Consider the following 115,343-nt stretch of genomic DNA (forward strand, 5'->3'; position numbering starts at 1 on the left):
CATTTTCAGCGTCGGAATATCGAGGTTCCGCTAACTAAAGTTGCCCCACCAACTCATGCACCAGGGGATGCGCCCGATAAGCAGGTGCAAGACTGGCATGAGTATACGTTCACCATTGATTCTCGTCTGGCGCCGGAATGGCTGTTAGCAGATTTTGACGAAACGGGCATTCGGCTGAATAGCATTGCATTTACGCTGAGTGCTGAAGGGCAGTTTGATTACAAGATCCAGGGGCATCTCTATGCGCAAAAATAATCAATGGGGCTGGCTGCTTCTGCTGTTTGTCTTCTCTGTCCAGGCTGATGAGCCAGATGCGAAAACGGCAGAGGCATTATTAGCGGCAATAGATGTCACGGTAGGGCGACTGGAGGCCGTCCAAGCATACAACATGCTGCTGGCAGCGCAGGTCGAAAATGCAAAGCTGAAACGCATGCTGAATGAAAGTCAGCAACTCCCCGTTCAGCCACCTGTCGCTGTTTCATCATCACCCGCTGGTGTGCCATTTTCTCTACCCGTTTCATCAATGGCGGGGCAGGTTGCGCAAACCGCGCGTACAACGGGATCCGACAAACCTGCAACGCTGGTATTACTGGAAACATACGGTAATGGAAAAACCATGTTTGCCAGATTACGTCTTGCCAATGGTGGCGTTATTGAGGTGACACGCGGTGATCGGCTGCCTGGTACTAACACCACGATCAGCGCTATTTCTGATGCGACCATTAGGTTGAGTGATGGCACATCGCTGTCATTTTGAGATAAGAGGCCGAAACCATGTTTTCAGTTGATGAGCGGATTGCGGACTGTGTGCTGCTGGAGAATGTCTCTGGCAGTATAAATGTTGTTATTGATGTGAACCGACGTTCTGACCCTGTATTGCAGACTTGGATTGCTCAGTTTATGCAAACAGAGCGTCAGGCCAAAACTGAATTTGTGCCGCTGAGTGATTTGAATGAACGCCGTAAGAGAAAGATGTCAGATAGCGGCAAGGGGATTTCTCTCGCTGACTTAGCCGATGTGAGTGTTCGGCAGAAACAGGTCCTGGGCTATTTTGAACAGGGTAAAGTTTTTCAGGCCTCTGATATTCACCTGATCATTGATGCTGATCTGTGCCGTATTCAGTACCGTATCCACAGTGAACTGGAGACGGTTGATGAGTTGAAAGGCGAAGAAGGAATGTCGTTGGCGTCTACGACCATCCTATCTATGTGCGATGTGACAGAAACGCAGTTCTACCCTAATCGTAAGCAGGATGGGCGCATTAAGGCTGAGTTTCTGCGCAAGGTAGGATTGTTTGGGGCGCGTTACAGCCATACGCCAACGGCATCAGGTCTCTACGTTGTCATGCGAATTATCCCTGATGACGGTGACAACGTGCCGTCATTGGCGCAATTGGGATTACTGCCTCAGCAACAGCAACTGGCGCAACAGATGGTACGAACGCCTGAAGGGATCGTTTTGTTGACAGGCCCGACGGGGTCAGGAAAAAGTACGACGTTGCGTTCATTCAGTGCCATGTACCTCGAACGCACAAAGGGGCGCAAGCGACTGCTAACCATAGAGGATCCGCCTGAAGGCGCGATCCCTGGCGCTATTCAGACGCCAATTATCGCCGATAAAAGCAACGCAAATGCAGTGAAGCAGGCCTGGGATAAAGCGAACTCATCTGCATTGCGACTGGACCCTGATGCGATCCTGATGGGTGAAATCCGTGATGATGTTTCCCTTAAAGCCGCGCTGTATGCCTCAGAAACCGGACATCTGGTTCTGAGTACGCTGCATGCCAATAGCGCGGTAGGCTCTCTGCGTCGCATGGGGCTGATGGGAATATCAGAGGAGCTGATCGCCGATCCCCAACTGCTTATCGGTTTGATCAGTCAGCGTCTGGTGCAGGTTTTATGTCCACATTGCCGGGTTTCCTGGGGACAGAAGGTTCTTCAGTTATCACTTGAGCAACGTGAACGTCTGGAACGTTATTGCCAGGCCGCTGGTCTCTGCCAGGTTGAGAACCTGCATTTCCGGAATGCTGAGGGGTGTCCCCAGTGCCAGAAAAAACTGAATGAACGTATTGTCAGTCGTGGTGTTGTGGGTCGCAGCGTGATTGCTGAAGTTATTCGCCCTGATGCGCGGTTTATGTCGTTATACCGGAATGAAGGACAATTAGCAGCACGACAATACTGGATCGACGGTCTGGGCGGAATTTCCCGGCGCACGCATCTTTTGCACAAACTCAATGCAGGACAGGTCGATGCGCTGGACGCTGATTTAGTGTGCCCATTGGATGAAGATGACATGTTGCGCATTGACCTGCGGAGTTCAACGCATGCGTGAGATATCCGGTTTTGAACGTATCCGCTACGAAATATTGCGTCGAACGTTCAGTGGCGCCTATCGAGCCCGATTCTATACCGTGCTGCGTTTTTTGCTGGAGAACAACACCCCTTTGCTGGATGCGATGCAGGAAATCGAGGATGTGCATACCAATTTCGGTGAACACTGGCATCCCTATGCAGAACTGACGGCCGATTGCATTGATGCGCTGCGCGATAACAGTGAAGGCAATTCGCTAGAGGATGTATTGGCAAAATGGGGACCGGCAGAAGAGGCGGCATTAGTCAGTTCTGGAATGGTAAGCGGCTCTTTACCCGATGCGCTGGGTCAAGTGAGCGTGCTGATTGAAGCACGTCGGACCATTTTTTTCATGGTGTTGCAGATGCTGATTTATCCGCTGCTACTTCTGATTATGGTAAGCGGTATGTTTGCTGTGGTGACATACGGCCTGAAACCAACGCTGGCGCAAATGTCCGATCCTGCCAATTGGTCTGGCGCATTGAGTGTTCTGGCAGCGATGTCTGATGTTATTGAATTACATGGTGTGATCATCGCTATTTTGGCGCCGATGGTGGTTTTTCTGGTGTTGTGGTCTCAGTCTCGATGGACAGGAATGTTACGTCAGTATGCTGACGCTATGATGCCCTGGTCCATTTATAAAGAGCTTCAGGGCTCGGTGTTTTTGATGAATATCGCGTCTTTACTGGAAGCAAACGTGAAAACGCTGGATGCGCTGAATCTGCTGCGCCGATTTGCCTCGCCCTGGCTTTGCGAGCGGCTGGATGCGGTTATTGACAACCTGGAAGAGGGCGCCCCATTAGGGAAAGCACTGCGTGACTGCGGTTATCAGTTTCCGAGTAAAGAGGGCGTAAATTACCTCTACCTGCTGACCAGCCGTGATGGTTCGGCGGCTATGATCCGCCGTTACGGTGAGGAATTTCTGAAAACCACGCTGGCCCGCATTCGCTTTCGTATTGCACGTATGCGTCTGTATTCACTTCTGCTGATTATCGGCTTCTTCATTCTTGTCTTGCTGACCATATTCCAGGTTCAGGACATGAGTAATTTCACTGGGCAATAATGTATTGATTAAGGAAGGAAAAATAATGTCTGATATTTTTGAACCTGTTTCTCAACAAAAACGCCAGAACCCTCATCGGGGCTGGGCGATTATGGAAAATGGTGCGGTCGCACTGGTAGTTATTGTGGTGATTGTGGCTATTTTGGGGAGCATTTATATGTTGTGGGGGCGAAAAAATGTCGCCACTGAAATCACCAACTATCAGAATATGATATCCAGTGCTCAGGGATTATTGAGTGATGGGGGGGGATACGATTTTAGTAGTGGTACGAAAATGACGGGGTCGCTGGTTCAGGTTGGTGGCGCTAAAGGTGTGAAAACACAAGGAGCGATCAGTTCAGGAAATGCGACGCTCTGGAATACTTGGGGTGGGCAAATCATTCTGACACCCGTTGCCGCCAATGGATTCAATAATGGATTTACGCTGGCAACAGAGAAAATTCCTCAGGACGCCTGCATCACGATTGCGACTCGTATGAGTTCTGCCGGCGCCGTATCGGGGATCACGATTAACAGCAGTGCTCATGCGGATGGAAAAGTATCATTGGAAACGGCGGGGACAGAATGTCTGGCTGATAATGGGCGGACGGGGCAGAACAAACTGACCTTCACGGTTAACGGTTAATGCGTGAACAGCCGTGTCTTTCTCCTGATGCTGATGGCACTCCTGTTAATCAGTCAGGCTGCATCAGCCTTCTGTTTTGACGCAGCCGGCACGAAATATCGGGTTGATGCGTTGCTGATAAAAGCTATTGCGGAGGGAGAAAGCTCCCTCAATCCAGGGGCCATCAACATCAATAGGAGCAAAGAAACCCGACGAGAAGTGAGTCGTGATTTCGGATTGATGCAGGTGAATTCAACGCATGTGCCCAAGCTGATTGCGATGGCGGTTATTAGTGATAAAAGCGAATTATTAACCAAACCTTGTTTGAATGTGCAAATTGGCACATGGATATTGGCAACGCATTTTCAGGTGTGTGGTATCAGTTGGAATTGCCTCGGGTCTTATAATGCAGGATTCAGAAAAGACCGCCATGAGACGAGGGAATCCTATGCCAACCGCATTTATAAAATCTATAAACGATTGTTGAAAGAAGAGCGGGGGATTGTATTGCCATGATATTCCAGTTCAATGCGTTTACCCCGTGGTCACCTTTTATTTTTGTCGGATTGTTTGCCGTATTCAGTTATTTGTTGAATCAATCCCGTCAGTATTTAGCTGAACGCGGGGAACATCTTTACTGGAATGAATATATTGCCCGTTTCTTTGTAGCGGTATATGCCCTGGCGGGCGTGTTGGTTTTTTTATCTCCCCTCTCACTTTTTGAACGTTTAAGCATGCTTCTGTTTTTGGGATTCATGTTGCAACTTAGCGTGATTGATGCAATGGCAGGTTGGTTGCCGATTGAATATACCGGAGCGACCAGTGTCGCGGGGATAGTTGTGACGCTAAGCCGTGGGGATATAAGGGGATTTATTTATGTTTTAGGGACGATGGCAGGGATAGGCATACTTTTCGCAGTTGCTCGTTTTTATTTCAACCTCAAAGCTCGGCGTGAAGTATTGGGACTTGGGGATGTGTGGTTGTCGGTAGCGATCGCTACCTGGTGTGGCTGGTCAGACACATTGCACGCTTTAATGATGGGCGTGAGTGGATTTGTCATCTGGCACGCGTGCTCCCGATATAAAAGAAAGGAAGGGCCGCTGGGGCCATGGCTATGTGCTGGCGCCATGCTGGTACTGATAAACCGCGTATTCAATCCTGTTGTCGTGTGGTGAAAGGTGAAAATAATGTTGATGTTCAATAAACCGCGGACACCGCATCGTGGCTGGGCTCTAATGGAGTTCGGTGCGGCGTTACTGATTCTGCTGAGTGTGGCTATTTGGGGGACGTCGCTCTATCGCGACTATATGCAGGAGTTGCAGTATCAGGTTATGGCGCAACAAGGGACTCGTTTTAAAGCAGCCCTAAAAGGATACGCGGGTCGCTATTACGATATGTTACTTGGACAAGCGGGAACGGCAACACCTGTTATTGTCACGACTACGATGCTGAAAAATACAGGATTCTTGCAGGCTGGGTTTAGTGAAACGAATCCTTCCGGACAGCGCTGGCAAGGCGCGATAGTCAGGAATGCGCAAAATACGTCTCAACTTCAGGCTCTGGCCTATACCCATACGGGGTCTGCGTTACCCTTTAAAGCACTTCGTTTCATTTCATCGAATATGAATGGGGGCGGCTACATATGGGAAACCGGTCAGATTACGGGTGCGCTGGGGATATGGAAAGAACCGTTAGCTACTTTTGGTGTTACGACGACGCCAGGGCAGCTTGCTGCCGTTCTGACAACAGATGAATTACGTGGTGCCAGAGAGGAGAGTGACCGTTTATATCGTTTTGCTGTCAACGGCAAACCTGATTTAAACCGCATGCATACTGCTATTGATATGGGCGGCAATAGCATTAATAACGTGGATAAGGTGAATGCTGAAAATGATATTACGACGAACAATGGTTGGCTGGTCACCAAAAATAACAAGGGTTGGATGAACGAAACGCATGGTGGTGGGATCACTATGGATGATAATGACTGGGTCAAAGTCATCAACAACAAAGGGATTAAGACTGACAGGGTTTCAACGCACTATGTTGAGCTCGAAAAGATCGAGATTGCAGGCACAACCTGTCTGAAGGATGGGGTTGTAGCCCGTGATAATGTTGGTGCAATACTTTCTTGCCAATCCGGTGCGTGGAAATCACCCTCATCTATCCAGCCTGGCACCATCACGATGTGGGGAACGCCCGTTCCTCCTGAGGGCTGGCTGGAGCTCAACGGCCAGCTATTTAATCCCAGCGGAAATCCCATTCTGGCCAGCCTGTATCCTTCCGGCCAGGTGCCGGATTTTCGCGGTTACTTTCCTCGAGGCTGGGATAATGGGGCGGGGATTGATCCAGGTGAACGGGCTATGCTTAGTTATCAGGAGGATGCCATTAGAAATCTGACTGGCGAATTCCAAACAATTGATTATCTCGGGTATGAAGCTAGTGGTGTATTCGGTCGCGTTGAAAAAACAGGTAGAGCTCAAATAGGCGGAACACCTCAAGACTGGAGTCATTCAAAAATTCAACTTGATGCATCCCGCTTAGTACCTACCGCTGATGAAAATCGACCTAAAAATATCGCGGTAATGTTTATTATCAAGGCTGGTTGAACCGCTTGAACGCTTTGCCAATCCGGTGCGTGGAAATCATCTTCCTCCATCCAGCCTGGCACCATCACGATGTGGGGAACGCCCGTTCCTCCTGATGGTTGGCTGGAGCTCAACGGCCAGCTATTTAATCCCAGTGGAAATCCCGTTCTGGCCAGCCTGTATCCTTCCGGCCAGGTACCGGATTTTCGCGGGTATTTCCCTCGAGGCTGGGATAATGGTGCTGGTGTCGATTCTGACAGTGTCCGTTCAATTTTAAGTTATCAGGGCGATGAAATTATTTCGCATAAACACGCAATAACCATGTCTCATGAGCACCAAGGGGCTACTGATGGAGCCGGTTTTCCACAAACAGATGGGTCGGGGCCTATGATTAAGCATGCAGAAACAGAGCCTGATGGTTCGTTTCCAGAAAGAAGCGGGGCAGGAAATCCCATGTTTTCTTTTGGTGGAAAAGAGACTCGTCCAAAAAATGTAGCGGTAATGTTCATTATCAAGGCTGGTTGAACCGCTTGAACGCTTTGCCAATCCGGTGCGTGGGAAAACGTAGAAAAACCGGAGTCACTATGTGGTTTCTCATCAGAGGATCATCTGGCTGGTAATGTGAATATCATACCTTGTCAGGGGCATAATCCGCTTTTTTCATGCCCCTATGGTTATGATCGATTTAATATTTTTAAGGCTGATAGCAATGCCCTATTTTCATGCGTGATCACCAAAATTTTATCCGGTGATTAGTTTGCCAATCCGGTGCGTGGTCCGGTGATGAAAAACCACAGGGTGCATTGTGTGGTTTTGCATCTGATGACCACTTATCAGGGAATATCAATATCTATCTTTGCAAGGGGCATAACCCATCGATTTCATGCCCTCATGACTATGTTCGATCGAGAATTTTCCAGGCAGACTCGAATTTTCTCTACTCTTGCGTCGTCATCAAAGAGTTGATCGGTAGCTAACCGGCCTTGATGATGAACATCACTGCGATGTTCTGAGGCCTAGTCTCAACACCACCAGTTTTTCCTGAATCGGATGGATCATAGTTATCAAAGCCCTGAGCATCATCATTCCCCCAGCCATCAATATGGCCCCCCCACGTATATTTCCTAACTATAGAACCTGTATGAGAGTGCTCTTTTAATTCATCTCGCTGATAGCTAATTATAGAGCGGGTACTATCAGGGTCGACACCAGCACCATTATCCCAGCCCCGGGGGAAATATCCCCTGAAGTCCGGCACTCTTGATGAGGGATATAGTTCCGCCAGAATGGGATTGCCGCTGGGATTAAATAGCTGGCCGTTGAGCTCCAGCCAGCCCTCAGGAGGAACGGGCGTTCCCCACATCGTGATGGTGCCAGGCTGGATAGATGAGGGTGATTTCCACGCACCGGATTGGCAATTAGGAAAACTACGGTATTGTCTTCCCTTTTAAATTTTAGGGACTGACACTTCTGATGAAAAAACGTATAAAAAAGATGCTATTAAGCAAGGCGCTGGACAAATATTTCGCTACTGTCTCACGCTATAAACGGGGGCAGTTGCAGGAATTTTATCGAATAAACGTTATCAAAAGATCATCGCTTGCCAACCGAAATATGGATGAAATTTCATCAGTTGATATTGCTGGATATCGAGATGACAGACTGGCCCAGATTAATCCACGTACAAAAAAATCTATCAGTGGCAACACTGTTCGTCTTGAGCTTGCGTTGCTCTCCGCATTGTATAATTTGGCCAAAGTTGAATGGGGAACATGCACGAGTAATCCAGTTGAACATGTAAGAAAGCCTGCGGTGTCTTCAGGTCGGGTGCGTAGGTTAACGTCACAAGAAGAACGAGGTCTGACCCGTTACTTCAGAGGTAAAAAACCTGAGTTATTAGCTATTTTCCGTTTGGCCATTGAGACAGCGATGAGGCAAGGTGAAATACTGTCATTACAATGGGAGAATATTGATCTTCGACTCGGGATTGCTCACCTGCCGTTCACAAAAAATGGTTCTGCCCGTGATGTCCCATTGTCTTCAAAGGCGCGTCTGGTCTTGAAGGAAATTGGCGAGCTGGGGCGTGATGATACGGGAAGTGTTTTTACATATACGTCGAGTGGCTTTAAAAGTGCCTGGCGTATCGCATTACAGTCTCTATCGATTAATGATCTGCATTTTCATGATTTGAGGCATGAAGCGATTAGCCGGCTGTTTGAATTAGGGACATTAAACGTCATGGAGGTTGCTGCGATATCTGGGCATAAATCCATGAATATGCTGAAACGGTATACGCATCTCAGGGCTACTCACCTTGTCAGTAAATTGGATGCTCGCAAAAAGCAGGCACAAAAACTAACCTCAATATTTATTCCTTATCCCGCAGACATTTACACTTATGATGGTGCGATCACCCTGAAGTTTTCTGATTTTGATGACCTTGAAGTGACTGCTGCAACTCACGATGAGGCATTACGGAACGCATCGGTAGAACTGTTACGGTTCCAAGCTATAGCAGCTAAAAATGGCGAAAGGCTCCCCCCTCCTGGTCCTGTATCTGTGAATTCAGTTAATAGGCTTCTCATCAGCCCCTTGTAACAAGACTTGGTAATTTTCACATGACGGTATTGAGTTAAATATCGTCATTCTTCTCCGTATTTAGCACTGTACATGCCTCATTATATTTAAAAGGGCTTTGTTCAGTGGCTACTGAGATATTTCCTGGTACAGCGTCGTCACCCAATGATGATGCGCCGCGCGCCAAAACGACCTCTTGGGGGCGCCGCACTTTAGTTAAACCTGTTTTATACACACTCCTGGGGTTGGGAACTGCTGTTCCATCTATTCTCTGTGTGATTTTTTACCTGCAAATGAGTGAGATGGGTATACGTCTTAACTCTCTTGAAGCCGCGCTCCGTAGCGGCCAGCTTAATCAATTGTCGGTTTCTGTGACTGAGTTAGAGAAACATGTGGTAGAGCAGAATTTACGCTTTGCAACTAATGAAAAACTCGATGCGGGTATGCAGGAGCTTTTTTCCCGGGTTGATAGGAATGTCGCATCGTTATCGAAAGAAAATGAGGATATTCGTCAGCAACTGGTGCAGGACGATAACCGATTCATGGAATTGAAGTCAGCTTTCAATCAGTCGCTATTACGTCTTGATGCTCTAAGCCAGCTAAAGGAAGTATTTGAGAAGAAAAATGCTGAGCCTCCTTCTAGTGCAACCACCTCTCAATCTCGGCCAGCTAATTCCCCGGCTAAATCAAAAAAGTCGATACGGTCAGCCAAAAGTGTGCCACTGGCTGCACCGTTTATTCTGACGGGCATTGAACAGCGGGGAGGGCAACGGTACGCCGTAGTTATGCGTCGTGGCGCGACAACGCTATCAGAAATGCAATTGGTTGCAGTGGGAGATTCTGCATGGGGATGGACACTACGAGATATGCAGGACCATGAAGCGATATTTTCCGTCGGCGGCAGTCAACAGCGCCTTTCAGTTCAATAGGACTCCCTATGAAAAAATGTAGCATTGCTATTTTGAGTTTATTTTTTGTTTATTCCCTTTCTAATGCAGCTCTTCCGGGGCCAGTGCAACAAAAAGAGCTGCAACAACGTGATATTCAGATCAAAGAAACTGAGCAGGAAGCACAGCGGTGGGGGCTGAGCCATTCTGAATGGGAAAAATATCAACAACTCAAGCAAGGCAAGCGCGGAATACAATCGCCTGGCTTAGATCCGCTGACGACCTTAGGGATTGAAAGTGACAGCTCAGCGGAACGACGTCGTATGGCTGAGCTTTGGGTTAAAGAAGAGTATCAACGTACGGAAAAAGAACTGGCTTTTCAGCGTGAAGTGAATGCTGCCTGGAACCGTCTGTACCCTAATGCTCTCTCTGTAAACATGGGTAACGCTGCCGGCATTGCTCATGATTCCGATGGTCGGCTGGCGTTATTTGTTCGTGATAACTGTACCCGTTGCGATACCCGATTAGCGGCTGTTCTGGCTGATAACCGAGAAGTCGATATTTATTTGGTTGGCAGCGACGGAAAAGACGAAACGGTCCGACAGTGGGCTGTTAGCCATAGTATTCCTGTTGATCGCGTCAGAAACCGACAGATAACGCTCAATCATGATCAGGGGCTGTGGGCGCGTTATGGTCAAGGTCAAATGCCAGTCATCCTGCAACAAGGGGAAAATGGATGGCAAATCGCAGCATTTTAATCAGTACGCTCATCGTACTAGGGATAATGCATAGCGGTATTGTTAGCGCACAAAAACGTCCTGTTACCTTGCAACAAATTCCTGCAGCATACCGACAAATTGCTAAAGATGCGCGCGTGCCAGCTGAGTCACTTTATTCACTCGCACTAACGGAAAGCTCACGTCGATTGCCTTACGGTGAGCGGCCATGGCCGTGGTCGGTCAATGTTGCTGGAAAAACGTATCGGTATGAGACACGCGAATTGGCATGGCAGGCGTTACGCCAGTTTATTCGCCAGACACCGCTAAAGAACATTGATGTTGGGATCGCTCAGGTTAATTTGGGCTGGAACGGACATCGTTTTCGCTCTTTTTATGACGCATTTGAGCCGTTTACCAATTTACGCGTTGCTGCACAAATCTTACGTGAGTGCTATGACGCCAAACCTGGTAGTTGGTTACGTGCCGCAGGGTGTTATCACCGTCCTGCCGGCGGCCTGCCAGCTGAAAGGTATATGGCGATTGTGCGCCAAAAGCTGAAGCTTATTTCTCCGGTTCAGGAATCATTGGAGTCATCGCCGCCCATCCTACTTGCATCTTCCGAAGCCATTATTCCCAGTCACCAATTAACATGGATTGAGCCAGAATGAATACATTACGTCCTTTCGTTTTGTCGATTATTTTTTCGGGTATTTTCTTATTGCCATCTTTTGTTTCAGCGGAACTTACTGTTGTGGCCGATCTCGGTGGGGAATCTACCGACGCCTATTTTGAGGCGATTAATCCACAAACGGATCCGAATTTTTCCGGTAGCACTCTGTCACTAGATTTACCCTCTCCTGTCTCAGGTACTGGTCTGACAATAGCCTCCGTGCTTCCCGTCACGACACCAGAGCTTACTCCTGGCAAGGTTGCACCCAGAGCATTAAAGCTCACTGGTATGCCACCGATTTTCATTATTGGTGATGATCCCCTGTCTCGGGACTGGCTGGTAAAGCGGGCGGGGGAGCTGCAGCGCCTGAAAGCGACGGGATTTGTGGTCAGTGTTTCGTCCGAAACATCTCTGCGTGAGTTACAGATGTTATTGCCGGGAAATGATATTGCCCCCGTATCAGGAAGTGACCTGGCGAAGCGTTTGCAGCTTTCTCATTATCCTGTGCTGATAACTGAAAACGGATTGTCACAGTGATCGGGAACCAATATTTGATCGCTGAGTTATGGCTTAAATTAGCCAATGCTCCAGCTCTCATTGTGTTATGGGGGGCTGTGTCCCTCATTTTGATTGTCCTCCTGCCATTTTTTTGCAAACGAAAAAGCGCGAGACAACGTCGCCATCAGCGTTACTTGATACAGGCCGTTAGAATATTGGCATTACTCCCTAAAATGAGTGGAGGAAACAAGCAACTTTCTTACCTCAGAAAGATTAACCCTTATGTTTTTGAAGAGTTGATACTGCTGGCCTTTGAGCATCAGGGATTCAAGGTGGTTCGTAACGCCTCATATAGTGGCGATGGTGGTTTGGATGGGCAGGTTTTTATCGCAGGCCGACGCTGGTTAATCCAGGCGAAGCGCTATAGCAGGGCTATTGAACCAGCACACGTTGAAGCTTTTTCAGAATTGCTGATTCAACATCAATGTGGTGGCTTATTTATTCATACCGGGCGTACTGGAACTAAAAGTAGGCAACGAGAGAATTCAGAGAGAAATAATAACTTTCCTATTTATATTATAAGCGGTCAGCGGTTGCTGCTCTTATTAACAGGTAAGGTTGGTTGGTCAAAACTAATTGAGGTGGTATGTGAAGATTAATTATAAATATACTTATCGATATTCATTTCGGAACGTGATTTCCTTTCTGATTGAACTTTTTATGTTCCTTTTTAAGGTGGTTATATATTGGCCATCTTTTATTATTGGTATGTCTATTGTGCTGTTTTTTCTTTTTGGGGCTGTCGATGGAGTTATTTTCCGTAATGGCGCTGAATATCATGTGTTTAATATATTATCGGATATTGCACAGGCGTATCAGTCAGCTCCTCCAGGAGAGGTCATGGTGGAGGTTTGCTCTTATCCTCATTTTGGCATTGATTTCCCCGGAGGTTCTGCCTCGGAGAATGTGTGTGTTTTAACAGGTGAAACCAGGACGTTGTCTAATATTGCTGTTCAGGTTATTCGATTCGCAAACAGTGTTTATTTCGTTCTTGTGGGGCTATCGGGGTGCGGTGAAGCATTTATTCGCTATGGGCGAATTGTGTGTGATCAGGGAGCATACAGGGCGAGCCGAAATTATGCTCAGGATGCGGGGAGGATGGCGGATGAGTGACCGTTATGTGATGGAGTCGTTGCTACGCCCCGCGGTCGAGCTCTATACAGCGACAACGGCGTGGAGTGCGACTTATATCTGCCTGACAGCTCCCTGGGCTGTTGCTCTTGCTCCATCCGTTAGCTGGGTTACTGCAGCAGGGTTTGGCGTGCTGGCATTGAAGCGCACGAGGCAAGGGTTACGGATCCTTCGTTACCGCCGCAATATCCGGCGACTTCCTCGGTATGTGATGAGCAGCAAACAGATCCCCGTGAGTAACCGCTACCTGTTTCTCGGGAGGGGATTTCAGTGGACGCAGAAACATACTCAGCGGCTCCTGGAAGCTCGTCGGCCAGAGACAGAGTGTTATGTTCAGCCATCCGTCATTTATCGTATGGCGCGTGACCTGGAGAAAAAACTTGAGTACAGCCTGCCATACCTCTGCCGGCTTACTCAATCCGACACCGTCTTTAATCCCGTCAGACCGTTACCTCCCGTGGGGGGGAGTCCCATCTATCACGGTGTTGAACCTGATGAATCCGATATTGGTTATGATCTGGGGGAGCGTGTAGGGCACTCGTTAGTCATGGGAACAACACGTGTTGGTAAAACACGCCTGGCCGAATTATTGATCACACAGGATATCCGACGTGGCGATGTCACCATCGTATTTGACCCCAAAGGAGATGCTGACCTGCTGAAACGGATGTGGGCGGAAGCGCGGAGAGCTGGAAGGGAAAGTGAGTTTCATGTTTTCCATCTTGGTTGGCCAGATATCAGTGCGCGTTATAACGCGATTGGACGTTTTAGCCGTATCTCTGAAGTGGCTTCGCGTGTTGCCGGACAGCTTTCAAGTGAAGGTAATTCTGCCGCTTTTAAGGAATTCGCCTGGCGATTCGTCAATATCATTACACGAGCGCTGGTTGCCCTGGGCCAGCGGCCTGATTACAGCCTGATACTTCGTTATGTCACCAATATCGGTGACCTTTACGAAATTTATGTCGAAAATCTGTTAAGCACTCAAGCTCCACAACTGTGGGTCACGGTGGAGAACTTAATCAGCTCAGGCATGCTTAATGAGCGGGATCTTCCCCGAAATATGCAGGGACAAGCGAACGCGATGAAAGTGTGGGCCATTGAGACCGTTCTTGGCAGTGATGAAGGTAAAAAAATATGGGATCCGGTTTTGGATGGTCTGAGGTCAGCCGTACGTTATGATCGGACTTATTTTGATAAAATAGTGGCGTCGCTATTGCCCTTACTGGAAAAACTGACGACGGGAAAAACAGCAGCGTTGCTGGCACCTGATTACACCGATATGGATGATCCTCGCCCCATCTTTGACTGGCAGGAAGTCATTAGAAAAAGAGGGATTGTGTATGTCGGGCTCGATGCGCTGTCGGATGCGGAGGTCGCATCAGCGGTAGGCAATAGCATGTTTGCTGACCTTGTATCTGTGGCAGGTTACATCTACAAGTTTGGTATCGGCGGAGAAACCCCACAGAAAAAAATACCCATAAACCTCCACTGTGATGAGTTTAACGAACTGATGGGTGAGGAGTTTATTCCGCTTATTAACAAAGGCGGCGGCGCTGGGATTCAGGTCACTGCCTATACACAGACCTTGTCGGATATTGAAGCCAGGATTGGCAGTAGTGCCAAGGCCAACCAGGTGATTGGTAACTTCAACTCGTTAATCATGCTACGGGTTAGAGAAAATAGTACAGCGGAGTTGCTGACCAGCCAGCTTCCTGAAGTGGATGTCTATACCAAGACGCTGGTTTCCGGTGTAACGGATATTACTAATCCTGACCAAGGTTCTGACTTTACCAGTAACGTTCAGGATCGCGTCAGTAATGTCAGGATGCCAATGATTACGCCCGCTGACATTATCAATCTGCCAAAAGGGCAGGCGTTTGCATTGCTTGAGGGGGGGCGGCTATGGAAAATCCGCATGCCATTACCTGATAGCGCAAATGACCCGTTCATGCCGGAAAGTATCAGCCGCATTGCCGAGTACATGCAGCAGAATTACCGCACCGGTGAAACCTGGTGGACGGGGAGTACATTACCTTCTGACAGCTTTGCGGGGTCTGCCTTTGGGCTAGAGGATGAGGTGGCATAATGGCCGAGCAGACGTCGTCGTCTCCACAACGTCAGGAGCCACCCAAAAAGCCGGGTCTGTTTCAAACGCTATTATGGGTTTGGCCATTGAAAGTGATTGGCATTCTGCTGGTTTCTTTGCTGGTCAGTTTGCTCATTGAATATATCGGCATGCTGTTTTTTTGGACAAATGAAGGCGCAGAACACAGTCGGCAGGTGATGTTGACGGAAAGTGGTTATCTGGCTGAAGGGTTTACCCAAAGCTTATTGATGTCTGAACCGGTTATCCTCATCGGCGGCATGGTTCACCAATCCTATCAGTGGCTGTTTGTGGACAGCGGTTTTATCAGTTGGCTTCATCAGGCAAAACAGATGAAGCCGAAGGATGGGGCGGCGCAAATGTTTAATTGGGTTGGGAGCTGGCTGGCGTTGGCGTTGTGGGAGTACTTACAGGCGACGGTTTATGTCACGGTCATTTTTGCGATACGGGTTGGCATTCTGGTGCTATCGATACCGCTTTTTATCATGGTTGCTGTGACTGGGATCGTTGATGGTCTGGTTCGTCGGGATTTACGGCGCTACGGTGCTGGGTATGAATCCAGTTTTATCTATCATCATGCGAAGCGGTTTGTGAAGCCTGCGGTGTACGGGCCATGTATGCTGTATTTGTCCTGGCCAACTGCTGTGTGGCCTAATCTGTTGCTCTTACCCGCAGCGGTGTTGTTGGGTATTGTGCTGTCGATCGTTACTGGTGCTTTTAAAAAATACCTTTAATGTTTAAGTTAAGGGTAATGGAAGCGTGAAAGCAGCATGAGGGCATTGATGATGTTTCATTTATTAGTAAAGTATAGTGGTTGGAACCAGCATTCTGATTCAGTTGATTTATCAAGATCGATTGCACCTAGTTATACGGATAAATCAATTGCAGCTATTTATCGACCAAATGGCGATTTTTCGGTTAAAGATATCATTCGTATACCGGCTATTTTTATGCCAGAGATTGATGGGAGTGGTGAGCCATTTGCTAGGGTTGGGCAGATCACTAATGTGATAAAAAAAACTCGAAGTGCTATAATTAACTATGTTTATGATTCGAATATCCCTCCAATACATCTAGATAATATAGAGGAGATAGCTTCTTCCCTTGGTGTCGTTGGATTTCAACTGAGACATTCTCACTGGGCAGTTCATGATGCAGACTTGTTTGAAGTTTTGTTTAAGAGCAATCAGCACAGCTTGCCAAGCCCGAAGGTATTCAGTATCGATGGGTTAAATAAAATATCACGAAAGCAAATCTCGGTAATGATGCCTTTTTCTAATAGTTTTGATGCTGTTTATTCCTCAATAAAGGAAATGGCCTCAGAAATGGGTATGGCTTGTAATAGAGCTGATGATATTTGGCAAGAGCATTCAATTATTCAAGATATTGTTTCCTTAATTTGTATGTCATCTGTGGTAATTTGCGATCTCTCAGATAAGAATCCAAATGTATTTTATGAGGCAGGGATCGCTCATGCTCTGGGAAAAGAGGTTATTCTATTGGCGCGGCACATTGGCGATGTGCCTTTTGATTTGAGGCACTTACGTATTATCACTTATTTAAATAATGGCGAAGGAATTGCAAATATGATTCGCCAGCTACGCCCAAGAGTTACCATGCTGATGGGCGATACTTTGTGATTGAAGCTTCTGGTTAATTCATTATCTTTATGAAACGAAAGGATTTTTTATGGTATAATGTAACCATTAATGAAGTGAGTGATGTTCATTAATGGCCCAATATGGATTCGGGTCAATCAAGAATCCGTCATGTCTAAAAGGATTTTAACATGACCAATTATAATGTAACAACGCCAGATATTATCTGGCTTAAAATTGAGCAAATTGAATTGATTCTATCGACTGTTGATCAGAACGATCTTCAGCTAAAAGCACGACTTGAAGCTGAATTGGAGTATTGGTCTAATCAGTTATTCGGTTCTTGGTAATAAACTTTAAGCTCAGGGGGGATATTTTCCCCCTTTCTTTTTTCTTCTTTTGTCCCTTAATTTTCACCATCCCATAAACAGTTTCCTGCTGTGCTTATCCCCCTGTTACGTCAGTCTTTCTCCTCGCCGTTATGCGCTACAGGAGAAGAGAGATGTACCGATTGATTGGGCTGAGTGTACTGCTGGCTTCGGTTTGCGTAGTTCAGGCCCATGCTTCCGAAAAAGACGAGCTTGCTCTGGCTATGCGTCAACTTGACCAGGTTCAGGCTGGATTAGATCGTGCCCGAGTAGTTGCCAATCAGAATGGTCAGGATGCGCGCTTTTATTTTGATTACAGTAGTGCTTCCCGAGACATATCCGCTATGCGGAAGGGTATTGAGCAATATCTTGAGCCCTCTCGCGCTCAACCTTCGGTACCGCTTTCTGTCAGTGGGCAATACCGCCAGGAGAGAGGGCAATGAATGCTGCACAGAAGGCCGCCTGGAGCGCAGCATCGGGTAATACAGACCCCTCAGTACTCAATCTGCTTATCCTTGGTCTTCTCTTCTCCATTTTATTTCTGTGGGCAACCTGGGCATTGGTCATGGCCTACAAGGGGTGGACCACGAAATCCATCGGTGCTGAATCTATAGGAACATTTACGGTTCGGCTCATTCTGCTTCTGGTTATCTCTATTTTTCTCTTCGCTAGCTGATTTTCACTCTGAACAAAAAAGGTTAACTCATGAAAATAGTCTCAATAATGCGTCGTACCACAGAACGTCTGACAATGTTAGTTGTTCTCGGAGGACTCCATTCAGGTCAGGTGCTGGCCGATTTGCCGCCTATTGAAGCGCCATCAAGTGGAGGTGGTGGCGGTTTATTCGGCACTCTGAAAGGCTATATCAAAGATGGGGTGGCTCTTGGAGGGCTTGTTATTGCTGCGATCGCATTCATTGTTGTTGCTCTGGCTGCGATATCTTCGTTTCATGATGTGAGATCTGGTAAGGAGAAATGGTCAACATTTGGGGCGTTTGTCATTGTTGGGGTGATACTGCTTGTTGCTGTTATCTGGTTAGCCACTAAGGCGCTGGACATTCTGTAAGGAGCGGGAGCATGGCCGTGATTGAGTTTCTCCCCGATCGTCTGAATGTTGCCCCAGTGGTTTATCGTGGATTCACCACAGGAGAGTTAGGACTGGCTGCGGGCCTAGGGGTTGCATTGGGAATACCGCTGGCATTTCCACTGGCATTTGTCCCTTTTATTGGTTGGATCGCTTTTCCCACTTGTATGCTGATAACGCCGTTGTTCGTGGTGTTTCTTGGCGGTAAATGGATCAGTTCGTTTAAACGAGGGAAACCCGAAAACTATCTTTGGCGTCGCCTGGACGAGCTTAAAGCGACATGGGGCATGAGCCACGGCCTGATCCTGACTTCTCGCGCATGGGAGTTGAAACGTACTTGCTCCGTTTTTCAAAGGAGTAGGTCATGAGCCGCTTTCGTAACGCTGTCAGTGCTCGCGATAATCATATTTTTACCTTGCGAGCTATCGTTGTTGGCCTGTTTTTGTCGCTGATTTTCACTGCTTCAGGCTGGATGATGGCACCAAGTAAATTGACGATCCACAATCCTCCAGACCTGCGTTCTGGTAGCACGCGCGAGTGGTGGCGGGTTCCTCCCTCAACGGTATACAGTTTTGCCTTCTATATTTTTCAGCAACTCAATGCCTGGCCAAAAAACGGTGAAGTAGATTATCCCGCGAAAATCGCGCAGCTAAGTCCTTATCTGACACCCGTATGCCAGGACTTCCTGAACAAAGATGCGCGGTTTCGCACTGACAATAGCGAGCTGCGTGACCGCGTTCGTGTTGTATATGAGATCCCTAAACGCGGTTATAGCAGTAAAAGCGTCGATGTTTTGTCTGATGATGAATGGGTTGCCCGCCTGGATTTGGTTGCTGACGAGTATTACCACACCGAACCTGTAAAACGGGCAATGGTGCGTTATCCATTGCGGGTTATCCGTTGGGAAGGTGATCCTGAACGTAACCAATTTGGGTTGGCTCTCGATTGCTATGCCAGCACGCCTCAACGACTGGAAGCGATGCCGGTTATTGCTCCTGAGAAAAAATCGGGGGTATTCCAGTGAAGCTGAAAGCCTTATTGGTGATATGTGCATCTCTCTTGTCATTACCTGCCAGCGCACTGGAACTCATGAAATGGGAACGTATCCCACTCCAAATTCCTCTGAATGTAGGGCAAGAACGTATTGTTTTTGTCGACAAAAACGTACGCGTTGGATTCCCTCCGTCACTGAGTGGAAAACTGAGGGTCCAGAGTAGCGGCGGATCGGTTTACCTCAGTGCCAGTGAGCCTTTTCCTTCCACACGCCTGCAACTGCAGGATGTTGAGAATGGTGAGGTGATCCTCCTGGATATTAGCGCCGTGGAAGGGAAGAGCGTTCGTGAACCTGTGCAGGTCGTTTATACCGGAGAGGTCTCTTCTGTCTCCACCAATGATAATGCAAAGGTTAGCGGCAGCAGTAACAAAGCAGGTCATTCGTCTTCTTCCCGTGAGCCAGCAGATAAGGCTGAGCGGCATTCTCCCGTTTCTTCTGCCCCCGTTCCTGTCTTGTTGACGCGCTATGCAGCACAAAGCTTGTATGCGCCATTGCGCACCGTTGAACCCGTTCCTGGGATTGGGACCGTATCTCTTAAGCTATCGAGCCCGATAACAACATTATTTCCTTCTGAGCCGGTCGTGGCTGTGCCATTGGCGGGATGGCGACTGAACAATTTTAGTGTTATCGCATTGCAAATACGCAATACCTCATCCGGTAAGGTGATCTTGGATCCTCGCAGGCTACAGGGGAAATTTGTCAGCGCGACGTTTCAGCACCGTTGGCTGGGGAATGCCGGAACGCCGGAGGATACGACCGTCGCCTATCTGGTCATTGATGGTCAACCGGAAAGCGCATTTCTGCCAGAACCTGTGCTACCTGCCAAACCGGTTAAATCAACATCCAGGGGCGTGACAAAATGAAAATGCAGTCAAATATGCTCGTTAAACTGGCAGTACCGCTAACGTTGCTGGTGACGGTTTTTATTGGTTTGAAGGCATGTTCTCCCGACAAGGCACAGCAACAGCCAGATACTGCGGCAAAAAATGATGCCACCCTGAACGATGTCACCCCTGAGCAGTTAAGAGCGCTGGGGATTGAAGGGGACACGCCTCAGGATACGCTACGTACGTTGATTGGTCGTCTGAATACGGTCACAACCAAGCAAGATCGATTGGATGCAGAAAATAAGACGCTGGCTGAGGAAAACAAGCGTCTGAAACAAACCAATCAAAACGTTGATGAACGTATTGGTCAGGCGATTGCGAATGCAAAAACGGAAGAGAGTAGTGAGAAAAGCCAACTGAAATCTCAGGTGCAATCGTTAAGCTCTACTGTCAGCGATCTCGTGCAACAACTTAAAGAGGTCGGAACGCCTGGCTCGACGTCGTCAGCGCCTTCTGGCAATCATGTCGGGCCGGGGAGTGATATCCCGATAGGGTTGGGGTTGGATGGCGATTTTACCGGACAGGTTACACCATCTGGTTCATCCGGTACTGATGGGTTGCGCTGGGTTGAACCAATAGATGCTGTTGCGGTAGATGCCAGTGGTAAACCTGTGACAGAGGGAAGCAGTAACAGAGCGGCGGGTTTTACCTTTGCTACTTCTTTTCTGGAAGAAAATCCGGTCACCCGGCAGCAAGCCGAACTGGCCAGACAAGCAGGGAATGGCCAAACGTTAAGTGGGAATAATGCCTCTGAGGGTCCTGTCGAGCCTGTCTATACCTTGCCCGAAAATTCAACGTTGATTGGCAGTCGTGCCATGACAGCCCTGTTGGGGCGAGTGCCTGTCGATGGGAAAGTGACAGATCCGTATCCATTCAAAATTCTCATTGGCAAAGACAATCTGACTGCAAACGGGATCGATCTGCCTGATGTCCAGGGGGCGATTGTGTCCGGGACAGCGACAGGGGACTGGACGTTGTCATGTGTCCGCGGTTCGGTATCCAGTATCACGTTCGTCTTTAGCGACGGAACGGTGCGTACGTTACCGCGGCCATCTGGTCAGACAGAAGGTAACAATAGCCAGAACAGTAATAACGGGGGAAGTATTGGCTGGATTTCGGATGAAAACGGTATTCCGTGTCTTTCCGGTGAACGTAAATCTAACGCATCGACCTATCTACCTACGCTATTTGCTCTATCGGCAAGTTCTGCGGCGGGTGAGGCATTGGCACAGAATCAAAATACCACACAAGGGAACGGGTTTGGCGGTGTGACGTCTTCACTGACCGGTGATGCCGGACAGGCCGTAATGGGGAAGGCGATTTCAGGCGGGATGCAGGAAACCGTTGACTGGGTTAAGGCGCGTTATGGCCAGACGTTTGATGCTGTTTATGTCCCCCCGGGCATGAAAGTCGCGGTTCATATTACCCGTCAGCTGGCGATCGACTATGAAGAGAAAGGGCGGAAAGTGAAATATGACTTCAATCTTGGCCAATCTGGCACTGGGATGGATTAACCATGATGACTGAAAATTATCGTTTTGTTGAACAGGTACGATCTGCTCCGCCCTCGTGGGCTAATGATGAGATCCTTCGTTGGGATGATTCGTGTTTCCGTCGCGAGAGAGATTTCATCACCCGTCATTACTGGACGACACAGGGTAGCATCAACGTCTTTCGCATTATTGGTACTGATCACCCACAGTATGCCGGTATGAGTTGGCTGGAGCTGCTGGATCGTGGAAAGCGGATGGATATCAACATTCCTCTGCTGGAAAAGAACCCTGGCTATTACACGGAGCCAGGGCATAAACGGTCGAGCATGAATTTTAACAGTCTGGATGGGATTAATTGGTTTATCGGCTCAGATGGTAATCATCGCAGTTGTCTGGCGCGCTTTTATTTTCACGTCAATGGCCAGGGGGTAACGCAACTGCATGATGTGACGATGAATCACTATGATATCGACCACCCGTATTATGAAGCGTGCAGTGAGATGCGAAAGATTATCGATGCGATGGCTCAACTGGGCATCTATTTGAAGCTTGAGGTGCGGAACCAGGTTGTACATCGTGACGATACGCCAGGATGGAAGTTGGATCATTTTCAGATAGAGGCGCAACTGCACCAACTCGGGGAGCATGATCTCCCTGAGCTATTCGCCGTCAGCTACATGCAAAATGCACAAGATGCCCGAACGTGTCTTTCTGTACTGAAACAACGTTATGAAGAGCGCCTGAACTCGCAACAGGTAAAACCTGGACGAGCGAGATCGAGCTGGATGCGTTGGTTAGGACTGGGGACATCGCATGAAAGAAAATAACGGCAATCCCATTAGATGGACCACTAAGTGGTACTTCAGTGCTGGCTCTGGCTATTCTGTGGCGGTCAGTCATGGTGAGTTTGATCTCGAGTTGGCTCAACGTGTTGCGGCATTTCAACAGGCATCTTTGTTTTGGGAGCATAACGCATTAATTCTGATGCTGGGTCCTACCCGTATTGAGGTGCAAGACACTCAATTAACGATTGCTCGGTTGTTTCCTGAGGCGCTTGAAAGATGCAGGGTAGCTTGCTTTCTGGAGCACGTTTCTGCGAGTAATGGCGAGATCATATCGATGGCTCTGAAAAGATTACATGGTGAAGAGTACTGGCAGATGATGCCAGTTCATTTAAGTGAGATGCATCGTGTCCCTGAGCTGCAATCATTCTCCTATGTTTCCAGTCGCTGTGCGCTTTCAGATTCTTCAAAGGAAGGTGATCGGCATGAATAATAAAGCTCAATGCGCGATAGCCTCGCTTTTTTTCGCCGTAACACTTTCAGGATGCAGTACCAGCAAAGAGCAGATGCTGCCTCCGGGCGATAGCACCATGCTAGAACTGTGGAACGGTGGTGCGTCAACGACTCAAGACAGGCATGAAGGGCGCACTACACTGCGGCGCACCCTGACGGATACTGACCAGGCGAATGTGTTGCGGGAGGCGGAACACTATAGCCGCACCCAGGAGAATGAGATCCAGCAGACGTTTCCTCGTCTGCCGAATCCTGACCTGGTCATGTATGTCTATCCCCATCTCAGTAAGGGTAATACTCCGGTGCCGGGGTATAGCACGGTATTCCCGTTCTACAGCCAGGTGCAATATGCCCTGCCGGGTGAACGGACGGAGGCATTTTAATGTTTTCACTGTTTCAGCGTAGAACGACATCTTCAGATGAAAATCTGAAAGGGAATGGGCCATTTGCGGTAAATGGCCATGAACCGCTTAGCCGTGATGGGCGATTAACTGAGAGGGATGAACAACAACTTTATGGCGTTGCGCCTTCCATTATTGACTATATGCCCTGGGCGGAATATCTCTCAGCGGATCAATGCCTGCTGTTGGATGATGGTGTCTCCGTTGGTGCGGTCTATGAAATCATACCCGTAGGCACGGAGGGGCGACCAGCTGAGCGCCTGGAAGAGATCCGCGATGTGGTTGAAGATGCCTTGCAGGATAGCTTGCCTGAGTTGGATAGTCACCAGTGGGTCGTGCAGCTTTACTGCCAGGATGATACGGATGTGACGGCGTATATGGATAAGTTACGTGGTTATGTCAAACCCTGGGCGGAGGGGACGGCATTCACACAGGCCTGGCTGGCTGAAACCGATCGCCATATGAAAAGCATTTCGGCAGAGAAAGGCCTGTTTGACGATAAAATTGTCACGGGTGCACCCTGGCGCGGACAAACCCGCCGCACACGTATGGTGATTTACCGCTATGTTGAAAAGCAGTCCCGCGATCCGTTACCGCCGGCGACCATGCTGAACCAGGTCTGCGACCGTTTAACCTCAGCATTGTCCGGCGCCGGTATTCGTTGCCATCGGCAAAATGGTGAACAGATACATAACTGGCTGCTACGCTGGTTTAACCCTAAGCCGGAATGGGTTGCGCCCGAACTGCTGTACCGTACAGCGTCACATGACGACGGCGCACCCGATTCTCTTCCTATATTGAACGATTTTAGCGAAACATTGTGGTTTACGCGGCCGCGCAGCGATGCCGAACGTGGAGTATGGTGGTTTGATAATGTGGCGCACAAAGCAGTACCCGTAGAACGGCTGAGAAAAGCACCACAGACGGGGCACTTGACCGGTGAAGTCAGGCGTGGAGAGAACATCAATACGCTGATGGATCTGATGCCGCAGGGAACGGTTATTGCGATGACATTGGTTGTTCAACCTCAGGATGTTTTAGAAGAGGAGTTCGCCAGCCTGGGTAAAAATGCAATGGGCGAAAATGTTGAATCTCAGCGTGTACGCGCAGATGCGGCAACAGCCAAAGAGTATCTGGGTGAGCGGCACAAACTGTATCGCTCATCGTTGACGTTTCTGATCAAAGCGTCAGATCTGGATACGCTCGACAAACGCTATCTCGATATTAGTGCCAAGCTGCTCAATGCCGGCCTTCAGCCGATCAACCCTGAACATGATGTTGCGCCACTCAATGGCTATCTGCGTGCTTTACCGATGTGTTTCAACCCTGAAACGGATCAAAACCACTGGTATACCCGGCTGACGTTTGTACAGCACTTTGCCTGCCTGCTGCCAGTTTTTGGCCGTGATACGGGAACGGGTAATCCCGGCCTTTCCTTTTTCAATCGCGGAGGGGCGGCATTGTCATTCGATCCAATGAATAAGGCAGACAGGACACAGAATGCCCATTTACTGTTGTTTGGACCGACAGGTTCGGGTAAGTCAGCGACATTGTGTAGTGTTTTAGCGCAGGTGATGGCTATCCACCGTTCACGGCTGTTTTTACTGGAGGCGGGAAACTCGTTTGGGTTGCTTGGCGATTACTATGAGTCATTAGGGTTGACGGTGAACAAGATCAGCATCAAACCTGGGCGTGGTGTCTCACTGGCACCGTTTGCCGATGCTCACCTGTTGTTACAGGTAGATCCCAGAGAACTCATTACTGATGAGTTGTCTTTGCCTGAGCTGGATGATGATGCAAAAGAGCCGGATGATGACGATGAGGAAAAGCGCGATATTCTGGGAGAAATGGAGATAGCTGCACGTCTTATGGTCACGGGGGGAGAGGCAGCAGAAGAAGCCAGAATGACGCGTGCCGATCGGGGCATGTTGCGTGAGGCTATTCTGGCTGCGGCGAAACAATCGTATGAAGCTGGACACCAAATGTTGCCCTCGGATTTGATGTCTGCGTTGGAGCATATCGCCCGAGATAACACCAAGGACAGTGAGGGGCGAGACCGCCGAACGGCAGCACGGCGTGCGCGTGCTGAGGAGATGGCTGAGGCGTTGCGCATGTTTACCGAAGGGTTTGAGGGAGAACTGTTTAACCGCCCAGGAACGCCCTGGCCAGAAGCGGATGTCACTATCATCGATCTCGGTACATTGGCGCGTGAGGGCTATGAAGCACAGATGGCCGTCGCTGTTATCGCCCTGGTGAATACCGTCAATAACATCGCTGAACGTGATCAGTACCTGGATCGTGAAATCAATATGGTGATCGATGAAGCCCATATTGCGACGACGAACCCCCTGCTATCACCGTATATGACTAAGGTGGTGAAAATGTGGCGTAAATTGGGGGCGTGGCTCTGGCTTGCAACACAGAACCTGGCGGATTATCCGGATACATCGGAAAAAATGCTCAATATGGCAGAATGGTGGTTGTGTCTGACCATGCCACCGGATGAAGTGGAGCAAATCTCGCGGTTCAAAAAGCTGAATGAAGAGCAAAAGGCGATGTTGCTCTCTGCGACAAAGTTACCCCGATGCTATACGGAAGGTGTGGTTCTGGCTAAACGGGTAGAAGCCTTATTCAGGGCCGTTCCTCCCAGCCTTTACCTTGCGTTGGGGATGACTGAAAAAGAAGAAAAAGCGGAACGCCGGCAACTGATGAACGAACATGGCTGCAGTGAGCTGCAAGCGGCTTTTCTCGTGGCGAAGAAGCTGGATAAGGCAAGAGGGATTATGACCGAAACGGAGGCTGCGTGAAGCGATTAACGATGTCTAAACCTGAAGTGGTGCCGGATAATGCACTCCCGTTTTCTGTCCTGTTTGCTGTGCCTCCGCAGGGTGTTGCCCGTATTGGTGAAGGTGATTCACTCCAACTTGCGAAGTTGGGCGATGAAGTCAGAAAACGCCTAGTCTGCCCGGCTCAACTTTCGGTGTTACCTCATCGTGTAGGAAACCGTTGCTGTGTTTCGGTACATATCAGCGACCCGACAGGAAAGGCACTTGATCTCCTGATTACGGTTGCCGGCAATACCGTATGGCCAGATGATAATGAATATGCCCGCGGCGTGCGTTGGTACATCAATGTCTCCGATGCGACAGACATGATGTGGTTGCTGAAGGCTATTGAGTGGGTGACAGGCGAAAAAGGGTAAATCGGGAACTGGTGCGGGATTCGCAAAAGCTTTTCTTTGCGGAGCCTGCGCCAGTTGAACAAGCCGCAGGCGCGTTAGTGGGGTGAGGTTGTCGGTACCATCCTATTTTTTATGGTGGCGGTGCATGCTATAACCACATGATTACTCAGTCCTATCGGTATTACTCACCATGAACGTTTACAAACTTTCCGCAAAAACTCAGGCCTATTATCTGATTGAGAAGAATGACTATGAACAACGTACTTCGCGTCGTCCGCCGTGGTACAAAACAAACGCCAGCGGGAATCCTCAATACTTTGCTGTTTGCCCGGCCTGCAATAACCCTATTCAGATAATCGGCCTGTATAAAGCACTGGCCAATACCCCTAATCCCTATGGCAAGCATTGCGGCAGTTCCGTGTACGGTGTCGGTATTTATGACAACGAGGCGTATCTGTGGTGCCCTTATTCGAATACTAAACGCGATGATGGCGATGGCAGACCCAGACGTGCGCCAGGCATACTGACGCAGCAAATCCTGTCTATTCTGATCAATCATTTCGATAAAGTCGTCTGGTTACTCAGTCGGGCGACAGGGATAAAGATTGATGAGGGATTGGCCAAAAGCATGCTACAGCAATATCGTCGGGAGGAAGGGTGGCTGTATGCACGGGCGACATTGATGAATATCCCCTGGGTTTTTCTTTATATGACCGATTTTCAGGCGATCCTGTATAAAAAAGTGGATGCAGATCTGGCGAATGAACTGGTGAGCCGAACATCAGGTCGTTTGTGCTACAGCGACAAAGGCTATGTGATCAAAGATGCAGCCTGCCGGGATTATATTGAGCTTGGTATTTACCAGACGCTGCACCGTTCCCGAGTGGAAGAAGATGAACTGGTTGAGATGATGGATATGGTGTTTACCCTAAGAGAGGGAAAGGAAGCGCCAACAGAAATCTATCGTCAGACGGTTGGTTTTGACTTTAACTATTTCAATAACCTCGTCAACTTCAGTCACTGGAAATCTTCAGCATTCAATGACGCATTGCTGGCGCTGGCCAAAGAGACCTTGGGAGATTTGGTCAATTAACGTAGGGAAGGGAATGTCCCCTGAAGTGTGTGCCACCACTCACTTTCCAGAGGAGGGACTTCGCCCTGTTTTTCTGCTTCTTGCAGGCAAAGCAATATGTGTTCCAGTGACACAAAAAATACATGATGATTGTCCTGCATGACAAAGTGTGTTGCGGGTAACTCGATAGAAGGTAACACGATCCCCTGTGGGTGAGCCTGAGAGGGATTTTTTTTGTCTGACATGTGGGCTTTCCTGTCACGCTTTTACAGTGGAATACTGTGTCCGTTTTTGCCCAGAATTACAGCGCTAAACTCATTTTGTGCTGGATATAATTTCTTTCGGTAATTGTGATTACTTCAAACAGAGTTGTTGCTTCTCTCCCGTAGCTGGCTATCGAGAATGGTTGTTTACCTTATAAGGAGAACACATTCATGCGATACCCTTTCGAGCTTGATCCCCAGATTATTCATCACATTATATACAGTCAGGCGGGTTCTCTGGGTAAAGCCCTGATAGAGCTGCTGATGAACAGCGTTGATGCGCAGGCGTCTTCAGTATTATTGACGGTGTCCCAGGAGGGATTTACCTGTACTGATGATGGCCATGGTTTTGCATCAAGAGATGATGTGGTGAATTACTTCGGTCGTTTCGGCACACCGCACATCGAGGGGGATGCGACCTACGGCCGCTTCCGGTTGGGACGTGGGCAGATTATGGCGCACGCCAGAACATTGTGGCGCTCACAGTTCTGGCAGATGCATGTCGATACTCGCCTCATGGGCTATCACTATGACCTGGAAGATCTGGGAGAAGGATTATCTGGCTGTCAAATCACTGGCGAATGGTATGAACCATTGAGTGAGGCTGAATTAATGTCAGCCATTCAGGAAATCCGCGATCTGGTTCGCTATACCCCGATTCGTGTAGAGCTCAATGGACGGTTGATCACCCGTAATCCGGCTACGGAGAAATGGGATGCTGAAGATGAGTTCGCCTGGTATCGCGTACGTGAAGAGGGTGCGGTATCCATCTATAACCAGGGCGTGCTGGTACGTCATGATCCCGGACATATGTGGGGTGTTGGCGGCCTGATCGTCAGTAAACGTGCTATCGGACTCAATGTTTCCCGAACAGAGATCCTCCGTAAAACCTGCCCGATATGGCAAGGTATCGCTAAACGCTTTGGTGAGTTGGCCGCCGCGCTGGCGAATCAGCTTGGCCACTACCGTAAAACAGAGTCCCGGAGAGAGAATGCAGCACGTTCTCTAATGGCAGGAAGTCGCTCACTGGTCACGTTGTATTGTGATGAAGAGGTCATTACGTTATTACCTGGGAAAAAGCATGTCACATTGGTCGATTTTCTGAACAAATGCCGGTGGCAGCGACCTGGAGGATATGAAGGATGTTTCACCATCGCCCGTAGCGAGGATATTCCCCGTGGCGAGTTGTTGGCCGGTGCCAATATTGTGGTGGTGATGCACCCAATTACACTGACCCGGTTCGGCTGTTACAGCAACGATGAATTTATTGAGTGTCTGGCTCAGATCCATAATAACTTGCGTGAGCGCGATCGGACCGAGAGGGGCGCGTGGTATGTCGAGAGAGCCTTTGAACCTGCCATTATTGATTTCAATACGTTGAGTAATGCTTTTGTCGAACGAACTCAACTGGTCAGGGAAAAGGATGCGCTCGACGCGGAAACCCTTCGAGCCTGGAGGTCGTTACGTTGGTGCCTGATTCAATATGCTCGTCGTTGCACCGGAGGTAAAGGTCGCTGGGCAAACTACACCCGTGGTGGAAAAATTTTTCATATCCTGTTAGGGGAATCGACGTCAGCTGAAGCCTGGACGGATGGTGAAAACTACATCGCCTATAACATTAAAGTGGTTCAGCGATTACGTATCGATCCATTGCGAACTGCGAGTTACCTCTTTAGCCTGACGGAGCATGAGATTGCCCATGAAGGGGACAGTATGGACTGTGGCCATGATGAAGCATTCTATCAACGTTTCCATGATGTCAGTATCCGTATGGCGGAAGAACGTCAGCGATACATGCACGTTTTTCTGATGAAATACACCACCAGTATGGAGCGTGAAGGTAAGAAAGCGGCAGGGAAAGCCTGGCAGGAACGTTTTCTGGTCGACCGGGTTGGCAGCGGCCGTGAGAAAAGGGGGTTACCCCGGCTCACCGATGAAACAAAAGTAAGTGAAGAGATCAATGAAGTTGTTCCGGATGAACCTGCGTCGCTGATTACGTTGATTAACCTGCAACTACGGCAACAGTGTGGCGCCAGGCCTGAACCTGACTGGAATGAGGTTATGCTGGAAGGGATTGTTTCAGAAATCAAGCAGTCCCAGCAGAAAAACGTGGAAGATGATGGCGAGTGGCTTGATTGGGTGCTTGGGGGCTCAAAGGAGAAGGAACGCATTGATGACCGTGAATACCAGGAGTTTATGGAGCAGGTTAACCTGGATATGCATAAGCAGGACCAGGAGGAGCGAGCCAGAATGCTCTCCGTTCTCGGGATCAATTCAGCCCTTCTGACAGAGGATATTTTTTATTTCCTGTATTACGAAACATCAGATGATGATGATTTGCGGGCAGCATGGCAGGAAAAACGCTGGGAGAAGGAGCAAGATCCTGATGATGAACCGGAACCGCTTATACCAGAGCAGTGGAAACCTTATATGCATCCCGAAGAAACACGCTGGATGATCGAAAGAAACGCAGCGGCGGCAGGGTTCTGTGGCTGGCAGGCGGAGTTTAACTATTTACGTTGGCGATCTGAGCAAGATCATGACATGTTGGGGGAGTAAATTCCCCCTTGTTTCAGGTCGCGTAAGCTGTATTACTCTTATGGCATAGGGCTACATAATCTGACAGACAGCTTCGTGCCAACAGCGGACATTACTGGCACATGGTATGTTAGTTTAGGGGACAGGTTATGCCCTGTATTCAGCCGTGATACAATAGTTGCGCAATTCATACAAGGAGACGTCACATCGTGAAAATTGTTTTCGAGGTTAATGGAAAGAAAGTCCCACTAAAATCTTTAAAATACATAAGCAAAAAAGATCAACTCGAAGTAATGAAAAACTGGTTCTTTGAAAACTTTGAAGATCCGGCAAATGCTTGTCCGTATGAAAGTAGAGAAGGTGGCTATGCTTACATATATGGCGGGCCGTATGATGCGAGCGAAGAACTACAAGCCATCTTCGATCAATATGTCAAGGCTGAGTATATCGAGGAATTAGTAGATGACTTACAAACACAATGTTTTGACTGGTCTGGAAACTCAAATAATATAGATGATTGGTACGATGATGATATTTACGACGCTGTAACGTCTTCCGGTAATCCGTATTTAAAATTCATTGACAATATCGATAAAATAAAAAAACTTGCAAAAGATAAAACTGAACAACAGCAAAAAGACCACTTGCTTAGTTTGCTCTACACGAATGTTATTACAGCTTTGGAAACGCTTTATGTTGAACTATTCATTAACTCTATAGAGAAAGATGATGTTTACATAGCCAATTGTATAGAAAAAGGTAAGACTGAATTTAAAGTAAGCAAAGATATTGCTGCGTTGCCTTTCAAGGGTGAACCCATCGAGAAAATTAGGGGAGAGCTAATCAGGTCAATCAAGGAACACTTGATCAGTGCAAGCTGGCATAGCACTAAAAAGGTAATCGACCGCTATGAAGCTACATTCGATATAAAAGTACAAAAAGACTGTCCGATAGAAGCTATTGAATTGGCAACCCTCAATCGAAATCACTTAGTGCATCGTGGTGGAAAGGATAAAGAAGGGAACCTCGTAGTGATTAAAGACCAGGCTCTTGAAACGCTGATTGAAAATGCATCGAACCTGGCAATTATGCTCTACAACAGTTTAAATGTAGCAACGAATAAAACCACCATTTTACAACCAAATGACAAACCGTTCATTCATGAATTTTAATAGCGCAGGTCATACATGGATATTCGCACACGAAAGACAAAATTTTTAGAGTCGTTAGATTCAACTGAAGTGATACTCAAAGCAGTAAGTCTCGCTATAGATTGCATTATTGATAATAATAATAGCAATGAAGATACCCCCTTAGTTATTACCAGCTATGATGATTTCTGTAGAATACAGGTGCTAAATTATGTACAGGAATTTTGCGAAGCTGCATTCCCCGATATGGATGAATATTACTTTAATCCTAACATACTTCGCATCAACGGCAAGACTAGTGAAGAAGCTTGTATTAACTTAATTAAATTTTTAAGAAGTACAAAAGGCATACTATTCTGGTCAGATGCCTCATCGTGGTTCGCTAGCCTCCCCGACGGATTATTCCATGTTGTTAACATTGATCAAAAAATCGTTACTCGCGGCCTTAATAAGAAAAACTCTAAGCCGACAATAATCAATAAAGATTACAGCGTAGATACACTACTATCAGAGCTATTTTTGAATGGCGCACACATGGAGCAAACCAACGTACGCAACGTTTCTGAGGGAGACATGAAGTTCTATAATGAATGCCATGCTGGATTAATCAGACCAATACCCGCTCCAATAGGCGCGTCATACGATGAAGAGATCACAATTAATTCTCCAGATTGGCAAAAGCTCGCGTGTGTAGCTTTACGCCGCTATCAGTCGAAGGAATGTCATGACGGAATGCAATGGGATACAACCGATAATGGTTGGACTGATGTAATCGCGTATCCATTCGTCGAAGAAATACAATCAATGGATAATAGTGGTTATCGACAATGTTTAGTTGGGCTAGTCACAATAAACAATTCAAATGCAAATTCCCCGTACCTATCTACCGTTTGGATACATCCATTTTATCGCAGGGGAAGGTTATTAAGTAAGTTATGGCCAAAATTACAAGAGTTATATGGAAGTAACTTCGAAATTGAGCAACCTAATGAAAATATGAAAGCATTTTTGAAAAGTGTGAAACACGCAAATTACTAATTTATGAATCAGCCTGTGGAGTTAGGGTTGGTGTGAACAAGTAGGGTAACAGCCTCAACGTGATGCTATGCTGACCTGCTCCCTGAGAATTCACACAGAAGGCTGTTAGCAATGTCCGCAGATCGCTCAAAGCAGTCCCTCAGCGTAATGCCCCGTCCGCTCCGTGCCAGAAGCTGACGCATAGGCTGGAAGCTCAAGACTGAATCTGCTTGTGCAGTCTGTTCATTTATTCGAAGATTATAACGTATTGCAGATTTTAGGTATACCTGTTCAATGAAACGTTAAGATCAAGTGCAATATCAGATGCTAACTGCCATTCCAGTGGCCAGTCTCTCTCGACTGTAGCGCGTCTTTTTTGAACAAGCCAGTAAACGAATATTATTACGCTTTGATTGTAGAAAGCATGCCGTTTTTTGCCTTCACTAATAAGTTCGTCTAAACTCGGAGTTTGGGATATGAAACGGTTAATTTTCTCTGGAAGTTTTTCGTCTATTAATTCCGAGAACGTGTCATATATATACAGTGATGATTTTAACCTAACAGATTTTGTACCAGTTAATGATGTAAATAGCTCATCCAAAAAATATTCGAAATTAACCATGGATTTATTGGCTGTTTTTTCTTTAACATCTTTGAAAAAATCATCAGCTGTTTCTATAAATGCCATGGTTTTGGCAATTGTGCGACCTACATGGGGGTCTATAACCGTTTTTTTCTTGTAAGTGACTTCATGAGTCAGTTCAGCGTAAGCGTGCTGTAGTAAAGAACGTATTTGCACCTCGCAGGGTGTATTATTTTTTATTTCCACTCCCTGGTAGATAAAATCAAAATTGCTTCTAACAATAAAATGGTGGGACTGATATGTAAAAAGAGTTGGGAATAATTTCCTTTCTTCATTAAAGTCTCGACATTTATTCGCGTGCCATGTTCCATCCTGATGCGCTTTTTCTATAATTCCGCAAATATCATCTACTTCAGACACCAGCATGACAACAAAGCGAGCCCCAACTTTGTCTTCTATATCTTCGTAGGAATTCTTGTAGCTTTTATCACGATAGAAGGCTTTATCGATCAATGAATCATTTTCTTTAACCCGACTTGATGCCGGGATTTTGAGAAAATTTTTCAGATCTTTATGCATTTCATCGACTAAAGCGGCAGAGATGAAATCTACAACATAGCGACCCCAAGCCTTGTACATGGCTTGCTCATTATGCCACCGTTGCAGAAACTCGCTCTCATTCATTGCTGATTGATAATCCTGTCTTTAATCAGTATGTTAGTCCAGCTAGGAGTATAACCATCCCCCTGCTTTTCCCCTTCGATTACTTCAATAGTAATTAACTCTTCAAAAATCTCCGACGGAGCACTAATCCGAATGTCCTTACTGAATTTTACTCGTCTGTTTTTCAGTTTGCTAGTGATGTGCTGGGTATCCTTAATGAAAGCTTCCACAGGAAAATCTGAATCTTCCAGATACTCGCGAAAATTATCAACATCTTCAGCTTTCATATATGTTTCAGCAAATTTTAAGGGCTCAACCTGTTCCGATTTTCTGGCTTTGAGGTCAGCGAAAAGCGCGTTATGTAAATTTGTGCGTTCCTGTTCATCGATATCCATCTCACTGATAAATTCTGTGGCCAATTCAAAATATTTTTTCGTTGTTCTTGCACTGGATTCAGGATAATCACATCCGAGAAAAGTTTGATAGAAATATTGCGCCGCCGCTTTGCCATCAGATTTATTTATTTGGTAGTCAGAAATTTCCACTAACCATTGCTCGTTTAGGTCTTTAGAATCAACGGCATCTTCGCGGCGGAAGAAACCTGCTGATTTGTAGAGCTTAGTGGAGGGGGTTAGCAGCAGTTCTTCTACATGCTTGAGTGATATTAGACCGGTATTTTTATCCTGATACTTTTCATATCCACTGTGAATGTCAGCCTTGATAATCCCTACAAGGTGTAATTTCTGTGGATTATAAAAAGCACTAAAAACAACAACTATCCCGCCAGACATTCCCTTCCTAGTTTGGGCCGCGCTCAGGTTTGATGCGATCTCATAGCTCGTTTGAATAAATTCTTTCTCCTTAAGGCCATGTAGTTTACTGACAAGTAATGGTGTGGAACCCTTCTTATGGTCGGTAATTTGCATCCTTACTGCTGATGACCCGTTTCCTAACGAATCAACTACACGTCGTTTAAAATCATCCATTGCGATTTTGTCAAACCGGATTAATTCCGTTCCCATGACAGGTTTTTTTTCCTTCCGATTTTCATCTCTGGGAAAAATCTGATGAATGGCAATTTGATCGATTGTAAGTTTTAAAAAATTCATAGGGCTATTTTACCGTCAATTGTTGTCAGGAGCAGAGGTATTCTGAATGTTTGCCCATTCATTACCATCCTTTTCCCAGAGTGCCTGATACGATTTAAACAAAATTTCCACTCTCTCTTGGTCCTGGGGAGATTCGGTTAAAAAATTTAGCTCGTTCTCAAGTTGGTAGAGACCAAAGAGTGTGGATTTTTGCCTTATCCAAAGTTTTTTGTAATCGAATATGGCTAACCACCCATTAATCAATGTTAATACCATACCAATTACCAATGCGGTGTTTTTTTGTCCCGAAACGTGTTCTGGAAGGTCAAATCCCAATGTTAAGGTTATCGCTGCACTGAAAATAATTGAACCGGCAGTAAGCCACTGAAAACGTCTTTTGTTTGCGTTGCACTTTAGTTTAAGGTGAGTGATTTTATTACTCACCATGCCTAGCAGAACGGCTCTTGGGGAATCTCCTGACATACTACCTTCCATAAAATGATGAAATTAAGCTAAATTCCAATCAAATGATTTTTCATTAACTAATTGATTTATAGGTGATAAAAATTTTATTAAGATATTTATTATGCAATCATCACTTTGGTTAAGCATCATGTCAACAATAAAATCAGTCAAATCCGAAAAGTGTCTCATAGGTGTCTGGGCACCGGTCCAGAAGATTGACCTGCTCCCTGTTGATTCACAAAGAACGCTTTAAGCAATGTCCCAGACCTTCAGCATCCGATAGTTGTCCGCTCCGTGCCACAGCGGACATTGCTCACCCAACAGCGAGTCAATCACTAGTCGGCGGGTTACCTTTCTCTCATTGAAAAAATTGCGCTACGATATATATGGATGGGTGAGGTAAAGGTACAGCCACAGTATTTTTTGAACTTAAGGAAAGCCTCGATGCTCAACAAGCAGCAACTAACGAGTTACATATCTTTCTCGGCGGTACCCCTGTCAGTTTTTTGGCTCATCTTGGAACCAGGAATTGAGCCAATTATCGTTGGCTTGTACGGAATAAATAGCATTATTGGGCAGGGTTTCCCGTGGAACACAAAGAAGTATGCTTCATTAAGAAATAAAGGCACTGTTAGTTTTAATTTTAATAAAAATTGCAATAAATATGAATTTGGTAAAGATAATGTTTTTTTTGAGACCCAGTGGTCATCAGCTTCAGATTCTTCTATTCATGCCTATGCTAGAACTCCTTCAGTTCAAGCAGTTGCGGTTGTACCTGATAAAGCTAATATAAACGAAATTCAAGATGCCACGAATTACGAATTTACGGATCATGAGTGTCCACAGAAAGGAGAAATATTATTGCTTAAAAATCGTTTCGGCAACTACGCAGCATTAAAAATATTAGATATCAAAGATCGTTCACGCAATCATGATATAGATGAGCTAACAGTTGAATACGTCATCAACCCCTCAGGTATCACAGATTTCCGATAGTGAATTTAACACGGCAAGCCTAAGGGATGTAGCACTGGACATTTAGAGCCATTACTGGATGGTTATTTTTCAGATAGTCTGTCCGTTTATCGCTCAGGAAGGACAACCATACACAAATCTACCACATTGTAGGAGGTTCGAGTATGAACACGTCACCGTGGAACAAAGATCGTATCATCGGACAAAAAAAGCCGCTTCAGATATCTCATCTCTGGGGGATTCGAATCAGACTTGAACTGGAAGGTAAACGCGCGATCTGGCCCTTTTCAATATGGCCTTGGACAGTAAACTGTAAACTACGAGGCTCTGATCTGGTAAAACTCAAAGTATCAGATGTTACATATGGCAGTTCTGTTTCGAGCAGAGCAACGGTGTTACAAAAGAAAATCGGTAGCCCCGTCCAATTTGAGATAAACAAAGGGACAAGAGAAGCAGTTGCTGCGCTAATAAAACTGGGCAATCTGCACGGTAGAGACTACTTGTTCCAATCTCGAGTCGGTTCTTGCCAACATATCTCAACCCGGCAATACAATCGTATTTTTCATGGGGGGCAGCAAAGCTTGGTCTTGATGATTCGCTCTACAGACGCACTCCATGAGAAGAACAAAACCTTACCTGATATACAAAAAAACCAAGAACTTCCGGGTGATCCAACTTCTGTTAGGCCATAAGAAACTGGAAAGCACTGTCCGTTATCTGGGCATTGAAGTCGATGATGCGTTAGAGATCTCTGAATCGATTGAAGTCTAAGGTTGTCAGGGCTGCAACAGCGGCCCTGTGCCAAAGCGGAACTAGCTAACAACCATTTGTGTTGTTCAACGGGGAACGGGCCACTTCATCTTTCTGCCCTCAGGAAACGAAAAAAGCGCGCCGGATCAAATCTGCTTCACGCGAGTGCGTTAATCCCGTAGCCGAGAAGTTTTAACCCTATTAAGATGACGGATACACTTTCTGTATGAAGGATCCGCCGGTGATAGGCTCACAATGGAATAAATGGGATTTACATATCCACAGTCCCCTGACGTGGCTGGCCAACAGCTATACTCCGGATGATATTGAGGATTATGTTCGCACGCTGGGGGCGCACCAGCTGTCCCTCATCGCCGTGACGAACTACTTTTATTTCCGGCAGAACGAACTGGAAATCGTCCGGGAGGAAATTGCCCGGCAGGGTCTGGCGATCACGGTACTTGCCAACGTGGAATTTCGTCTCGATCAGCAGAACCGGGATGATCAGTTCATTAACGTCCATATTCTCTTTTCAGAAAAGCTTTCAACTGAGCGCATTAATGAAATCCTTTCCCACCTGCCGATCAGGCTGACGGATGGCGAGGGGAAGAATATCTACTGCTATGAGAAAAGCGTTGGCGACAGCGGGCACGGTGTTGATACCATTACGGTTGCACTGTCAGAGCTGACTTCCCATCTTAATTCCGCACTGCGTCCATTCCAGGACTTTCTGATTGCCGTGTGCCCCAACGGCTACGGTGGATACCGTCCGGGGGCCACCGGCCGATCGGCTGCTGCCGCGACCGAGATTGACCGCCAGGGACAGATAATTTTCGGTGGTGTCGCCGATCGTGAATTTTACCTGCGGACCGACCGTTATCTCGGCGCTACAATCAAACCTGTATTTCTGTGTTCGGACGCGCACAGCATGGCACAGATTGGCGGGCGTTATACGTGGGTTAAGGCGCTGCCGACATTTGAGGGACTTCGGCAGGCTCTGCTTGAACCCGAGTCGCGACTGAGGATCGGTGATGACTGGCTGGCCGCCCGCACACCCAAGGCTCACTTCAGTAAGATCGAGGTGGAAGGCAGCATTTTTGATGGTCAGGAGATCCGCTTCCGGCAACTGACAATCCCCCTGAGCCAGGACATGGTTGCCATTATCGGAGGTCGGGGAACCGGAAAAAGTCTGCTCCTAGATGCGCTTCGCTCCCGGTTTGCCGGAGCCGCAGCCAGGGGAAGTGAGCAACGTGCGGTGAATGTGCAGAATCTCTGCGTTGAACTGGACAAGGCCAACGGGGAAAAGGTGCGCTTTGATACGTATTCAGAAGGATATGAATACCTTCACGTATCCCAGGGCGAGATCAAAAAACTTTGCCAGGAGCCCAGTCTTATCAGCGATGAGATTAAAAAAACGCTGCGGCTGTCTTCTCACCATGAGGCCGGCAGTACGGGGGAACTGCTCAACGAAAACCTCAGTGCATGGCGCGCATGGCGCGAGTTTCTTACCTTTAAAAATGAGCGTAATGAGCCGATCAATACGCGTGCATTTCAGGAAGCGCTTGCGAGAACTGCCCGGGAAAAAATTGATGTCCTGACCAGCACTCGTAACAGAGAAATGATCGCGCAGTTTCGTGCCAATAGCGGGCAGCAGGCCACCCTGACACAGGCCAGAAAACATGCCACCGGGCTGCAAACAACGATTGATACTACCGTCCGGGATCTGATTACAAAGATTGACGCCATCAATGCTGCCGTCGATGACGGCATGGTTATCCCGTACCCTGATCTGTCATTGCTGGCCGCCGTTGTCGAGACAAAGCTGGCCAGTATTGACGAGCAGACTGCCCGGCTTGCCGAGGATAATCGCCGTATCATTGCGTCGTTTCAGGAGCAGGGGCTGGGTCAGGATATCCCGGGATTGCTGGAGAAGGTGCAGGCATATCAGCTGCAGGCGGATCGGGCTGAGGAACACCTAAGCACTATCGACGCCCGGGAGACACAGTATCAGCAGGAGTTACTCCAGAGAAGCGAACTGGCTACCGCTTTTATTGACACTCTGCTGGCAAGGCAAGCGGTTATCGATACTGCCTATGCCTCTCTGGCTACCAGACCGCACCTGACTGACGATCAACAGGCGCTAATCCGAGATATTCTGACGGACATTCGTATTTATGGTCGGCCGCATTTTGATGTGGCGGCATTTTACAACGGCATGCTGGATCATATGAACCGCGGCCGGTTCAGGGCTTCCGCTGAACAGACGTCTGTTGAACGGCTGCGTGATGTGTTCCGGGTGCAAACCATTGCTGATTTACATGCACTGCTCTCCAACGCTCCCGTAATCGCACTGCCGGAATGCCCTGACAGAAAACTGTCCATTGAAGAATTTCTGTGGCGCAGTGAGTATTTTAACAGTCAGGGGCCGTATGCCCTCCTGAACTTCCTCTTCAGTCCGGAACATATCCAGCAATACCTGAGCGTCAGGGCGGAGTTTGAATACAAAGGAAAAACCGTCGAGAAACTGTCTGCCGGTCAGCGCGGAACCTTTTACGTCTGCCTCAAACTGGCTACGGATGCGTTTGGCTCACCTTTTGTCTTTGACCAGCCGGAGGATGATCTGGATAACGATTTCATCATGCACAATCTGGTGCCGCTATTCCGGAAAATCAAACAGTACCGTCAGGTCATCATAGTGACTCATAATGCTAACTTGGTGGTGAACTGTGATGCGGAACAGGTGATCATTGCCACAAACGATGAAGAGGTGATCAGTTACCGAGCCGGGGCACTGGAGTACGGCGATCATGACGCACCAAACAGCATGCGCAGAGCAATCTGCGATGTGCTTGAAGGGGGGCGCCACGCATTTGAGGCCCGGGAGCAGAAATACGGCATGCTCTGGCTCAACCCCTTATAGAGAGGAACATTACCCCGGGTCTCTGAGTGGCATTTTACAGTGGCCAGCAGAGATCCGACTTCGCCTGGAGCAGGCGTTGCTGCGAAACCACCTTATCGTGGTGTCAGCCATTACCTACGCGAACTGCGTTTCGGTGGCACCGGCCCGAAGTCCTCACCGCTGCAGAATGTAAAGGGCCATAATATCCGCTCCTCGCTCAAAGCCGACTGTCCTGTATGTCTAAAACTTCATTCTGTGCTGATCATCACATAAGGATTATTACAATAGCCATGTGCCTAAGAACGTATTTGACGGGGAATGGAGTCATACTGGAGATGTAAATTTTCACTATTCCATATAGAGTTGTTTGCTGACGTATTGCATTGATGATTGCACCTTAGACGGGTATCTGTCTAAGGAGTGTTCACTATGATAAGAAGTATCAGCGTGCTGCCGGCCATGTGTTTTGCTTTGAACGCATTCGCCGGTACGGTGATTTATACTGACAGCGCGCACCCCGTTTCCTCAGTGTCTTCAGATATCCCCGTTATTTATCTCGATGCAGTTTCAAAAGCGGAGCAGGACCTGCTTGGTCAGTTGCCCACTGACGCTATGCAGGCTGAAAAACAAGCTCGTGAGATTGTGGGATCGCCTGCCTTTATTAAACAACAGCAGCAAATTCAGGATGCTTACCAGGGCGTTATCCGGGCATGGTCGTTGGGTGTAAAAAAATACCCGGCCATTGTGTTTGATGATCGCTGGGTAGTGTACGGTACCACCGACGTCGACCTGGCTCGTCAACACCTGACGAACGTGCAGGAGGCGAAGCCGTGAAACTTTCTTCTCCTCGTAGTCGGCGGCTGCTTTTGGCTGTCTTGCTCACTGGCAGTGGCTTATGTACCGCCAGTGTCAATACCGCCAGTCTGATGGCCAGTGCAACATCGGTGTCTTGTATTAGCTGGCGTGTAAAAGGGATTTGTTACTGGCTCCTTTGTACCCCATTTGGTTGCTCGATTAAGACGTCGGTAAAAGTAGAACACTTTATTCCTGAAGCGGTGGTTTCTGCCTATGCCAATGAGGGAGAAAATCCCTGGATAGAAATGGCGACAGTGAGCCAGGCAGCAGGAAGTGGTGAAAGTGCACTTGTCGGTTCACTATCCGGCGTTGCGACTGGCGGCGGAAATCAGGAGCTGAAAGCGCCAGGGCTACGCAAGAAAAATCTCCATTTCTACTATGCCGATGCGTATGGCCATCCTGCAACCTCAGCGATCGGCGGTATGGTGCCAGGCTATTCATGCCAGACGGCTGCTACGCCGTTCATTCCGTACTTTATGAGCTCACTTGATGCGCTGGTCTGGCGCAGCGGTATTCCTGAATCGCTTTATCCTGAAGCATTGATCCCCGGACAACGTGAACTGGGGAGCCAGGCATCAGCGAATATGTGGGGGAATGTTTATCCACGTAGTGGCTTTGTAACGCAGCATGACGGGTATAAATCTGCCGCTTTAGTCGCACAGCGTGTTGCTGATGTCATTACGCGCAGTGGGCAGCTTCATGTCTATCAACCTCTGGTTGGACAACGTTCTCCTGGCTACTGGCCTCCTGACCCGGTTCGTGAAAATACCGGGACGCAAAATCATAAATGGCAGCGCTTATCCCCTCAGTTATCCAATTCATGTGCGGTTTTTCCTGACAGTGGTGCCGTTGCACAGAATGGCCAGTATGCCTGGGCATTGTGGCAACCCTATAGCTGTTGCAAACGGCGTGGCCAGACTTTCCTTTACAGCTCCGATTTTTAAGCAGGCAGAATACCAATGAAAACAAAGCAAACGCGCTATTCCCCGTCCGTCTCTATTTTATCCGGCATTCTGGCCATCACGATCCTCGGCACAGCAACTCATGTGGGAGCTGAAATTAATACTTCACCCTCCGGGGCATCTGTCAGCGGTGCGGTCAGTGACGGGCTGTTCTATTCGATCGGTGGCGGTACGGTGATATCACCTCCGTCATCACGAAACAGCATGACGCGTCTGGGCGTTACCGGTGGTTGGAGCAGCGACCTGATGTGCGGCAATTTCGATATGAAAACGACAGTCGGTAATCAGCTTAACGGTATTACCAGTGGCTTTAAGGATCTGATGGGAACCGTGATTCAGGGGGCTACCGGTGCTGTGGCCAGTATGCCGGCGATGGTCATCCAGCGTGCCAATCCTGCGCTGTATGAAATGCTGACCAATGGTGTGTTGCAGGCAGGACTCAGCTTTGACAAGGCCAAGCTGAGTTGCCAGAGCATGGCCAACAAAATGGCCGATTATACCGTGGGTAATAAATGGACTCAGGCTGCAGTTGTGGAGGAATACAAGGATATTGTGGCATCCAGTAACGGCGATGCAGTCAGTAGCGACCAGAAGTTGCAGAAAGCGACAGGGGAAGAAGGGGCCACCTGGATTGGTGGCCAAAAACGCGGTGGAAAGGGACAGGCAGCTATCAGGCCCACCCGGGATTTGGCGAAAGCCGGCTTCAATATGATGAATAACCTGCCAGTGACGAGTAACAGCAGTGTCAGCTCATCAAGCTGCAACGGTACATCATGCCAGCGTTTCCCTTCTTCTGAAAAAGCGGCTGAAGCGGTAGTCAAGGTACTCGGCGATCGCTCGATTCGTACCTGCCGGGATGCCAGTCAGTGTTCAAGTGGCGGCGTGGAGAACGAACCTGGGAGCAGTGTTGCCGGCACGGGATTCTCCCCAATGCTGGAAGAAGCAACAAAAGAAAATACGGAGCAGTTGGTAAAACTGGTTGGCGGTGCTGAAGCGCCGACGGCCAGCAATTTGGCCAAGCTCAAAACAGGCAGCATGGTTGTGACGCGTAGCGTTATCCAGTCCCTGAAAGATGATCCGGACAATAGCGCACTCATTCAGCGTTTAGCCGGTGAACTGGCGATGTCGGATACCGTTGAAACCGCACTGACGATGCGCAGGATGCTGACTACGGGACAATCCGAACCGAATGCAGCCGATCAACCTGAAGCGCTGTCTGAAGGTGACCGGCGTATTGATGCTCTGGACAGGGAGTTGGCTGCATTGAAAAATGAAATGGATATCCGTAAAGCCATCAGTAACAACAGCTTGCTGACCACGCTGGAACGTCAGGGAGTACGTAATCAAGGCAACCGGTTCCAGCAAAAGAGTGGGAGCCAGGATCAAGGCTTTAACGGATTGAGCCAGAATCAGGGAGGGCAGTAACTGTGGCGAACTCTAAGACCAAGCCTTATGGCTACTGGCGGCGTCATCTGCTGTTCTTCATTACCTGGTTGTTACTTATCACGCTATTGATGCTGCTGGCTGCCGTGCTGTTTGAGAACGATCCGGATGGTCAGGGCATAAAAGTCTGGTTGCATGACAGCCGTTATATATTGCTGGCCTGGCGCATGATGGTATACGCCGGACTGGCGTGGCTATGGTTTTATGCTGTTCGTCCCAGACTCATTTCTGCCACTGCATCGCCGGCTTACTTAAGACGACTGGAGTGGTTGGCCGCTGGATTCCTCCTCTTCATCGAGCTGGCCAACTTACGCGCCTTAGTGGCATAAGGAGCGATCGTGACAGCGAATAGTTTTCTTGAATATTTCCTGGTGCTTTTTGGCTGGATATTGAATAACGCCTTCTGGGACATTCTGCTCAGTACCGGGCTCTTTGCGTTGCCGTTGGTGTTTAAAGTGCTAGGTATCTGGCTGAAGGTGAGGGAAGAAGGGGCTGATGAAGGGAACAAGGGGATACTGGCCTTACCAAGGATGGAGCATGCTCTTTACATTGCGTTTTGTATGATGCTGTTTTGTTGCATTCCTCTGCTGCCAGTCGATATCAACGCGATTAAGTTTGACAGCTCCCGGGCGAAACAGTGTGGCATAAACGTGCCGTCGCCGCAGAACTCTGGTTACAGAGGGCTGGTTAATGACTTTGATGGCAGAACGGCTGAGGTACCGGTGTGGTGGTATATGTTGCACCTGGTATCGAAGGGAACGACGCAGGCAATGATAGCGTCAATCCCCTGTGGGGATAATCTGCGTCAATTACGTTTCGAAGTGCAGAATACCAAGCTACGAGACCCTGTATTACTGGATGAAATCCAGTCATTTGCAGACCAATGCTATGCCCGGAGCTATTTTCGGCTGAAGAGTACAAACAGCCAGTTAAGCGATGCGACGATTAACTCGGTGGGTTGGATCGGCAGTAGCTATTTTCTGAATACGTCTGGCTATTACGATACTTACACATCGACAGAGCCACGCAGCCAATGGCCGTATGACAGCCAGCGAGATAGTGGATATACCGACGTCGGCCGCGGAGGATATCCAACCTGTAAGCAATGGTGGTCTGATGGTGATAATGGGCTGAAGAGTAGGGTACTCGCCAATATCAGTGATAGTACAAAAAAAGGGTTGCAACGTAGTGCTGGTAGCCAATGGGAAGAGGCTGCTTTACGTTGGCTGGTCAGCCCCAGAAATGTTGGTCTGTCTGGAATGGGGGAATCCTACACCATCGGTGGTAATGAGAACTATGCAACCGGTGGTTTGTCTGGGGTTTCGTCATTCCTGTCTCGCATGGCATCCACGGCTGGCGTTGGCATGAAGCAAATAGAGGCCGCGCCGGGATTTGATGCGTTGAAGCAAGCGCTTCCAATGATCCAGGCGCTACTGGAAATGATGGTGATTATTTCCATACCGATATTAATGATGTTCAGCGCCTATGAACCTAAAACAGTCGTGACGATTTCTTTTGTGTTTTTCGCATTAGTGTTCATTACGTTCTGGTGGGAATTAGCTGGCTGGCTTGATGACAGGCTAATCACAATACTCTATGACAGCATGGCCGAACAAGGTTTGACAGATAAGTCCCCAATGGCTCCATTGACGGATTTTCTCAGTTCGGTATCAGATGGCTGGATCATGAATCTTGTTATGGGGGCGATGTATATCATTTTCCCTATGTTCTGGATTGGGATGTTCAGTTGGATAGGTGCGAATTTAGGAAGCGCTATCGGAACTTCATTAAGTAAAGGTGCTGAAATGCCTCAGCAAGCAGGCCAAGATGCAGGAAAGATGGCCAAAGATACTGCGATATCACAAGGAAAGGGAGTTATGAATAGTGTAACCAAATCTAGGTGACTTAAAGGGGAAGGGGATGATTAACTTCGTTTTGGTTAATCATCCTGTTTTATATCACCAAAATATAGACCGAACCCCATATGGCCATCTCTATAACCATCGCCTTTGTTTGAATTGCTTTGATGGTGACTGAGTGTATTAGCAACACATGATAATACAATAGCTCCAGCATCATGGGTCGCACTGGGGAGGGCTCCTGTTTCCAGGGTTTTCCGCTTCAGGCCTGTTTCGTCAATGTGACGACGTTTGCTGCAACGAGCAACAATGCTGTCGATGTCATTTGTGTTAAATCCGTCTTTGCTCATACCCTCATCCTCGGATAAAAAATGCCTTAATTAATTGTATCATGTGTGTTTTTTGACCGCAATTGCCATGATGGTATATAAAACAATAAATTAAAGGAGGAGATATGGCTAAGAGCAAGGCGGCTATTTTTCGGCAACGATTCATTGGATTGGCCAATTCATCTCAGGGAAGCGAAGAAGAAATCTGGTTTCGCAGGTGTATTGCCCAGGAGTTCATCAAATTTATGAGAGCCAGTGGAATAAACCTCCACCAAATCAATAATGTCAAAATAAAATATATTGAAAGGTACTTTACTTATCGCTATCACCAGGGCGTAAAAGCTGTGGTGTTGCAACGGGAGCTGTCAGCCTTACAGGCTATTCTTGCGGAAGCAGGGCAGTCTATTAAAGCAGATCCAGAGCATCCACGATTAAATCCACAAGCTTTGGGTATTGCTGGCTCTCGCCCTGAGGTGATATGCCCCTATTGCAATTGTTCCGCTTCATTGGTGAAAGGCTGCGAAATTTACCCTCATCGTGCAGAGCTGGCAAAGCAGTTCTATTGGATATGCCCGCAATGCAAGGCATATTCTGGATGTCATAAAGGACAAGGAAGGCCTCGTGGTACGTTAGCTAATGAAGAACTCAGGCAGTTGCGTAGAAAAGTACATTGGTTATTCGATCCTATGTGGAAAAATGCAGGGATCCAGCGAGAAGATGGATATGTTTGGCTCGCAAGAAAATTGAATATTTCCTTACACTGCTGCCATATTGGGTTATTTGATGTTGAGTTATGTCAAAGAGCTATTGAAATATTGCAATCCAATAAGATTACTTTGAATAATTAATTTCTTATACGTTTATGTTGTCAGTTATCCACATATCCACGGGGAAATAAGCCAGTGAGCGAGCCCCAACCAAGGGGGCTGGCGAACGGGAGCGGTCGGCGAGTGTCGAGCCGATTTTCCCGGTGGGTATGTAGATAACTGATACTTTAATTACGAATCTTTTCTTTATTATCCGTATTTTTACGATAAATTATCATGTTGATCTTATCGCCGGGAATTAAACCTACAATATCACCTTTCCTGAAAAACAGCGTTTTTGGTGTATGAAGTATTATTTTTACATCCTCACCAAATCTTGCTGATTGGTGATATATTGTTGCTGGAATATTCCCTCCAACTGAAAATTCCTGTAAACCAATAGAAAATATTCGTGAAGCAAAATTATTTGGCATGACACATACACCTGAAACGAAGATGATCAGCATACCATGCAGAAATATTTTGCTTGAAGTTTTTGCAGTCAGATGAACAATAGCATGAATTACTATATAAAGACTTGTTGCGAATATTAATATGCTGTATTCCCAATCCACCTCTTTTCCAGCGATAAAAGATATTGATAATATAGTTATGAAGAATAAATTAAATATAAAGACAGCGATTACATTTGATTTCCCCATGTTGTATTTTTTTTCTTCCTTTGGTTTTTTTCTCTCTTTGATATAAAGATGTAATGGTATTAAGAATGAGGTGAAAGACATTGAGAATGCCACTAGAAATATTATTGATATTAATATAAATAATTTATTTGAAAGATATAATTCGTTTATCAATTCGTAGCTTAATATTTTATTCTCTCTCATGAAATTTATTAGCAATATATAAGATATTATTGGTAGCGTTATTAAGTGTGATGCCAGCATAGCGACTAATGAGCTAATGGCTCTTTTTAGTGTTCCTGTTGATATATTCATTTTTTTAGCAAAGCGAGCCAGCATTCTTTCATATCTTACTGAGATATATCTACACATATTGGGGGCGACAACGCGGTCCATCTGAAGATCTCCTGTTGATCTCATTAACTAATCGGATCTACTATACACACGTTGTACCGTTGCTCGAATGCAACATGCCAATGTCCTGGTGATCAGAGAGGGACGCCTTCGGGTGATCACATTGCCAATGTCATCATGACCTGAGAGATGACGCCTTCGGGCGGTAAACCTGTTTAACCTTTGAAAACAGGGGCCGGTAACGGTTAAGGCTCACTTCAAACTTTACGTCTTGCGATATGCAGGCGCTTCTTTAGCAGACTTCTTGACGTCTGCGTACTAACGTCATTACGCCTTCAAGGCTTATCTTGCTTTGCTTACTAGCTGCGAACTTTACGGCTCGTGGGTATGCCAATTGGAACATTTGGCATCTTCCACGTCCGGATTGAGAGCAGAAGTATGCGCGCGTCACTTGTGTATGAGCATCGCGAATACCAAGTGACGCGCGGGCGCGTAATCGGGCAGAGCTTACGCACTGCCCGATAGACGGTTTCTATACCATCTGACCAACACGTGTAACGGTTTTACGGACGTATAAACGTCGAATAACTGTTCGTGGTCATTCATTCAACAACCAATCCGAGTGTATGAAGGACATCATCATGAGGACATTTCAGTTAGTTAATAGGAGGTAATCAGCACGACATCGATGGCGACACCAGTAATTCTGGTGTGTGGAGATAGGCTGACGAAAGTCAGGCCAGCATAAGCTGCGAATGGGTAACACCCATGGTATCTCGTATGAGTTCAACATTTCGCCCACCCGATGCACAGATGTCTGCTGAGACGCATGAAGCGCAAAACCAAACCGTGCCATCGGGATGAAATGTTTCAGGGAATTTGTAGTTAGGTGTTCCCGGTGAGTCAGGTATTCCGTTCACACGGACGGAATACCTGACTCACCTCATTAGAATAGGAGTGCTAAATGGTCAAATTAAATAAAAGCTTGGTAACTCTGGCTCGGCATGGAGGCGGAAGTTTCAAGACCGTTCATGACCGTATGAAAATTGCAGATCGCGTTGCAGATAGGTTGAGAAGCCTAAATATTCAAATTCGTGATGCTAAAAATATCAAACCAAAACACGTCGAGATGTATATAAAGAGTCGACGTCTTGAAAATATATCCATACGGACTCTGCAAAATGAGATGTCTGCGATACGCTGTATCTTACGTGCGTGTGGTAAAACGATTATGGCTAACCCTGAACATGAAACGTTAAATAACCGGTCGTTAGGTATTTCTGGGGCCAGCAGAGAAGGGACGAAAGTTGCCATTCCTGATAGCGTATACGAATGTGTCTTGGAAAAAGTTAAAATTGTCGATCAAGGTGCAGCTGCTGCGATGGAACTATCACGACTTCTTGGTTTACGTAATGAAGAGACCATTCAATCTGTTAAATCACTTAAAACATGGCAGAAGGCTTTACAAAATGGTGATGAAAAAGTGCGTGTGGTTTTTGGAACGAAGGGAGGAAGACCTAGAGATACTACTATTCTCGATAGAGAAAAGTTAATAATTGCAGTAAACAACGCAATAAGTATATCTGGTAAGAATAATGATCGCTTGATTGATAGCCCTGCATTGCATTTAGCTATTGAAAAATACCGTAACATTGTAAGGAGCGCCGGGCTTGTTGGTAAATACGCACCTCATAGTCTTCGATATGCGTATACTACCGATGTTACCAATCTTCATATTAAAAATGGCTTTAGCCAAAAGGAGGCTGAAGCATTAGCTTCTATGGATCTGGGTCATGGAGATGGTAGGGGGCATTATGTTGCTCGCGTTTATAACAAAGCTGACCAAGAATAATTCTAGTCCATATTAATTTAGGAAATTAACCTTATGAAAAGTGATGAGAGTAATAATACACATCACCAAGTCATGTCTATGTATGTAATCGATATATATGTTAATTGCCCACGATGTGGGGAGAGGCAAGACGGATTCGTTGGTAATCCTGCAGGAGCTTCATTTAAGTGTGACGACTGTGGGGAGACTTACTCTATAGATAAAGATGCTAATGTAAGTTTTCGGTAATAGCGCTTTGATATTTTACCTGGCTAGAGAGTTGTAGGGCTTGTCGGCGTTGAAGATTTTGTGTACGATTATTTTGCAAACCGTTGTCTCTGACAACTGCCAATGTTCCAGTGATTTGAGAGGAACGCCTTCGGGTAATCACATGCCAATGCCATCATTAGCCTGGGAGATGGCGCTTTCGAGCGGCAACGAAAATCTGTTTAACCTTTGAAAACAGAGACCGAACATTATCGGTTAAGGCTCACTTCACAAAACTGGCTTTCTGCCATCCACCCGTGCGGGGAAGATTTCTTCCCGCGTGGGCAGAAATGTTCTCCGTTTTTCATTTGGAGAACATGATGCAAACTTTAGCTACCCAACGTTTAGTTGTTTTTGGTAAAGCAGCATCTGCTTTACTGAAGCGACACTTTCTTAAACGCTCTTCGGCATCCGCTGAATCCAATTGGATTAAGGGGCAGGCGTTTATCAATCGATCTCGAAACATGAGTTTTCTGGCTCAGGCTGAACGGGATACTGACGGTTTTTGGTATTATCGCATTTGTGCGCGTACTGGAACTGGCTCAGGTAACTATCGATTTGAACATTTAAATACACCACGGGAAGCTTTTATTAACTGGCGGCAGGCTTTAAAAGCTGGTGAATATCTTGCTCAGCAGCTCGCAACGCTGCGTTACCGCTTCCAGTGACTTAGAGCGTACCCACACGGGGATTTATCCCCACGTGGAGATAAATCCCTTTTCGTTTTGAACCGAAAAAAGGATTTATCGATGCACGATTTCAACACGAAACCTTTTGTCTCGCGCTTGGCGATCCTGCGGCGTGATGATGAATTTTTACAACGCTCTACAACAGACCTCATTAGGATTGTCTCTGATATTGAGTCTGTATTGATGGAAGCGACTGCGCTGATACGTCTTGAGTCTGAACTGATGACAGCTGCTTCGTTCATGCGTATCAGAATTGATGACATGATCGAGTGGGACGATTTAGCGTGTATGACTCCTTACGAAAAAAGCATAGCGTGGGTTGCACGGCAGGCCGGTGAAATTATCAACCTGGAACTGCTACCGCGTACTTTTTTTGACAAATACTTCGCAGATATTCTTGAGCTCGGCCTTTCTGTTAATGCTGCCATGTGGCAGCACTATTTTAATAAAGGCCTGAAGGATGCTGCCCGTGTTCATGAGAGCCCTAATGCGAGCATTTGGCTCATTGATTACTACCTTTACGCGCTCAGTGTAGATGTCGAACGCAACTGGTATGAAGGCCGGACGTTCTACTGACCGACAGCCATATCGTGACTTAACCCATGCGGGATTTATCTCCTGCGGGGGATAAATCTCTTTTGAATTGAAAAGGAATTTATCCATTATGAACACTTTACTTAATCGTCTTGCTCGTAATCGTCATTCTGTCGTTGACCTGCTGTGTGTGATTTCTGACATAGAAGGAAAATTGATGGAGATTGGTGCATTCGAGGCACTTCGGATCAACTGTTCTCCTGACGAGGATGGTTTTACAGACAATGACCATCAGATTTTCGGAATCGCAGAATGCCTTGGCGAAACCGTTGGGCTGAATTTTATCCCTGATAATTACAGTCATTATTTGAATGATGTGATTTCACTGGGAAACAAAGTCGGCCAGGGGTTTTGGGACAAAGCCTTTCAGAATGGCGTCCAGGAGGGTAAGCATACTTGCTGGGAATTCTCTTCTTGCTTGGATGGCGACGGTGATTTCGATGGCTACATTAAGTGGCTTGGTCGGATCCATTGAATACGGAGTTTGATGCATTTTTTTGTTACTTAACCCATACGGGGATTTTTCCCCTATGGGGGATAAATCCCTTTTCAAATTGAAGAGAGGATTTATCTATGAATACTTTACTTAATCATCTTTATCGTAATCGTCATTCTGTCGTTGATCTGCTTTGTGTGATTTCAGCAATAGAAGGCAAATTGATGGAGATGGGTACATTCAAGCAGTCTGATATCAACTGTGTTCCTGATCATAGTGGCACTATAGGCCATGATTATCTGATTTTCGAAATCGCAGAGTGTCTGGGCCAGGCCTTTGAGTTGGGCTTTATTCCCGAAAATTACAGACATTATTTTGATGATGTGATTTTGCAGGGAAAGAAAGCTGGTTGGGGATTCTGGGACACCTATTTTCAATTTGGTGTCACCGACGTTAAGCATGCTCGTTCGGCTTTTTCCGATGAGGTTGCGCGCATTAAGTGGCTTAGTGAGTCAAAAGTTATAAGACTCATTTTGAGTGACCAGTGTGTACGGATCGTTCCCAATGCTGCATGTGAGCCTTCACTTGAAGGTTGTTTGATGCACTGACAGCCTGTTTTACATCAATTATCGACCCTCGATAATTTTACCTTTCCCCCAGTGGCAATGCTTTCCGCCACCAGGGGGAAAGCATTCGCCCGTAAAAGGTCTTTTATGCGCGAATTAACATCCCCCAACACCACTCTTTATACCGGTCGTGAATCACGTGTCATCAATATGGCATTAGCACTGCTTGAGCGACGAGTTAGAAAACTGGAAGCCATGACGTCTCCTGAAGTCGTTAAAGCGTACTTGCGTCTCAAACTGGAGCATATTGAACGAGAGGTCTTTGTCGCTCTGTTCCTGAATAACCAAAATCGATTAATTTCCTGTGAATTCCTTTTCGCCGGAACTATTAACAGTGTGGAGGTTCATCCAGGTGAGGTTGCCCGGCAAGCGATTCGATTGAATGCGGCTGCGGTCATCTTTGCCCATAACCACCCGTCGGGGAATGCTGAACCCAGCAATGCCGATCGGAAAATCACTGAAAAACTGGTTAATGCACTGTCTCTGATTGAAATTCGTGTACTGGATCATGTCGTAGTTGGCCACGGCGAAATAGTGTCGTTTGCCGAACGCGGCTGGTTATAAATACTTTCGTCTAATCAGACGTTACCCCACGGGGAGAGCCTTCTCCCGCACGGGATGGTTCTCCCTTTTTTATCACCAAAAAGGAGAGTTCATGTCTCACATTGATATCACTCAAGAAGCTCCCGCTCAGGGTACTTCGTTTACACCAGAGCAGGAAGACGCATTGTGTCAGCTCATACGTCGGGAATGTTTTCGGCGAGACAGAAATGCACTACTGAAACTGCTCGGTTATCTCACGTTGCTAAAAGTCGCCGGTTCTCTGGTTCTTTTGGCTTTCGTCCTGGTACTTCGCGGGTTAACTCATTGAAAGGAGGGATTATGCCAATGCCTTTACACATACTGATTGTTCTGTTTACAGGGCTGTGGTTCATCGTACGCTGGACGAGCATATTGTCTGCACGTGCTCTTGTCTGGCTTTATCAGACCTGGCGTCAGCGTTCTGAGCCCATGGAATCGTCAACTCATCGAACTGATCATCGAATAATTTATACCGGAAAATGGTTGCTCGCCGATGACCATCAATGTAGTGGGCGTGCAGTCGTACTGAAGCTCCGCCACAATTATAAACCTGGTGTGGAGTTGCAATATTTCGGTGAAGAGACTCCGCAGGCGTTTTATGGCGAACGTTATATGGATAGTGAGGACGAGGCGGTTGATACCGCCTTGGCAATGCACCAGAAGTTATTACGTAATGTGCGTCAACGACCTAAACCTGAAAGGATGCCCGCTGTCGTGACGATTTCGTCAGCTGCTCAGAATGATGAAGCAGCATGATTGGGCGGCCGCAATCATCTCCGGCCGTTGCCATTGATGACAGCGCGTGGGAAAGACTCGTTGCGTTTGCGCCCGAGCCGGCGTGCGAGACTGAACGGCTATATCGTCTGATTCGTCATGCATTAAAAGCACTGGCTGCGAGCACTCGCTCAGAAATAACAACCGGCTACTTTTGTTTATCCGGTGAAGGCAATGAATCGACATCGCTGTGGCAGCAGTTTTATCTGCGTTATGAGAATGATGTTATTCATATCAGCCTGACCGACTAACACAGCATCTTACTAACCCTGACGGGGACACCCGCAGGGGTGGACCCGTCTTTTTTTTCGGAGTCCATACCATGAGTTTACTGACCACTAATGAACACCAGGAATCGGCCCTGGCCACGCAAGGCGCAATGAAGTCGCTGACTCGCGAGCCTGGCACCATCGAACGTACCCGTAACCGTTTCTATGACTGGTTACAGGCTGAGTTCGATCGGCACTATCACACGTTGAGAGACGGCGGTTACCGGCGTTTTCTTGAGCAGCGCCACCCTGAAGAACTGGAGCGTTATGACGCGGCCTGTGATGCGTTAAGGCGCGAAGAGTTCAGCCGTTTTGCCGAGCTTCAGACGCTGGGGCTGTTTTTACATACGCAGGTCGCTGAGAAAGAAGCCCAGTTCCGCCGGCGGCGTAACCAGTTTCTGATGGCCATGTCGGCGACAGGGATAATCACATCTGCTGTTGTCTGGGCCTATCTGCATCATGAGCAGTTTGTGCAGTTGTGCCAGCAAACCGTTATTGCGGGTCATGCGATTCTACAACTGTTCACCACTGTACTCTGATTTTTGATTTTTCCTGAGGGAACCATCCCTCAGGGGATGGTCCCGATTTTTGATGGAGACCAGAATGAAAACTTTCACATTACAGGATGCCGGTGATATTTGCCGGCTGTTAACAGAACGTCTGATGCAGAGTGTCAACTCGGGTAAAACGCCGTGGAGACAGAGTGTTATTCGCCAGGGGATACCGGAACACGCATTAAGCGGACAACGGTTCACCGGCATTAACGCTTTGTTGCTCTGGCAATCGGCGTTGCAAAACGGCCTGGTATCAAATCGTTGGCTGACGGGTGATGATTTACGCTCTCTGGGCGGAAGAATCACTCCGGGGCAGCGACCGACCACCGTTGTCCGCTACAAACCGTCACTTTCACTGTTTCGGGTTATCAACGTTGAACAGTGCGAGGGATTATCCGACATGCTGCAACCCGGCTGGCCGTGGCCACCGTCTCCCGTACCTGGAATGGAGCGGGTAGGGCAGTGGCAGTTTGCGTCTGGGGTTCCTGTTCTGTTCAATGCACAACGTCCGGCGGTTTACCTGCCCGAAAGTGATCGCATTGAATTACCTGATAGTGAGCAGGGTAATCTAGATAGTCTTATAGCGTTGCTCGTCAGTGCTACTGGACATCCCACTCGACTGGGGCGCCGTTGTTTCACGGGGAGTGATGTTCCGGAACTGGATGAATACCTGCAAGAGAGTCTTGTTGCTGATGTGGGACGTGCATTTCTTGCCGCACTGGCAGGGATACATCTTGCTGGTCCGTCGATGTGGAATGGTGAGTTGGGTTCAGACCCGTGGATACTGTTTAAATCTGCTTCTGAAGCAGGCAAGGCGGTTGATTGGCTGGAAAAACAGCGGTTGGCCACATTGCCGTTCGATGATGTTCAGCATTGGCAGAGACAGGCAGAACATCTGTTAACTACTCACTATGGCCAGCAGTTGGATGATACGACGTTAGTGTGTGACAGCGTGGTGCATCAGCACTTGCGTTACAACATTTCACCGGGTAATGCGGTAAATGCGCTGGCCCGAATCTACGACTGGCCGCGGTGTGATATGCCGACGGCATTGTTCACACCAGAGTTGAATAGCGTTGCTGATGCATTGGCGCGTTTCTCACTGAATCCAGGAAGTCTGGCTGTTCATCGTGTCGCCAGCGACATCGATGATAGCGACGTCGCCCTGGAGGCGCCGGAGCTTGGCACTTTGTTGCTACCGCCACCGTCTGCCGAATCGGTCGATGAGATTGCAGCTAACGATGAGGAAGAAGGGGATGACCCGGATGATCCGGGAAATCTCGCCGCGCTCCCTTGGGTAAGAAACCAGGGACGTTCCAATCCACATCGAGCAACGTTTATTCGGCAGTTTCAGGAAATTGCACCGTATGAGAACCGTTGGACAGTATTCAGCGATTTTATTCACATGTCGGCAGCGGCGTTACATAACCGGTGCCATTTTGTGCAGGAAATCGAAGATGACTACATGCGGCGAATAAAACGTTACAAGACAGCTGATCAGCGTCGTTTTCCTGTGCTTTTCAACACACTGGTCGACGGTATGGAATTCAGCGCTGCGGATTTTCTTGGTTCTGTATTCATGGAGCTCGAGCTTGGCGATCAGCGCCGGGGACAGTATTTCACGCCGTATTCCATCGCTTACATGATGGCGAAAATGCAGTTGTCTGACGGTCTACCTGCGCTGACAAGTGGGGAAAGGGATTTCATTACTATCTCAGATCCCGCATGCGGTGCCGGTGGTCTGGTTGTCGCGATGGCACAAGCCATGCTTGAAGCGGGTTTCAATCCACAGAAACAGATGGTTGCTGTCTGCGTCGATATCGATCCTGTCGCGGCGATGATGGCGTATGTGCAACTGGCTTTATGTGGCATACCTGCGATGGTGATTGTCGGGAACAGCTTAAGCATGGAGTTCCGTCAAACCTGGCGTACACCTTTCTGGATGATGTTCGGCTGGGAACGTAAGTGGACTCGTGAACAAGAGCGAAAAGCTCAACAGAAAGTCGCCTGACATAACAATTTAACCCTAACCGGGCGTTTCTCCCGGAAGGGGAGGCGCCCTTACTTTATTTGTAAGGAGCAGCATGCTAACAGAGCAGTTTATTCAACAGGTATACCTGAAGGAGATGAACCTCTTTCTCCATCCGGATGAGTGGCAGACTGATATCAGTAACGATCTGCAAGACTACATGAATACGGATATCGTGTTTCGTAGCCAGCGATTGTTACCCGTTATGCAGTTTATGCTCGATCAGATCCCCGGTAATCGTCAACTGCGGGCTCGTTGTCAACTGAGTGAGCGCATTCTGACCCTATGGATTTTGGGGCTGGATGCGCTGGCCACAGCCAGTGGTAATACACGGCTATTACCGAGGACGTCTCCGGAGAGCAGTGGTCGGGTTGATTGCCTGTTACCTGGCGAGCCGTCTGCCTTGCTGGATTTGTCTGACGACGATTTTATCCGACTGACGGCTCAAGGCGATCGACATACTGATGATGTCATCCTCCGTTCGCAGCTGGCGCAAACGATGCAGCACTGGTCTCGGTTTGAGTCTTGGTTAAGTCGTGCGTTAGCGCAGACGGGAGAACATTGTGTGGCACAGTTGGCGACATTGAAGCGACGTTGTGACGTTGATGAACGTGTTGTTCGACGGTTTGATACGGATTTCGGGTTTATTACGGTGAACCTGAGGGCGATAGACCCTGAGTGCATGAGCACGACAGACCCCGTTGAGTATGTTAAACGGGTTTGCCGCTGTGAGATACACCCTGTTGCGCTGGAGAGCCGGATTCATTATCACAATGGTGCCATCATCGGTCGTTTTTCCGTTCAGAAAGAGGTCGGGAATGTGGGCCGGCTGACCGCAGCAGACTACGGTGACGTTGTGCAGCAGGCGATAGCCTGGCTGCGCGACGAACGTCGACGTCTGCAACGTGATGACCACTCATCGGCGCCAGCATTACGTCTGGTTGCCTGACTGATTACTTAAACTTTACCCAGCAGGGGGAACGCCCTGTCGGGCCTCCTGCCATCACTACTTTGACAGGAGTACACGATGTGCATTATTCATGAATATATTCAACAGGCATATCAGCGGACATTAGGCTATGCGCCGGATTATGACGAAATATGCTGGCAGTTGGATGAGAACGCTGGCCATACTTACGTTAATACGCAAACGTTGTTTGAAAACGAGCAACTGACGGCCGTGATGGAAACCATGCTGGAACGCCTTGATACAGACGATGCTAAGCGTGAGCGCAGCAGGAAAGTTCTGACGTTGTGGATAAACGCTACGAACTGGCAGGCTAATGGTAACGGGGTAGATCATGGATATTTGTATCTTCCCCGGGTTCACCCGCAAATCAGTGGTCGAACCGACCAGTTGCTGCGCGCTGACATCATGCCTCTCTACGAACTGGATGAAGCGACGTTTCGTGAAGCCTCTGGACAAAGCGACAGTTTGCCGGATGAGTACGTGACTCTGGCGCAATTTCGGCAGAGTGAACGCTATTGGTTCCGCTTCATGGATCACCTGGAGCGATCGTTGCGTGATGTTTCTCATCAGTGTGCAGAAACGCTGACGCAGTTTGTCAGCAACTGTAATTTCGAGGAAAAACAGATACGGCGTTGGCGTGGCAGCGCTGGTGAAATACGTTTGTACATGTCTCAGCAGTCTATTGATGACATCGATATCATGGAGTTTGAGGATGATTTTCTGACCCAGCATGTCGATGCTATAGCCGCGGGAATTTATGTACCAGTGACTTTCCGCGCAGATGTTCATTATCGCAATGGTGCTGTAATGAAGAGTTTTACGGGGGATACGGAGGTCAATGATCCTACACGCCCGAATGCATCGGATTATTATGATGTTATGGTCGATGCAATTGAGTGGATTAGGGAAGAGTCAGAACATGTGGTATCGCGGTTAAATACCTCCAGTCAACCAGTGGCTGTGGTTCACCCGTTGGCGGCTTAAAAACTTGGAAAGGGCACTTCGGTGCCCTTAATTTATGGCATTTCAACACGCAATATGCGAGCACCTGCTCTGGAAACGTTGGGCTTATTCATCGTGCTGCCTCCAGAGGTTTGACCCGACGCGATACGTCGTAGTCGGAAAACGGTTTTCGCCATTAAGTTGAAGACCGCTCGCTTTAAGATTTAAAAGCTCAAGACGCAGTTCATCGAGCTCAAGTTTAAGATATGCGTTCTCCATCCCATATTGAGCGTCACATTTAACTTTGTCGTCAGTCTTCTGTTGATTTATTAAACCAACGCCAATGACGAGAATAAAAATAAGAAAACATAGAACTGAAGCCGAAATAATTTTTTCTCGATATGACATTTGTACTTTCATTTACTCGCTTACCACTCTAATCAACGTTCAATGCCTATTACCGACTTCCCTGCGACCGCCTGATGCAGCCGAGCATCTTTACCCGAGTGATAGCCAGCATGATATGCATCATCATCGCCGCGACAGCTTTTCGCTTCCCGGCTTTTAAGTTCGCTAAAACCCTCGGAGATCTGTTTGTAATACAGTGACATTAGTTGTTGCTCTTCAGGTTCAACAGTAAACCGGCTAATGGCATTCCGAGCACCACTCACCCAGCCTGCACAAAATTGATCTGCACGATTGGTTTTAGTAGTACGTTTGATACGCTTATTTTGTGAAGCAATAAACTCGCTTCTGGCTTTAATCAACTGAATACTCAATACATCGAACCCGTATGCCGCAATCTGCGGTCGTTCTGTCGGACCGTAGAATGAAACAGAACGTCGATGGTTCCGCGTCCAGGTGTAATAACAATTCACACCGAATGCATAACACAGCATGTTGGCTAAACTGACCACGTATTCTGGGAGTTTGTTCGCATCAGACGGGCAATGCTCGCTCTGAAATTCTTTAATCGACTTCAGATCGATATCTAATTCACTTAGGCCAAACTTATGCATTAAATTCTGAGCCTGGCTAATAGCATTAGCCGCTTCATGCTCATTAGTACTGCGTTTTGCTAAATGAAGGAGTTTTTGGATTTTCTCCAGGTATTTTTCTTTTTCTTCTTCATTTTTCATTTTCTACCTCGTTATAAAATTAGTGAAAGAATAGACGAGCTACTATTTTGTTTAATTAGCTGACGATAATAACGTTTAGTCCGATATCGACTGGCTATTAGATGCAAATAAGCAGAACGGATATCGGGGAAGTTCAGTATAATTAATTCGTCGTCATATGATTCGTCAATCATGCTGATACGCAGTGTCAGGTAACATTGTTTGTCTTCAGGATTTACTAATATACCCTCATAGTCTGCTATACGTCTTACACCAAAACCGAGTTCATTCTCAAAGTAAATCCTCACACAAGCATAATCAATAGAGAATCTAACTCTGCCATTCTCATCTCTTTCCATTACTTGTGAAAATGCAGATATTCCACGCAATACGAATGGCATTTGATAACGCGATGGAGTAGCCCTTAAGTGGACGTTGCCCAGATGACACCTTTTATCGTCCCATTTCGGATGAAAAATTAACCCACAATCTGCCATGAAAGCGAGCAATGCCGACCGGGAGAAATACTTATACGGTGGATTATTAATAATCATGTTCAAATCTGGCATCGCGTCAGGATTTTTATGCCACCATACTGATATAGCTTCTAATGAAGCATCACGTTTATCAACTATTCCGCCCCACGACTCAATACATGCAATTTCGTACTCTAAACGAATCTTTTGTAACTCAGCATGCGCGGTAAACATAAGATGCCCCATAGAATCAAGCGATTTGTTTAAGTCTTTTTTTAGCAATTCAAAGTCAGCGAGTCGTTGATTAAAAGTATTTGTAGCCAAATCCAAACGATGTTTTAAATCCATTATGCAGTCCTGTATTTTTTCAACGCATCTTTATAACTGGCCTTTGCTGCTTTCTTTGTTTTGCACCACTCGCCGTAGATGCTTGAATCCTGATAATTCCCGAACCGATACATACGCCATTCCCCGCGACTGCTATCGTAGTCAACACGTGGAGTGTTGATACCCAACCAGTCGGCAAAATCTCGATGCCCATAATCGGCATCAAGATACTCCTGCCAATTTCTCTTTGATTTGGCTTGCCTGGTGTTAATTTTCGGCGGGGTGTAATCAATAACGTCGCCATACTCGATGCCATCCGTCGGGTGATAGCGTTCAGGGGCAGCATGAGGAGCAGAGTCCAGAACAATGCCGATATAGTTACCAAAATCGCGCACAATAGTGCCAGGTTCGCCATATGCGATTACGCGACGCCCAACGCAGGCATTAACGCCGTAGTGATGATTGACGTAATTAAATACGCTCATTTCATTGGCCTCTCAACTTCAGCTTTTGCACTCAATTTGATGATTCACATATTGAGACAAAACGTCTAGATTCTGATACCGGATTAACTCCGCCCCAGACTAACAAACATTTACCTCTATTAAATTCAGCTCTGTTTTTATTCACGATTGAGTAAATAACAGGAAACTCCACACTCGATAATTTATTTTTTTCGTGCGAGTTCGCATCCCTCTCATTGGTGCCATAGATTTCGGCTAGTTCATAACCAATGGATATGCCATCATTCTCTTCATCGACATAAAGCCCCAATGAAAATCCCACTTGATATTCATCATGCTTTTTATCGAATTCAACCCATTCACCATTAACCCAGCGTAAAGAAACTGCTCCGACATAATCACGAGCTTGCCATACACCGACAACTGAAGGTTCTCTGGCATTGTTATTTACTGAAAGTTCAATAGACGTAAGTGAAGAGAAAGTACCATCACATATTTTTGCAGCGTGTTTTTTGTCAATAACCTTGTGATAAGAAATCTTCCCAGGGTGTTGATTGTAAGATTTGTTTTTATTCAACTCACAACCAACCACTTTCAGTGTTATCACCTGATGTTTGTTATCAACATTCAGTGTGGAAGCGATAGCCAATGAGTTGAAACTTATTGCAGATAAAATCAGTAATGGTTTAATAAAGAAATTCATATATCTCCCTTAAAGCTACACCTATTAATAAGTATTAAGGTAATGATTAGATAATTTAAATAAGGGGCTATTCATAGATAGCCCCTTATTCAGCAATCAGAATGTGAACGTCAATTGAGCAACGGCACCATACGTTCTGTCCGTTCCTGCCATGCCAGTGATATCCAGATGTACGACATCAAACGGGGACAAACCAATGCCGGCAGTAAAATAGGAGTTATCACTGTCATGAATATCAGTACGATATCCTGCCCGCAGCTGTGCCCATTTCCAGGCATTAAGCTCACCGCCCACGCTGACAAACTGGCTATCTTTATCGGAGTTAAAACGGCTTGCTGGAGTCAGATCGACATCAAGCGCAGTAGTAAAGAAGTCGTTGCTGTATGCCGTTCCCAGCGTTGCCTGAGGCTTGATTTTGAACGTGTCTTTGACGCCGTTGACTTCTTTCGTCTCGATGCTGCGTGCAACCAGGTTCTGGCCGACAAGACCAACAATCCAGTTATCACTCAGATTGGTTGAAAAACCGACATCTACGTTGGCGCCCGTTTTATCGTTACGATAGTTGCCACTACGAAAATCCGAGCTGTCATAGTTATTGATCGCAACGTTGTAATTGAATGTATAGACGCGTTGTACCTTCGGTGTAATACCGGCAGAGAACTCGAATCCGCCAACGTTGAATTCGTGCGCCATCGCAACGCCCACGTCTGCAACGACAGCGGCACGGCCATTGGCGGATGACGTTAACGAACTCAGATCTGAGCCGTTTGCAGTACCGTTTGACACCCCATCAAGCCACTGGAGATCGCTATCTGTCACGTTGGTTTTGACTGTTGCCGTTCCCCACGCCTTGGCAACGACTGCAAAGGGCAGAACGCTATTGGGAACTGCAGCAACCGTTGACGCACCGGCATGCGCCTTAGCATGGCTTCCAGAAAAATCTTGTAATGATCCACGTAGCTTTGACGCAGCTAAACTGGCATCTCCGCCGACACTAACGATACGCTCAAATGATTTCCAATCATTGTCGATACGGTCGACCCCATCCTGCAGATTATCCGGGTCTGAAAGCTGAGCGCCAACTGCAGGCAAAATCAAACTAAAGTCATCTGACTTATCGAATTTCGTCAGCAGTGCGGGGTTTATCAGCGCTGCTGCACTGTAGTGCGAGGAAGCAACACCTGTTCCGCCCATAGCATCACCGCGAGCTTCAGTCCATGTGCCAGCTGCATTAGCTGAAGTAGCAACCACGATGCCCGCAATAATAAAACTGCGTGTAATTAATGAGTGTTTCATTCTTTATTCCTATATGGAGGTTAAATATTTATGATTATGTTTTCTTGGTATTCCCTGGTACTGGCACAACATTCATTTATGATTTTTTGACAAATAAATCCCCTGGTGCTGGTGCACCATAAAATACAAAGATGATTAATTAATGTTATTTAATTTTATTTGACGGTGGCGAACTGTTTGCCTTGTTTTCTTCAGAGAGAAACTCTGATACATCCCAGGGAGGACTTTCTTCTATAGTCTTTAGCAGCATAATAGGAAGTAATTCCCCCATAAATAGAAAGAACGCATGTTGCTTAGGGAGTGAAACTGCTTTCCATGTCAGTGTTTTATGTTCACTGGCGCACTCACAGTAATTAATCAATTTGGCGATATGTTTCTTACTTACGTCATTTAAGTAACAGGAGTATGAAGCAAACACAGAGTCAAATTTAACGCCATTAATGTTTCGCCGTTCTTTTATTATAATTCCGTACTTACGTGAATGCACACCCTCTTCTGAATTCCAGAATATAACCTCATTAGCGCGATGTTTATCCCTGTATTCCTCACTGTTTTCCGCTTCCAGGCATAACCCGTTCATCAGTGGAACGGCTGGTGTACAACCTGTGACGAAATGGCGACATATCTCTTCCGGCTCCACTTGCTCATACCAACTATAACTGGCGCTTGGGGCGATGAACCGTGATTCACCCGTTAACCATTCTGGCGATACCCGAAACCATTGAGCTACAGTGGCTAGCAAATCGCTGGTTAGATAGTCCATTGTTCTTTCACGGTTTTCCAGAATGCTAAGCTTCACATTCCAGGGGGCTAACAAGGCAGCAATATCGGTTACCCCTAGCCCATGAGCATCCATCAGTAATTGAAATCGTTCATAGACGCTTGCAGCACGGTTTTCCAGAGGAAAAAAAGTGGAGCGAAACAACCCGTCGAGCATAATATTGGTCACCTCAGATGCGGTAATCCCCATACGCTCAGAAAGCACGTCCAGTACCGCTTTAACTTTAGGCCGGTAACGGATGGATGTGGGCTGAAGAGGGAGTCCTTTACTGCTCTCAGCTTCTTCACGTAACATGTCCGCATCCACGTTGATTAACATACCTGCCATAATTGACGTGAATGTACTATTTGCGATTTTCATTTTACCTTTCCTGTCTATTCAGGCTGTGTTCTGGCCTCTGAATCCAGACTAGTCCTTCACCTGACGTATGTATAACGAGTAATTTCGATCATTCAGATCGACTACGTTTATGTATTGATTTTGAATACGACAGAACCCTGCGTGAAGCGTTAATTGTTTTCTGTCTGCTGAAAATTCTTTTCCTTCTGATAACAACAATGGCTCCTGTGGTTGCCGGATAAAACCAGCGCCATTCTTTCAGAAAAACCTCTATTTGCAGCCCGATGGCTTCAGTCGTCCCGACAGTTCTCCGAACGATATGGAAGTGATAATCCGGTCCAGGGAAACGTTGACGCAGTCGGGAAATCCTCCATGAATTCAGTAAATGGGAAGACATCACTACGGTTGCGTTCTCTTTTTCCAGCATCGTTGATGTGAGTGTCATCAATCCCGACCAGTAGAAACAGAGGCGATCCATTGTTAATCCGCCCGTTTTTGACCAGGGATTTAAATGGATGTGATAGTGGTTTCGCCTTTGATTGCATTGAAATGCCTGTGTTTTAAAACGACCGATGACGGCGGAGACAGGGCGAAGAAGTAAAGGGGAAAAGAACAAAGAGAGCGATAAAACGCCAGTGACCAGTGAATGTTGTGTCCCGGTCTGGCTCGTCATGACAATGGCCACCAATACGCATGCTATACCCCAGAATCCGAGTACTCCTGAAATGATAAATTTGCTTTTCATGAGCCCCCCTTATGAAAGTCCCGTATTCAGACATGCCTCGTGTACGGTTGCATTACGAAATTCTTCACGAGAAGGAAAAAGAAAACTTCAAGGCCTTAATGGATGTGGCTCGCTATACACTTTTCGCTTGTGTAGTGGGGGATAAAACATAGCGTAATGCCCCTTTCCCCCCGATTAAACACAAGGACCTGCATGTTAAAGTGGCTCAGAAATAAAGCGGGTGCTACTACGGAGACCAGGCCGATACCCCTTCAACAGGTAGACGGATGGTTTACTCCACAAAATGCGGATACGCTGCTGTCTACGAAGAAAAGAAAGCGCGCGCTCCAGCAATTGTGGGATAACAGCCCGTTCTCTCAGGACGTGTGGGATATTTACTGGCTGCAAACAGTGAGAGCTCTGGCCGTTACTGTTCAGCAACTCCCCCTCGATAATGAAGACGAATACTGTCGTCCAGGTGGTTTCCTGGATATGGCTCTGGATGTGGCTGTATGCGCTGTCAGGCTTTCCAGAGGATATATGCTGCCTCCAGGCGCACAGCCAGAAGAGCAGGCCGCTCAGAGCTCTGCTTGGACATCAGCGATTTTTTGGGCTGCATTGTTACACAACATAGAACGTTTATCAGGGTTGAAGGTTGTTGTGCAAAACGGTGTGTGGATCCCCGGTTTGTCTGTTCCTGATGCGCCATGGCGTGTCAGATTTGAAGTGAGCTCTGGTGATGTTCATGCCAGAACTGCGGCAGTGGCGTTACGGCTGATACCCTCTCCAGGCATCACATGGATCGCTCGCTGGCCTCATATTCTGGATTTACTGCTTGTTTATCTTTCCGGTAAAAAATCTGAAGCTGGCATACTGAATGCGATTGTACTTAACGCCAGAGAAAAGTGCGGTATCAAAACGAATGATATTGCGCTCCCTGCACCGGTCGAGCTGGCGATTCCTGCTGCCACTATAGAACAGGATCCTCCTGTAGTATCCGTTGAGCAAGGGACAGCCACGGCAATCTCACCACTCATTGATTCCGGTGATAATAATTACAATGATAATCAATTAAAGGAAGCGCAGCCTGTTGTCTCTGCGTTGGTATCTGCAATTGATCAGGATGATTTATCCGACAGCTCATCAGGGATTGATGAATCACAAACTCATCTCCCTGTTACTGCTGATTTACTGAATGTTCTTGACCAGCAATTAACTGCAACGGTACCGGTTACTCCGGCTCCCGGGGTCAGTAGCACTTCATCGAATGAAATGAATGAAGTAGAAAAAAAACCAGTCCCTCAGGAGGAACTATTTTGGGCGTGGTTGATTAATGCTGTCAGGGATGGTTCGTTGACGATAAATAATTCGGATAGCTTGGTTCATATTATGAGCCAGTATGTTTTCCTGCAAACGCCAGACTGTTTTTATCGTTTTTTTTCTATCTGTAATGATTCTTCTATTGATAAGGATACGCTTCAAAAGAATTTTGAAAATCTTAATCGACACTATTCACGGAGCGGAAAGGGAATTTATATTTATCGAAAATATGAAAATGAAAATAAAGAGGGGCGTTATACAAAAATGTCGGGGTATATGATTGCATCTGAATTGATATTTGATAAGGGGGCATGTCCGCCAGATAGTGGCTGGTTATCGCCTAATAAGTGATTTTTTAATTTTAAATTAGTTTTTATAAGGAAATAAGGTAATGACTGTAACCTATGAAGATATCATTCAGGATTACTTTTTTAGTAAGCCTTTACGACCTGCAACCGAAATAAGCTACAAGAAAGTACTGAATCTTTTTTTAAGATTCACGGGAGAGAAGGTTCTACCGGCTGATGTAGATCGTCATACGGTGCTCAGTTGGCGGAGACATCTGTTGAATGAGCGCCAGCTCTCTACTATCACATGGAATAACCGGGTAGCTCACATGCGTGCCATTTTTAATCACGCAATGAAATATGATTTTGTGCAAATGAAAGAGAATCCCTTTAACAGTGTGGTAGCCAGACCTGATGTTAAGCGTAAAAAAACGCTATCAGAAGAACAGATCCGAAAAATCTATTTGGTGATGGAAGCCAGAGAAGAAAAAGAGTTTGAGGATTGTGATTTCCGAAGTGCACTACGCCCAGCCTGGTTCTGGCTGACAGTCATCGATACGCTGCGCTATACGGGCATGCGGCAAAACCAGCTGCTACACATTCGTCTGGAAGACGTTAATCTGGATGAGGGCTGGATAAATCTGCGGCCAGAGGCTTCCAAAAATCATAAAGAGCATATCGTCCCAATCACGACGTTACTCAGGCCACGCCTGGAGCGACTTTATCATGCCGCGCTTAATCAGGATGCGAACATGGGGGATCAACTTTTCAACGTTCATCTGTTTAAAGGACGGAAAAGCAATGTATCCAAAAACATGGATCCTCCACCAATGCGGGCTTTTTTTCGTCGACTGTCAGTGGAATGCCGTTGCACGATAAGCCCACACCGATTCAGGCATACGATCGCCACTGAGATGATGAAATCACCGGATCGTAATCTCAAAATTGTTCAGACGCTACTGGGACACTCGAATGTCAGCGTGACGCTGGAATATGTGGAAGGGAACATGGATATTGTCAGGAATGCGCTGGAGCAGGAATTTAGCAGGAAAAGTGTGCGCGTTGCCGGCACAGTATGATGAAAATCTCGTAATTTTCTTTACACAAGATTGACATAACCACCGTGGCACTGTAAAAATCCGTTTCGGAAAGACGAGAGAAACCAGAGGCATCTAGTAAATGCCTCTGGTTCTTAAGTCCCGTATGTTCAATCCACGATGTAAATGCTCTAACCATCTACATGAAGACGACTCGGGTACTTTTTTCATGCCCGTTAAGGATCTCATCTCTTAACGAACAGGCTCTGAAGAAGTGGTGCCCGGACTCGGAATCGAACCAAGGACACGAGGATTTTCAATCCTCTGCTCTACCGACTGAGCTATCCGGGCAACGGGGCGCATTAAACCGTATTGGCCGCGTGGCGTCAACGGGTTTCTGTCACAAAGCGGAGCGCCTGCGCTATTTTCAGGCAATTGTATTATTTGCTAGCCAGTTTCTGGCGATCCTTTCAGCACGCTTAGCGTGGTAACGTTTATTCCTGATTCGCGCGGCATGTTTCGTTGCACTTTTTACCACCTTGAGTGCGGGCTGGATTGTTGAATTTGATGAAGAATAATGCCACTATTGCGCGGTTTTTAACGTCTCGTTCACCTGAACGCCCCTTTAAGCGTAGTTAGCGTTAGCTAAAGAGGATCGCCGATATGTCAGATTCATTGCTCATGGTGTCGCATGCTCGCGCCAGTTCGTTGATGACGTCGCTGTGCGTTTCTTCTTATCACTGCTGCGCGGTTTACTTTTCTCCCCGTCGATTATCCTCCTTCACCATGCGGTGAGGCGTTCGTTCGCTCGCTGTTAGGCATGAGTAAAAATAGAGTACGCCTCTGCTTTTACTGATGTCTATCGGATGGTGCTGGCTCCAGTTTTTCCATTCTTAGCCTACAGTTTACCTGTAGGGATCATACGCTTGTCGTTATTGATTGGCATTGTGATTGGTCGGGATTGTTATCCCTGAACGGTGTCTTCCAGGCACGTACACTTACCTTTAACCGTTTGGGTTTGGTTACATGAAACAGTTAAAAATTGCGGCGAATGCAGCGGTTGCCACCCGTTTAACCACAACGCGCGAGATTGTCGCGTTGAGTCAGACTGACTTCACGGATGTGGCGGCGGTCGTGGTTTCTATTGAGGAAGCCCGTAGCGGCATTCTGTCGATATTGCAGCACACCGGTTTTAGCATTCCGGCGTTTGTCGAAGAGCCTGATGAAGATAAAGAGCTGGATGTTCTGCCGGCGGGCAGCGAATGGCTGGTTCTCGATGACGACGGCGAGCACGCGAACGTGTTGGAACGTGCGGCGAAGGCTTATCAGGATGCGTTGTTGCCGCCGTTTTTCGATACGCTGACCAAGTACGTCAACATGAAAAACACGACGTTTGCCTGTCCGGGGCATCAGGGCGGTCAGTTCTTTCGCAAGCACCCGGCGGGACGTCAGTTTTTTGAGTTTTACGGTGAGAATGTGTTCCGTTCGGATATCTGTAACGCGGACGTCAAGTTGGGTGATTTGCTGATCCATGAAGGGGCGGCGAAGAAGGCGCAGAAGCACGCTGCACGCGTGTTTAACGCCGATAAAACCTATTTTGTGTTGAACGGCACCTCCTCTGCGAACAAAGTGGTGACGAATGCGTTGCTGGCGCGCGGCGATCTGGTGCTGTTTGATCGTAACAACCATAAATCCAACCACCACGGTGCGCTGATTCAGGCGGGCGCGACGCCGGTCTATCTGGAAACTGTGCGCAATCCGTTTGGCTTTATCGGCGGCGTGGATGCGCACTGTTTTGATGAAGCTTATCTGCGCAAGCTGATTGCGGAAGTCGCGCCGGAGCGCGCCAACGAGCCGCGTCCGTTCCGTTTGGCCGTCATCCAGCTCGGCACCTATGATGGCACCATTTATAATGCGCGTCAGGTCGTCGATAGCATCGGGCACCTGTGTGATTACATTCTGTTTGACTCCGCCTGGGTGGGCTACGAGCAGTTTATCCCGATGATGGAGCAGTGCTCGCCGCTGTTGCTGGATCTGAATGAGAACGATCCGGGCATTTTCGTCACCCAGTCGGTGCATAAGCAGCAGGCGGGCTTCTCCCAGACCTCGCAGATCCACAAAAAAGATACGCACATCAAAGGGCAACGTCGTTTCTGTAACCACAAACAGCTGAATAACGCCTTTATGCTGCATGCCTCGACCAGTCCGTTTTATCCGCTGTTCGCCGCGCTAGACGTCAATGCCAAAATGCACGAAGGAGCAAGCGGGCGTCGTATGTGGATGGACTGCGTGAAGCTGGGCATTGAAGCGCGTAAGCAACTGCTGACGCGTTGTTCGCTCATCAAGCCGTTCGTGCCTGTGACGGTGGGTGGTGCGCTCTGGCAGGATCACGATACGGAAACGATCGCGCAGGACGTGCGTTTCTTCAACTTTGAACCGGGCGAGAAATGGCATGCGTTCGAAGGGTATGCAGAGGATCAGTACTTTATCGATCCCTGCAAGTTATTGCTGACGACGCCGGGTATTGATGCGGTTAGCGGCGATTATACCGAATTTGGTATTCCGGCGACGATCCTTGCCAACTACCTGCGCGAGCACGGCATCATCCCTGAAAAATGCGACATGAACTCGATCCTGTTCCTGCTAACGCCAGCGGAAGACGCGGCAAAAATGCAGGAGCTGGTGAATGCGCTGGTGCATTTCGAGACGTTGATTGCCCGCGATGCGCCGCTGAGTGAAGTACTGCCCAGCCTGTATCAGAAATACAAAGAGCGCTATCGCGGTTACCGGCTGCGTCGGCTGTGTCAGGAAATGCATGATTTTTACGCTCAGCACAACGTGAAAGATTTGCAAAAAGCGATGTTCCGCAAAACCGAATTTCCGTCCGTGGTGATGTTGCCGCAGGATGCCAACAGGGAATTTGTACGCGGGAATATCGAGCTGATTCCTATCGATGAAGCGGAAGGGCGTATCGCGGCGGAAGGGGCGTTGCCGTATCCACCGGGCGTGCTGTGTGTCGTGCCGGGGGAAACCTGGGGCGGGGCGGTACAGCGCTATTTTCTGGCGTTGGAAGCGGGCATTAACCTGCTGCCGGGCTTCTCGCCGGAATTGCAGGGCGTTTACAGCGTTGCTGAAGAAGATGGCAGCAAGCGCCTGTACGGTTACGTAGTAGAACAGTAATTACGAATACCTATAAGCTAAGACACTCAGGCTCGGAAACGAGCCTGAGTTTTTTCTATCTTAACGCAGGCTGGATTCCTGCTGGTTGGCGAGTTTCACCGCTTCTCGCTGCTTTTTCAGCCCGCGCCAGCCGATGATTAGCATGATCGCCAGCACCGGAACTGTCGCAATCGTCCACGTGCCGTTCGGGTAATCAAACGCCATCAATCCCAGCACGCTTACCAGAAAAGCCAGCGTCAGCCATGATGTTACCGGCGCACCGGGCATTCTGAAGGCAACCGGTTTGGCTTTCCCCTGACGAATCGCTTTGCGCAACTGCATCTGACACAGAATGATGAATGCCCAGGAGCAGATAATGCCGAGCGAGGCGATATTCAGGACAATCTCGAACACCTGCGACGGAACCACGTAGTTCAGTACCACGCCGATAATGTGGATGCCGACCGTGACTAAAATACCGGTATAGGGCACGGACTGGTTGCTCATTTTCGACAGGAAAGCGGGAGCCGAACCACCCAGCGACAGCGAGCGCAAGATGCGTCCCGTCGAGTACAGGCCGGAATTCAGGCTGGACAGCGCAGCGGACAGTACCACGATATTCATGATCGTCCCGATATAGGGCACGCCCAGCTTGCTGAAGAACGTCACAAACGGGCTTTGTCCGGCCTGATACGCGTTCCACGGCAGCAGGCAGACCAACAGCGCGACGGAGCCGACGTAGAACAGACCAATGCGCCAGATGACGCTATTGACCGCTTTCGGCAGCACCTGCTCTGGGTTCTTACATTCGCCTGCGGTGGTGCCGATGATCTCGATACCGGCAAAGGCAAATATCACCCCCTGAACCAGCACCAGCGCGGGAAGAATGCCGTGCGGGAACAGGCCGCCGTTATCGGTAATCAGGTGCAGGCCGGGCGTGTTGCCATCCAGCGGGCTGCCCGTGCCGAGATAGACCGTGCCGACCACCAGAAAAATGGCGATAGCCGCGACCTTAATTAGTGCGAACCAGAACTCCATTTCGGCAAACCACTTCACGCCAATCAGGTTCATCAGCGTGACGATGGATAGCGCACCTAGTGCGAATAGCCACTGCGGCACATCGGCAAAGGTGCCCCAGTAGTGCATATAGAGTGCGACGGCGGTGATGTCGACAATCCCGGTCATCGCCCAGTTGAGGAAGTACATCCAGCCTGCCACGTAGGAGGCCTTTTCACCCAGAAACTCACGCGAGTACGATACGAAGCTGCCGCTGGTGGGGCGATGAACGATCAGTTCACCCAGCGCGCGCAGGATGAAAAAAGAGAAGATACCGCAAACCAGATAGACCAACGCCAGCGCTGGCCCTGCCATTTGCAGACGCGCACCTGCACCAAGAAACAGCCCGGTGCCGATGGAACCGCCAATGGCGATCATCTGCACATGGCGATTGCCGAGGCTTTGGTGATAACCCTTTTCGTGGAGACGTTGCTCGGCGGCATGACGCTCGCCATGAGGGGAGGAATGTTGTGTCATTGATGTCCGTGTTTTCCTGTCTATCACGCATCTCTTGGCGACGCGTTCGCTATTATTATTTCTAATTCAACTGGTTATGTTTTTTCCTGTGGCGTTTTTTTATGTCGGACATTTCTGTCCGCCGCATGGCAGAAAACAACGGCAGCGATGCTACCTTTTCCTGTGTGCTGTGGCAAAAAATGGATAAAGGGAAAGTGTGTCAGAGCGTGATGGTGTGGGGACGGGGTACTAGGCGGGAAACACTACCGCCCCAGTTAGGCGATCAAGACTGGGACGGGAAAAGCAAAAAGGCGATGACTTACGCGCTGATATCCGCGCGCGTTGGCCCTTGAAAATGGATGGCGTTGATATGGCAACTACGCGGTTGCGTAAGCACAAAACGCATGGCTTCCCATATCGAGCGGGCATTCAGCAAATGTTCGCCCATTTTTTCTCCGCTAGTGGGATTGTCATCAAGGCTGGTGACCTCAAAATCTGGCGGATAAAACCCCGTCACGCGAATGTTTTCCTGCGCGACATAATGCGCCAGATTCTGGCTAAAACCGCTCATGCCGTGCTTGGCGGCGAAGAAGGCGGGGTGGGCGATAGAGTCGTGGAACTGCGGGATGCCGCAGACGGAAACCATCGCCAGAATGTCGGCACCTTGTGAACGGCGTAAGCTTGGCAATAGCGCTTTGGTGAGTAGGATAGAACCGGTCAGGCCGGAGTTGATGGTGCTGACGATATCCGCATCGGTGTCTTCTTCCCCCAATGCGCCTTCCAGCCATTGTGCGGCGCTGAGGACTAGAATATCGACGGGCGTGTTGTCTTCCAGCAGCAGTGCGGAAAAATCCCTGACCGAATCAGGGTTGGCAATATCGCACTGATACGCGCGTGCTGTGCCGCCTTCCTGATGAATGATGTCGATGCTGGCCTGTGCATCAGCCAGTTTGCGGGCACAGAGATTGACCTTCACCCCTTCGCGAGCCAGCCAGACGGAGACTGCTTGCCCAAAGTCGCGACCACCGCCAGTGACAATTGCGCGTTTACCTTTCAGCATCATGTGTTCCCTTGGTAACGAGTGTTCTTCCATTGCTGCGCATCCGGCCACGCGGCCGGATGCAGCATGAATATGTTCATCAGGTTTTGGGTGAATTGGCCTGCGCGGCGTCTTCTTCCGCCTGTCGCAAAATAGCTTTGGCGACCCACTGCGTGACATCCTGAATGCTGTCTTCTTCCAGATGCCAGATATCTTTCAGCACCAGAAAAACCTCAGAACCGTAAATGAGTGATAAGGCATAAATCACCCGCTGCTGTGCTTCCGGCGTGATTTTTCCTTCCAGCGGTTCGGTAGCAATCTTGAGTAGGCGTTTGCGATTGCCGCGCGTCAGCGTATCGGTATGCAGTCGATTGGAACGGCGATCGGCCCACTGTTGAAGCGAAAGATGCAAGGCTGCTCGCAGCGCGCCTTCATGTTCCAGCATCCTTGGATAAGCAAAACGTAGCAGTTCGGCAACGCGTTCACTGGCGTCCGGCTGTGTTGGGTGCCACGCCAAAATCGGGCCAAGACTTTCGCCGACAACGGCAGAAACTAACGCACTTTGCGTCGGAAAATAGCGGTAGGCCGTCGCGCGTGAAAGCTGAGCCGCAGCGGCAACATCGGTAATGGAAGGGAATATGCCCTGGTCGAACATATTCATAGCGGTATCGATCAGTAAACGACGGGTTTTCGCCCGTGTTGATGTCAGTTTTTCATCCCGTTCAATCACATAGACCTCATTGAATTTTCGGGCCGGACGCTATCGGGCAGCACGGCGTTATCGTCTGAACTATAGCAAATTGAGTGATTCTTGTGCCACGTCAAGCTTTCTTACTGTTAATGTAATGCCATACATAACATTTTGAGACTTTTGTCTCATTTGGGTGTTTAATGGTTTGTCTTTCTGATACTCAAGTCTCAATATGGCGACAAATTAATCTTATCTGTTTTTGGTTTCTTGTAATTGTTATTTATATCAATCTGTTAATTGTTTCGCTAACGGTGGGAGGGATACCAAGTGGGAAGTAAAGTTGGCAGCGTTTATATTGCAAGTACCGCTGATACTAAAGGAAAAGAACAGATTTACGTCCGCGATCTGATTGCCGCTACGGGCTTAAAAACCGTCACGGTCGACCTGTCGACGACACCGCCGTCAGCAGATACACGCGTGTCAGAGGCGACAGATATCAGCGCCGCAACGGTGGCCTCTTACCATCCGCAGGGCGCATCGGCGGTGTTTTGCCATGACAGAGGTCAGGCGATTAGCGCCATGGCCGTTGCGTTTGAGCACTTCATGCTGTCCCGCGATGATATTGCCGGGGTGCTGGGTCTCGGTGGCTCCGGCGGAACCGCGCTGATTACGCCCGCGATGCAGGCGTTACCGATTGGTATGCCGAAGCTGATGGTCTCGACGATGGCCTCCGGCGATATCTCCGGTTATATCGGTGCCAGCGATATCAGCATGATGTATTCCGTTACCGATGTGGCGGGTCTGAACCGCATTTCTCGTCAGGTTCTTGGCAACGCCGCGCACCAGATCGCCGGCGCCGTGAAGTTTCATATTCAGGAACATCATGACGATAAGCCCGCGATTGGCCTGACCATGTTCGGTGTCACTACGCCGTGCATTCAGGAAGCCAGTGCATTGCTGGAAGCGGAGTTTGACTGTCTGGTCTTTCACGCGACGGGCAGCGGTGGGAAAGCGATGGAAAAGCTGGTGGACAGCCATTTGCTCACTGGCGTGCTCGATCTCACCACGACTGAGGTGTGCGATTTACTGTTTGATGGTGTGCTGGCCTGCGGGCCGGAACGGTTTGATGCGATAGCCAAGACGCAAGTGCCTTATGTGGCGTCCTGCGGCGCGCTGGATATGGTGAATTTTGGTTCTCCCGCCAGCGTGCCGGAGAAATACGCGCATCGCCTGTTCTACAACCACAACGCGCAGGTCACCCTGATGCGGACGACGATAGATGAAAATATCGCGATGGCGCGCTGGATTGGGGAGAAGCTGAACCGCTGTGAAGGCGAGGTACGCTTCCTGATTCCGGAAGGCGGCTTCTCCGCGCTGGATGCACCGGAACAAGCATTCTGGCACCCGGAAGCACGCGACGCGTTTATCAGCACGCTGGAGAGCGTCGTGCAGCAAACGGCAAGACGACAGATTATTCGTCTGCCTTTCCATATTAACGATCCTTTATTTGCCCATGCCGCTGTTGATGCGTTTCGGGAATTAGTGAAATAAGAAGGGAAAAAGTATGAAGTCAGGCATGAATCGTCAGGAACTGCTGGCAAAATTCCGCGAAATGATCGCGCGCCGCGAACCGATTATCGGCGGTGGTGCAGGAACAGGCCTTTCCGCGAAATGTGAAGAAGCGGGCGGTATCGATCTGATCGTGATCTACAACTCCGGACGCTATCGCATGGCGGGACGAGGTTCGCTGGCTGGCCTGTTGGCTTACGGCAATGCGAATGAGATTGTTGTGGATATGGCGAAAGAGGTGCTGCCTGTTGTGAAGCACACGCCGGTGCTGGCGGGTGTAAACGGAACCGATCCTTTCTGTCAGTTTGATAAGTTCCTGGACGACCTGAAAGCGCTGGGTTTTTCTGGCGTGCAGAACTTCCCAACCGTTGGGCTGATTGACGGTAATTTCCGCGCCAATCTGGAAGAAACCGGTATGGGATATGCGCTGGAAGTGGACATGATTCGTCTGGCGCATGAAAAAGACATGCTGACCACGCCTTACGTGTTCAGTGCGGCAGATGCCGTCGCGATGACGAAAGCGGGGGCGGATATTATTGTGCCGCACATGGGGTTAACCACCGGCGGCAACATTGGGGCGGAAACCGCACTTAATCTGGCAGATTGCGTGCCGTTGATTAATCACTGGGCGGATGAAGCGAAATCCATCCGTAAGGATGTGATTGTGTTGTGCCACGGCGGACCGATTTCAACACCGCAGGACGCACAGTTCATTATGGATCACTGCCCGCAGTGCGATGGTTTTTACGGTGCCAGCTCTATGGAGCGGCTGCCGACAGAAACCGCGTTAACTGCTACTACACAGCAATTTAAAAAAATTAAGCGTTAACAGACTTTTTTGGCTCTATACCTAGCCGACGTCCTAAAGCAGGAAGAAGGCAGGTAAATTTTGCGTCAATATCAGGGAATGCGGCCAGCACATGCTGGCCGTAGTTTTTTTGTGAACGAAGGTTAGAACATGCCTTCAAACGGGTTCCAGCTTTTGCTGTCCTGAGTTTCCTTCAGGTAGTAGGCGTAGTTAGCCGTTGATGCCCACATTAAACTGAGACCGAATCTGACTGCGTTGTCCGTATATTCGGGAAGTGGGATGTTGGCAAATACCTCAAGACACGCAAAAACCGCACCAACGGCAACGGAGATGCCAAATAACGTCAGGTTTTTACGCCAGAGTCCCAGCACAAAGAAATAAATGATGCTAAAAAAGAACGCGATGAAGTTGAAGTTCAGCAGCATTTTGGTGCCAAATGTTGCATTTTTAAATCCATCCTTGAAGGCTGGCGACTTAGGCCCACCAAACTCATTATAAAACGCGAAACGGGTTTGCCATTTTTTTGAGTATTGCTTCCCTACGGTGTTTTCCATAACCGATCCCTTATTTAGTCTTGTGAATAATATTGCTGTAAATAATTTCGGTAGCGATTTTACTGGCTGGATTTCCTTATCGCCACTGTGGCGTTTTTTTGTAATGTTTTCCTTTAATGATTTTTTTATACCGCATAGTGGCAATTTAATTTAATGATTAATAGCGCGCTAACCTTATATCATTATTGCCACATTAATCACATTAGGCGTAGAGCTAATCGACGATGCGGTTAATTTTACTCGTTGCTATGAGTTCATTTTCATAATTAATTATTCTTATTTTTTTAATTAATACGGGATAATTTATTGAGTTAAGTAAAATTTAATATTGTGCCTAATGTCTGCTTTTACTCGCTTTATTCGTGCAATAGCAAGGAATAGGGATGTTTATTGGCGTTAATCGAGCGTTTATTATCGGTTTTGATTCTTCTATCGAGCTTTTCTGTTGATGCACAAGCGAAAAAAGAGGGACTAAATAGCGTTTTAGGTCGCGTGGGTAAGAAAAACATTGTTATACATGCTATTTTTCACAGAGCAGACACTTCGGAGAAATAGCTATGACATGGCGCATCACGATAGGATTCGTAACAGGCTTACTACTCAGTTTTACTGTTATGGCTGATGTGGGGATTGGATTTCAACAAATAAGGCTGGCTGATGAGGTGAATAATAGGCCTCTAGATGTCGCCCTATTTTACCCAGCGTCGTTATCACAACAGACCGAGATAATTGGTGAGAACCCTGTATTTCACGGTATTGCAGTGAGCAAAAATGCTGTGCCTGAATCTGGTGAGCATCCCTTAATTGTGGTTTCACACGGTTACGGTGGGAGTTGGTTTAATCAGCTCTGGCTGGCACAAGCCTTAGTCAAGCAAGGTTATATTGTTGCCGCGCCTAATCATCCAGGAACGACAACTAAAGATATGCGGGTGGAGAACGCTCAGGAATTGTGGCAACGGCCTAAGGACATTAGCCGCGTTATTACGGCATTACTTATCACGCCAGAAAAAACGGGACAGGTTGATGCGAAGCGCATTGCTGCTGTCGGTCACTCGCTGGGAGGATGGACGGTGCTTGAACTTGCAGGTGGACGTTTCAGCACAGATCAATTTGAACGGGACTGTCTGACACACGTTGGGCTGGCGTCCTGCAAGGTGTATGAAAAGATGCGGGTCGCAAAAAGTGCCCCATCGCGCGCGCAGCTTGATCAATCACTCGCAGATCCACGCATCAGCGCGGTGGTTTCATTGGATATGGGGCTGGCGAGAGGGTTTACCGCAGAGAGTCTGGCGGCGATAAACATTCCTATCTTGATTATGGCGGCGGGTTATCCCAATGAGGAATTACCCGCCAGGCTGGAATCCTACGATCTGGTGCAGAAGCTGTCGCCAGCGCATTCTGCGTATAAAGAAATTGCCGACGCAACGCATTTTAGCTTCATGCAGCCTTGTAAACCGGGGGCTGTTGAGATCATCAACGCCGAAAACCCAGGAGATGGCATGATTTGTCTCGACGGCGGTGAACGCTCACGTGAGCAGATCCATCAGGAAGTTGGGAAGGATGTCAGCGATTTTCTTCAGGCAGCGTGGCGGAAGCCGTAGTCTGTTCCTGAAGTGGGTACTGACTACGCCAGACGCTGGGACTGACACCCGTTAACCGCAAAAACTCTCGGTTGAAGTTTGATTTAGTCTGAAACCCGCAGGCCAGCATGACAAGGTTGAATGCGGTAATGATAGTCGCCGCGCTGCCGGAATAAACCCGGTAGCGCGGCGTTCTGTGGAGCAGGTGAATTAGCGACGATAATTTTTCTGCGCCGTGTTCACTTTATACAAGTAGCGGCGAGATTCACCAGACGGGTGCTTCGTCGTCAGCGTTTGGTAGACATCGCTCGGTGACATGTTGTTGATAATGCCTACAGCGCGATCTCGGTCGCTGGAGAAGACGCGCAACACGCTGCCTGCGCCACCGTTATACGCGGTGATGACGGCATAGCGTTTCGACGTCGGGTTCTCAATGCCGGCCAGATAGCTGTTCTTCAGAATCGACAGATAGGCGGTACCCGCGTCGATATTTTGTTCTGGATCGAACAGATAGCTGCGGCTTGGCTGTCCCCATTTCCCTTTCATCTTGAAGACATCGCGTCCTGCGCTGTGCTGTACCACCTGCATCAGGCCTAGTGCATCGGAACGGCTGACGGCGTAAGGGTTGAAGCTCGATTCTGTCTGCATAATCGCCAGAATCAGCGACTCTTCAATGCCGTAACGCTCGGAGGCTTTACGCACCAGCGGCAGGTATTTGTGCGCACGTTTGTCCAGATGGTTAGGGACAAGCTGCATCGTGACCGACCAGATAACGTGCATACCGGAGGTGCGTTTTTGCAGACGGTTCTGGAGCAGGTAATCCGCAAAGCTGGCGGCACGACCTTCCCAGCGGATCGGCTGTCCAGTGTTATCCAACACCTGTCCGTACAGCAGCGGTTCGCGGCTGATTTGGATATCGTTAGCGTCGGAATACAGATCGGTGTTACTGGCGTCATCGCCCATCAGCAGGGTAGTGATAATCGCCTGGCGCAGGCTGGCAACGGAATTGGTGGCCGAAATGGTTTCGATCGTGATTGAACCGGCATCAAAGTTGATGTGGCTACGCGTCTTATATTGATCGGTGTATTTGACGTAGTCTTTCGGGCCGGCGATCAGTACTTCATTCATCCCCCAGATATTTTCGATGTTGTTGGCGAACTGGCCCATCAAAATATCGAAGGCGTTGGTATCCTTGAGAAACTCTTCGTCGTTGGCATTCCCTTTGTTTCCTGAACAGGAAACCAGCAGTGGTGCAATCACCAGCAGAGCTAACATTTTCTTCATATAACAAGCCGTGTCGGAATGGGGACGTAAGCGGGCCCGAAAGCCCGCAATCTCAGTGGCTCGGAGGCGTATAGCCTTCGATGTGTACGTCCTTCCCTTCAAACAGGAATTTGATCATTTCCTGTTCCAGCAGCTTACGGTCGTCAACATTCATCATGCTGAGTTTTTTCTCGTTGATCAGCATGGTTTGCTTGGTTTGCCACTGCGCCCAGGCTTCTTTGGAAATTTCGTTATAGATGCGCTTGCCCAGATCGCCGGGGTAGAGCTGGAAATCCTGCCCTTCGGCGTCGCGTTGTAAAAAAGTACAAAAAATCGTTCTGCTCATGCTTCTTCCTCATCAATTTCGCAGGCTTTCAAATGTGTTGACTGCGGGTGAGCCAACTCCCTCAGCAAGCGTTCTACCGGGGCGGCCAGTCCGACAGACGGCGGCTGCGCTAAGTTATACCAGAGACCTGCACCGTCATCCATGCAGGACCGGTTTTGTGAGCGGTCGGTCTGCGATACGTCCAGCCAAAGCGGGACGATATCCAGATGAAAATGGCTAAATGTATGGCGAAACGCGACAAGCTGTTGCAATCCATCAGGATTCAGACCGCGTTGTTGCAGCCAGAGTTCCAATTCCCGACGTTCGCTGAACTGTGGGAAGCAAAATAGCCCGCCCCACAGGCCGACGGCAGGGCGCTGTTGCAGCCAGACCTGAGAACCCTGTTGCATCAGCAGGAACCAGCCGGTTTTCTCCGGCAGCGTCTGCTTCGGTTTCTTGCCGGGGTATTGCGCCCAGCTATGGTTGGCGTAGGCAATGCAGCCGGTGTTCAGCGGGCACAGCTCGCACTTGGGGCGACTGCGGGTGCAGACCATCGCACCGAGATCCATCATCGCCTGATTAAACTGGCTGACGCCCTCGGCTGGCGTGACGTCTTCACTCCGTGCCCACAGTTTCTTTTCGACCTCTTTCTTGCCCGGCCAGCCGTCAATGGCGTAGCAGCGTGCCAGCACGCGCTTCACGTTACCGTCGAGAATGGGATAATGCTGGCCGAGAGCGAGCGACAACACTGCGCCCGCGGTGGATCGTCCGACGCCCGGTAACGCAGCGACTTCATCAAAGGTGGTGGGGAACTCGCCGCCGTGACGTGACACGATGGTCTGTGCCGCTTTGTGCAGGTTGCGCGCGCGGGCGTAGTAGCCCAGCCCGGTCCACAAGTGGAGCACTTCGTCCAGCGGCGCTGCCGCCAGTGCGTTTACGTTCGGAAAGCGTTCCATAAAGCGTTGGAAATAGGGAATAACCGTGGTGACCTGCGTTTGTTGCAACATCACTTCGGATAGCCATACTTTATAGGGAGTTTTCTCAAGCTGCCACGGCAGGGTTTTGCGGCCATAGCGTTGATACCAGTCCAGCACCTGATGGGCGAACTGTTGCGCTTGCATCATAAAATGGGGTCACTATCCGGCAGGTAAAAAGTTTGATAGCGATTCCAGCACAGAGTGAATGTGCTGTAAACCGGAACTTTCCGAGGCAGTGGGCTTGCTAAACCACGGTATCCTTGCATAATGCGCGTTTCCTTAATGAAATCGGACAGCAAGTAAGCACTCTTTATGATTAACAACGTCATTTCACCGGAATTTGATGAAAATGGGCGCCCGATGCGTCGTATCCGCAGTTTTGTCCGCCGTCAGGGGCGTTTGACGAACGGGCAACAGCTGGCGCTGGATAACTACTGGCCGGTGATGGGCGTGGAATATCAGACCGAGCTGGTCGATTTTAACGCGCTATTTGGTCGTGACGCGCCAGTAGTGCTGGAAATTGGTTTTGGGATGGGTGCCTCGCTGGTGACGATGGCGGCACAGCATCCTGAGCAGAATTTCCTCGGCATCGAAGTTCACCTGCCGGGCGTGGGGGCGTGTCTCGCTGCCGCACAGGAGGCGGGAATCAGCAATCTGCGCGTCATGTGTCACGATGCTGTCGAAGTGCTGATGAATATGATCCCGGATGGCTCGCTGTCTATGGTTCAACTCTTCTTCCCAGACCCGTGGCATAAAGCCCGCCATAATAAACGCCGTATCGTCCAGGTACCTTTTGTCCAACTGGTACGGAGTAAGCTGAAAGTCGGCGGCGTGTTCCATATGGCAACAGACTGGGAACCTTATGCGCAACATATGCTCGAAGTGATGACCTCTGTCACCGAGTACCGTAATCTTTCCAATAATAATGAGTACGTTGAGCGGCCGGAGTCCCGTCCGCTGACGAAATTTGAAGCGCGCGGCCAGCGTTTGGGGCATGGCGTGTGGGATCTGATGTTTGAGAGGATAAAATAAAATGGCACAAGCTCGTAGCCGTCGTTTACGTAAAAAGCTTCATATCGATGAGTTTCAGGAGTTAGGTTTTTCGGTCAACTTCCGCTTTCCAGAAGGCACTAGCGTGGAAGACATCGATAAGCTGATGGATAAGTTCGTCGACGACGTCATTGAACCACAAGGGCTGGCATTTGAAGGCAGCGGTTATTTGCACTGGGAAGGTCTGATCTGCCTGCAAAAGATCGGTCACTGCACCGAAGAGCATCGCCAGCTGGTTAGTCGCTGGTTGGAAGAACAGAAACTGACGGACGTAAAAGTTAGCAATCTGTTCGATATCTGGTGGGATCTGCCAGAACACCTACTGTAATCCTTGGTCTTATCAAGGTATGCCTGAGCTGATTTTGGCTCAGGCGTTATCTGCCTCATCAAAGGGCGCATTGCCGCTTTCTCGCCACTGCCGTTGTTTTCTTCAGGAGAAAATATGTCGCGTAAAATGACCTTGGGTTTATTGATGTTGCTGTCCTGGCAAGCGCAGGCGGCTTACCAGTGCAACGTGAACCCGCAGGACGACATTATTATCAGTCCGCAGCACGTACAGGTCGTGGGTGCCAGTGGTAATTTACAGCTTTCTCCGCAGGGCGATATTGTCCGTAACGGTACGCCGCTGACCCTGAATGCCGAACAGCGCCAAAAGGCCAAAACCTATCAGGCGGATTTACGCCAGCAGCTGCCGTGGATCGATCAGGGCGCGCAGCAGCATCTTGAAAAAGCGCGGGTCGCGCTGGATAACGTCATCGTGCAGGAGCTTGGCAGCGACAGCAATGTGCGCAACCGTCTGACTACGCTGGATAAACAGCTCAAGCAGCAGATGAACCGAATTATCGAACATCGCAACGACGGTTTGACGTTCCACCATCAGGCGATTAAGCAGGTTGAGCAAGATGGCAAGCAGATCGTGCAGCAAAGCATGGGCGGCGTCTTGCAGGACAGCCTGAACGAAATGGGCGTGAAACAGATGTCCAGCGGCAGCAATCCGCTACAGGCGATGATGGGCAACCTTGGCGGTTTGCAGAAAGCGATTCAGGCTGAGTGGAACAATCAGGAACTGGAGTTCCAGCGTTTCGGCAATGACGTATGTAGCCGCGTCACATCGCTGGAAAACCAGCGCAAGAGTCTGTTGCAGACGCTGAAGTAAACTGGCGTCGCTTAAGGAAACGGGCTGAGGCCCGTTTTTTGATCGTCCTTTTCCTCTCACCTTCCCCGTATTTTCCTTTTCGGTCTGACCGCTTTACCTGTAACCGAATGCCTCATGAAATTCATTGCTTGTTACTTTCATACGTTATGACTATTTGTACTAGTAACATAGAGTGACAATCACATTTATGTTCGAACAGGGTGTCGTTAATGCTCTCGATGTGGAAAATCCATCCTTTCAAAAATAATCCTTTTAACAACCATTTCTTTAAAAGTAATTCATTTAAAAACAATGAAATATGTATCACGGTGATGTCGCGTCATGCCAGTGTGAAAGGTGGTTGTGATGGTGCTCGTTACCGTGTGCTTGCGATGGGGTTACTGCTGTTTTGTCCTGTAACGTTATGGGGAGCGGATAATTTTCGTACGGCGGAGTATGCGCGTAATGGTGCTGCGCTGGATTCGATCAACGCGGCAGAGGCTTACAGTCTCGGCTTTTCGGGCAAAGGAGTGAGCGTTGCGGTCATTGATGCTACCGGCGAACTGAGCGGTGATGAATTTACCGGACGAGTGGATGCGGGCGCGGGGTGGATCTCATCGCCATGGAATGGGGCATTTCATGGCTACGCGGTGGCGGGTGTCATTGGTGCGGCGAAAAACGATAGCGGTATTCACGGCATCGCGTATCAGGCGACGCTACTGCCGTTAGGAACCACTTTTTCATCGGATACCTTGGTTAACGCCCAGCTTAACGTGCTCGACCGTCCAGATATCAAGATCGTCAATAATAGCTGGGGATACCGAATATTTAACGACACGGTGCAGACGTTCAGCGCCGATCGTCAGATTGAATTGCTGGACGGCATCATCAACAATAACATGGTGATTGGTGCGGAGATGGCAAGACTAGGGCAGTTAACGGTGTTTGCTGCCGGAAACGAAGGCCATCTGACGCCGTCTATTATCTCTGGGTTGCCAACGCTGCTAGATGCCTATGGCATTGAGAATACAATTGCCAATAACTGGCTAAATGTCGTGGCTTACGATCCTTCCCAACGTCCTTCCAGCGCCGCGTTTATTGCATCATTCAGCAATCTGGGATTGGGATCGTCCGCGTACACGCTGCTTGCGCCGGGCGTGAACATTGTTTCTACCAGAGATGCCAACACGACTGATACATTCAGCGGTACATCATTTGCGACACCCTATGTTTCGGGCGTTGCCGCGCTGACGTCTGAGGCGTTTCCGTATCTGAACGGTAAGCAGCTAGCCGATATTCTTTTGTCTACGGCGACGCCGCTCACGGGGAGTAACACCCCGCGTGCGGTGTTGCTCATCCACAAGAATTACGATGACCATCAAAACTATCTCAGTAGTGAACTCAATGTTTACGCGACGGGTAATGCCGTCACGTTTAGCGATGAGGAAATGACCGTACTTCTGGCGCGGGTCAGAGAGGATGCGTTCTTCGATAATCTTACGGATGAACAGGTGCGCAGCGCGATTCGAGCCCGCGCCAGCGCGCAAAATATCAATGTGCTTACGACGGATGATTACCAGTCACTATTTGGTCAGGGGATGGTTAATGCGTATAAAGCGGTGCAGGGGCCGGGCGCATTGAATGCCCAGAGGCTAAGCAATAGCGATCTCAGCAGTGGAACGTTTAACGGTAACTACGCGATCTACGGGGTTGATACGCAAGGCTATTCCAGCACCTGGAGCAATGATATCGCTCAGGTGAAAAATACGACCAGCGGGAGTGCTCTGTATCAGTTGGATGTTGGTTTACGCAAACAGGGCGCAGGGGCGCTTTATCTAACGGGCAATAATACCTATCTCGGGCCGACCATTGTCGAAGGCGGCAGCGTCGTGGTGGGCAGAGTGGCGCAGGGGAGCGGCAGTTTGGCAGGGGATGTCTGGGTGCAATCTTCAGCGACGCTAGGCGGGCATGGCAAAATTGCCGGCACCGTCACGCTTGAGAACGGCTCAACGCTTTCACCCGGCGCATCCGTTGGCACATTAACGGTGGGTAATGTGGTGTTTCAGCCCGGCAGTCTTTATCACTATGAGGTTGATGAGCAGGGTAACGCCGATGGCCTGAATGTCACGCAGGATGCGACACTGGCGGGCACCGTGGTGCTGGATGCGCCTTCACAGTCATTAGGCGATCGGTTTACCCTGTTGAATGTCGGTGGCGCCCTGAGTGGCAGCTTTGATGGATTAACGTCTAACTCAACTCAGCCTTTCCTGCAAGACACGCTGAGCTATAGCAACAAACAGGCTTATCTGGACGTGGTGCGTAATAATCGCGCCTTTAACGACGTGGCCACCAGTCGTAATCAACGCGCCGTTGCGCAGACGATCGAGAGCCAGAATAGTGGGTCGGTTTTCTCTGCTATCGCGAACAGCCGCAGTGAAGGGGCCGCACGGGCTGCATTTGATAACCTCGATGGCGAGATCTACGCCGCCTCGCGTGCCGCATTGCTCCAGCGTAGCCGGTACGTGCGAGACGCGATCAACAGCGCACTGCACGACGAAAATGCACAGTCGCTTTGGTTGAGTACGTGGGCGAACAAGGGGAAGTTCGAGGAGACCGCTGAATCCTCACGTGTTAACCACAGCGGCTATGGCTTCTTAATCGGTAACGGTAGCCCAGTCGGTGAAAGCAGCACGCTGGGGGTCGTCGTCGGTGCAGAGAAAAGCAAGATCAAAACCGATGCACGTGCCGCCAGTAACGATGTGACGGCTTATCACGTTGGCAGCTATTGGGGAACGAGCTATAGCGGCATCGCATGGCGATCCGGTCTGGTCTACAGCTATCTGGACATGGGCAGCGAGCGAGACATTCAGGTGCCCGGACTCACGAGCCGCGCTCAGGCGGATTATCATGCGCACCTTGTTCAGGGATTTGCAGAAGGAAGTCATCGATTTGCGTTCAATGACAGCCTAAGCATTGAACCTTATGGCAATCTCTCGTATGCCTGGCTCGATCTCGCGGGTGGGCAGGAACATGGCAGCGCCGCTGCACTGCGCTGGGAACGTCAGGGGAGTGGGGCGGGGTACTCAACGCTGGGATTACGCGGCGAAGCGCGCTGGTCTTCTCTCTCGTCTGTCCGGCTCTATGCCGATGCGGGCTACCAGCGACGTCTGACGTCGGACCGTACTCAGACGCGGCTGAGTTTTGTGCAAGGTGGCGACGCTTATACGATCCGCTCTGCGGCTGACGATCGTGATGCGCTGCTATTGCAGGCAGGCGTCACGTTGGCGATAAAATCGAATACGACGCTGTTGCTGGGCTACCAAGGCGTAGTGAGCGATAAAATGAGCGAAAACAGTGCGAAAATGCAGTTTGGCTTCACATTTTGACGTGAAGTTAGTAATCCCACTCGACGAGTGAAAGGTCGGGTGGGATTACTGTAGCGCTATGTATTACGGCGCCGGGAACGTAAAGCGGCGGTGGATGGTTTCCAATTCGTCAAGGATCTCGCCATCCAGCGTCAGGTTCTGGCTGTCGAGGTTGATTTGTAACTGCTCCAGCGTGGTCGCACCCAGCAGCGTACTGGCGACGAACGGCTGTTGACGCACAAACGCCAATGCCATTTGTGCCGGGTTCAAACCGTGTTTGTGTGCCAGCGCGACGTACTCGGCAACGGCTGCCTGAGCTTGCGGGCCGGTATAGCGCGTGAAGCGGCTGAATAGCGTGTTGCGCGCGTCGGCAGGTTTTGCGCCATTCAGGTACTTACCCGTCAGCGTACCGAACGCCAGCGATGAATAGGCGAGGAGTTCGACGCCTTCATGCTGGCTGATTTCCGCCAGGCCGACTTCAAAACTGCGATTCAGCAGACTGTAAGGGTTCTGGATCGATACGATACGCGGCAGATCGTGTTTTTCCGCCAAATTCAGGTAGCGCATCACGCCCCATGGGGTTTCGTTGGAAACGCCGATATAGCGAATTTTACCGGCACGCACCTGTTCATTTAACGCTTCCAGCGTTTCCAGCAGCGTCACGACGGGTTTGTCGTCAGTATATTGATAGTTAAGCTTGCCAAAGCAGTTGGTCTGGCGCTGCGGCCAATGCAACTGATAGAGGTCGATATAGTCAGTATTCAAGCGTTGCAGGCTGGCATCCAGCGCTGCGCGGATGTTTTTTCTATCCAGCGCCTGCTGTGGGCGAATGCTGTGATCGCTTCCGCGCACAGGACCTGAGACTTTACTCGCTACAATCAATTTCTCGCGTCCACCACGGGATTTCAGCCAGGAACCGATATAGCTCTCGGTTAACCCTTGCGTTTCCGGGCGTGGGGGAACGGCGTACATTTCTGCTGTGTCAATCAGGTTAACACCTGCGGCAATGGCGTGATCTAACTGGGCATGAGCGTCTGCTTCGCTGTTCTGTTCGCCAAAGGTCATCGTACCAAGACCCAGCACGCTCACTTCTAAAGAACTATGGGGAATACGGTGATATTGCATTGCCAGCTTCCTTATGTCTGAAAATAGCAGGCGTATTTCCCATCATCTCCGCATGATTTGCTGCGATTCCAATGAGTTTGGGAAGACACACCTGAATTCGACTATAAACGAAGCCGTGGCGAGTGGGGAAGTCTCTTCTGCTATCCTTTTCGGATTATTCTTGATGGTGCAGCCCGATGTGCGGCGTTTCGGGCTGACAGCGATCTTAGCGCTGTACGATCTGAGAAATTTGATCGCTGTTGATTTGTTTCTGATTGCCTTGCTCATCGGTATAGCTAAGCAGCCCGGTATCTTTATCTAACACGGGTTTCCCCTGTGTCAGGAGCATTTGCCCCTCTTTTGTTGCCATCACATAGTCACTGGAACAGCCCGCAAGGGTGAATAGTAAGGCCAGTGTTATCGCCATTTTCATCTGTATTTTCATCGTATTAATCCATAAAGAAATCTAACGCTTAAGGTGAGTCTAGCAAAGGGGCGCGGGGGATAACGTAGGAATAATGGAAAAAATGCGTTTGGAAGGCATTAATTATGTATCACTCGACCTGCATAAAATGACGAGCCAGTAATGGCGCAGTAAAGGTTTTCTTCAGATAGAACCCGCGCGGTAAGGTCAAAATCGGCTGACCAAATTCGCCAATCGCTTCTGTTAATGCCCTGCTATTTGCCGCTTTGGGGCGGAGTTGCAGCACTTCACCATGCCGGGCGGTGATACTTTCTACCCTGCCAAGCACGATCAAATCCATCAATTCTTCCCAATCACAGCGCAGTTGCTCTTCTTCTTCTTCACTGGGGCTCCATATCAACGGTGTACCGATTCGACGTTCCCCAAGAGGGATGTGACGCGAACCTTCTACCGGAATCCACAAAACTCGGGCGAGCTTATGCCGCACATGGCTGCTTTCCCAGGTTACGCCGCTATTACCTGTTAACGGTGCGACGCAAACGAAGGTGGTTTCCAGCGGTTTGCCTTGTTCATCAATAGGGATAGTTTTTAGCTCAATGCCAATATCTGGGAAATCCTGCTCGGGCTTGCTGCCTGCGCTTGCACCCAGAAAACGTTCCAGCAACACGCCAATCCAGCCTTTATCACGTTTTAGGTTGGCAGGAAGGGGCAGACGAGCGAGGTTGGCCAATTCCGCGAGGTTATAACCTGCGAGGGACTGCGCACGTTCCTGCAAGGCTTGCTCATTTTGCGGCGCTGTTGTGTGAACTGAGGGTGAATTCATAGGATATCGCTCGATATTTTTTCGCTCAAAAAAAATACAACAAATGGAAAAGACAAACACACAGCCCATAAGATTGTGGAGAAAAGCAATAATAGCATGATTCGTAGCGTTTTTTTTCAGTGTGATGGCGATCACTGAATGCAGCTTTGCAAACTGTGCACGTATAACCACCGACAATAAACAGGATTTTACACTAGGTTATCCACAGATATCTTGGATAACCCACATAAACATGAATTACTGGTTCCATTTACAGCCTTGACTCCCGGCATTTTTACTGTGTTTGCCTATTTATTGCCTGAGTTTGAGGCATTCCCTGTGGATAAAATCGGCATAGTGCGATCTTTCACCAATCTTGCATTGGACGCCATTTGAACAAACAGCAAGGGGGCGTGCTTTGGGCTTGGGTTGCTTTTAATTTAATGAATAAAAAGAACTATTTTTAAATTTCTAGTAATTTTATTTCTTCATGAAAAATGAGTTTTACTCACTTCTTCATGGGTTCTGCACAAAGATGTCCACAGAAAAAGTGAATAAATTGCAGGTTATGGTCTTCACATGTTTATAACTTTGATCTTATCTGTGGGTTATCTTAATTTTATTAGTGTCACATGCTTTCTAAGCAGTGGTTTACCGCCTGACGGGAGTGTGAAACAATCAGGTCATCTTTGCATTGATGTTTATTGAGGTAGTCCGGTGATCGATGATGATGGCTACCGCCCAAACGTTGGTATTGTAATTTGTAATCGGCAGGGGCAGGTGATGTGGGCCCGGCGCTATGGTCAGCACTCCTGGCAGTTTCCGCAGGGGGGAATTAACCCCGGTGAAAGTGCCGAGCAGGCGATGTACCGCGAACTGTTTGAAGAAGTCGGGTTAAGAAAAAAGGATGTGCGCGTATTGGCATCTACCCGTAACTGGTTACGCTATAAATTACCAAAGCGTTTGGTGCGTTGGGATACAAAACCGGTCTGTATCGGCCAAAAGCAAAAATGGTTTTTGCTACAGTTGATGTGTAATGAGTCGGATATCAATATGCAGAGCAGCGGCACACCTGAGTTTGATGGTTGGCGCTGGGTGAGTTACTGGTATCCGGTACGTCAGGTCGTCTCTTTTAAGCGAGATGTGTATCGTCGCGTGATGAAGGAATTTATCAACCCGGTGATCCTGCTTCAGGAGAGTGCTGCGGTTCGGATGGCACCCCCACCCGGTCCCCGGCGAAAAAGAGGGTAATTCAGGCACATTATGCTCACGCGCTTGCGAGAAATTGTCGAAAATGTTGCGGCAACGGCCCGCCTTAGTGATGCGCTGGACATTCTGGTCAATGAGACCTGTCAGGCTATGGACACGGAAGTCTGTTCCATTTATCTGGCCGATCACGATCGTCAATGCTATTACCTGATGGCGACGCGCGGGTTGAAGAAACCGCGCGGACGCACGGTTACGCTAGCATTTGGGCAAGGTATTGTTGGGCTGGTCGGGCAACGCGCTGAACCCATCAATCTGGCCGACGCGCGTGCGCACCCCAGCTTTAAATTCATCCCCGCGGTGAAAGAGCAACATTTTCGCTCTTTTCTTGGCGTTCCCATTATTTATCGTCGTCATCTGTTGGGCGTGCTGGTGGTTCAACAGCGCGAACATCGTCAATTTGATAAAAACGAAGAATCATTCATGGTAACGCTGGCCACGCAGATGGCCGCGATTCTTTCCCTTTCACAGATAAAAACGCTCTTTGGTCAATACCGCCAGACGCGCGTCAAAGCGCTGGTGGCTGCACCCGGCGTGGCGATTGCTCCCGGCTGGCAGGATTGTACCCAGCCTTCTCTGGAACAGGTTTTTCCCGCATCGAGTTTGGACAGCGAACGCGAGCGTTCTCGTTTAACGCAGGCGTTAGAAGAGGCGACGGCGGAATTCCGTCGTTTTAGCAAACGCTTCAGCGCCAGCGCGCAAAAAGAGAGCGCGGCGATTTTCGACTTGTACTCACACTTGCTGAATGATGCGCGGCTCAAACGGGAACTGTTTCTGGAAGTGGACGCGGGGAACGCCGCTGAGTGGGCCGTTAAACTGGTGATTGAACGCTTCGCTGCGCAATTCACCAATTTGCAGGATACCTACTTACGCGAGCGTGCGGGCGATCTGCGCGCGTTAGGGCAACGACTGCTGTTTCACCTCGACGATAATGCGCAAATCATGGGGCAATGGCCTGAGCGTTTCATCCTCGTGGCGGACGAGTTAACGGCTACGCTGCTGGCAGAATTGCCGCCGGAGCGGTTAGCGGGCGTCGTTGTTTATGATGGTGCCGCCAATTCGCATGCGGCGATCTTGGTGCGGGCCATGGGTATTCCGACGCTGGTTGGCGCGGACATTCAGCCAGACTTACTGCATCAGCGACAGTTGATCATTGACGGCTATCGCGGCGAGCTGCTGGTCGATCCTGAGCCTGTTCTGGTTCAGGAATACCAGCGTTTGCTGACGGAAGAAAATGAGCTGACTCGTCTGGCTGAAGGTGAAATGGAGCAGCCTGCGGTGCTGAAAAGCGGTGAACGCATTCAGGTCATGTTGAATGCGGGATTAAGCGCCGAACATGAAAAACGCTTTATCAATCAGGTTGATGGTGTTGGGCTGTACCGTACTGAAATCCCTTTTATGCTACAAAGCGGGTTTCCGTCTGAAGATGAGCAGATGGCGCAATACCAAAGCATGCTGGCGCTTTATCCTACACGCCCTGTGATGCTGCGCACGCTGGATATTGGTGCGGATAAGCCACTGCCTTATTTGCCGATCAGCGAAGAAAACCCGTGTCTCGGCTGGCGCGGCATTCGTATTACGCTCGATCAGCCTGAAATCTTTCTGATCCAAGTACGTGCCATGCTGCGTGCTAATGCGCATATTGGCAATCTCAATATCCTGCTGCCGATGATCAGCAGCCTGGATGAAATCAGTGAAGCGCGCCGCCTGATCGATCAGGCTACAGGCGAGGTAGAGGAACTATTGGGCTTCCCGCAGCCTAAACCGCGTATTGGGATCATGATTGAAGTACCGTCGATGCTATTCCTGCTTCCTCACCTAGCTTCCCGTATCGATTTTGTTTCGGTTGGCACCAACGATCTGACGCAGTATTTGCTGGCGGTGGATCGTAACAATGCCCACGTCGCGTCGCTCTATGACAGCTTGCACCCTTCTATGTTGCAGGCGATGAAGATGATCGCCGTTGAGTGCGAACGACATAACATTCCGCTTTCCGTGTGCGGCGAAATGGCGGGGGAAGCCCTTGGTGCACTGCTGTTGACCGGGCTGGGTTATCGTTCGCTCAGTATGAACGGACGCAGCGTGGCGCGAATTAAATACCTGCTGCGCCAAATTACCTTGTCTGAATCGCAGGCGTTAGTGAAGCAGTTACTGAGCGCGCAAAGCGCAACGGAGGTCCGACAGTGGGCGGCGATTTTCATGGAAGAACGCGGGTTGGGGGGGCTGATTCGTGGCGGGCGCTAATTCGTCGCGAGACGAACTCTACGGATACATCGCTATTTAATTGCGAATAAATGTTTAACGACGCATAAATGTTTTACAGAACTTTTCCCGTGTGAAGTCAACGAGCGCGGGTGCGTATGCTATGATTCGCCACCGCGGTTCGCAGGAACGAATTCATTCTCCTGCCTTTTGCCTATCAATGACGATCCCGCAAGCGGGCATAACACAATAAAATATGTGGTGAATGATGACGACAAGCTATCTGGCGTTTCCTCAGTTTGATCCAGTGATTTTCTCAATTGGCCCGCTGGCGCTGCACTGGTATGGGCTGATGTATCTGGTGGGTTTTGTATTTGCCATGTGGTTAGCGGTGCGCCGGGCGAATAAACCGGGTAGCGGTTGGACCAAGGACGAAGTCGAAAACCTGCTGTATATGGGGTTCCTTGGGGTCTTCGTCGGTGGGCGTCTGGGCTATGTCCTGTTTTATGCTTTCCCGTCATTTCTTGAAAACCCGCTCTATCTGTTCAAAGTCTGGGATGGCGGCATGTCGTTCCACGGTGGCTTAATGGGCGTTATCTGCGTCATGCTGTGGTTCGCTCACCGGAGCAAACGCCATTTCTTCCAGGTCGCTGATTTTATTGCACCTCTGATTCCTTTCGGACTCGGTGCTGGCCGTTTGGGCAACTTTATCAACGGTGAACTGTGGGGGCGTGTCACAACGGATACCCCGTGGGCCATGCTGTTTCCTGGCTCGCGCAGCGAAGATATGATGCTGGCCGTTAGCAACCCGCAATGGCAGACGATTTTCAACCAGTACGGTATGCTACCGCGTCATCCTTCTCAGCTGTATCAAATGATGCTGGAAGGCGTGGCTCTGTTTATCATTTTGAATCTCTTTATTCGTAAACCTCGGCCGATGGGCAGCGTGTCAGGGCTTTTCCTGATTGGTTACGGTACGTTCAGAATTATTACCGAATTCTTCCGTCAGCCGGATGCGCAGTTGGGGCTATTCGGCGACCTTTTCAGCATGGGGCAAATCCTGTCGCTGCCGATGGTGATCGCTGGTGTTCTGATGATGGTCTGGGCTTATCGCCGTCAGCCTGCACAGCAATAATCCGTCGTCCTTCTTTAATTTTTGTGGTGAGGTAGTATGAAACAGTATCTGGATCTGATGAAAAAAGTGCTTGAAGAGGGCACGCCGAAGGCCGACCGTACCGGTACGGGCACGCGTTCTATTTTCGGCCATCAGATGCGTTTCAACTTGCAGGACGGATTTCCGCTGGTTACCACCAAAAAATGCCACCTGCGTTCGATTATCCATGAACTGCTCTGGTTCCTGAATGGCGATACTAACGTTGCTTATCTGCATGAAAACAAAGTCAGCATTTGGGACGAATGGGCAGATGAGAACGGTGATTTGGGGCCGGTTTATGGTAAACAATGGCGTTCTTGGGGAGCCGCAGACGGCCGCCAGATCGACCAGTTGAAGAATGTCCTCACCCAATTGAGACAAGATCCAGATTCTCGCCGTATTATTGTGTCTGCCTGGAACGTAGGTGAATTGGACAAAATGGCGTTGGCACCATGCCACGCGTTTTTCCAGTTCTACGTGGCAGATGGCAAGCTCTCTTGCCAGCTTTATCAGCGTTCATGCGATATCTTCCTCGGCTTGCCGTTCAACATCGCTAGCTATGCGCTGCTGGTACATATGGTGGCGCAGCAATGCGATCTGGAGGTCGGCGATTTCGTCTGGACAGGGGGTGACACGCATCTGTACAACAACCATATGGAGCAGACTCACTTGCAGTTGAGCCGTGAACCGCGCGCGCTGCCTAAACTGGTGATTAAGCGCCGCCCGGATACGCTGTTCGACTACCGCTTCGAAGACTTTGAAATCGAGGGATACGATCCGCATCCCGCCATCAAAGCCCCTGTTGCTATCTAAAGTCTCCCACCATTTCTTCAGGGCCGCATAATGCGGCCCTTTTTGTTATTGCTCTTCACTTCCTACCTCCCCGCACGTTTTTTCTGTTGTTACATCGTTGCAATAAAACATTGCGAGCTGCCGCGAGTAACGCCGTTAACACACTGTTTTTATTGAAAGGGTTCACTATCCTGACGCCATGAAAACAGGGAATAGACAACCGCGGGGATTTACCTTGCTCGAATTATTGGTGGTGCTGACGATTGTGGCGCTGATGGCGGGCGGTGGCCTGCATGGCTGGGTTCAGTATCAGCAGGCAATCCGTCTGGAGCAGAGTGCGCAGCAGTTACTGGACTTCTTGAGTCGGGTTCAGGCGAATGCCTATTGGCATAACGAAACCCAGACGGTGAAGCTTCAACAGCATGGGGTGCTGTGGTGCATCGTGATTGGGCAGAGTGAAAAACAGGTTGAGGATGTGTGCCACGAGAACCACCCTAGGCAGTTTGTTCGTCGTTCACAGGATGTGGTGTTGGCAACGTTCACAAGCCATGTTTTTACGTTCTTTGGCTTGCGTAACGCCGCACAGGCTGGGCACATTTCGTTGTCGAACGCGGCAGGGCGACTACGTCTTGTTATTTCGGTGAGGGGACGCATGCGCCTGTGCAGCGAGTCGCAAGCTGTCTTGGCGATTCCCTTATGTTGAAACAGATCATGTTGCAACAGATCGTGTTAAGGGAAGCAGCGTTGAAGCCTGCTGGGAGAAGGTGTGAACAGCGCGGTTTCACACTGCCGGAAGTCCTATTAGCGCTGAGCTTAGGGAGTCTGATTATGCTATCGGCAGCACAGTTGTACCCGCTGCTGCGTAGCCAAAGTCAGGATAGCGCACAGCGTTTTCGGCTGGAGCAGTTGTTCAGTCAGGTGGCGATGGGAATTGAGAAAGACATCCGTCGGGCAGGTTTTTGTGCGGGTTCGTGCCAAGGAAAAGCGATAAGCATTGGGAATTATCCAGGGGAGGCGGAAAATAGCTGTCTGAATGTCTCTTACGATCTGAACCGGAATGGGGCTTGGGATGGCGGGGAACAACAGGATGCGGAATCTTTTGGCTATCGCCTGCGTAGTCGGTCATTGGAGATTCAGAGTGGTGCGCATAACTGTCAGGGAGACAGGTGGGAGAAGCTGTTTGATCCGCAGGAGGTGGCGCTGACGGTGTTCCAGCTACGGCGTCTGGCTGCACAAAACGGAGTGGCGTTGTATGAACTGCAACTGGCCGGTTATTGGATCAAGCGTCCTGCTGTTCGACAACATATTACCCGCCTGATACTGAGGCGTAACCAATGAAGAAAGGATCGCAAAAGGGAAGCGGTACACTGGCTATGGTGATGTTGATCGCTATTATTGGCCTGCTGTTGATGTCCGGTTTGCAGCGTCAGCTCGATGCAGCCATTCAAACGGGAAACGATGAGAGACATTATCTGCGAGCCTTCAATCAGGCATTGTCTTCGTTGAACTGGGGAAGAGGGCAGCATTGGAATACGATAACGGAAAGCTGGCAGTGTCAGCAATTATCGGCAGAGCAACTTGTGGTGTGCTTGCGTATGGCCTCTGATGGGGAGCAAGGGTTATTGCGTGGTGAAGGGACATTCCCCACTTTGGCACGGCCGTTGAGGTTATACCAACGTGTGTCATTCTCGGCACTGTCGTCGGGTAAGATTGCGATTCAACCATGGGGTAACGGCTGGCTGGACTTTTGCCCTGATAAGGAGGTGACACGCTGTGATGCAACGGAATAGTGCAGTTAACAACAGATTCGTGAATCATCAAACCGGTTTTAGCCTGCCGGAGACGCTTGTGGCGGCGCTGCTGTTTGCCGTTTCGCTGATGGGATTATTGCAATATCACCAGATCTTGCAGCAGTCATTTCAGCATCAGTGGCAGCAGCGTCAGGCCTGGCGGTTTGCGATGCAGCAACTGGAGGCTTATGAAGCGGGCGTACCGTATCATCCATCCGATCCAGGTAATACGACGTCTTTCTCAAGTAAAAACTGGCAAATTAGCCTGTCAGAGCAGTTACAGTACGGTGAGTGCCGCCAGGTAACCGTAAGGGTCATGACGCCACGTCGCTATCAGGCTACACTGAACCGTTGGTTTTGCCCGCTATCGCCCGTTTAGTCGGCGCGTGTGAGTAAACTATGAATTATAAATCGTAAGTCGCGGCGAGCAGGAGCCAGAATGTTTAGAATCTATCACTCCAACCAGTTGGATATCTTGAAAGAACTGATGGTTGAGCTGATAAAACGTCAGCCGCTTGCGGACCCTTTCCAACAGGAAGTGATTTTGGTGCAAAGCCCAGGGATGGCGCAGTGGCTGCAAATTGAACTGGCTGGGGATTTTGGTATTGCTGCCAATATCCAATTCCCATTGCCCGGCGTTTTCTTGTGGAATATGTGTCGCCATGTGCTGTCAGATATTCCAAAAGAAAGTGCCTTCAGCAAGGATGCGATGACGTGGAAGCTCATGCATTTGCTGCCTGATTTACTGGCACAGCCTGATTTTGCGGCGCTTAATCACTATTTGCAGGATGATGATAACCAGCGCAAGCTGCATCAACTGGCCGGGCGCGTGGCGGACCTTTTCGATCAATACCTGATTTATCGCCCTGAGTGGATCAAAGCATGGCAAGAGGGGAAACAGGTTGACGATCTCGGTGGTAACCAACTTTGGCAGTCGGCGCTGTGGCGTGCGCTGGTGGACTACACACGTGATCTAGCTCAGCCTGAATGGCACCATGCGATTCTGTACCAACGCTTTATCAACGCGTTAGATCGGGCAAAAGTGTGTCCGAAGGGTCTGCCGCCACGCGTTTTTATCTGCGGTATTTCAGCGCTCCCCCCTATCTATCTACAGGCGTTGAACGCTCTGGCACGACACATTGATGTGCACCTATTGTTTACCAATCCCTGCCGCCATTATTGGAGTGACATTCAGGATTATAAATTTCTGGCGAAGCTAAAAGCCCGCAACCGGCGCTTACATCGCTTTGACGGCGAGCAGACGGATGAAACTCGTCCACTATTTCGCGATCTCTCACAGGCAGAAACATTGTTCAATGACGACGGTAAACAGTCGATTAATAACCCGTTGCTGGCATCGTGGGGCAAACTGGGGCGCGATAACCTTTATCTGCTGGCTGAGCTGGATAACGTGCAGGAGATCGATGCTTTTGTTGAGTCGGATGGCAAAAATCTGCTGCAAACGTTGCAGCGCGATATTCTTGAACTGGAAGACCACGCGGTCGTAGCCGTTAGTCACGAAACACAAAACAGCAGCACGAAAAAGCGTCGGTTGGCGCTTGACGATCGTTCGGTTGATTTTCACACCTGCCATAGTCCGCAGCGTGAGGTTGAAGTGCTGCACGATCGGCTGTTGGCTATGATGGCGGACGATCCTGAGCTGATGCCGCGTGATGTCATTGTGATGATGGCGGACATTGATGGCTATACGCCGTTCATTCAGGCGGTGTTTGGCAACGCGCCGGATAATCGCTACCTGCCTTTTGCCATCTCTGATCAGCGCGCGCGACATGCGCATCCCGCATTGCAAGCGGTGATCAGCTTGCTGGATTTACCCACAAGCCGTTTTACGGCAGAGCAGGTTCTGGCATTGCTTGAAGTGCCCGCACTGGCCGCTCGTTTCGGTATTCAGGAAGAAGGGTTGCGGCGCTTGCGCCTGTGGGTGGTGGAGTCGGGCGTCCGTTGGGGGTTGGATGACGACAACGTGCGCGATCTGATGCTGCCACCAACGGGTCAGCATACGTGGCGTTTTGGCCTGACGAGAATGCTGTTGGGCTATGCGATGGACAGTCAGGTCGGTGATTGGCAGGGGGTACTGCCTTACGATGAGTCTAGCGGTCTGATTGCGGAGCTGGCCGGCCAACTGGCTGAACTGCTGATGCAGATCCATCAATGGCGCCAGCGTCTGTCTCAATCGCGCGTACTTGTCGATTGGTTACCGCTTTGTCGAGAGCTGATCGAAACCTTCTTTGATGCTGACAGCGAGACCGAAGCGGCGCTGGCATTGGTTGAAAAGCAGTGGCAATACGTCATTAGCATGGGCACGATGGCGCATTATCCGCAGCAAGTGTCGATTTCCCGATTGCGTGATGAACTGTCACGGCGTCTCGATCAGGAGCGACTTAGCCAGCGCTTTTTGGCCGGATCTATCAATTTCTGTACGCTGATGCCGATGCGTTCCATCCCGTTTAAGGTCGTGTGTTTATTGGGCATGAACGATGGTGTTTACCCACGAACGCTCCCGCCGCTTGGGTTCGATCTGATGGGGCGAAAAATCAAACGTGGTGATCGTAGCCGACGTGACGACGATCGCTATCTGTTTCTTGAGGCGCTCTTGTCGGCGCAGAACAAGCTTTATATCAGCTATATCGGGCGATCGATTCAGGATAATACGCGCCGCTATCCTTCAGTATTGGTCAGTGAACTGACGGAATATATTGCACAGAGTTATGTCCTGCCGGGTGATGAAGCATTGGATATCGATAGCAGTGCAGAACGTGTCGTGAAGCACCTCTGCCGTGAACATACCCGTATGCCTTTTGATGCGAATAATTTCCTGTCGGCACCGCAGCCGTTGAGCTTTGCGGCAGAATGGTTGGCGGCGGCGAACCGAAAAGGAGAAGCTCAGCCTGATTTTGATCGCGAAGCGCTCTCTGAAAGAGCGGGCGATAACCATGTCAGTTTGGACGATCTGAAACGTTTCTATCGTCACCCTGTTCGAGCCTTCTTTCAACTGCGACTTGGTGTGAGTTTTATGCTGCACAGTGACGAACTGTTGGATGAAGAGCCCTTTGTGGTTGATAGCCTTAACCGCTACCAATTGAATAGCGAGCTGCTTAATACCTTGATTAATGAAGGTGATACGGAAAAACTGTATCGTCGTGCCAGAGCCGCGGGTGAACTACCCTATGGCGCATTCGGTGAAATATACTGGCAGGAACAACAGCAGGATATGGCACAACTGGCTGCGCGCGTGCGTGATGAGTTAACGCCAATGCTGTCGGGGAGCCGGGAAGTCGACATTATCCTTGACGGTGTACGCATCAGCGGCTGGCTGAATCAGGTGCAGCCGGATGGTTTGTTGCGCTGGCGTCCAGGTACGCTTTCCATGAAAGATGGTATTACGCTGTGGCTGGAACATCTGGCTTACTGTGCGGCGGGCGGGCAGGGAGAAAGTCGACTGTATGGGCGTGAAGACACTGCGTGGCGCTTTGCTGCCTTATCGGAAGCGCAAGCCAGAGAACAGCTGGCCGTCATGTTGGATGGCTATCGTCAGGGAATGAGTAAGCCGCTATTACTGCTCAATAAAGCAGGGAGTGCGTGGTTAGCTGAATGCTATGATCGTGAAAGTGATAGCCTACGGTCGGATGAAGAGGTGCAGAACAAAGCACGTGCCCGTTTGCTGCAAGCCTGGCAGGGCAATATGGGAATGCGGGGAGAAGGCGAAGATTATTACCTACAACGCATTGTTCGTGAATTGGATGAAAAACGAATGAATGAAGTGGTTGAAGCGGCACAAATCTGGCTACTGCCACCGTTCCGCTCTAATCTGGCTTGATAGGCTGGTTTGGAAGAGATTTCGAGGTGCGAGAAGATAACGCACTGCAACGTGAAAAGTGATGGATATGAGGTTGGAGAATTGCATGCGTAAACAGTGGGTCTGGATTACCGGGTGGTTTCTTTTATTCACATTCTGGCTTCCGGCGAGTTGGGCTGAAACGGGCTGGCAGCCGCTGGCTCAGACCATTCGAAAAAGCGAAAAAGATCCGCGGCAATATCAGGCGATCAAACTGGATAACGGCATGACCGTTCTGCTGGTTTCCGATCCACAGGCACCCAAATCGTTGGCATCACTGGCACTGCCTATTGGCTCGTTGGACGATCCCAATAATCAACTGGGCTTAGCGCACTACCTCGAACATATGGTGCTGATGGGATCGAAACGTTATCCAGAGCCAGAGGCTCTCTCCGAGTTTTTGAAAAAGCATGGCGGTAGTCACAACGCCAGCACGGCCTCTTACCGCACGGCATTTTATCTGGAAGTGGAAAACGATGCGCTGCGGCCTGCTGTGGATCGGATGGCTGACGCGATTGCAGAACCGCTGCTTGATCCGGTGAATGCCGATCGCGAGCGTAATGCGGTTAATGCGGAATTAACGATGGCGCGTTCGCGTGACGGTCACCGCATGGCACAGGTCGGAGCGGAAACGTTGAATCCGGCGCACCCGAGTGCGCGCTTCTCGGGGGGCAATCTTGAAACCCTGAGCGATAAACCCGGCAGCAAACTGCATGATGAGCTGGTGAAGTTCTACCAGAAATACTACTCAGCTAATCTGATGAAGGGGGTGATTTACAGCAATCAGCCTTTGCCTGAGTTGGCGAAACTGGCGACCGACACATTCGGGCGTATTGCCAATCACAACGCGAGTGTTCCAGCCGTTACCGTACCCGTGACGACGGAAAAGCAGCGTGGGGTGATGATTCACTATGTTCCGGCTCAACCGAGAAAACAGCTGCGTATTGAGTTTCGCGTCAGCGATATTAGCCAGGAATTCCGTAGCAAGACGGATACCTATATCAGTTATCTGCTTGGCAACCGTAGCCAGAATACGCTTTCCGACTGGTTGCAAAAAGAAGGGCTGGTTGAGTCTATCGGCGCAGGTTCTTCACCGATAATCGACCGCAACGGTGGCATGTTTGCGATTTCTGCCTCGCTGACGGATAAAGGCTTAGCGCAGCGTGACGAGGTGATCGCTGCAATATTCCGTTATCTGCAACAAATCCGTACCGAGGGGATTCAGCAGCGCTATTTTGATGAGATCGCACATGTTCTGGATCTGGATTTCCGCTATCCGTCCATCAGTCGGGATATGGATTACATCGAATGGTTGGTGGATACCATGCTGCGCGTGCCAGTTGAGCATACGCTGGATGCGCAATATGTGGCGGATCGCTACGATCCGAAGGCTATCGCTGCACGACTGGACGAGATGACGCCGCAGAATGCGCGCGTTTGGGTCATCAGCCCGAATGAACCGCATAATAAAGTGGCCTATTTTGTCGATGCGCCATACGAGATGGATAAAATCCCGTCAGCTACCTTTGCTAAATGGAAAGCGCTGGGGCAGAAAATGTCGCTGTCGTTGCCGACGATCAACCCTTATATCCCAGATGATTTCTCCCTGATCAACGCGGATAAGGCGATGACTAAACCGACACTCCTGCTGAATCAGCCGGGGTTGCGCGTGCTGTATATGCCAAGTCACTATTTTGCCGATGAGCCGAAAGCAGAAATCACGCTGTTTCTGCGTAATCAGGAAGCGCGCAGTACCGCACGTAATCAGGTGTTGTTCGCGTTAAACGATTACCTGGCCGGTTTGGCGTTGGATGAACTGAGTTATCAGGCATCGATTGGCGGCATCAGTTTTTCCACCCGCAGCAATGATGGTCTGGTGATTAGCGCAGATGGCTATACCCAGCATTTGCCACAGTTGCTACTGACGTTGGCAGATGGCTATGCCTCCTTTACCTCCACGGAAGCGCAGTTGGAGCAGGCTAAATCCTGGTACTTGCAGCAGTTGGATGCCGTTGAGAAATCAAAAGCCTTTGAACAAGCGCTACAGCCGGTTCAGGCGATATCGCAGTTGCCTTATTTCGAGCGCGGTGAACGCCGTAAGCTGCTGAAGGATATTCGCTTGCAGGATGTGGTTAACTACCGCAACGATCTGCTGCAAAAAGCTACGCCGGAAATGCTGGTCGTCGGCAATCTGGCTCCAGAACGCGTCACCGAGCTGGCGAGAACGCTGAAAGCGCATTTGAAGGCCGATGGTGAAAATCTGTCGCGCAGTGATGATGTTAAAGTCAGTAAGCCGCAGCTTGCCAATCTACAGCGTCCGGGCAGCAGCACGGATTCTGCGTTAGCAGCGGTGTATGTACCAACTGGCTACTCGGAAACGCAGAGCATGGCCTATGGCTCAGTTCTGGGACAGATCGTCCAGCCTTGGTTCTACAGCCAACTAAGAACGGAAGAGCAATTGGGCTACGCAGTCTTTGCTTTCCCGACGTCCGTGGGCAGACAGATGGGTATCGGCTTCCTGCTGCAAAGCAATAGCAAACAACCTGCTTATTTGTATCAGCGTTATGAAGACTTTTTCCTAAAAGCGCAAAAAAGACTGCGTGACATGAGTGAAGAAGAGTTCACGCAGTATAAACAAGGCGTGATGAATGAACTAAGCCAGCGCCCACAAACATTGGGTGAAGAGGCCAGCCGACTGCGCCGCGATCTGGATCGTGAAAACTTTGCTTTTGATTCGCGTGAGAAACTGCTCGAACAAATCAAGCCGCTGACGGTGAAGCAACTGGCGGATTTCTTCCAACAGGCGCTGAAGCCTGAAGGGCTGGCGGTACTGTCGCAGGTTTCCGGTAGCCATCATGGTAAAGCCGATTACGCTGCTCCGAAAGGGTGGCATACCTATGCGGATGCGTCGTCATTGCAGAAAACGTTACCGCGTGAGAAAGCCCCCGCGATGATTCCAGCTCCTGCCGCACAGCCAGCGGTATCGGAAGCTGTCGATAAGGTTTCAGCAGAATGAAAAACATCGCGCCGCAATCATTAGACGTCATGACGTTGCCGCTCTTGGGGGAGCGGTTGATTGAGGCGTCGGCTGGAACGGGTAAAACCTATACGCTGGCTGCGCTTTACCTGCGCCTGTTGCTGGGGCTAGGTAAGCAAGCCGCGTATCCGCGCCCGTTACTGGTCGAGGAGATTCTGGTTGTGACCTTTACGGAGGCCGCAACCGAAGAGCTGCGTGAGCGCATTCGTGCAAGAATCCATGCGTTGCGCATCGCCTGCCTGCGTAAAAGTGCCCAAGGTGAGGAGGCGGGAAAACATAAGGATACGTCACTAGCGCAACTGCTGGCGGAGATTGTGGATCATCGAGAGGCTGCCGATGTGTTGTTGGCTGCCGAACGACAAATGGACGACGCAGCGATCTACACGATCCATGGCTTTTGCCAGCGCATGCTCAGCACCAATGCATTTGAATCCGGTGTGCTGTTTGAACAGATGCTGATAGAGGATGAGCAACCGCTGCGCCGTCAGGCCTGCGCTGATTTTTGGCGTCGTTATTGTTATCCGTTGCCGGTAGAGGTCGCACGTATCGTCGGCCTGGAGTGGAAAGGGCCAGAGAATTTGCTGGCTGACCTGGCTCCTTATCTGCACGGCGAGGCCCCCGTGTTTCGCTTACCGCCAGAAGAGGGAGAAACGCTGCTGAGTCGACATGAGAGAATCGTGGCGACAATTGATTCTTATAAACAGCACTGGCTGGCGTCAGCAGCGGAACTGGAAGCGCTGATCGTGGCATCTGGTGTGGATAAACGCAGCTATAGCAGTAAGCATCTCCCCAATTGGCTACAGAAAGTCACGCTGTGGGCGGAGCAGCTAACGCTGGATTATCAACTGCCGAAAGATCTGGTGAGATTTGCCCAACAAACGTTAATCGAGAAAACGAAGAAAGGTGATCCACCGGTTCATTCCGTGTTTGAAGCGACGGAGCAACTGCTTGCAGCACCGCTGTCGCTGCGTGATTTGGTCATTGTACGTGCACTGTCGGCAATTCGAGATTCTGTGCGTGAAGAAAAACGGCAGCGTGCGGAGCTGGGGTTTGACGATCTGCTGAGCCGTTTGGATGATGCATTGCAACAGCCGGCAGGAGAAAGGCTTGCTGACGCCATTCGTGAACGCTATCCGGTGGCGATGATCGATGAGTTTCAGGATACCGATCCTCAACAATACCGTATTTTCCGCACGCTTTATGTCGGGCAACCGCAGTGCGGACTATTGTTGATCGGCGATCCTAAGCAGGCTATTTATGCATTTCGCGGTGCGGATATTTTTACCTATATGCACGCGCGTGGAGAAGTTGCTGCTCATTATACGCTGGGTACGAACTGGCGCTCGTCTCATCAGATGGTACGTGGCGTGAATCGCTTGTTCGAACGTCTCGAGCATCCTTTTATTTTTCAAAATATCCCTTTCCTGCCGGTTAGCCCTGCTGAATCTAAGCGCGGTTTGGTGTTTGAAGTTGCCGGGCAGCCTCAGCCTGCACTGCAATTCTGGCTAACGGGCGCGGAACCGATTGGCGTGGGAGATTATCAGCAACAGATGGCGCGTCAGTGTGCGGCGCAGATTCGTGACTGGCTGGTTGCCAGCCAGCGCAATGAAGCCTGGTTGGTAACCGACGATTCCCGGCGTTTGGTCAAAGCATCTGACATGAGCGTGCTGGTGCGTAGTCGACGTGAAGCGTCGCTGATTCGCGATGCGCTGAGCCGTTTGTCCATTCCCTCGGTCTACCTGTCCAATCGTGATAGCGTGTTTAGCACGCCAGAAGCCAGCGATCTCTTGTGGTTGTTACAGGCGGTGTTGGCACCGGAGCAGGAGCGCACCTTACGCAGCGCAATGGCGACGGCTCTAATGGGGTTGGATGCCGCGCAGGTCGATGCGCTAGGGCAAAGTGAATCAGCGTGGGATGCGCTGGTGGATGAGTTTGCTGGCTACCGTGCTTTGTGGCGTCAGCGGGGCGTTTTACCGATGTTGCGAGCGTTGATGAGCCAGCATCAACTGGCTGAGAATTTGCTGGCAAGTACAGAGGGCGAACGCCGCATTACCGATATTCTGCATATCGGTGAATTATTGCAGGATGCCTCGGCAACGCTTGATAGCGAGCATGCGCTGGTGCGCTGGCTATCGCAACAGATTGTCCAGCCTAATCCGCAGGCAGAGAGTCAGCAGTTACGTCTGGAAAGCGACCGCCATCTGGTGCAAATCGTGACGATCCATAAATCGAAAGGACTGGAATATCCGCTGGTATGGCTGCCTTTCATCAGTAATTTCCGTGTGCAGGATCAGGGGATTTATCACGATCGTGATAGCTACCAGGCTGTGTTGGATTTGCAAAATAATGAGGAAAGCCAGACGCTGGCGGAAGAAGAGCGGTTGGCGGAAGATTTACGTCTGTTGTATGTCGCATTAACCCGTTCTATTTACCATTGTAGCGTTGGTGTTGCGCCCGTTCAGCGGTCGCGTAAGAAAGATGGCAGCAGCGATATGCACCACAGCGCACTGGGCTACTTGCTCCAGCGGGGTAAAGAAGCTGAGGCCGCCACGTTAGTCAGCGAGCTGGAAGGGATGGAGGGGGACGGCATCATGTTGACGCGGCTACAGGCGACGGAAGCGCTGCGTTGGCTACCTGATAGCCCGGAATTGACAGCGTTGCGGGCTCGACACATTGAACGCCAACTGCGTGACAGTTGGCGAGTGACCAGTTATTCGGGGCTTCAGCAACATGGCAGCACAAACACGCAGGATCTGGTGCCACGTCTGGATATTGAAGCGATAGGTGAACGTCAGGAAGTGGGGGAAACCCAGTTGACGCCGCATACGTTCCCGCGCGGCGCGAGTCCGGGGACGTTTTTGCATAGCCTGTTTGAAACGCTGGACTTTACTCAACCGGTTGATGATGACTGGCTGGCCGAGCAGTTGCAGCTACAGGGGTTTGAAGCGCACTGGCATCCGGTGTTGAAGACGTGGATGGATGCGCTTTTGACCACGCCGCTTGACGGGCAAGGGACGACACTATCGGCGCTGGAGAATCAGGATAAGCAGGCTGAACTACAGTTCTATATCCCGATTAAGGCACCGATACAGGCGATGCAGCTCGATCGGTTGGCAAAGCGCTACGACCCGCTATCCGCACGCTGTCCCGCGCTGTCTTTTCAGCAGGTTAAAGGCATGCTGAAAGGGTTTATCGATCTGGTATTCCGCTGGGAAGGACGCTATTACCTGTTGGACTATAAATCCAACTGGCTCGGCCCTGATGCCAGTGCCTATACCCAGACAGCGATGGCGCAGTCGATGGCCGAGCACCGTTATGACTTGCAATACCAGCTCTACACGCTGGCTTTGCACCGCTATCTACGCCACCGGATCGCAGATTATGACTATGAGCGCCATTTTGGCGGCGTGTTTTATCTGTTTTTACGCGGCGTAGAGGAATCTCACCCTGGTAATGGCATTTTTGCTTGTCGCCCCTCCGCCGAATTTGTTTTCGGGCTTGATGCGCTGTTCAAAGGTGAGTTGTTCAAAGGTGATGAGTTTGAGGGAAAGACGCCTGATGATGCTGACACAGGAATTTCATCATGATTGCCTTACTTGAAATGGCGCAGGCGCGGCGGTTACTGCGCCCGCTGGATATACAGTTTGCCAGAATGTTGGCGGATGAGGCGCAGCCCGACCTGCTGCTGGCTGCCGCCTGCCTGAGTGCGCATTCGGGGGCGGGACACGTGTGTTTACCGCTGGAAAATTTGCAGGCACAGACGCTGTTTGATGGTCGCGATCCTGACTTAGCGCAGCAGTTGCTCGCAGGAATTGGGCTAAACACGGTTGCTGCTTGGCAACAGCGTTTGCTGGCGTCCAATGCCGTTAGCGACGGTAGCAAACCCACGCCGCTGGTGCTGCAAGGCGAAAAGCTTTATTTACAGCGTAGTTGGCAGAGTGAGGGGCATGTAGCGCAGTTTGTTGCCAGCGAGCGTGATGCGGTACCCGTCGATGAACCTGCGGTCCGCTCTGTTCTGGATCGGCTGTTTCCTGACTCGGGCGAAGAGATTGACTGGCAGAAGGTAGCCGCTGCTGTTGCCTTGACGCGCCGTATTGCGATTATTTCTGGTGGTCCGGGAACGGGGAAAACCACGACGGTTGCCAAGCTATTGGCGGCGCTGATTGAGCTGAATACGGGAGATGCGTTACGTATTCAGTTGGCTGCGCCTACCGGAAAAGCGGCTGCACGGCTAACGGAGTCTCTGGGGCTGGCATTGCACCGTCTGGCGGTAGATCAGCAGCAGCGAGAGGCGTTTCCGCAAGAGGCGACAACACTGCATCGGCTTTTAGGCGCGGTGACGGATAGCCAGCGCCTGCGTCACCATCAGGGAAATCCGCTGCATCTGGATGTACTGATTGTGGATGAGGCGTCAATGGTTGATCTGCCGATGATGGCGAATGTGATCGCCGCGCTTCCGGTGCCGGCCAGAATTATCTTTCTGGGTGACCGCGATCAACTCGCGTCCGTCGAAGCGGGGGCGGTGTTAGGTGACATCTGCCGTTTCGCCGAGGCTGGCTATAGTCGTGCGCGTGCGCAGCAGTTGCAACGCCTGACAGGCTGTATATTGGATGACAGTGGTCCCGAAGGGCAGACGACGGTCGGTGACAGCATCTGCCTGTTACGCCGGAGCTACCGCTTCGATCTGAATTCTGGTATTGGGCAACTGGCGCTAGCGGTGAACGGTGGTGATGATGCTCGCGTACGTGCGGTGCTGAACGGTGAGTTTGCCGATGTAGCCTGTAGCGCATTAGCCGAGGGCGAAGAGTATCAGACGATGTTGGCACAGTGCGTCGAAGGATATCGTGATTATCTACAGCTTATCGCTTCAGGAGCGACACCGGATGTCGTGTTGCTTGCCTTCCAGCGCTATCGCCAGCTGTGCGCGTTGCGCGAAGGGCCATTTGGTGTAGCAGGTCTGAATCAACGTATCGAGCAGGCTTTGCATCAGTCTGGGCTGATTCAGCGCAGTCGTAATCCGCTTAATCGCTGGTATCCTGGCCGACCGGTAATGATTGAACGTAATGATGCCGCATTGGGTTTGTTCAATGGTGATATCGGTATCGCTATGATGGGGGAAAATGGGGAACTGCGCGTATTTTTCCCCTTGCCGAATGGCGAAACCAAGGATGTTACGCCAAGTCGCCTGCCGCCACATGAAACGGCCTATGCGATGACGGTGCATAAATCGCAGGGATCTGAGTTCGATCATACTGCGCTGGTGCTGCCTAACCATTACTTACCCGTGCTGACGCGGGAGCTGGTGTATACCGCCATCACGCGTGCGCGCCAGCGTTTGTCACTCTATACCGATGTTCGTATTCTCTGTCGGGCGGTGAAAACGCCAACGCAGCGCTATAGCGGCTTGAAAGAGAGAATTAGCGCACTGATGAATGGCGACACACCTTAACGCATTTGCGTTGCAGACTGACGAGGCCCACGGCGGGCCGAGTCGATAAAGGCAGCCAACGTACATGCAGTTTGACGTGTGGCGGATAGAGCGTCAGGTGGATAGAACGTCAAATGAATAGAGCGTCAAATGAATAGAACGTCAGGCGGATTCCCGCTCAATCAGTGAAAAACCGATATCGATGATGGGGGCTCGCACGTCTTTCCCCTCAATCTTTTCCGCTAACATTGCTGCTGCATCGGTACCGATTTTCCAGCGGTCGATCCTGACCGTGGTTATACTCGGCGTGTTGTGTGCGGCGAAATCAAGATCGCCAAATCCCATGACTGCCAGCGTCTTCGGCACCGTGAACCCTCGGGATACAGCTTCGATCATCGCCCCCTGCGCCAGCGTATCGGAACTGCAAATAATGGCATCAAAATCCTCTCCATCGGCGAGTAGATCGCTCAGCCCTTGTCGCCCTAGCGCCAGCGTGGCAGGCCATGGGGCAATGGCTTCACGCACATCGCTTCCCGGCTGTTTTTGTATCACGTCATAGATGCCTTTTTTACGCAATCCGGCACGGGCGTCTTCGGTCCAGATAAGGCCGAAGCGTAGATGTCCTTTGCCGAGCAAATAGTCTCCGATGGCGTTCCCGATGTTTTCATGGGAAAAGCCGACCAGCATATCGAGCGGTGTTGGGGTGAGATCCCAGATTTCGACAACGGGGATTGCGGCGTTGAGGAGGAGGCGTTTGAGTTCGGGGGTGTGGTGAATACCGGTGAGGACGATGCCGTCTGGGCGACGAGAAAGCAAAGTGGTTACAAGATCCGCCTCGGACTCATTAGTATAGCCAGCGACACACAGCAGCATGTGGTAACCGCGCGTGGCCAGCTCATCACTGATCGCCTGAACGGTATCAACAAACATGTTGTTATTGATTTGCGGCACCACGACGGCAATGAGCTTGCTACGCCGAGAAGCAAGCCCGCCCGCTAACATATTGGGGATGTAGCCCGTGGCGCGGACCGCTGCCATCACCTTGTTCACCGTTTCTGCACGAACAATTTTTGGGTTGTTCAGCGCGCGGCTGACAGTCATCGGTGAAATGCCCGCGGCGCGTGCCACATCTTCCAGCGTGGGCGCGCGCGGTGGCGTAATGTTGGCATTCTTATCGCGTTTCAATCACGGGTTCCCTTCTGAGGTTGCGCGCACATTCACATGTTTTGGGATTATCGTTGATGACATATCTGTTTTCCAGTCGCCTGTGTTTCTGACAACCTGCCGAATTGTCTCGCTTTTTCGGGCTGGCGCCAGAGCTGGCCAGGCTGTATTTCCGCTGTATCCTCTTACTTTTTGTGGTGATTGCGCAATCATTAATTTTGCCTCTCGATGCACGGGTTTATCGTGGCAATGATTATTATGTGATCTGCATTGCATGTTTTTTCTTCGTTTACCGCTATCTTCCTTCTGTTTATGAATGTTATCGCAATCATTTTACGAGGTGGGATATGACCATTAGTGCAAATTCAGCGGCGGTTAGCTATGCAAAAGTCACGAACGTCAGAACGGCTGCCGAGTCGGGCGATCGAATCGAGTGGGTAAAACTCTCTCTGGCGTTTTTGCCGCTGGCAACGCCAGTCAGCGATGCGAAAGTACTAACGGGAAGGCAGAAACCGCTGACCGAAGTCGCCATTATTTTTGCGGAAATCCGCAGTCGTGATGGGTTTGAAGGGGTGGGGTTCAGCTACTCCAAGCGGGCGGGTGGACAGGGCATTTATGCTCATGCGAAAGAGATTGCCGATAATCTGCTGGGCGAAGATCCAAACGATATCGATAAGATCTATACCAAACTGCTGTGGGCAGGGGCATCGGTTGGCCGCAGCGGAATGGCAGTACAGGCGATTTCTCCGCTCGATATCGCGCTGTGGGACATGAAAGCCAAGCGTGCGAGCCTGCCTCTGTCTAAGCTGCTCGGCTCACACCGTGATTCCGTGCAGTGTTACAACACCTCCGGCGGTTTCCTGCATACACCATTGGATCAGGTATTAAAAAATGTCGTGATCTCCCGTGAAAGCGGTATCGGTGGGATCAAATTGAAGGTCGGGCAGCCGAATACGGCTGAGGATATCCGTCGTCTCACGGCAGTGCGAGAAGCGTTGGGAGAGGATTTCCCGCTGATGGTGGATGCCAATCAGCAGTGGGATCGCGAAACGGCGATTCGGATGGGGAGAAAGATGGAGGCCTTTAATCTGGTCTGGATTGAGGAGCCGCTGGATGCCTACGATGTGGAAGGTCATGCGGCGCTGACGGCCGCGCTGGATACGCCGATTGCCACGGGCGAGATGTTGACCAGTTTCCGCGAGCATGAACAGCTGATTCTCGGTAACGCCAGTGACTTTGTGCAGCCGGATGCGCCGCGAGTAGGTGGGATTTCTCCTTTCCTGAAAATTATGGATTTGGCAGCGAAGCACGGTCGTAAGCTGGCACCGCATTTTGCGATGGAAGTGCATTTGCATCTGGCGGCGGCCTACCCGATTGAACCCTGGCTGGAACATTTCGAGTGGCTGAATCCACTCTTCAACGAGCAGCTAGAGTTGCGCGATGGGCGCATGTGGGTCTCCGATCGTCTGGGGCTAGGGTTCACGCTGAGTGAGCAGGCAAGGAAGTGGACGACGCTGAGCTGTGAATTTGGCAAGCAGCCATAAATTGATAAACGATCGTGGCCGATTTTACGGTCGGCCACGAGAAGCGTTATCGAATGAAGTCGTTCAGAGATCCAGCACCAGAATCTTCGAGCGCCGCTGGTAGTTGTACAGCGCTTGTTTTTTCTTCGGCAGCATTTCTACTTCGGCGGGCAAGAATCCGCGTTCCTGGAACCAGTGAATGCTGTGTGTCGTCAGTACGAACAGCTTTTGCAGGCCCTGCTGACGTGCCTGAGTGGCAACGCGTTGTAACAGCATATCGCCACGTGATGAACTGCGGTAGTCCGGGTGAACCGCGACGCAGGCCATTTCACCGATGCTTTCTTCCGGGAACGGGTAAAGTGCAGCGCAGGCGATGGTCAGATTATCGCGTGCGACGACGGTGAATTTGTCGATCTCCATTTCTAACTGCTCGCGCGAGCGTCTGACCAGAATGCCTTGTTCTTCCAGTGGGCGGATCAGTTCCAGAATGCCGCCAATGTCATTGATGGTCGCACGGCGAACCTGCTCGGCGCTTTCCATCACGATCTGTGTGCCGATGCCATCGCGTGAGAACAGCTCTTGCAACAGGGCTCCGTCGTCCTGATAGCTGATCAGGTGGCTGCGACGCACGCCGCTCCGACAGGCTTTGACTGCGCCGCGTAGAAATCTGACCGTCCCCGAGTGGTAATCGCCAGACTGTTCCAGTGCATCAATACGCTGCTGCGCATCGTCCGGGAACAGTTCAGAAATGATGCTGCCTTCTTCGTTAGTGACACCCTGTGATGAGCAGAAGCCGATCATCTTCTCTGCTTTCAGCTTAATCGCTAACTGGGTCGCGACCTCTTCTGAGGTTAAATTGAAACTTTCACCCGTGACGGAAACCGCAACCGGCCCGAGCAGCACAATCGCGCCGCTATTCAACTGGCGGTGAACGGCTTCTTCATCAATGCGGCGAATGCGGCCGCTGTGGCAATAGTCCACGCCGTCATCAACGCCAAGCGGCTGCGCGATAATAAAATTACCGCTGACGACATTAATGTGGGCACCTTGCAGCGGCGTGTTGTTCAGGCTCATCGACAGCCGAGCGGTGATATCCAGTTGCAGCATACCCGCCGCCTGTTTGACCAGCTCCAGCGTGGCGCTGTCGGTGATACGGGTATTTTTATGGTAGTGAGGCTCGTAGTGGTGCGTTGTCAGGTTGGCATCGATCTGGGGGCGAGCGCCATAAACCACCACCAGCTTGATTCCCAGGCTGTGTAGCAGCCCGATATCATTTACGATGCTAGAGAAGTTGGCATGTTCAATGGCTTCGCCACCTAACATGATGACAAACGTTTTGCCACGGTGGGCATTGATATAGGGAACTGAATGGCGGAAGCCCTGAACCAGTTCTGTACTCCGTTCCTTCACTGCGAGCCCTCTTTGCATTTTTATTCGTAATTTCTGTATTTTTATTCTTTATGACATAAAACGCAAGAGGAAGTATTAATCAAAAAAGCGAGGTTAATGCTTCAAATTTATGATATCCGCCTGTTATAAGGCATGAATAGGATTTTTGCATGACAGGGCGGAGCTGATTCGTTAAAGTTTTTGACAATTTTTACCTTTATTCATTTTTTGATGGCATATCCAGCACTGTGGCACCACGATAATGCAGGATAGCGCACAGCAATAAGATCGGAGTGGCATGTCTCATTCGAATCATCATCTGACTCGGCGGCGTCTATTACAAAGCGCAGCAGCCACCTGGCTGTTAAGCGTAAGCGGTGTAGGAATGGCTGCGACCACACAGGTCATCGCCGTACGCGTCTGGCCCTCCTCCGCCTACACCCGCGTCACGTTAGAATCCAACCACCTGCTGAAATATAAACAGTTTAGTTTGAGTAATCCTGAACGCATCGTGGTGGATATCGAGAATGTTCATCTAAACAGCGTACTGAAGGAGATAGCCAGCCAGTTTCAGCAGGATAACGATCCGCTGATTAAAGAGGCACGCATCGGCCAGTTTGATAAAAGTACGGTGCGTTTGGTGCTGGAGCTTAAGCAACAGGCGACGGCTAAAGTCTTTACGCTGGGACCGGTGGCCGAATTTAAGCACCGTCTGGTATTGGATTTGTATCCTGCGGCAGGGCGCTATGACAACGAAGAAGATCCGCTGCTGGCGCTGTTAGAGGATTATAACAAAGGCGAACTGGAGCGCACGCTGCCAGCAGAAGCGCCGAAAGCCGGGAAAGCGGGGCGGGATCGCCCGCTGATTATTATGCTCGATCCCGGTCACGGTGGTGAAGATCCCGGCGCGATTGGCAAGAACAAAACGCGCGAGAAAGACATCGTGTTGCAAATTGCCCGTCGCCTGCGCAAGTTGATCGATAATGAATCCAACATGAAAGCGTATATGACGCGCAATGAAGATGTGTTCATTCCGCTACGTGTGCGTGTGGCAAAAGCGCGTAAGCAACGTGCCGATCTGTTTATTTCGATTCATGCGGATGCCTTTACCAATCGATCGGCAAGAGGCTCGTCGGTTTTTGCACTCTCGAAGAAAGGGGCAACCAGCACTGCTGCCAGATTTCTTGCGGAGACCCAGAATGAATCGGATTTGATCGGTGGGGTAAGCATGAGTGGCGATCGCTATTTAGATCACACCATGTTCGATCTGGTGCAGACCGTGACGATTGGCGACAGCCTGAAGTTTGGTAAAGAGATCCTGACTCGACTGGGCAAGGTGAATCGTCTGCATAAAAATAGCGTCGATCAGGCCGGGTTTGCAGTACTTAAAGCCCCGGATATCCCTTCTGTTCTGGTTGAGACGGCATTTATCAGTAATTTGGAAGAGGAACGCAAGCTGCGCACCAGCCATTTTCAGCAGCAGATCGCCGAATCCATTTTTTCAGGAATTAAAGCCTATTTTGCCAGCCAGGCTGAACGGTAGTCGGTATGGTGGGATCGTAACTGTTACGTAATAACCGCGCGTTGGCGGCGCGGTTCAGACACATTTTCTCTGAACGTTGTGTGCTGAAGTAAAATAGGTAGAAAAATCTGGCTTATAAAACAAAAAAGCACCCGTTAAGGTGCTTTATCGCTTGGTTCTTAATTAGACGTAGTCTTAGTTGGTTGCGGGGGCCGGATTTGAACCGACGACCTTCGGGTTATGAGCCCGACGAGCTACCAGGCTGCTCCACCCCGCGTCCGTCATAACTAATCTTCACTGCTTTGATGGACGACCCACATCAATTGGTTGCGGGGGCCGGATTCGAACCGACGACCTTCGGGTTATGAGCCCGACGAGCTACCAGGCTGCTCCACCCCGCGTCCGTACTGACTTATCTTCACTATTTTTGATGGACGACTCACATCAATTGGTTGCGGGGGCCGGATTTGAACCGACGACCTTCGGGTTATGAGCCCGACGAGCTACCAGGCTGCTCCACCCCGCGTCCGTGGATGCGCACTATACTCTCCATGAACATTGATGCAACCTATTTCTGTAAAAAGCGCTGAATTTGTCTATTAGGTGATTGATTTACCGCCTGATGGGTCGTTTTGTGAGCGCGGTGGGCGATTTACAGAAAATAGCTTTTTGCGATGCCGTATGCTGAACCTCTTTCCTTACCTTATTGATTTATGCGCTATCCCATTCCTTTCTCGATAGGCGTTTGTTATCGTTCGACGGTAAATTTTTGATGTAAAAAGCGAGCGCAAAAGATGAAGGGACGGTGGGGAAGATATGTGCTGACCGCAGTGGTCATTGCCATTCTGGCGGGGTGCCAATCCAGGCCAACCGATCGCGGGCAGCAATATAAAGATGGTCACCTCAACCAGCCTTTGGAATTGGTGAATGAGCCGAATGCCAAAGGGAAACCTGTCAACGCGCGGGATTTCATGACCCAGGTTGCGGAAATTCGGTCGGCGTCACCGAATCTTTATGCGCGCAACAACACCATCTTTCAGGCGATCGAAAACTGGATGATGTCAGGGGCGGATACTCGCGAGTTGAGTAAATTTGGTCTGAACGCCTGGCAGATGGAAGGCGTTGATAATTTTGGTAACGTGCAGTTCACCGGTTACTACACGCCAGTATTGCAGGCGCGCCACACCCGTCAGGGAGAATTTCGCCATCCTTTATATGCCATGCCATCAAAGGGTAAAAATAATCGCCGCCTGCCTGATCGTGCCGGAATTTATTCCGGTGCGCTGGATGAGCGTCTGGTGCTCGCGTGGACCAATTCGCTGGTTGATAACTTCATGATGGAAGTGCAGGGCAGCGCTTATATTGATTTTGGCGATGGACGCCCGTTGACGTTCTTTGGCTATGCAGGCAAAAACGGTCATGCCTACCGCAGTATTGGTAAGGTGCTTATCGATCGTGGAGAAGTGCCACGTGAAGAGATGTCTATGCAGGCCATTCGCAAATGGGCAGAGCAGCATTCCGAATATGAAGTGCGTGAGCTGTTTGAGCAGAACCCGTCTTTTGTGTTCTTTAAACCGATGATGTCTGCACCTGTGAAAGGAGCAAGCGCTGTACCGCTGGTGGCGAAGGCTTCCGTCGCGTCCGATCGCTCGCTGATTCCGGCAGGCACGGCGTTGTTAATGGAAGTGCCGCTGCTGGATAACGTTGGCAAATTTACCGGCAAGTATGAAATGCGCCTGATGGTTGCGTTGGATGTCGGGGGCGCGATTAAAGGTCAGCACTTCGATATGTATCAGGGCATTGGGCCGGATGCGGGGCACTCGGCGGGTTTCTATAACCACTATGGTCGGGTCTGGGTGTTGAAGAATGGGCAAACCAGTATGGTGAACGGTTCAGGTTCGCTGTTAGTCAGTAACCCGCAGTAGCGATCCCTTTCGTTTGACATCTCAGAAGTGGCTCTCTATTGACGCCACTTCTGAGATAAACGCCTCGCGTTCTACACGCTAATGCCCAGAAGAGAATCAGCTTTTAAAGCCATATTTGCTGCTCAGCCCTAATTCGTTCACGATGCGAACACCTGAATCCAACGCCTCACCCTGTAATCCT

General features: G+C 49.5%; 110 protein-coding genes, 4 tRNA genes and 2 pseudogenes (2 of these 116 cut by a window edge). 84 read left to right on the plus strand and 32 right to left on the minus strand.

What is annotated here, in order from left to right:
• The 9 genes from pilO2 to E2566_RS04670 all read left to right on the plus strand — a co-directional run.
• Positions 1-255: the end of a type 4b pilus protein PilO2 gene (pilO2, locus tag E2566_RS04625; RefSeq protein WP_107168166.1), read on the plus strand. It extends 1,053 nt beyond the left edge of the window; 255 of the gene's 1,308 nt are visible here — the last part of the coding sequence; its start codon lies beyond the left edge, outside the window; the stop codon is at positions 253-255.
• Positions 242-757 (plus strand): type IV pilus biogenesis protein PilP, encoded by a 516-nt coding sequence (pilP, locus tag E2566_RS04630; protein WP_107168165.1) that lies wholly within the window; start codon positions 242-244, stop codon positions 755-757. Before pilO2 ends, pilP begins: the two co-directional genes overlap by 14 nt.
• Positions 758-774: 17 nt before the next feature.
• Positions 775-2,331, plus strand: a complete 1,557-nt coding sequence (locus E2566_RS04635; RefSeq protein ID WP_107168164.1) for a GspE/PulE family protein — start codon at positions 775-777, stop codon at positions 2,329-2,331.
• The gene (locus E2566_RS04640) at positions 2,324-3,412 is read left to right on the plus strand and encodes a type II secretion system F family protein (RefSeq protein WP_107168163.1); all 1,089 of its coding nucleotides are present in this window, start codon (positions 2,324-2,326) and stop codon (positions 3,410-3,412) included. The genes E2566_RS04635 and E2566_RS04640 overlap by 8 nt, the downstream gene beginning before the upstream one ends.
• A gap of 25 nt (positions 3,413-3,437) precedes the next feature.
• Positions 3,438-4,037 (plus strand): type 4 pilus major pilin, encoded by a 600-nt coding sequence (locus tag E2566_RS04645; RefSeq protein ID WP_180787964.1) that lies wholly within the window; start codon positions 3,438-3,440, stop codon positions 4,035-4,037.
• Between the two features lie 27 nt (positions 4,038-4,064).
• Complete coding sequence (locus E2566_RS04650) at positions 4,065-4,532, plus strand: lytic transglycosylase domain-containing protein (RefSeq protein WP_107168228.1); 468 nt, start codon at positions 4,065-4,067, stop codon at positions 4,530-4,532.
• The gene (locus E2566_RS04655; RefSeq protein WP_107168162.1) at positions 4,529-5,191 is read left to right on the plus strand and encodes a prepilin peptidase; all 663 of its coding nucleotides are present in this window, start codon (positions 4,529-4,531) and stop codon (positions 5,189-5,191) included. Before E2566_RS04650 ends, E2566_RS04655 begins: the two co-directional genes overlap by 4 nt.
• Before the next feature lie 12 nt (positions 5,192-5,203).
• Positions 5,204-6,625: a shufflon system plasmid conjugative transfer pilus tip adhesin PilV gene (gene pilV / locus E2566_RS04660; RefSeq protein ID WP_240618606.1), complete on the plus strand. Its 1,422-nt coding sequence runs from the start codon at positions 5,204-5,206 to the stop codon at positions 6,623-6,625.
• Between the two features lie 69 nt (positions 6,626-6,694).
• The gene (locus E2566_RS04670; RefSeq protein ID WP_107168161.1) at positions 6,695-7,129 is read left to right on the plus strand and encodes a phage tail protein; all 435 of its coding nucleotides are present in this window, start codon (positions 6,695-6,697) and stop codon (positions 7,127-7,129) included.
• A 448-nt stretch (positions 7,130-7,577) separates the two neighbouring features.
• Here E2566_RS04670 and E2566_RS04675 read toward each other — a convergent pair whose 3' ends face one another.
• The gene (locus E2566_RS04675; RefSeq protein WP_107168160.1) at positions 7,578-7,967 is read right to left on the minus strand and encodes a phage tail protein; all 390 of its coding nucleotides are present in this window, start codon (positions 7,965-7,967) and stop codon (positions 7,578-7,580) included.
• Positions 7,968-8,077: 110 nt separating this feature from the next.
• On the opposite strand from E2566_RS04675, the gene E2566_RS04680 reads away from it, so the two are divergent.
• From E2566_RS04680 to E2566_RS04795, 24 genes are all read left to right on the plus strand, one after another.
• Positions 8,078-9,202 carry a site-specific integrase gene (locus tag E2566_RS04680; RefSeq protein WP_107168159.1) on the plus strand — a complete coding sequence of 375 codons (1,125 nt, stop codon included), beginning with the start codon at positions 8,078-8,080 and terminating at the stop codon, positions 9,200-9,202.
• A 104-nt stretch (positions 9,203-9,306) separates the two neighbouring features.
• Complete coding sequence (locus E2566_RS04685) at positions 9,307-10,110, plus strand: hypothetical protein (protein ID WP_133169847.1); 804 nt, start codon at positions 9,307-9,309, stop codon at positions 10,108-10,110.
• 8 nt (positions 10,111-10,118) lie between these two features.
• A complete protein-coding gene (locus tag E2566_RS04690; RefSeq protein ID WP_107168157.1) occupies positions 10,119-10,826 on the plus strand; it encodes a TIGR03759 family integrating conjugative element protein in 708 nt (235 codons plus the stop codon).
• Positions 10,805-11,455 carry a lysozyme family protein gene (locus tag E2566_RS04695; RefSeq protein WP_107168156.1) on the plus strand — a complete coding sequence of 217 codons (651 nt, stop codon included), beginning with the start codon at positions 10,805-10,807 and terminating at the stop codon, positions 11,453-11,455. The genes E2566_RS04690 and E2566_RS04695 overlap by 22 nt, the downstream gene beginning before the upstream one ends.
• A complete protein-coding gene (locus E2566_RS04700; protein ID WP_107168155.1) occupies positions 11,452-11,994 on the plus strand; it encodes an integrating conjugative element protein in 543 nt (180 codons plus the stop codon). Before E2566_RS04695 ends, E2566_RS04700 begins: the two co-directional genes overlap by 4 nt.
• Before the next feature lie 17 nt (positions 11,995-12,011).
• Positions 12,012-12,614: a restriction endonuclease gene (locus E2566_RS04705; RefSeq protein WP_373367259.1), complete on the plus strand. Its 603-nt coding sequence runs from the start codon at positions 12,012-12,014 to the stop codon at positions 12,612-12,614.
• The gene (locus E2566_RS04710; RefSeq protein ID WP_107168154.1) at positions 12,604-13,128 is read left to right on the plus strand and encodes a hypothetical protein; all 525 of its coding nucleotides are present in this window, start codon (positions 12,604-12,606) and stop codon (positions 13,126-13,128) included. The genes E2566_RS04705 and E2566_RS04710 overlap by 11 nt, the downstream gene beginning before the upstream one ends.
• Positions 13,121-15,232, plus strand: coding sequence for a type IV conjugative transfer system coupling protein TraD (traD, locus tag E2566_RS04715; RefSeq protein WP_107168153.1), 2,112 nt, complete (start codon positions 13,121-13,123; stop codon positions 15,230-15,232). The genes E2566_RS04710 and traD overlap by 8 nt, the downstream gene beginning before the upstream one ends.
• A complete protein-coding gene (locus tag E2566_RS04720; protein ID WP_107168152.1) occupies positions 15,232-15,984 on the plus strand; it encodes a TIGR03747 family integrating conjugative element membrane protein in 753 nt (250 codons plus the stop codon). Before traD ends, E2566_RS04720 begins: the two co-directional genes overlap by 1 nt.
• Before the next feature lie 48 nt (positions 15,985-16,032).
• Positions 16,033-16,890: a hypothetical protein gene (locus tag E2566_RS04725; protein WP_107168151.1), complete on the plus strand. Its 858-nt coding sequence runs from the start codon at positions 16,033-16,035 to the stop codon at positions 16,888-16,890.
• Between the two features lie 149 nt (positions 16,891-17,039).
• On the plus strand, positions 17,040-17,198 hold the full coding sequence (locus tag E2566_RS04730; protein ID WP_165800626.1) for a hypothetical protein: 159 nt from the start codon (positions 17,040-17,042) through the stop codon (positions 17,196-17,198).
• 152 nt (positions 17,199-17,350) lie between these two features.
• A complete protein-coding gene (locus tag E2566_RS04735; protein WP_107168150.1) occupies positions 17,351-17,659 on the plus strand; it encodes an integrative conjugative element protein, RAQPRD family in 309 nt (102 codons plus the stop codon).
• On the plus strand, positions 17,656-17,892 hold the full coding sequence (locus E2566_RS04740; protein ID WP_014701050.1) for a TIGR03758 family integrating conjugative element protein: 237 nt from the start codon (positions 17,656-17,658) through the stop codon (positions 17,890-17,892). The genes E2566_RS04735 and E2566_RS04740 overlap by 4 nt, the downstream gene beginning before the upstream one ends.
• Positions 17,893-17,966: 74 nt before the next feature.
• Positions 17,967-18,281: a TIGR03745 family integrating conjugative element membrane protein gene (locus E2566_RS04745; RefSeq protein WP_232487012.1), complete on the plus strand. Its 315-nt coding sequence runs from the start codon at positions 17,967-17,969 to the stop codon at positions 18,279-18,281.
• 11 nt (positions 18,282-18,292) lie between these two features.
• Positions 18,293-18,667 carry a TIGR03750 family conjugal transfer protein gene (locus E2566_RS04750; RefSeq protein ID WP_107168148.1) on the plus strand — a complete coding sequence of 125 codons (375 nt, stop codon included), beginning with the start codon at positions 18,293-18,295 and terminating at the stop codon, positions 18,665-18,667.
• Positions 18,664-19,323 carry a PFL_4703 family integrating conjugative element protein gene (locus tag E2566_RS04755; RefSeq protein WP_107168147.1) on the plus strand — a complete coding sequence of 220 codons (660 nt, stop codon included), beginning with the start codon at positions 18,664-18,666 and terminating at the stop codon, positions 19,321-19,323. Before E2566_RS04750 ends, E2566_RS04755 begins: the two co-directional genes overlap by 4 nt.
• A complete protein-coding gene (locus E2566_RS04760) occupies positions 19,320-20,216 on the plus strand; it encodes a TIGR03749 family integrating conjugative element protein (protein ID WP_107168146.1) in 897 nt (298 codons plus the stop codon). The genes E2566_RS04755 and E2566_RS04760 overlap by 4 nt, the downstream gene beginning before the upstream one ends.
• The gene (locus tag E2566_RS04765; RefSeq protein ID WP_107168145.1) at positions 20,213-21,754 is read left to right on the plus strand and encodes a TIGR03752 family integrating conjugative element protein; all 1,542 of its coding nucleotides are present in this window, start codon (positions 20,213-20,215) and stop codon (positions 21,752-21,754) included. Before E2566_RS04760 ends, E2566_RS04765 begins: the two co-directional genes overlap by 4 nt.
• A 2-nt stretch (positions 21,755-21,756) precedes the next feature.
• On the plus strand, positions 21,757-22,560 hold the full coding sequence (locus tag E2566_RS04770; protein ID WP_012822418.1) for a hypothetical protein: 804 nt from the start codon (positions 21,757-21,759) through the stop codon (positions 22,558-22,560).
• Positions 22,547-23,008, plus strand: coding sequence for a hypothetical protein (locus E2566_RS04775; protein WP_012822419.1), 462 nt, complete (start codon positions 22,547-22,549; stop codon positions 23,006-23,008). The genes E2566_RS04770 and E2566_RS04775 overlap by 14 nt, the downstream gene beginning before the upstream one ends.
• Positions 23,001-23,411: a TIGR03751 family conjugal transfer lipoprotein gene (locus tag E2566_RS04780; protein WP_012822420.1), complete on the plus strand. Its 411-nt coding sequence runs from the start codon at positions 23,001-23,003 to the stop codon at positions 23,409-23,411. The genes E2566_RS04775 and E2566_RS04780 overlap by 8 nt, the downstream gene beginning before the upstream one ends.
• A complete protein-coding gene (locus E2566_RS04785; RefSeq protein WP_107168144.1) occupies positions 23,411-26,236 on the plus strand; it encodes a conjugative transfer ATPase in 2,826 nt (941 codons plus the stop codon). Before E2566_RS04780 ends, E2566_RS04785 begins: the two co-directional genes overlap by 1 nt.
• On the plus strand, positions 26,233-26,631 hold the full coding sequence (locus E2566_RS04790; RefSeq protein ID WP_012822422.1) for a hypothetical protein: 399 nt from the start codon (positions 26,233-26,235) through the stop codon (positions 26,629-26,631). The genes E2566_RS04785 and E2566_RS04790 overlap by 4 nt, the downstream gene beginning before the upstream one ends.
• 169 nt (positions 26,632-26,800) lie before the next feature.
• Complete coding sequence (locus E2566_RS04795) at positions 26,801-27,703, plus strand: hypothetical protein (protein ID WP_012822423.1); 903 nt, start codon at positions 26,801-26,803, stop codon at positions 27,701-27,703.
• On the opposite strand, the gene E2566_RS04800 is transcribed toward E2566_RS04795, so the two are convergent.
• Complete coding sequence (locus E2566_RS04800; RefSeq protein ID WP_012822424.1) at positions 27,700-27,927, minus strand: hypothetical protein; 228 nt, start codon at positions 27,925-27,927, stop codon at positions 27,700-27,702. The two genes, E2566_RS04795 and E2566_RS04800, sit on opposite strands and share 4 nt — an antisense overlap.
• 189 nt (positions 27,928-28,116) lie before the next feature.
• Between E2566_RS04800 and E2566_RS04805 the strand changes: the two genes are divergently transcribed.
• From E2566_RS04805 to E2566_RS04815, 3 genes are all read left to right on the plus strand, one after another.
• A complete protein-coding gene (locus E2566_RS04805) occupies positions 28,117-30,504 on the plus strand; it encodes an ATP-binding protein (RefSeq protein ID WP_012822425.1) in 2,388 nt (795 codons plus the stop codon).
• A gap of 188 nt (positions 30,505-30,692) precedes the next feature.
• Entirely contained in the window at positions 30,693-31,655 is a 963-nt protein-coding gene (locus tag E2566_RS04810) for a hypothetical protein (protein ID WP_012822426.1), read from the plus strand.
• 15 nt (positions 31,656-31,670) lie between these two features.
• Positions 31,671-32,672 (plus strand): hypothetical protein, encoded by a 1,002-nt coding sequence (locus E2566_RS04815; protein ID WP_012822427.1) that lies wholly within the window; start codon positions 31,671-31,673, stop codon positions 32,670-32,672.
• Between the two features lie 256 nt (positions 32,673-32,928).
• On the opposite strand, the gene E2566_RS04820 is transcribed toward E2566_RS04815, so the two are convergent.
• From E2566_RS04820 to E2566_RS04830, 3 genes are read right to left on the minus strand one after another with little or no spacing between them, the layout of a single operon-like run.
• Positions 32,929-33,918: a GTP pyrophosphokinase gene (locus tag E2566_RS04820; protein WP_012822428.1), complete on the minus strand. Its 990-nt coding sequence runs from the start codon at positions 33,916-33,918 to the stop codon at positions 32,929-32,931.
• Entirely contained in the window at positions 33,915-35,006 is a 1,092-nt protein-coding gene (locus E2566_RS04825) for a nucleoid-associated protein (protein ID WP_012822429.1), read from the minus strand. Before E2566_RS04825 ends, E2566_RS04820 begins: the two co-directional genes overlap by 4 nt.
• A 15-nt stretch (positions 35,007-35,021) precedes the next feature.
• Positions 35,022-35,468 (minus strand): SLATT domain-containing protein, encoded by a 447-nt coding sequence (locus tag E2566_RS04830; RefSeq protein WP_012822430.1) that lies wholly within the window; start codon positions 35,466-35,468, stop codon positions 35,022-35,024.
• 426 nt (positions 35,469-35,894) lie between these two features.
• Here E2566_RS04830 and E2566_RS04835 point away from each other — a divergent pair, with 426 nt between their 5' ends.
• The 8 genes and pseudogenes from E2566_RS04835 to E2566_RS04875 all read left to right on the plus strand — a co-directional run bounded on the left by E2566_RS04835 (position 35,895) and on the right by E2566_RS04875 (position 45,238).
• Positions 35,895-36,446 (plus strand): hypothetical protein, encoded by a 552-nt coding sequence (locus E2566_RS04835; protein WP_012822431.1) that lies wholly within the window; start codon positions 35,895-35,897, stop codon positions 36,444-36,446.
• 143 nt (positions 36,447-36,589) lie between these two features.
• Positions 36,590-37,196 (plus strand): annotated as a pseudogene (locus E2566_RS04840) (tyrosine-type recombinase/integrase).
• 220 nt (positions 37,197-37,416) lie between these two features.
• Positions 37,417-40,095 (plus strand): TrlF family AAA-like ATPase, encoded by a 2,679-nt coding sequence (locus tag E2566_RS04845; RefSeq protein ID WP_043988906.1) that lies wholly within the window; start codon positions 37,417-37,419, stop codon positions 40,093-40,095.
• Positions 40,096-40,503: 408 nt separating this feature from the next.
• Complete coding sequence (locus tag E2566_RS04855) at positions 40,504-40,908, plus strand: TIGR03757 family integrating conjugative element protein (protein ID WP_012822433.1); 405 nt, start codon at positions 40,504-40,506, stop codon at positions 40,906-40,908.
• A complete protein-coding gene (locus tag E2566_RS04860) occupies positions 40,905-41,873 on the plus strand; it encodes a TIGR03756 family integrating conjugative element protein (RefSeq protein ID WP_012822434.1) in 969 nt (322 codons plus the stop codon). Before E2566_RS04855 ends, E2566_RS04860 begins: the two co-directional genes overlap by 4 nt.
• Before the next feature lie 15 nt (positions 41,874-41,888).
• Entirely contained in the window at positions 41,889-43,316 is a 1,428-nt protein-coding gene (locus E2566_RS04865) for an integrating conjugative element protein (RefSeq protein ID WP_012822435.1), read from the plus strand.
• 2 nt (positions 43,317-43,318) lie between these two features.
• On the plus strand, positions 43,319-43,663 hold the full coding sequence (locus E2566_RS04870; protein WP_012822436.1) for a hypothetical protein: 345 nt from the start codon (positions 43,319-43,321) through the stop codon (positions 43,661-43,663).
• Between the two features lie 9 nt (positions 43,664-43,672).
• Positions 43,673-45,238, plus strand: coding sequence for a conjugal transfer protein TraG N-terminal domain-containing protein (locus tag E2566_RS04875; protein ID WP_012822437.1), 1,566 nt, complete (start codon positions 43,673-43,675; stop codon positions 45,236-45,238).
• 35 nt (positions 45,239-45,273) lie between these two features.
• Here E2566_RS04875 and E2566_RS04880 read toward each other — a convergent pair whose 3' ends face one another.
• On the minus strand, positions 45,274-45,543 hold the full coding sequence (locus tag E2566_RS04880; protein ID WP_012822438.1) for a hypothetical protein: 270 nt from the start codon (positions 45,541-45,543) through the stop codon (positions 45,274-45,276).
• A 104-nt stretch (positions 45,544-45,647) separates the two neighbouring features.
• Between E2566_RS04880 and E2566_RS04885 the strand changes: the two genes are divergently transcribed.
• On the plus strand, positions 45,648-46,370 hold the full coding sequence (locus tag E2566_RS04885; RefSeq protein ID WP_012822439.1) for a zinc-finger-containing protein: 723 nt from the start codon (positions 45,648-45,650) through the stop codon (positions 46,368-46,370).
• 146 nt (positions 46,371-46,516) lie between these two features.
• Here the strand turns inward: E2566_RS04885 and E2566_RS04890 are convergent, their stop codons facing one another.
• Positions 46,517-47,365 carry a hypothetical protein gene (locus E2566_RS04890; RefSeq protein WP_107168143.1) on the minus strand — a complete coding sequence of 283 codons (849 nt, stop codon included), beginning with the start codon at positions 47,363-47,365 and terminating at the stop codon, positions 46,517-46,519.
• A 922-nt stretch (positions 47,366-48,287) separates the two neighbouring features.
• On the opposite strand from E2566_RS04890, the gene E2566_RS04895 reads away from it, so the two are divergent.
• The 13 genes from E2566_RS04895 to E2566_RS04955 all read left to right on the plus strand — a co-directional run bounded on the left by E2566_RS04895 (position 48,288) and on the right by E2566_RS04955 (position 57,928).
• Positions 48,288-49,175 carry an integrase domain-containing protein gene (locus tag E2566_RS04895; RefSeq protein WP_012822441.1) on the plus strand — a complete coding sequence of 296 codons (888 nt, stop codon included), beginning with the start codon at positions 48,288-48,290 and terminating at the stop codon, positions 49,173-49,175.
• A 563-nt stretch (positions 49,176-49,738) separates the two neighbouring features.
• The gene (locus E2566_RS04900; RefSeq protein WP_133169846.1) at positions 49,739-50,089 is read left to right on the plus strand and encodes a hypothetical protein; all 351 of its coding nucleotides are present in this window, start codon (positions 49,739-49,741) and stop codon (positions 50,087-50,089) included.
• An 81-nt stretch (positions 50,090-50,170) separates the two neighbouring features.
• The gene (locus E2566_RS04905) at positions 50,171-50,686 is read left to right on the plus strand and encodes a hypothetical protein (protein WP_012822444.1); all 516 of its coding nucleotides are present in this window, start codon (positions 50,171-50,173) and stop codon (positions 50,684-50,686) included.
• 88 nt (positions 50,687-50,774) lie between these two features.
• A complete protein-coding gene (locus tag E2566_RS04910; protein ID WP_012822445.1) occupies positions 50,775-51,179 on the plus strand; it encodes a hypothetical protein in 405 nt (134 codons plus the stop codon).
• 98 nt (positions 51,180-51,277) lie between these two features.
• Entirely contained in the window at positions 51,278-51,748 is a 471-nt protein-coding gene (locus E2566_RS04915; RefSeq protein ID WP_012822446.1) for a hypothetical protein, read from the plus strand.
• A gap of 105 nt (positions 51,749-51,853) precedes the next feature.
• Positions 51,854-52,330 (plus strand): RadC family protein, encoded by a 477-nt coding sequence (gene radC / locus E2566_RS04920; RefSeq protein WP_012822447.1) that lies wholly within the window; start codon positions 51,854-51,856, stop codon positions 52,328-52,330.
• Positions 52,331-52,421: 91 nt separating this feature from the next.
• Positions 52,422-52,637 (plus strand): hypothetical protein, encoded by a 216-nt coding sequence (locus E2566_RS21780; protein WP_012822448.1) that lies wholly within the window; start codon positions 52,422-52,424, stop codon positions 52,635-52,637.
• Between the two features lie 11 nt (positions 52,638-52,648).
• Entirely contained in the window at positions 52,649-53,104 is a 456-nt protein-coding gene (locus E2566_RS21695) for a hypothetical protein (RefSeq protein WP_012822449.1), read from the plus strand.
• The gene (locus E2566_RS04935; protein ID WP_012822450.1) at positions 53,101-53,373 is read left to right on the plus strand and encodes a hypothetical protein; all 273 of its coding nucleotides are present in this window, start codon (positions 53,101-53,103) and stop codon (positions 53,371-53,373) included. Before E2566_RS21695 ends, E2566_RS04935 begins: the two co-directional genes overlap by 4 nt.
• Positions 53,374-53,444: 71 nt before the next feature.
• Positions 53,445-53,930 (plus strand): hypothetical protein, encoded by a 486-nt coding sequence (locus E2566_RS04940; protein WP_012822451.1) that lies wholly within the window; start codon positions 53,445-53,447, stop codon positions 53,928-53,930.
• 64 nt (positions 53,931-53,994) lie between these two features.
• Complete coding sequence (locus tag E2566_RS04945) at positions 53,995-55,956, plus strand: ArdC-like ssDNA-binding domain-containing protein (protein WP_012822452.1); 1,962 nt, start codon at positions 53,995-53,997, stop codon at positions 55,954-55,956.
• A 73-nt stretch (positions 55,957-56,029) separates the two neighbouring features.
• On the plus strand, positions 56,030-56,923 hold the full coding sequence (locus E2566_RS04950; protein WP_012822453.1) for a hypothetical protein: 894 nt from the start codon (positions 56,030-56,032) through the stop codon (positions 56,921-56,923).
• A 78-nt stretch (positions 56,924-57,001) separates the two neighbouring features.
• Positions 57,002-57,928 (plus strand): hypothetical protein, encoded by a 927-nt coding sequence (locus E2566_RS04955; protein ID WP_012822454.1) that lies wholly within the window; start codon positions 57,002-57,004, stop codon positions 57,926-57,928.
• Positions 57,929-58,326: 398 nt separating this feature from the next.
• On the opposite strand, the gene E2566_RS04960 is transcribed toward E2566_RS04955, so the two are convergent.
• The 7 genes from E2566_RS04960 to E2566_RS04990 form a co-directional block, all read right to left on the minus strand.
• Positions 58,327-59,025: a DUF2786 domain-containing protein gene (locus E2566_RS04960; RefSeq protein WP_012822456.1), complete on the minus strand. Its 699-nt coding sequence runs from the start codon at positions 59,023-59,025 to the stop codon at positions 58,327-58,329.
• 11 nt (positions 59,026-59,036) lie between these two features.
• Complete coding sequence (locus E2566_RS04965; protein WP_012822457.1) at positions 59,037-59,828, minus strand: hypothetical protein; 792 nt, start codon at positions 59,826-59,828, stop codon at positions 59,037-59,039.
• Positions 59,828-60,292, minus strand: coding sequence for a hypothetical protein (locus E2566_RS04970; RefSeq protein WP_012822458.1), 465 nt, complete (start codon positions 60,290-60,292; stop codon positions 59,828-59,830). The genes E2566_RS04965 and E2566_RS04970 overlap by 1 nt, the downstream gene beginning before the upstream one ends.
• Positions 60,293-60,323: 31 nt before the next feature.
• A complete protein-coding gene (locus E2566_RS04975) occupies positions 60,324-60,974 on the minus strand; it encodes a hypothetical protein (protein WP_012822459.1) in 651 nt (216 codons plus the stop codon).
• A gap of 96 nt (positions 60,975-61,070) precedes the next feature.
• On the minus strand, positions 61,071-62,270 hold the full coding sequence (locus E2566_RS04980) for a conjugal transfer protein TraF (protein ID WP_012822460.1): 1,200 nt from the start codon (positions 62,268-62,270) through the stop codon (positions 61,071-61,073).
• 145 nt (positions 62,271-62,415) lie between these two features.
• Positions 62,416-63,411, minus strand: coding sequence for a hypothetical protein (locus E2566_RS04985; RefSeq protein ID WP_012822461.1), 996 nt, complete (start codon positions 63,409-63,411; stop codon positions 62,416-62,418).
• A gap of 88 nt (positions 63,412-63,499) precedes the next feature.
• Positions 63,500-64,135: a hypothetical protein gene (locus E2566_RS04990; protein WP_012822462.1), complete on the minus strand. Its 636-nt coding sequence runs from the start codon at positions 64,133-64,135 to the stop codon at positions 63,500-63,502.
• Positions 64,136-64,327: 192 nt separating this feature from the next.
• On the opposite strand from E2566_RS04990, the gene E2566_RS04995 reads away from it, so the two are divergent.
• Positions 64,328-65,785, plus strand: a complete 1,458-nt coding sequence (locus E2566_RS04995; protein WP_165800625.1) for a TraI domain-containing protein — start codon at positions 64,328-64,330, stop codon at positions 65,783-65,785.
• A gap of 40 nt (positions 65,786-65,825) precedes the next feature.
• Positions 65,826-66,800 (plus strand): tyrosine-type recombinase/integrase, encoded by a 975-nt coding sequence (locus tag E2566_RS05000; RefSeq protein ID WP_012822465.1) that lies wholly within the window; start codon positions 65,826-65,828, stop codon positions 66,798-66,800.
• A gap of 233 nt (positions 66,801-67,033) precedes the next feature.
• On the opposite strand, the gene E2566_RS05005 is transcribed toward E2566_RS05000, so the two are convergent.
• A tRNA-Phe gene (locus tag E2566_RS05005) sits at positions 67,034-67,109 on the minus strand.
• Between the two features lie 675 nt (positions 67,110-67,784).
• Between E2566_RS05005 and E2566_RS05010 the strand changes: the two genes are divergently transcribed.
• A complete protein-coding gene (locus E2566_RS05010) occupies positions 67,785-69,938 on the plus strand; it encodes an ornithine decarboxylase (protein ID WP_107168141.1) in 2,154 nt (717 codons plus the stop codon).
• Between the two features lie 60 nt (positions 69,939-69,998).
• Here the strand turns inward: E2566_RS05010 and ansP are convergent, their stop codons facing one another.
• A complete protein-coding gene (gene ansP / locus E2566_RS05015) occupies positions 69,999-71,450 on the minus strand; it encodes an L-asparagine permease (protein WP_107168140.1) in 1,452 nt (483 codons plus the stop codon).
• 101 nt (positions 71,451-71,551) lie between these two features.
• Here ansP and E2566_RS05020 point away from each other — a divergent pair, with 101 nt between their 5' ends.
• Positions 71,552-71,782, plus strand: a complete 231-nt coding sequence (locus E2566_RS05020; RefSeq protein WP_133169845.1) for a hypothetical protein — start codon at positions 71,552-71,554, stop codon at positions 71,780-71,782.
• On the opposite strand, the gene E2566_RS05025 is transcribed toward E2566_RS05020, so the two are convergent.
• Positions 71,749-72,489: an SDR family oxidoreductase gene (locus E2566_RS05025; RefSeq protein ID WP_107168139.1), complete on the minus strand. Its 741-nt coding sequence runs from the start codon at positions 72,487-72,489 to the stop codon at positions 71,749-71,751. The two genes, E2566_RS05020 and E2566_RS05025, sit on opposite strands and share 34 nt — an antisense overlap.
• A gap of 79 nt (positions 72,490-72,568) precedes the next feature.
• Positions 72,569-73,198, minus strand: a complete 630-nt coding sequence (locus tag E2566_RS05030) for a TetR/AcrR family transcriptional regulator (RefSeq protein WP_107168138.1) — start codon at positions 73,196-73,198, stop codon at positions 72,569-72,571.
• 288 nt (positions 73,199-73,486) lie between these two features.
• Here E2566_RS05030 and E2566_RS05035 point away from each other — a divergent pair, with 288 nt between their 5' ends.
• Both E2566_RS05035 and E2566_RS05040 read left to right on the plus strand, forming a co-directional pair.
• The gene (locus tag E2566_RS05035; protein ID WP_107168137.1) at positions 73,487-74,710 is read left to right on the plus strand and encodes a Tm-1-like ATP-binding domain-containing protein; all 1,224 of its coding nucleotides are present in this window, start codon (positions 73,487-73,489) and stop codon (positions 74,708-74,710) included.
• A 13-nt stretch (positions 74,711-74,723) separates the two neighbouring features.
• Positions 74,724-75,557, plus strand: a complete 834-nt coding sequence (locus E2566_RS05040) for a phosphoenolpyruvate hydrolase family protein (RefSeq protein ID WP_014914381.1) — start codon at positions 74,724-74,726, stop codon at positions 75,555-75,557.
• A 122-nt stretch (positions 75,558-75,679) separates the two neighbouring features.
• Here E2566_RS05040 and E2566_RS05045 read toward each other — a convergent pair whose 3' ends face one another.
• Positions 75,680-76,090: a DUF2628 domain-containing protein gene (locus E2566_RS05045; protein ID WP_107168136.1), complete on the minus strand. Its 411-nt coding sequence runs from the start codon at positions 76,088-76,090 to the stop codon at positions 75,680-75,682.
• A 557-nt stretch (positions 76,091-76,647) separates the two neighbouring features.
• On the opposite strand from E2566_RS05045, the gene E2566_RS05050 reads away from it, so the two are divergent.
• Positions 76,648-77,691, plus strand: a complete 1,044-nt coding sequence (locus tag E2566_RS05050) for an alpha/beta hydrolase family protein (protein ID WP_107168135.1) — start codon at positions 76,648-76,650, stop codon at positions 77,689-77,691.
• On the opposite strand, the pseudogene E2566_RS21785 reads toward E2566_RS05050, so the two are convergent.
• The 4 genes and pseudogenes from E2566_RS21785 to mutY form a co-directional block, all read right to left on the minus strand.
• Positions 77,654-77,803, minus strand: a pseudogene (locus E2566_RS21785) (helix-turn-helix domain-containing protein); the annotation flags it as partial. The gene E2566_RS05050 and the pseudogene E2566_RS21785 overlap by 38 nt on opposite strands.
• Positions 77,804-77,880: 77 nt before the next feature.
• On the minus strand, positions 77,881-78,954 hold the full coding sequence (gene mltC, locus E2566_RS05060) for a membrane-bound lytic murein transglycosylase MltC (RefSeq protein ID WP_010282844.1): 1,074 nt from the start codon (positions 78,952-78,954) through the stop codon (positions 77,881-77,883).
• Positions 78,955-79,006: 52 nt separating this feature from the next.
• The gene (locus E2566_RS05065) at positions 79,007-79,279 is read right to left on the minus strand and encodes an oxidative damage protection protein (protein WP_005975842.1); all 273 of its coding nucleotides are present in this window, start codon (positions 79,277-79,279) and stop codon (positions 79,007-79,009) included.
• Positions 79,276-80,382 carry an A/G-specific adenine glycosylase gene (gene mutY / locus E2566_RS05070; RefSeq protein WP_107168134.1) on the minus strand — a complete coding sequence of 369 codons (1,107 nt, stop codon included), beginning with the start codon at positions 80,380-80,382 and terminating at the stop codon, positions 79,276-79,278. Before mutY ends, E2566_RS05065 begins: the two co-directional genes overlap by 4 nt.
• A gap of 165 nt (positions 80,383-80,547) precedes the next feature.
• Here mutY and trmB point away from each other — a divergent pair, with 165 nt between their 5' ends.
• The 4 genes from trmB (at position 80,548) to E2566_RS05090 (ending at position 85,806) form a co-directional block, all read left to right on the plus strand.
• Positions 80,548-81,267 (plus strand): tRNA (guanosine(46)-N7)-methyltransferase TrmB, encoded by a 720-nt coding sequence (gene trmB / locus E2566_RS05075; protein WP_010282849.1) that lies wholly within the window; start codon positions 80,548-80,550, stop codon positions 81,265-81,267.
• A gap of 1 nt (position 81,268) precedes the next feature.
• Positions 81,269-81,613, plus strand: coding sequence for a YggL family protein (locus E2566_RS05080; protein WP_107168133.1), 345 nt, complete (start codon positions 81,269-81,271; stop codon positions 81,611-81,613).
• Positions 81,614-81,727: 114 nt separating this feature from the next.
• Positions 81,728-82,441 carry a YggN family protein gene (locus E2566_RS05085; RefSeq protein WP_107168132.1) on the plus strand — a complete coding sequence of 238 codons (714 nt, stop codon included), beginning with the start codon at positions 81,728-81,730 and terminating at the stop codon, positions 82,439-82,441.
• 311 nt (positions 82,442-82,752) lie between these two features.
• Positions 82,753-85,806 carry an autotransporter serine protease gene (locus tag E2566_RS05090; protein ID WP_240618605.1) on the plus strand — a complete coding sequence of 1,018 codons (3,054 nt, stop codon included), beginning with the start codon at positions 82,753-82,755 and terminating at the stop codon, positions 85,804-85,806.
• A gap of 63 nt (positions 85,807-85,869) precedes the next feature.
• On the opposite strand, the gene E2566_RS05095 is transcribed toward E2566_RS05090, so the two are convergent.
• The 3 genes from E2566_RS05095 to mutH form a co-directional block, all read right to left on the minus strand.
• The gene (locus E2566_RS05095; RefSeq protein WP_107168131.1) at positions 85,870-86,910 is read right to left on the minus strand and encodes an NADP(H)-dependent aldo-keto reductase; all 1,041 of its coding nucleotides are present in this window, start codon (positions 86,908-86,910) and stop codon (positions 85,870-85,872) included.
• Positions 86,911-87,115: 205 nt separating this feature from the next.
• Complete coding sequence (locus E2566_RS05100) at positions 87,116-87,334, minus strand: YgdI/YgdR family lipoprotein (protein ID WP_205541359.1); 219 nt, start codon at positions 87,332-87,334, stop codon at positions 87,116-87,118.
• Positions 87,335-87,443: 109 nt separating this feature from the next.
• Positions 87,444-88,136 (minus strand): DNA mismatch repair endonuclease MutH, encoded by a 693-nt coding sequence (gene mutH / locus E2566_RS05105; protein WP_107168224.1) that lies wholly within the window; start codon positions 88,134-88,136, stop codon positions 87,444-87,446.
• A 696-nt stretch (positions 88,137-88,832) separates the two neighbouring features.
• Here mutH and rppH point away from each other — a divergent pair.
• From rppH to recD, 12 genes are all read left to right on the plus strand, one after another.
• Positions 88,833-89,366, plus strand: coding sequence for an RNA pyrophosphohydrolase (gene rppH, locus E2566_RS05110; RefSeq protein WP_107168129.1), 534 nt, complete (start codon positions 88,833-88,835; stop codon positions 89,364-89,366).
• A gap of 12 nt (positions 89,367-89,378) precedes the next feature.
• Positions 89,379-91,625, plus strand: coding sequence for a phosphoenolpyruvate--protein phosphotransferase (gene ptsP / locus E2566_RS05115; RefSeq protein ID WP_107168128.1), 2,247 nt, complete (start codon positions 89,379-89,381; stop codon positions 91,623-91,625).
• A 226-nt stretch (positions 91,626-91,851) separates the two neighbouring features.
• Entirely contained in the window at positions 91,852-92,718 is an 867-nt protein-coding gene (gene lgt, locus E2566_RS05120; protein WP_107168127.1) for a prolipoprotein diacylglyceryl transferase, read from the plus strand.
• 36 nt (positions 92,719-92,754) lie between these two features.
• Positions 92,755-93,549, plus strand: coding sequence for a thymidylate synthase (thyA, locus tag E2566_RS05125; protein ID WP_107168126.1), 795 nt, complete (start codon positions 92,755-92,757; stop codon positions 93,547-93,549).
• 178 nt (positions 93,550-93,727) lie between these two features.
• Positions 93,728-94,231 carry a prepilin peptidase-dependent protein gene (locus E2566_RS05130; protein WP_107168125.1) on the plus strand — a complete coding sequence of 168 codons (504 nt, stop codon included), beginning with the start codon at positions 93,728-93,730 and terminating at the stop codon, positions 94,229-94,231.
• An 8-nt stretch (positions 94,232-94,239) separates the two neighbouring features.
• Positions 94,240-94,866, plus strand: coding sequence for a prepilin peptidase-dependent protein (locus tag E2566_RS05135; RefSeq protein WP_107168223.1), 627 nt, complete (start codon positions 94,240-94,242; stop codon positions 94,864-94,866).
• A complete protein-coding gene (locus E2566_RS05140) occupies positions 94,863-95,318 on the plus strand; it encodes a YgdB family protein (protein ID WP_205942452.1) in 456 nt (151 codons plus the stop codon). The genes E2566_RS05135 and E2566_RS05140 overlap by 4 nt, the downstream gene beginning before the upstream one ends.
• A complete protein-coding gene (locus E2566_RS05145) occupies positions 95,305-95,697 on the plus strand; it encodes a prepilin-type N-terminal cleavage/methylation domain-containing protein (protein ID WP_107168124.1) in 393 nt (130 codons plus the stop codon). The genes E2566_RS05140 and E2566_RS05145 overlap by 14 nt, the downstream gene beginning before the upstream one ends.
• Positions 95,698-95,757: 60 nt before the next feature.
• Positions 95,758-99,156: an exodeoxyribonuclease V subunit gamma gene (recC, locus tag E2566_RS05150; RefSeq protein WP_107168123.1), complete on the plus strand. Its 3,399-nt coding sequence runs from the start codon at positions 95,758-95,760 to the stop codon at positions 99,154-99,156.
• A gap of 85 nt (positions 99,157-99,241) precedes the next feature.
• The gene (gene ptrA, locus E2566_RS05155) at positions 99,242-102,190 is read left to right on the plus strand and encodes a pitrilysin (RefSeq protein WP_107168122.1); all 2,949 of its coding nucleotides are present in this window, start codon (positions 99,242-99,244) and stop codon (positions 102,188-102,190) included.
• Complete coding sequence (gene recB / locus E2566_RS05160; protein WP_107168121.1) at positions 102,187-105,798, plus strand: exodeoxyribonuclease V subunit beta; 3,612 nt, start codon at positions 102,187-102,189, stop codon at positions 105,796-105,798. The genes ptrA and recB overlap by 4 nt, the downstream gene beginning before the upstream one ends.
• On the plus strand, positions 105,795-107,660 hold the full coding sequence (gene recD, locus E2566_RS05165) for an exodeoxyribonuclease V subunit alpha (protein WP_107168120.1): 1,866 nt from the start codon (positions 105,795-105,797) through the stop codon (positions 107,658-107,660). The genes recB and recD overlap by 4 nt, the downstream gene beginning before the upstream one ends.
• Positions 107,661-107,801: 141 nt before the next feature.
• Here recD and E2566_RS05170 read toward each other — a convergent pair whose 3' ends face one another.
• Positions 107,802-108,824, minus strand: coding sequence for a LacI family DNA-binding transcriptional regulator (locus tag E2566_RS05170; protein WP_107168119.1), 1,023 nt, complete (start codon positions 108,822-108,824; stop codon positions 107,802-107,804).
• A gap of 326 nt (positions 108,825-109,150) precedes the next feature.
• On the opposite strand from E2566_RS05170, the gene E2566_RS05175 reads away from it, so the two are divergent.
• Complete coding sequence (locus E2566_RS05175; protein ID WP_107168118.1) at positions 109,151-110,347, plus strand: L-talarate/galactarate dehydratase; 1,197 nt, start codon at positions 109,151-109,153, stop codon at positions 110,345-110,347.
• Between the two features lie 63 nt (positions 110,348-110,410).
• Here E2566_RS05175 and argA read toward each other — a convergent pair whose 3' ends face one another.
• On the minus strand, positions 110,411-111,754 hold the full coding sequence (gene argA / locus E2566_RS05180; RefSeq protein WP_168444496.1) for an amino-acid N-acetyltransferase: 1,344 nt from the start codon (positions 111,752-111,754) through the stop codon (positions 110,411-110,413).
• A 259-nt stretch (positions 111,755-112,013) separates the two neighbouring features.
• Here argA and amiC point away from each other — a divergent pair, with 259 nt between their 5' ends.
• Positions 112,014-113,258: an N-acetylmuramoyl-L-alanine amidase AmiC gene (gene amiC / locus E2566_RS05185; RefSeq protein ID WP_107168116.1), complete on the plus strand. Its 1,245-nt coding sequence runs from the start codon at positions 112,014-112,016 to the stop codon at positions 113,256-113,258.
• Between the two features lie 179 nt (positions 113,259-113,437).
• On the opposite strand, the gene E2566_RS05190 is transcribed toward amiC, so the two are convergent.
• The 3 genes from E2566_RS05190 to E2566_RS05200 all read right to left on the minus strand — a co-directional run bounded on the left by E2566_RS05190 (position 113,438) and on the right by E2566_RS05200 (position 113,763).
• Positions 113,438-113,514, minus strand: a tRNA-Met gene (locus E2566_RS05190).
• A gap of 47 nt (positions 113,515-113,561) precedes the next feature.
• Positions 113,562-113,638 (minus strand) — tRNA-Met (locus E2566_RS05195).
• 48 nt (positions 113,639-113,686) lie between these two features.
• Positions 113,687-113,763: transfer RNA gene (locus tag E2566_RS05200), tRNA-Met, on the minus strand.
• Positions 113,764-114,031: 268 nt separating this feature from the next.
• On the opposite strand from E2566_RS05200, the gene mltA reads away from it, so the two are divergent.
• Positions 114,032-115,162: a murein transglycosylase A gene (mltA, locus tag E2566_RS05205; RefSeq protein WP_107171151.1), complete on the plus strand. Its 1,131-nt coding sequence runs from the start codon at positions 114,032-114,034 to the stop codon at positions 115,160-115,162.
• A gap of 96 nt (positions 115,163-115,258) precedes the next feature.
• Here mltA and E2566_RS05210 read toward each other — a convergent pair whose 3' ends face one another.
• On the minus strand, positions 115,259-115,343 hold the 3' end of the coding sequence (locus tag E2566_RS05210) for a 4-hydroxy-tetrahydrodipicolinate synthase family protein (protein ID WP_107171150.1). Its footprint extends 833 nt past the window's final position; only the last 85 of its 918 coding nucleotides appear in the window; its start codon lies beyond the right edge, outside the window; it ends in the stop codon at positions 115,259-115,261.

Origin of the sequence: Pectobacterium punjabense (assembly GCF_012427845.1) — a bacterium.
Classification (GTDB): domain Bacteria; phylum Pseudomonadota; class Gammaproteobacteria; order Enterobacterales; family Enterobacteriaceae; genus Pectobacterium; species Pectobacterium punjabense.

Coding starts and splice junctions, on each gene's coding strand:
- pilP (WP_107168165.1), top strand. CDS start 242: ATGCGCAAAAATAATCAATGGGGCTGGCTGCTTCTGCTGTTTGTCTTC.
- E2566_RS04635 (WP_107168164.1), top strand. CDS start 775: ATGTTTTCAGTTGATGAGCGGATTGCGGACTGTGTGCTGCTGGAGAAT.
- E2566_RS04640 (WP_107168163.1), top strand. CDS start 2,324: ATGCGTGAGATATCCGGTTTTGAACGTATCCGCTACGAAATATTGCGT.
- E2566_RS04645 (WP_180787964.1), top strand. CDS start 3,438: ATGTCTGATATTTTTGAACCTGTTTCTCAACAAAAACGCCAGAACCCT.
- E2566_RS04650 (WP_107168228.1), top strand. CDS start 4,065: ATGCTGATGGCACTCCTGTTAATCAGTCAGGCTGCATCAGCCTTCTGT.
- E2566_RS04655 (WP_107168162.1), top strand. CDS start 4,529: ATGATATTCCAGTTCAATGCGTTTACCCCGTGGTCACCTTTTATTTTT.
- pilV (WP_240618606.1), top strand. CDS start 5,204: ATGTTGATGTTCAATAAACCGCGGACACCGCATCGTGGCTGGGCTCTA.
- E2566_RS04670 (WP_107168161.1), top strand. CDS start 6,695: ATGTGGGGAACGCCCGTTCCTCCTGATGGTTGGCTGGAGCTCAACGGC.
- E2566_RS04675 (WP_107168160.1), bottom strand. CDS start 7,967: ATGTGGGGAACGCCCGTTCCTCCTGAGGGCTGGCTGGAGCTCAACGGC.
- E2566_RS04680 (WP_107168159.1), top strand. CDS start 8,078: ATGAAAAAACGTATAAAAAAGATGCTATTAAGCAAGGCGCTGGACAAA.
- E2566_RS04690 (WP_107168157.1), top strand. CDS start 10,119: ATGAAAAAATGTAGCATTGCTATTTTGAGTTTATTTTTTGTTTATTCC.
- E2566_RS04695 (WP_107168156.1), top strand. CDS start 10,805: ATGGCAAATCGCAGCATTTTAATCAGTACGCTCATCGTACTAGGGATA.
- E2566_RS04700 (WP_107168155.1), top strand. CDS start 11,452: ATGAATACATTACGTCCTTTCGTTTTGTCGATTATTTTTTCGGGTATT.
- traD (WP_107168153.1), top strand. CDS start 13,121: ATGAGTGACCGTTATGTGATGGAGTCGTTGCTACGCCCCGCGGTCGAG.
- E2566_RS04720 (WP_107168152.1), top strand. CDS start 15,232: ATGGCCGAGCAGACGTCGTCGTCTCCACAACGTCAGGAGCCACCCAAA.
- E2566_RS04725 (WP_107168151.1), top strand. CDS start 16,033: ATGATGTTTCATTTATTAGTAAAGTATAGTGGTTGGAACCAGCATTCT.
- E2566_RS04730 (WP_165800626.1), top strand. CDS start 17,040: ATGACCAATTATAATGTAACAACGCCAGATATTATCTGGCTTAAAATT.
- E2566_RS04735 (WP_107168150.1), top strand. CDS start 17,351: ATGTACCGATTGATTGGGCTGAGTGTACTGCTGGCTTCGGTTTGCGTA.
- E2566_RS04740 (WP_014701050.1), top strand. CDS start 17,656: ATGAATGCTGCACAGAAGGCCGCCTGGAGCGCAGCATCGGGTAATACA.
- E2566_RS04745 (WP_232487012.1), top strand. CDS start 17,967: ATGTTAGTTGTTCTCGGAGGACTCCATTCAGGTCAGGTGCTGGCCGAT.
- E2566_RS04750 (WP_107168148.1), top strand. CDS start 18,293: ATGGCCGTGATTGAGTTTCTCCCCGATCGTCTGAATGTTGCCCCAGTG.
- E2566_RS04755 (WP_107168147.1), top strand. CDS start 18,664: ATGAGCCGCTTTCGTAACGCTGTCAGTGCTCGCGATAATCATATTTTT.
- E2566_RS04765 (WP_107168145.1), top strand. CDS start 20,213: ATGAAAATGCAGTCAAATATGCTCGTTAAACTGGCAGTACCGCTAACG.
- E2566_RS04770 (WP_012822418.1), top strand. CDS start 21,757: ATGATGACTGAAAATTATCGTTTTGTTGAACAGGTACGATCTGCTCCG.
- E2566_RS04775 (WP_012822419.1), top strand. CDS start 22,547: ATGAAAGAAAATAACGGCAATCCCATTAGATGGACCACTAAGTGGTAC.
- E2566_RS04780 (WP_012822420.1), top strand. CDS start 23,001: ATGAATAATAAAGCTCAATGCGCGATAGCCTCGCTTTTTTTCGCCGTA.
- E2566_RS04785 (WP_107168144.1), top strand. CDS start 23,411: ATGTTTTCACTGTTTCAGCGTAGAACGACATCTTCAGATGAAAATCTG.
- E2566_RS04795 (WP_012822423.1), top strand. CDS start 26,801: ATGAACGTTTACAAACTTTCCGCAAAAACTCAGGCCTATTATCTGATT.
- E2566_RS04800 (WP_012822424.1), bottom strand. CDS start 27,927: ATGTCAGACAAAAAAAATCCCTCTCAGGCTCACCCACAGGGGATCGTG.
- E2566_RS04805 (WP_012822425.1), top strand. CDS start 28,117: ATGCGATACCCTTTCGAGCTTGATCCCCAGATTATTCATCACATTATA.
- E2566_RS04815 (WP_012822427.1), top strand. CDS start 31,671: ATGGATATTCGCACACGAAAGACAAAATTTTTAGAGTCGTTAGATTCA.
- E2566_RS04820 (WP_012822428.1), bottom strand. CDS start 33,918: ATGAATGAGAGCGAGTTTCTGCAACGGTGGCATAATGAGCAAGCCATG.
- E2566_RS04825 (WP_012822429.1), bottom strand. CDS start 35,006: ATGAATTTTTTAAAACTTACAATCGATCAAATTGCCATTCATCAGATT.
- E2566_RS04830 (WP_012822430.1), bottom strand. CDS start 35,468: ATGTCAGGAGATTCCCCAAGAGCCGTTCTGCTAGGCATGGTGAGTAAT.
- E2566_RS04835 (WP_012822431.1), top strand. CDS start 35,895: ATGCTCAACAAGCAGCAACTAACGAGTTACATATCTTTCTCGGCGGTA.
- E2566_RS04855 (WP_012822433.1), top strand. CDS start 40,504: ATGATAAGAAGTATCAGCGTGCTGCCGGCCATGTGTTTTGCTTTGAAC.
- E2566_RS04865 (WP_012822435.1), top strand. CDS start 41,889: ATGAAAACAAAGCAAACGCGCTATTCCCCGTCCGTCTCTATTTTATCC.
- E2566_RS04880 (WP_012822438.1), bottom strand. CDS start 45,543: ATGAGCAAAGACGGATTTAACACAAATGACATCGACAGCATTGTTGCT.
- E2566_RS04885 (WP_012822439.1), top strand. CDS start 45,648: ATGGCTAAGAGCAAGGCGGCTATTTTTCGGCAACGATTCATTGGATTG.
- E2566_RS04890 (WP_107168143.1), bottom strand. CDS start 47,365: ATGGACCGCGTTGTCGCCCCCAATATGTGTAGATATATCTCAGTAAGA.
- E2566_RS04895 (WP_012822441.1), top strand. CDS start 48,288: ATGGTCAAATTAAATAAAAGCTTGGTAACTCTGGCTCGGCATGGAGGC.
- E2566_RS04900 (WP_133169846.1), top strand. CDS start 49,739: ATGATGCAAACTTTAGCTACCCAACGTTTAGTTGTTTTTGGTAAAGCA.
- E2566_RS04905 (WP_012822444.1), top strand. CDS start 50,171: ATGCACGATTTCAACACGAAACCTTTTGTCTCGCGCTTGGCGATCCTG.
- E2566_RS04910 (WP_012822445.1), top strand. CDS start 50,775: ATGAACACTTTACTTAATCGTCTTGCTCGTAATCGTCATTCTGTCGTT.
- E2566_RS04915 (WP_012822446.1), top strand. CDS start 51,278: ATGAATACTTTACTTAATCATCTTTATCGTAATCGTCATTCTGTCGTT.
- radC (WP_012822447.1), top strand. CDS start 51,854: ATGCGCGAATTAACATCCCCCAACACCACTCTTTATACCGGTCGTGAA.
- E2566_RS21780 (WP_012822448.1), top strand. CDS start 52,422: ATGTCTCACATTGATATCACTCAAGAAGCTCCCGCTCAGGGTACTTCG.
- E2566_RS21695 (WP_012822449.1), top strand. CDS start 52,649: ATGCCAATGCCTTTACACATACTGATTGTTCTGTTTACAGGGCTGTGG.
- E2566_RS04935 (WP_012822450.1), top strand. CDS start 53,101: ATGATTGGGCGGCCGCAATCATCTCCGGCCGTTGCCATTGATGACAGC.
- E2566_RS04940 (WP_012822451.1), top strand. CDS start 53,445: ATGAGTTTACTGACCACTAATGAACACCAGGAATCGGCCCTGGCCACG.
- E2566_RS04945 (WP_012822452.1), top strand. CDS start 53,995: ATGAAAACTTTCACATTACAGGATGCCGGTGATATTTGCCGGCTGTTA.
- E2566_RS04950 (WP_012822453.1), top strand. CDS start 56,030: ATGCTAACAGAGCAGTTTATTCAACAGGTATACCTGAAGGAGATGAAC.
- E2566_RS04955 (WP_012822454.1), top strand. CDS start 57,002: ATGTGCATTATTCATGAATATATTCAACAGGCATATCAGCGGACATTA.
- E2566_RS04960 (WP_012822456.1), bottom strand. CDS start 59,025: ATGAAAAATGAAGAAGAAAAAGAAAAATACCTGGAGAAAATCCAAAAA.
- E2566_RS04965 (WP_012822457.1), bottom strand. CDS start 59,828: ATGGATTTAAAACATCGTTTGGATTTGGCTACAAATACTTTTAATCAA.
- E2566_RS04970 (WP_012822458.1), bottom strand. CDS start 60,292: ATGAGCGTATTTAATTACGTCAATCATCACTACGGCGTTAATGCCTGC.
- E2566_RS04975 (WP_012822459.1), bottom strand. CDS start 60,974: ATGAATTTCTTTATTAAACCATTACTGATTTTATCTGCAATAAGTTTC.
- E2566_RS04980 (WP_012822460.1), bottom strand. CDS start 62,270: ATGAAACACTCATTAATTACACGCAGTTTTATTATTGCGGGCATCGTG.
- E2566_RS04985 (WP_012822461.1), bottom strand. CDS start 63,411: ATGAAAATCGCAAATAGTACATTCACGTCAATTATGGCAGGTATGTTA.
- E2566_RS04990 (WP_012822462.1), bottom strand. CDS start 64,135: ATGAAAAGCAAATTTATCATTTCAGGAGTACTCGGATTCTGGGGTATA.
- E2566_RS04995 (WP_165800625.1), top strand. CDS start 64,328: ATGTTAAAGTGGCTCAGAAATAAAGCGGGTGCTACTACGGAGACCAGG.
- E2566_RS05000 (WP_012822465.1), top strand. CDS start 65,826: ATGACTGTAACCTATGAAGATATCATTCAGGATTACTTTTTTAGTAAG.
- E2566_RS05010 (WP_107168141.1), top strand. CDS start 67,785: ATGAAACAGTTAAAAATTGCGGCGAATGCAGCGGTTGCCACCCGTTTA.
- ansP (WP_107168140.1), bottom strand. CDS start 71,450: ATGACACAACATTCCTCCCCTCATGGCGAGCGTCATGCCGCCGAGCAA.
- E2566_RS05020 (WP_133169845.1), top strand. CDS start 71,552: ATGTCGGACATTTCTGTCCGCCGCATGGCAGAAAACAACGGCAGCGAT.
- E2566_RS05025 (WP_107168139.1), bottom strand. CDS start 72,489: ATGCTGAAAGGTAAACGCGCAATTGTCACTGGCGGTGGTCGCGACTTT.
- E2566_RS05040 (WP_014914381.1), top strand. CDS start 74,724: ATGAAGTCAGGCATGAATCGTCAGGAACTGCTGGCAAAATTCCGCGAA.
- E2566_RS05045 (WP_107168136.1), bottom strand. CDS start 76,090: ATGGAAAACACCGTAGGGAAGCAATACTCAAAAAAATGGCAAACCCGT.
- E2566_RS05050 (WP_107168135.1), top strand. CDS start 76,648: ATGACATGGCGCATCACGATAGGATTCGTAACAGGCTTACTACTCAGT.
- mltC (WP_010282844.1), bottom strand. CDS start 78,954: ATGAAGAAAATGTTAGCTCTGCTGGTGATTGCACCACTGCTGGTTTCC.
- E2566_RS05065 (WP_005975842.1), bottom strand. CDS start 79,279: ATGAGCAGAACGATTTTTTGTACTTTTTTACAACGCGACGCCGAAGGG.
- mutY (WP_107168134.1), bottom strand. CDS start 80,382: ATGATGCAAGCGCAACAGTTCGCCCATCAGGTGCTGGACTGGTATCAA.
- trmB (WP_010282849.1), top strand. CDS start 80,548: ATGATTAACAACGTCATTTCACCGGAATTTGATGAAAATGGGCGCCCG.
- E2566_RS05080 (WP_107168133.1), top strand. CDS start 81,269: ATGGCACAAGCTCGTAGCCGTCGTTTACGTAAAAAGCTTCATATCGAT.
- E2566_RS05085 (WP_107168132.1), top strand. CDS start 81,728: ATGTCGCGTAAAATGACCTTGGGTTTATTGATGTTGCTGTCCTGGCAA.
- E2566_RS05090 (WP_240618605.1), top strand. CDS start 82,753: ATGTCGCGTCATGCCAGTGTGAAAGGTGGTTGTGATGGTGCTCGTTAC.
- E2566_RS05095 (WP_107168131.1), bottom strand. CDS start 86,910: ATGCAATATCACCGTATTCCCCATAGTTCTTTAGAAGTGAGCGTGCTG.
- E2566_RS05100 (WP_205541359.1), bottom strand. CDS start 87,334: ATGAAAATACAGATGAAAATGGCGATAACACTGGCCTTACTATTCACC.
- mutH (WP_107168224.1), bottom strand. CDS start 88,136: ATGAATTCACCCTCAGTTCACACAACAGCGCCGCAAAATGAGCAAGCC.
- ptsP (WP_107168128.1), top strand. CDS start 89,379: ATGCTCACGCGCTTGCGAGAAATTGTCGAAAATGTTGCGGCAACGGCC.
- lgt (WP_107168127.1), top strand. CDS start 91,852: ATGACGACAAGCTATCTGGCGTTTCCTCAGTTTGATCCAGTGATTTTC.
- thyA (WP_107168126.1), top strand. CDS start 92,755: ATGAAACAGTATCTGGATCTGATGAAAAAAGTGCTTGAAGAGGGCACG.
- E2566_RS05130 (WP_107168125.1), top strand. CDS start 93,728: ATGAAAACAGGGAATAGACAACCGCGGGGATTTACCTTGCTCGAATTA.
- E2566_RS05135 (WP_107168223.1), top strand. CDS start 94,240: ATGTTGCAACAGATCGTGTTAAGGGAAGCAGCGTTGAAGCCTGCTGGG.
- E2566_RS05140 (WP_205942452.1), top strand. CDS start 94,863: ATGAAGAAAGGATCGCAAAAGGGAAGCGGTACACTGGCTATGGTGATG.
- E2566_RS05145 (WP_107168124.1), top strand. CDS start 95,305: ATGCAACGGAATAGTGCAGTTAACAACAGATTCGTGAATCATCAAACC.
- recC (WP_107168123.1), top strand. CDS start 95,758: ATGTTTAGAATCTATCACTCCAACCAGTTGGATATCTTGAAAGAACTG.
- ptrA (WP_107168122.1), top strand. CDS start 99,242: ATGCGTAAACAGTGGGTCTGGATTACCGGGTGGTTTCTTTTATTCACA.
- recB (WP_107168121.1), top strand. CDS start 102,187: ATGAAAAACATCGCGCCGCAATCATTAGACGTCATGACGTTGCCGCTC.
- recD (WP_107168120.1), top strand. CDS start 105,795: ATGATTGCCTTACTTGAAATGGCGCAGGCGCGGCGGTTACTGCGCCCG.
- E2566_RS05175 (WP_107168118.1), top strand. CDS start 109,151: ATGACCATTAGTGCAAATTCAGCGGCGGTTAGCTATGCAAAAGTCACG.
- argA (WP_168444496.1), bottom strand. CDS start 111,754: ATGCAAAGAGGGCTCGCAGTGAAGGAACGGAGTACAGAACTGGTTCAG.
- amiC (WP_107168116.1), top strand. CDS start 112,014: ATGTCTCATTCGAATCATCATCTGACTCGGCGGCGTCTATTACAAAGC.
- mltA (WP_107171151.1), top strand. CDS start 114,032: ATGAAGGGACGGTGGGGAAGATATGTGCTGACCGCAGTGGTCATTGCC.